Annotated in this window: 64 protein-coding genes; 36 read left to right on the forward strand and 28 right to left on the reverse strand. The window is 62.1% G+C overall.

Annotated elements, in window-relative coordinates:
* The first annotated feature begins 47 nt into the window (after nucleotides 1-47).
* Together ACRQHG_RS06690 and ACRQHG_RS06695 are read left to right on the forward strand one after the other, a co-directional pair.
* Nucleotides 48-287 carry a hypothetical protein gene (locus tag ACRQHG_RS06690; protein ID WP_435719833.1) on the forward strand — a complete coding sequence of 80 codons (240 nt, stop codon included), beginning with the start codon at nucleotides 48-50 and terminating at the stop codon, nucleotides 285-287.
* Nucleotides 272-829 carry a hypothetical protein gene (locus tag ACRQHG_RS06695; RefSeq protein WP_435719834.1) on the forward strand — a complete coding sequence of 186 codons (558 nt, stop codon included), beginning with the start codon at nucleotides 272-274 and terminating at the stop codon, nucleotides 827-829. The genes ACRQHG_RS06690 and ACRQHG_RS06695 overlap by 16 nt, the downstream gene beginning before the upstream one ends.
* Before the next feature lie 32 nt (nucleotides 830-861).
* Here the strand turns inward: ACRQHG_RS06695 and ACRQHG_RS06700 are convergent, their stop codons facing one another.
* The 9 genes from ACRQHG_RS06700 to ACRQHG_RS06740 form a co-directional block, all read right to left on the reverse strand.
* Nucleotides 862-1227, reverse strand: coding sequence for an SdpI family protein (locus tag ACRQHG_RS06700; protein ID WP_435719835.1), 366 nt, complete (start codon nucleotides 1225-1227; stop codon nucleotides 862-864).
* 190 nt (nucleotides 1228-1417) lie between these two features.
* Complete coding sequence (locus ACRQHG_RS06705) at nucleotides 1418-3151, reverse strand: ABC transporter ATP-binding protein (protein ID WP_435719836.1); 1734 nt, start codon at nucleotides 3149-3151, stop codon at nucleotides 1418-1420.
* Nucleotides 3145-4968: an ABC transporter ATP-binding protein gene (locus ACRQHG_RS06710; RefSeq protein ID WP_435719837.1), complete on the reverse strand. Its 1824-nt coding sequence runs from the start codon at nucleotides 4966-4968 to the stop codon at nucleotides 3145-3147. The genes ACRQHG_RS06705 and ACRQHG_RS06710 overlap by 7 nt, the downstream gene beginning before the upstream one ends.
* Before the next feature lie 12 nt (nucleotides 4969-4980).
* Nucleotides 4981-5661, reverse strand: coding sequence for a TetR family transcriptional regulator (locus ACRQHG_RS06715; protein WP_435719838.1), 681 nt, complete (start codon nucleotides 5659-5661; stop codon nucleotides 4981-4983).
* A 173-nt stretch (nucleotides 5662-5834) separates the two neighbouring features.
* Complete coding sequence (locus ACRQHG_RS06720; RefSeq protein WP_435719839.1) at nucleotides 5835-6680, reverse strand: Fic family protein; 846 nt, start codon at nucleotides 6678-6680, stop codon at nucleotides 5835-5837.
* A gap of 271 nt (nucleotides 6681-6951) precedes the next feature.
* Complete coding sequence (locus ACRQHG_RS06725; RefSeq protein ID WP_435719840.1) at nucleotides 6952-12237, reverse strand: Rib/alpha-like domain-containing protein; 5286 nt, start codon at nucleotides 12235-12237, stop codon at nucleotides 6952-6954.
* A gap of 721 nt (nucleotides 12238-12958) precedes the next feature.
* The gene (gene nrdF / locus ACRQHG_RS06730; RefSeq protein ID WP_320753568.1) at nucleotides 12959-13981 is read right to left on the reverse strand and encodes a class 1b ribonucleoside-diphosphate reductase subunit beta; all 1023 of its coding nucleotides are present in this window, start codon (nucleotides 13979-13981) and stop codon (nucleotides 12959-12961) included.
* 221 nt (nucleotides 13982-14202) lie between these two features.
* Nucleotides 14203-14757 (reverse strand): NADPH-dependent FMN reductase, encoded by a 555-nt coding sequence (locus tag ACRQHG_RS06735; protein WP_306471156.1) that lies wholly within the window; start codon nucleotides 14755-14757, stop codon nucleotides 14203-14205.
* Nucleotides 14758-14850: 93 nt separating this feature from the next.
* Nucleotides 14851-16686, reverse strand: a complete 1836-nt coding sequence (locus ACRQHG_RS06740; protein WP_435719841.1) for a choice-of-anchor M domain-containing protein — start codon at nucleotides 16684-16686, stop codon at nucleotides 14851-14853.
* Between the two features lie 124 nt (nucleotides 16687-16810).
* On the opposite strand from ACRQHG_RS06740, the gene ACRQHG_RS06745 reads away from it, so the two are divergent.
* The 6 genes from ACRQHG_RS06745 (at nucleotide 16811) to ACRQHG_RS06770 (ending at nucleotide 23925) form a co-directional block, all read left to right on the forward strand.
* Entirely contained in the window at nucleotides 16811-19876 is a 3066-nt protein-coding gene (locus ACRQHG_RS06745; RefSeq protein WP_435719842.1) for a choice-of-anchor M domain-containing protein, read from the forward strand.
* A 133-nt stretch (nucleotides 19877-20009) separates the two neighbouring features.
* A complete protein-coding gene (locus ACRQHG_RS06750; RefSeq protein ID WP_435719843.1) occupies nucleotides 20010-20816 on the forward strand; it encodes a carboxymuconolactone decarboxylase family protein in 807 nt (268 codons plus the stop codon).
* Between the two features lie 194 nt (nucleotides 20817-21010).
* Nucleotides 21011-21343, forward strand: coding sequence for a hypothetical protein (locus ACRQHG_RS06755; RefSeq protein ID WP_435719844.1), 333 nt, complete (start codon nucleotides 21011-21013; stop codon nucleotides 21341-21343).
* Nucleotides 21344-21348: 5 nt separating this feature from the next.
* Complete coding sequence (locus tag ACRQHG_RS06760; protein WP_435719845.1) at nucleotides 21349-22110, forward strand: ABC transporter ATP-binding protein; 762 nt, start codon at nucleotides 21349-21351, stop codon at nucleotides 22108-22110.
* On the forward strand, nucleotides 22107-23324 hold the full coding sequence (locus tag ACRQHG_RS06765; protein WP_435719846.1) for a DUF7224 domain-containing protein: 1218 nt from the start codon (nucleotides 22107-22109) through the stop codon (nucleotides 23322-23324). The genes ACRQHG_RS06760 and ACRQHG_RS06765 overlap by 4 nt, the downstream gene beginning before the upstream one ends.
* 4 nt (nucleotides 23325-23328) lie before the next feature.
* Nucleotides 23329-23925, forward strand: a complete 597-nt coding sequence (locus ACRQHG_RS06770) for a hypothetical protein (RefSeq protein ID WP_435719847.1) — start codon at nucleotides 23329-23331, stop codon at nucleotides 23923-23925.
* A gap of 223 nt (nucleotides 23926-24148) precedes the next feature.
* On the opposite strand, the gene ACRQHG_RS06775 is transcribed toward ACRQHG_RS06770, so the two are convergent.
* On the reverse strand, nucleotides 24149-25870 hold the full coding sequence (locus ACRQHG_RS06775) for an MFS transporter (RefSeq protein WP_026428975.1): 1722 nt from the start codon (nucleotides 25868-25870) through the stop codon (nucleotides 24149-24151).
* Nucleotides 25871-25906: 36 nt separating this feature from the next.
* Nucleotides 25907-27121, reverse strand: coding sequence for an amidohydrolase (locus ACRQHG_RS06780; RefSeq protein ID WP_435719848.1), 1215 nt, complete (start codon nucleotides 27119-27121; stop codon nucleotides 25907-25909).
* A gap of 159 nt (nucleotides 27122-27280) precedes the next feature.
* Between ACRQHG_RS06780 and ACRQHG_RS06785 the strand changes: the two genes are divergently transcribed.
* The 3 genes from ACRQHG_RS06785 to ACRQHG_RS06795 all read left to right on the forward strand — a co-directional run bounded on the left by ACRQHG_RS06785 (nucleotide 27281) and on the right by ACRQHG_RS06795 (nucleotide 30023).
* On the forward strand, nucleotides 27281-28276 hold the full coding sequence (locus tag ACRQHG_RS06785; RefSeq protein ID WP_410374567.1) for an acrylyl-CoA reductase family protein: 996 nt from the start codon (nucleotides 27281-27283) through the stop codon (nucleotides 28274-28276).
* Between the two features lie 136 nt (nucleotides 28277-28412).
* Nucleotides 28413-29384, forward strand: coding sequence for an L-lactate dehydrogenase (locus tag ACRQHG_RS06790; protein ID WP_026428978.1), 972 nt, complete (start codon nucleotides 28413-28415; stop codon nucleotides 29382-29384).
* 15 nt (nucleotides 29385-29399) lie between these two features.
* Nucleotides 29400-30023 carry a DNA-3-methyladenine glycosylase gene (locus tag ACRQHG_RS06795; RefSeq protein WP_410374568.1) on the forward strand — a complete coding sequence of 208 codons (624 nt, stop codon included), beginning with the start codon at nucleotides 29400-29402 and terminating at the stop codon, nucleotides 30021-30023.
* Between the two features lie 42 nt (nucleotides 30024-30065).
* Here the strand turns inward: ACRQHG_RS06795 and pulA are convergent, their stop codons facing one another.
* A complete protein-coding gene (gene pulA / locus ACRQHG_RS06800) occupies nucleotides 30066-32864 on the reverse strand; it encodes a pullulanase-type alpha-1,6-glucosidase (RefSeq protein ID WP_410374569.1) in 2799 nt (932 codons plus the stop codon).
* Nucleotides 32865-33025: 161 nt separating this feature from the next.
* Here pulA and ACRQHG_RS06805 point away from each other — a divergent pair, with 161 nt between their 5' ends.
* Together ACRQHG_RS06805 and ACRQHG_RS06810 are read left to right on the forward strand one after the other, a co-directional pair.
* The gene (locus tag ACRQHG_RS06805) at nucleotides 33026-33505 is read left to right on the forward strand and encodes a (deoxy)nucleoside triphosphate pyrophosphohydrolase (RefSeq protein ID WP_284901702.1); all 480 of its coding nucleotides are present in this window, start codon (nucleotides 33026-33028) and stop codon (nucleotides 33503-33505) included.
* Nucleotides 33506-33625: 120 nt separating this feature from the next.
* Nucleotides 33626-34423 (forward strand): hypothetical protein, encoded by a 798-nt coding sequence (locus ACRQHG_RS06810; protein WP_284896063.1) that lies wholly within the window; start codon nucleotides 33626-33628, stop codon nucleotides 34421-34423.
* On the opposite strand, the gene ACRQHG_RS06815 is transcribed toward ACRQHG_RS06810, so the two are convergent.
* Entirely contained in the window at nucleotides 34420-35532 is a 1113-nt protein-coding gene (locus ACRQHG_RS06815; RefSeq protein WP_284896061.1) for a histidinol-phosphate transaminase, read from the reverse strand. The two genes, ACRQHG_RS06810 and ACRQHG_RS06815, sit on opposite strands and share 4 nt — an antisense overlap.
* Nucleotides 35533-35722: 190 nt before the next feature.
* Here ACRQHG_RS06815 and ACRQHG_RS06820 point away from each other — a divergent pair, with 190 nt between their 5' ends.
* The 12 genes from ACRQHG_RS06820 (at nucleotide 35723) to ACRQHG_RS06875 (ending at nucleotide 52255) form a co-directional block, all read left to right on the forward strand.
* Entirely contained in the window at nucleotides 35723-36619 is an 897-nt protein-coding gene (locus ACRQHG_RS06820; protein WP_284896059.1) for a fructosamine kinase family protein, read from the forward strand.
* Between the two features lie 96 nt (nucleotides 36620-36715).
* On the forward strand, nucleotides 36716-38170 hold the full coding sequence (gene purB / locus ACRQHG_RS06825) for an adenylosuccinate lyase (RefSeq protein ID WP_284896057.1): 1455 nt from the start codon (nucleotides 36716-36718) through the stop codon (nucleotides 38168-38170).
* Between the two features lie 104 nt (nucleotides 38171-38274).
* On the forward strand, nucleotides 38275-38958 hold the full coding sequence (locus tag ACRQHG_RS06830) for a DedA family protein (protein WP_016441929.1): 684 nt from the start codon (nucleotides 38275-38277) through the stop codon (nucleotides 38956-38958).
* Between the two features lie 114 nt (nucleotides 38959-39072).
* Entirely contained in the window at nucleotides 39073-40323 is a 1251-nt protein-coding gene (locus ACRQHG_RS06835) for an ATP-binding protein (protein ID WP_435719849.1), read from the forward strand.
* An 86-nt stretch (nucleotides 40324-40409) separates the two neighbouring features.
* A complete protein-coding gene (locus tag ACRQHG_RS06840) occupies nucleotides 40410-41993 on the forward strand; it encodes an Eco57I restriction-modification methylase domain-containing protein (RefSeq protein WP_284896053.1) in 1584 nt (527 codons plus the stop codon).
* A gap of 94 nt (nucleotides 41994-42087) precedes the next feature.
* A complete protein-coding gene (locus ACRQHG_RS06845) occupies nucleotides 42088-42333 on the forward strand; it encodes a heavy-metal-associated domain-containing protein (protein ID WP_284889779.1) in 246 nt (81 codons plus the stop codon).
* Nucleotides 42334-44844: a heavy metal translocating P-type ATPase gene (locus tag ACRQHG_RS06850; RefSeq protein WP_284896051.1), complete on the forward strand. Its 2511-nt coding sequence runs from the start codon at nucleotides 42334-42336 to the stop codon at nucleotides 44842-44844.
* A 118-nt stretch (nucleotides 44845-44962) separates the two neighbouring features.
* Nucleotides 44963-47791, forward strand: a complete 2829-nt coding sequence (locus ACRQHG_RS06855) for a lysylphosphatidylglycerol synthase transmembrane domain-containing protein (protein ID WP_284896049.1) — start codon at nucleotides 44963-44965, stop codon at nucleotides 47789-47791.
* Entirely contained in the window at nucleotides 47791-49521 is a 1731-nt protein-coding gene (locus ACRQHG_RS06860) for a DUF2079 domain-containing protein (RefSeq protein ID WP_284896047.1), read from the forward strand. The genes ACRQHG_RS06855 and ACRQHG_RS06860 overlap by 1 nt, the downstream gene beginning before the upstream one ends.
* A complete protein-coding gene (locus ACRQHG_RS06865) occupies nucleotides 49484-51343 on the forward strand; it encodes a DUF2079 domain-containing protein (protein ID WP_284896046.1) in 1860 nt (619 codons plus the stop codon). The genes ACRQHG_RS06860 and ACRQHG_RS06865 overlap by 38 nt, the downstream gene beginning before the upstream one ends.
* A 64-nt stretch (nucleotides 51344-51407) precedes the next feature.
* Nucleotides 51408-51899 (forward strand): fluoride efflux transporter FluC, encoded by a 492-nt coding sequence (locus ACRQHG_RS06870; RefSeq protein ID WP_284896152.1) that lies wholly within the window; start codon nucleotides 51408-51410, stop codon nucleotides 51897-51899.
* Nucleotides 51896-52255, forward strand: a complete 360-nt coding sequence (locus ACRQHG_RS06875; protein ID WP_284896044.1) for a fluoride efflux transporter FluC — start codon at nucleotides 51896-51898, stop codon at nucleotides 52253-52255. Before ACRQHG_RS06870 ends, ACRQHG_RS06875 begins: the two co-directional genes overlap by 4 nt.
* 61 nt (nucleotides 52256-52316) lie before the next feature.
* Here ACRQHG_RS06875 and ACRQHG_RS06880 read toward each other — a convergent pair whose 3' ends face one another.
* Both ACRQHG_RS06880 and ACRQHG_RS06885 read right to left on the reverse strand, forming a co-directional pair.
* Entirely contained in the window at nucleotides 52317-52571 is a 255-nt protein-coding gene (locus ACRQHG_RS06880) for a hypothetical protein (RefSeq protein ID WP_274735777.1), read from the reverse strand.
* Nucleotides 52568-52792, reverse strand: coding sequence for a hypothetical protein (locus ACRQHG_RS06885; RefSeq protein WP_284896043.1), 225 nt, complete (start codon nucleotides 52790-52792; stop codon nucleotides 52568-52570). Before ACRQHG_RS06885 ends, ACRQHG_RS06880 begins: the two co-directional genes overlap by 4 nt.
* A 361-nt stretch (nucleotides 52793-53153) precedes the next feature.
* Between ACRQHG_RS06885 and ACRQHG_RS06890 the strand changes: the two genes are divergently transcribed.
* Complete coding sequence (locus ACRQHG_RS06890; protein WP_284896041.1) at nucleotides 53154-54350, forward strand: glutathione S-transferase family protein; 1197 nt, start codon at nucleotides 53154-53156, stop codon at nucleotides 54348-54350.
* Nucleotides 54347-56017, forward strand: coding sequence for a phosphoglucomutase (alpha-D-glucose-1,6-bisphosphate-dependent) (gene pgm, locus ACRQHG_RS06895; RefSeq protein WP_284896039.1), 1671 nt, complete (start codon nucleotides 54347-54349; stop codon nucleotides 56015-56017). Before ACRQHG_RS06890 ends, pgm begins: the two co-directional genes overlap by 4 nt.
* Before the next feature lie 234 nt (nucleotides 56018-56251).
* Here pgm and ACRQHG_RS06900 read toward each other — a convergent pair whose 3' ends face one another.
* From ACRQHG_RS06900 to ACRQHG_RS06915, 4 genes are all read right to left on the reverse strand, one after another.
* Nucleotides 56252-56512: a hypothetical protein gene (locus tag ACRQHG_RS06900; RefSeq protein WP_284896036.1), complete on the reverse strand. Its 261-nt coding sequence runs from the start codon at nucleotides 56510-56512 to the stop codon at nucleotides 56252-56254.
* A 285-nt stretch (nucleotides 56513-56797) separates the two neighbouring features.
* Nucleotides 56798-57394, reverse strand: a complete 597-nt coding sequence (locus ACRQHG_RS06905; protein ID WP_284896035.1) for a PIN domain-containing protein — start codon at nucleotides 57392-57394, stop codon at nucleotides 56798-56800.
* Nucleotides 57391-58161, reverse strand: a complete 771-nt coding sequence (locus tag ACRQHG_RS06910) for an ImmA/IrrE family metallo-endopeptidase (protein WP_284896032.1) — start codon at nucleotides 58159-58161, stop codon at nucleotides 57391-57393. Before ACRQHG_RS06910 ends, ACRQHG_RS06905 begins: the two co-directional genes overlap by 4 nt.
* Entirely contained in the window at nucleotides 58158-58496 is a 339-nt protein-coding gene (locus ACRQHG_RS06915) for a helix-turn-helix domain-containing protein (protein WP_026428999.1), read from the reverse strand. Before ACRQHG_RS06915 ends, ACRQHG_RS06910 begins: the two co-directional genes overlap by 4 nt.
* Before the next feature lie 343 nt (nucleotides 58497-58839).
* On the opposite strand from ACRQHG_RS06915, the gene gnd reads away from it, so the two are divergent.
* The 5 genes from gnd (at nucleotide 58840) to ACRQHG_RS06940 (ending at nucleotide 64894) form a co-directional block, all read left to right on the forward strand.
* Complete coding sequence (gene gnd, locus ACRQHG_RS06920) at nucleotides 58840-60297, forward strand: NADP-dependent phosphogluconate dehydrogenase (protein WP_284896030.1); 1458 nt, start codon at nucleotides 58840-58842, stop codon at nucleotides 60295-60297.
* Between the two features lie 567 nt (nucleotides 60298-60864).
* Entirely contained in the window at nucleotides 60865-61917 is a 1053-nt protein-coding gene (locus ACRQHG_RS06925; protein ID WP_284896028.1) for a siderophore ABC transporter substrate-binding protein, read from the forward strand.
* Nucleotides 61918-61980: 63 nt separating this feature from the next.
* Nucleotides 61981-62982, forward strand: a complete 1002-nt coding sequence (locus ACRQHG_RS06930; RefSeq protein WP_026429002.1) for an ABC transporter permease — start codon at nucleotides 61981-61983, stop codon at nucleotides 62980-62982.
* A complete protein-coding gene (locus ACRQHG_RS06935) occupies nucleotides 62979-64034 on the forward strand; it encodes an iron chelate uptake ABC transporter family permease subunit (protein WP_087070057.1) in 1056 nt (351 codons plus the stop codon). Before ACRQHG_RS06930 ends, ACRQHG_RS06935 begins: the two co-directional genes overlap by 4 nt.
* Nucleotides 64035-64141: 107 nt before the next feature.
* Nucleotides 64142-64894 carry an iron ABC transporter ATP-binding protein gene (locus tag ACRQHG_RS06940; protein ID WP_026429004.1) on the forward strand — a complete coding sequence of 251 codons (753 nt, stop codon included), beginning with the start codon at nucleotides 64142-64144 and terminating at the stop codon, nucleotides 64892-64894.
* 201 nt (nucleotides 64895-65095) lie between these two features.
* Here ACRQHG_RS06940 and ACRQHG_RS06945 read toward each other — a convergent pair whose 3' ends face one another.
* Genes ACRQHG_RS06945 through ACRQHG_RS06970 form a run of 6 tightly spaced genes read right to left on the reverse strand, consistent with a single transcriptional unit; the run spans nucleotide 65096 to nucleotide 70618 of the window.
* Nucleotides 65096-66448, reverse strand: a complete 1353-nt coding sequence (locus ACRQHG_RS06945; RefSeq protein ID WP_087071139.1) for an MFS transporter — start codon at nucleotides 66446-66448, stop codon at nucleotides 65096-65098.
* A 29-nt stretch (nucleotides 66449-66477) separates the two neighbouring features.
* Nucleotides 66478-67425 (reverse strand): sugar kinase, encoded by a 948-nt coding sequence (locus ACRQHG_RS06950; protein WP_087070058.1) that lies wholly within the window; start codon nucleotides 67423-67425, stop codon nucleotides 66478-66480.
* Complete coding sequence (locus ACRQHG_RS06955) at nucleotides 67422-68090, reverse strand: L-ribulose-5-phosphate 4-epimerase (RefSeq protein ID WP_026429007.1); 669 nt, start codon at nucleotides 68088-68090, stop codon at nucleotides 67422-67424. The genes ACRQHG_RS06950 and ACRQHG_RS06955 overlap by 4 nt, the downstream gene beginning before the upstream one ends.
* Nucleotides 68091-68098: 8 nt before the next feature.
* Complete coding sequence (locus tag ACRQHG_RS06960; protein WP_234984425.1) at nucleotides 68099-68983, reverse strand: L-ribulose-5-phosphate 3-epimerase; 885 nt, start codon at nucleotides 68981-68983, stop codon at nucleotides 68099-68101.
* Entirely contained in the window at nucleotides 68971-69627 is a 657-nt protein-coding gene (locus tag ACRQHG_RS06965; RefSeq protein WP_087070059.1) for a 3-dehydro-L-gulonate-6-phosphate decarboxylase, read from the reverse strand. The genes ACRQHG_RS06960 and ACRQHG_RS06965 overlap by 13 nt, the downstream gene beginning before the upstream one ends.
* A gap of 1 nt (nucleotide 69628) precedes the next feature.
* Entirely contained in the window at nucleotides 69629-70618 is a 990-nt protein-coding gene (locus tag ACRQHG_RS06970; RefSeq protein WP_026429010.1) for a phosphotriesterase family protein, read from the reverse strand.
* A gap of 115 nt (nucleotides 70619-70733) precedes the next feature.
* Here ACRQHG_RS06970 and ACRQHG_RS06975 point away from each other — a divergent pair, with 115 nt between their 5' ends.
* A complete protein-coding gene (locus tag ACRQHG_RS06975; RefSeq protein WP_435719850.1) occupies nucleotides 70734-71771 on the forward strand; it encodes a sugar-binding transcriptional regulator in 1038 nt (345 codons plus the stop codon).
* On the opposite strand, the gene ACRQHG_RS06980 is transcribed toward ACRQHG_RS06975, so the two are convergent.
* Entirely contained in the window at nucleotides 71768-72547 is a 780-nt protein-coding gene (locus ACRQHG_RS06980; protein ID WP_435711000.1) for a hypothetical protein, read from the reverse strand. The genes ACRQHG_RS06975 and ACRQHG_RS06980 overlap by 4 nt on opposite strands.
* Before the next feature lie 198 nt (nucleotides 72548-72745).
* Here ACRQHG_RS06980 and ACRQHG_RS06985 point away from each other — a divergent pair, with 198 nt between their 5' ends.
* The 3 genes from ACRQHG_RS06985 to ACRQHG_RS06995 all read left to right on the forward strand — a co-directional run bounded on the left by ACRQHG_RS06985 (nucleotide 72746) and on the right by ACRQHG_RS06995 (nucleotide 78609).
* Nucleotides 72746-75610 (forward strand): HAD-IC family P-type ATPase, encoded by a 2865-nt coding sequence (locus ACRQHG_RS06985; RefSeq protein ID WP_101595631.1) that lies wholly within the window; start codon nucleotides 72746-72748, stop codon nucleotides 75608-75610.
* Between the two features lie 304 nt (nucleotides 75611-75914).
* Complete coding sequence (locus ACRQHG_RS06990; protein WP_101595628.1) at nucleotides 75915-77093, forward strand: SKG-like transmembrane protein; 1179 nt, start codon at nucleotides 75915-75917, stop codon at nucleotides 77091-77093.
* A gap of 331 nt (nucleotides 77094-77424) precedes the next feature.
* Nucleotides 77425-78609 (forward strand): cation diffusion facilitator family transporter, encoded by a 1185-nt coding sequence (locus ACRQHG_RS06995; protein ID WP_180948684.1) that lies wholly within the window; start codon nucleotides 77425-77427, stop codon nucleotides 78607-78609.
* Between the two features lie 221 nt (nucleotides 78610-78830).
* Here the strand turns inward: ACRQHG_RS06995 and ACRQHG_RS07000 are convergent, their stop codons facing one another.
* Both ACRQHG_RS07000 and ACRQHG_RS07005 read right to left on the reverse strand, forming a co-directional pair.
* Nucleotides 78831-80648 (reverse strand): InlB B-repeat-containing protein, encoded by a 1818-nt coding sequence (locus ACRQHG_RS07000; protein WP_087070063.1) that lies wholly within the window; start codon nucleotides 80646-80648, stop codon nucleotides 78831-78833.
* Between the two features lie 121 nt (nucleotides 80649-80769).
* Nucleotides 80770-81162, reverse strand: a 393-nt coding sequence (locus tag ACRQHG_RS07005) for a hypothetical protein (protein WP_435713368.1), incomplete at its 5' end; no start/stop codon positions are given.

The raw sequence follows: 81162 nt of genomic DNA on the forward strand, positions 1-81162 counted from the left end.
AGATGTCCGTGGCCTACCCTGACCGGTTTAATAAGTATTTATAAACAATGCTCACACACAAACAACTTGACACACTCTGGATTGAGGCATGGCAGTCTCGCCCAGATGGAGCAAAGCGCGCGGCGCTGTCAAGCTTCGAGATTATCGATTACTTCGTCACGAGAAAGAGTCCTGATTTTGCGCTACCGGATCGCAAGATCATCTATGATCCTTTCCCCTTCGAAGAAACCCCAACGCCGGCTTCGTTTTTTGAGAAACTTCGGGATTTGGGATGTCTTTCCATCTGACTCGCCTGAACGAAGATATTTTCCTCGATTCTTTCATTACAGGAAAAGACAACGACTCGCTCGGAAGGTGGCTCCGCGACAAAGCCCGCAAACTCCAGGAAGAGGATACCTGCGTGGTATGGGTACTTTGCCAAGAGAACTCGAGCGAGCCACTCGGATATTTCGCGCTTACCAGCACAAACGTCCCTACTACGAGCATCTTGAAGCGAGATCGATATCATTTCCCCGAGAACGGCAGCCTGTTGGCGGCTTACAATCATCACCCTGCTTTACTGCTAGGTAAATTCGCTCTCCACGCAGATTATGCAGGAAAAAGCTCGCTGGGCCCCTTGCTCATGGCACACGTATTTTCCAAGGCTGCAGCGGTAAGCGAGATTATCGGCGTACGGTATATCATCCTGCAAACACAGGTAAAATCCGTCGCCAATTACTACCAGCGCGAGTATGGTTTCACCTCACTCCACAGCAGCCAGGCTTCCACCTTCCCGATGTACAAGACAATTAGTGCTGCACGCGAAGCGATCACTCATTTCTCACCCTAGGGAAAGCGACCGAAGCCGATTATCCGGCCCGGTCACCGCTCTTGCTCGCAAAGAATGTGTTTTGCAACCTTCTGGGCACGGCGTGCACCGGCAAATACGCAGGCGAGCAGCACCACCATGCTGAGGATGATGATCGCAGCGAGCACCCCATCGGAAACCGGGAGGAATACCGCGAAACCGCTGAGGACCAGGCATGCCGTGGCAGCGGCGATCCACGGCCAGGCTGCGGCGTGCGCTTCCTGCCACGTTTCCTGGTTCGTCATGATGATTTCGGTGCGGTACCCGATGAGTTCGTTAAGCTTGAGGGTCTTTTTGCGCGAGGCGTAGGCAAGCCAGCCACTAACCAGCGCAGAGCCCCATAAGGTCACCACTATCACTACCGCGATCTGCCAGGTCATTGGCCTCTCCCATCTTCCAGCTTCGTTGCTGGTGGTGATCTTCTCGGTGAACGGTGTTTTTCCAGGTGCCAGTTTACTGAGTGGTAGCGTCGTCGTACCAGTACCCACATCAAATTCGTAACCGATAGAACCTGTCGGAAATCCCGCCAGGTTGCCCCTGGGCATGCTGCGCTGCCAAAAACGTCCAAGTTCAGCGTGCCATGAGCTGCGAAAAATCGATGACCTGGTCTGCCCACGCAATTGTGGAGGGGCGGTGGGCGACCATGAGCACAGTACGGCCTGCGACGAGGCGCCGTATCGCTTCACCGATGACTGCCTCGGTGATGCTGTCCAGCGCGGAGGTGATTTCGTCGAGAAGGAGGATTGGGCTGTCCTTGAGGAAAGCTCGGGCGATGGCAACGCGTTGTTTCTCCCCACCGGAGAGCGCATTTCCACCTGGACCCACCTGGGTGTCCAGGCCGGCGGGCAGCCGCTCGATAACCGGATCCAGCCCGGCCTGGCTTACCGCGGCGAGGATTTCTTCCTCCGTGGCATCCGGCTTGGCCAGCGTCAGGTTTTCTCGGATGGACCCGCTGAAGAGGTAGACGTCCTGGAACACCATTGCGATGTGGCGCATGGGCTGGCATTCGCGAATATCACGCCCACCGAGCGTGATGGTTCCGCCCTGTGGCTGCCAAAAGCCGGCGACCAAAGCCAATGCGGTCGTTTTCCCTACCCCGGAGGGGCCAACCAAAGCGGTCACTTTACCTGCCGGGGCTTTCAAGTTGAGGTCACGCAGCACGGGGTAGCGCGGATCGTAGCCGAAGGTCACCCCGGAAAACTCGATGGTGCTATCCGCAAGCGCGCCAGAATCCGTGTTCGAAGATCCATCCGACCCCGCGTTAACGGGCGCGAGCGCGCCAGAATCCGTGTTCGCGGGCGCGGTGACAGTCGAGATATCGGGCTGTTCCTCGGCGGCCGCGATAATTTCGCGCACCCGCTCGAGGGCCTGCATGGAATCCGTGAGCGCAGTGGAGTATAAAACTGATTGCGAGAGCGGCAGATTAATACGGGTGAGAACGACGGCGATGGCCAAGAAGCTCAGGAAGTCCAGGCCGCCACCAACCACCAGAGCTCCGCCCCAGCCCAGGCATACGGCGAAAGCCAGCTCGACTAGCAGGAGGAACGCGGAGGCCGGGCGGCTTTGACTGCGCAGCGTCCGCAGGATTCCGGTGGACTCGGCCGCGAGCGCCTCATCCAGGGGCTGCCATTGGGTTTGCCCGCTGCCGCGCAGGACTTGCTGGAGTTTCGCGAATTCGATAATCCGCCCGGCTACCCGGCGTGAGAGCCGGGCTTCGCTGGCTTGAGCTTCGCGCACTGCTCGGTGCATCCATCCCCAGATGAACCACAATCCGATACTGGTCACCGCGAGGACCACCCCGAGGCGCCATTCGACCACCGTGACCACCACCGCCATAACGAAGGGAACCACCACCCCTGAGATCACCGCAGGGAAGACCAGGGAAGCCAGGTGGGAGAGGGTGTTAACGTCTTTCGACGTGGCATTTATGACCGCGGTTCGACGGGACGGGGTGAACCACCCGACCGGGAGGCGTACTACCGCCGCGCCGATTTTCTTCATGAGCTCGTCACAGATCGCGTACACGCTCACCCGGTAGGACCAGCTCATCGTGACCACGTAGAGGAAAAATGTGATGGCGCCGCTGATGCATATCGCAATGAGCCAGGAGGATAGCTGCCCGCCGCCTGCTCCAGCACCACCGGAAACGCCAACGCCTCCCTCAGCGAGTAATGCCCGCAGGAACCCGATGAGCATCGCTAAGGTGATGCCCTGGGCCACCGCGGCCGCGGTGTAGGCCCCTATCAAGATTTTTATTTGGCGCACATGTAGCACGGTGCGCATCGCCGTGAGCATTTTCAGCATGGGATTCCCTGCTCTTTCAGCATGTCGCGGTACAGGCCTGCGGTGGACGCGAGTTCTTCGTGGCGGCCGGATTGTACGATCCGCCCGCCCGCAATTACCAGAATCTGGTCGGCTTGCGCGAGTCCGCTTAGCCGGTGGGCGATCACCAAGGTGGAGCTACGCCCGCGCCGTGCCGCGATGACCTGGTGCAGCGCCTGCGCAGTATGGGTATCTTGGTGCGCGCTTGCTTCGTCCAATATGAGGAGCGGCGGATCCGCAAGCAGCGTGCGGGCGATACTCAAGCGCTGCGCTTCACCACCGGAAAGCACAGCGGCCTCCCCCAGGATCGTGTCATATCCGGCCGGGAGCGCAGCGATCCGTTCGGCGATATGCGCGCGGGCCGCCGCTTCCTGTATCTGTGCATCGGTAGCCTCCCGGTTGCCGAGCAGGAGGTTATCCCGCACGCTCACCGAGGCTAGGGACACATCTTGAAATACTGTGCCCACTTGGCTGTAAAGCCCCGCACGGCTGTATTCGCGCAGGTCGTGCCCACCGAGGGTAATGCAGCCGCTTTCCGGATCCCAAAAACGTGCCGCGAGCGCGCCGATAGTCGTTTTCCCAGCTCCCGAGGGCCCGACCACGGCGGTCAGAGTTCCGGGTGGGAGGGTGAAACTAATATCGTGCAGGACCGGGCGGCCCGGAGCATAACCGAAGGACACATTCTGGAAACATAGTTCCGGAGCGGAAGCCGACGGGGCGGCCGAATCTGTAACGGCCGCATCCTTAGTGACCGAATCCGTAGCGCCCCCAACCGGAGCAGGAACCTGGTAATCCCCTACTTCCTGCGGTTTTTCGGCCAGCAGCGCTGCTGTATCTTCCCCGGCCCGCAGCGAGCCTTGCAGGTTCTGGGTGAGCGTGATGAGTTGCCCCAGGCCCGCGGGTAGCCCGAGCCAAATAGTGAAGAACGCCAGGCTGCTCGCGGGTGTGATCCAGCCGCTCCACACGAACCAGCAGATGAGCGGGGCGCTCCACGCGAGGATCACGCCCGGCTGGCTCAATGCGGATACCACCGCGATTCCTTTACCGGCCCCGGCCAGCCAGCGGAAGGAGGCATCGGAGTTTTCTTCCCGCGCCGCGGTGAAGCGCCCGCCGACTCCGGTGGCGGGGAGTTGGTAGTTTTTGATTTCTTTTATGCCATCGACGAGCTCCACGGTTGCGTCCGCGAGTTTCCGTTGGGCAACGTCGTAATCTTTAACGGCTTGATCCCCGCCACGGAAAGCAATCCCCATGGCCAGGCCAACGGCAACAATAAATACTCCGCCCAGGAGGAGCGCGAGCCGCCAGTCGAGCACGCACAGGTAAATGCCGCCTACCAGCGGTGCCACAAGCGCGCTGGCGAGTTCGGCGCTGGCATGGGCAACCAGAGTGTGGATGGCACTGGTGTCATCAACCACGATTTTGCGGATTTCACCAGGCCCCAGCCGCCGCACGTGCCCCAAAGGCAGAGCGCCTAAGTGCGTGATGATACGACGGCGCAGGCGGTGCCGCAGCCCTGCTTCGCTGATATGGGTGATGCCAACTGCCCAGTTGTAACAGATGTGATGTACCAACAAGCCCACCAGGGTGAGCCCCAACCACCACCAGATACGTGCCGTGCCGCGGCCGCCGAACCAGTCATCAGCCAGGCCAACTAATGCGATATACGGAATGACCGAAGCACCGGATCCAATCCCAGCAATAATGAAGGAGACCAGCATTGATGTGCGCACGGGTGCGACCAGCTGCCAGGTACTCGCTTCGCGGGTGCGCTCTGTGTTATTCCCTTGATGGTGAGACATGGGATCTTCTTTCTACCCGAGCGCATGCGTGCCGGAAGGCACCCGATCTTCCAGGAGACTCCGCCATCCGGCTTCCCGGAAGTTCTGAAGTAAGCCCAGGTATTTTTTGGCGTTCTCACGGTTGAGGCCTTGCCTGAGGGTACCGAAGAAGCCGTACCAGCCGGTTTCACACATGACCTGCGCGAACGCTGGCCAGACCGCATCTTCCGGGCCAAGCTCGATATATAGGCGGGCTTCATATTCGGCTAGGTCAGCTACGAAGCTCTGATAGGGAGTACCCGCGGATCCCCACAGAACTAGCTGAAATACGGTGAGGTGGTCATAGACGTAATCGATCATCCAGTCTGTGATACTGCTACCGAGATCCTCACCTGAACGGCTACCACCCTGCCCCGGTTCTTCCACGTGCGCCTTTTCGGGAAGTGGCTTTTCGGCGAGCGATTTTTCCGTGAGGGCCAGACCGCGCATAATTCCTTCGCGGTGCCGCTGGCGTAATTCCTGGCAACAGGGCTCCACAAGGGCCGCAAACAAGGCTTGTTTATTGTCAAAGTGGGTATAGAGGGCACCGGTGGTGACATTGGCTTCTTTGGCAATCACGCGCAAGCTGGCCGCTTCATAGCCGTGCTCGGAAAAATTCCGCAAAGCCGCGGCAAGGATCCGTTCCTGCGTTGAGCCATTTCCACGTGCCACCATCGCAACCCCACCTCACATAACACTGTTATGCGATAAGGATAGCCCGCCCGAGACAGTGCGGCAAGAGGTTATATTTTCGGGGTATAGGACCCGGCGTTAGCCCAGGTTGGCTCCTTGGCCAATACCTTAGCCGCTGTCTACGACGGATCGTGGCCGGTAATTTGGTCGGTAACTTAGACGTTATCTTGGTCGGTATCTTGGTCGGTATCTTGGTCGGTATCTTGGTCGGTCGACCGACCAAGTACATCGACTTCGGCTAAAGAATCACGGATTACCTCCAGCATGAGCTCCACGAAGCTTGAGCTTTCGCCGTCTTTACCCGATACCACGAAAGCTCGGTAATAATCCTGCTGGCGTGACCAGATGAATTCTTCCACGGGAAGCCAGAAGAAGAGCTCCTTCCATTGCCGAAGGAGCAGGGAATGCCAAAGCCGGCCCATGCGTCCGTTGCCGTCAGCGAAAGGGTGGATGAATTCAAATTCGTAATGGAAGACCGCGCTTTTCATAAGCGGGTGCAAGTTCGACTCTTGGTACCACCTGAGCAAATCTGAAATATGCTGCGGGACCAGATCCGCCGGCGGAGCCGCGTGCACAACCACATTCCCCGCAAAGACGCCCACACCGCCAGAGCGGAATCGTCCATTCTCCGGCACCAGCCCTCTCATCATGGTTCCGTGCGCACGCAGCACATCGCGCGCTGATATCGGATCGAGTTCAGGGAGCAGGTCATATGCACAGCCGGCGTTGTGCACCTCGAGAACCTCAGCAGTCCCCTCAACGGCGTGGTCGCCACCAAGAATGGCCCGAACAGAATCGAGCGGCAAAGAATTCCCCTCAATGGCGAGGGTGGCGTGGATTGCGCGAATGCGGTTCTCACGCCGCCCAAGCTCTCCCAAAGAATCCAGCCAGAATTTCCCATCGTTCCCCGGGCGTTTCAGCTTGTCGACAAGATTGCAGACCTGCCCGACCAGCGCCTCGCAGGCAGGTGTTATGCGCAGTGGTGGTTCGTAACCGCTCATCTCCCGATGCTATCCAAGCGTCATGCCCGCCACCCATCCACACGCCGAGAAACTGCATAGCAGGGCTACGCGCCGCGCACGCAAAGGGAAAGCCGCAGGTCAAAGCTTTGCAAGTCACCATCCTGTCGACGCCCCACATGCAAAGGAGCCGCCCCTGATAATTCAGGAGCGGCCCCTTGCGTTAGCCATGCGGCTGCTTCCGTCACCCTCTGGCAACTTCCGCAGCCGCGCGGCTGGTTGGGTAGCTTTCGGCTACCTCAGCAACATTGCGTTACTTCTTGCGGCGGCGAATGGCCACGCTACCCGCACCGGCAGCCAGCAGAGCGAAGACAGCCAGCGATGCCACATCGGCACCGGTCGCGGTCAGGCCCTTGGCCTTCTTGACCTTCTTAGTCTTCGGCGCAGCCTTACCCGGATCGTTCGGGTTCAACGGGTCGGTGCCGTTCTTAATCTCGTCACCATCGTTAATACCGTCACCATCCGTGTCGGCCTTATTCGGGTTAGTCGGCTTGCCACCATTCTTCGCGCCCGTCACCTCATCACCATCAGTGAGACCATCACCATCGGTGTCGGGGTTGAGCGGGTCAGTGTTACCAGGCTTGCCGTCCTTATTGAACTTATCGTCCTTGAACGGATTCTTGGTGCCATTCACCTCATCACCGTCATTGATGCCATCACCGTCGGTGTCCGGGTTCTTCGGATCAGTACCGATCACCTTTTCTTCACCATCGGTCAGGCCATCACCATCGGTGTCGCCCTTATTCGGGTCGGTACCATTCTTGATTTCGTCGCCATCATTGACGCCGTCACCATCGGTATCGGCCTTATTCGGGTTAGTCGGCTTGCCACCGTTCTTCACGCCCGTCACCTCATCACCATCAGTGAGACCATCACCATCGGTATCCGGGTTGAGCGGGTCAGTGTTACCGGGCTTACCGTCCTTATTGAACTTATCGTCCTGGAACGGGTTCTTAGTGCCATTCACCTCATCACCATCAGTGAGACCGTCACCATCGGTATCCGGGTTCTTCGGGTCGGTCTTGGTGGCCTTGGAGTCATCGACCTTCGGGGTGCCATCCTCATTACGAGCAGGCTTACCGTTCTCGTCGATATCCGTACCAGCTTCCTCACCATCGGTCAGGCCATCCCCATCGGTATCCGGGTTCTTCGGGTCGGTGCCCAGGTCCTTTTCACGACCATCAGACACACCATCACCGTCAGTATCGGGATTCTTCGGATCGGTCCCGTCCTTCTTCTCGTCCCCATCGTTCACGCCGTCACCATCGGTGTCAGCGTTATTCGGGTCCGTGCCGTCCTTGATTTCGTCAGCGTCGGTCACGCCGTCACCATCGGTGTCGACCTTGTTCGGGTTAGTCGGCTTGCCACCATTGTTCTTACCAGTCACCTCGTCGCCGTCATTGACCCCGTCACCATCCGAGTCGGGGTTGAGCGGGTCAGTGTTACCAGGCTTGCCGTCCTTATTGAACTTATCGTCCTTGAACGGGTTCTTGGTGCCATTGACTTCGTCACCGTCGTTGATGCCATCACCGTCAGTATCCGGGTTGGTCGGGTCAGTACCGATCTTTTCCTCTTCGGAATCGGTCAGGCCATCGCCGTCAGTATCCGGGTCCTTGACGGTCACCTTGGAGGTGTCGAGGACCTTATCGCCATCCTTGATGGTCACGGTGATCTCGGACTTGTCCTTGGCGCCGGCGGGCACCTTGACCACAACATTGCCATCCGCACCGATGGTGCAGGTAGCACCGCCGGTCGCTTCACACGTAGCCGAAGCCGGAATCGGGCCGTTCGCCGGATCCTTCGTGAGCGTCACGTCCGCGCCGGGCTTACCTTCGCCGTCGTTCCACGCCGGGCAACCGTTATTAGAAGCCGGCCCTGCGATGGTCGGGCACTGATCCTGAGCATCAGGCACGCCGTCGTTATCGCCGTCCGGGTTCGGAACCGGAGCGGGCGCCGTGACGGTCACTTTGGACTTGTCGAGGACCTTGTCACCGTCCTTGATGGTCACCGCAATCTCGGTACCGGGGGTTGCACCCTCCGGAACCTTGACGACGACGTTGCCATCCCCGCCAATGGTGCACGTGGCACCACCGGTTGCTTCACAGGTGGCCGAAGCCGGGATCGGGCCATTGGCCGGATCCTTCGTGAGCGTCACATCGGTGCCGGGCTTACCTTCGCCGTCGTTCCACGCCGGGCAACCATTATTGGAAGCCGGCCCTGCGATGGTCGGGCACTGATCGGCATCCCCGGAGACCCCGTCCTTATCGGGATCGGGATCGGCAATAGTCACGGTCGCCGTATCCAGGTCCTTACCGTTGGGATCCTTGACCTTGACGACGATCTGGTCCTTATCCTTCGCATTCGCGTTCGGAGTGACCGTGATCGAGCCGTCCTGGTTGAGCTTGGCGGTACCCGGACCGGTCACCTCAACGGTGGAACCATCCGGAACCGGGCCACCCGCGTTAGGCAGCTGCGCCGGCTCGCTCGGCTTGGTGGTCGTGTCATTCCAGGCCGGGTTATTCGGAGCAAGCACGGTCACCTTGGAGGTGTCCAGGTCCTTGCCGTCGTTCTTGACGGTCACCGGGATCTCGGTACCGGGGGTCGCGCCGTCCGGAACCTTCACGGTGATATTGCCGTCCGTGCCGATGGTGCAGGTAGCACCGTTACCCGCCACGCAGGTCGCGGTGCTCGGGATATCGCCGTTAGCGGGATCCTTCGCCAGGGTCACGTCCGCGCCGGGCTTACCCTCGCCATCACTCCAGGCCGGGCACCCGTTATTGGTGGCCGGGCCGGCGATGGTGGGGCACTTGTCTGCGTCGTCGTTCACACCGTCATTATCGGTATCGGGGTTCGGAACCGGATCCGGGGCCGTAACCGTCACCTTGGGTGTGTGGAGGGTCTTGCCCTCGTTCTTGATGGTCACCGGAATTTCGGTGCCGGGGGCGGTGCCTTCCGGAATCTTGACGACGACGTTGCCATCGGTGCCGATGGTGCACGTGGCACCATTGCCGGCCTCGCAGGTCGCGGTGCTCGGGATCGGGCCGTTCTTCGGGTCCTTCGTGAGCGTCACATCCGTGCCGGGCTTGCCCTCGCCGTTGTTCCACGCCGGGCAACCATTATTGGAAGCCGGGCCGGCGATGGTGGGGCACTGGTCTGCGTCGTCGTTCACACCGTCATTATCGGTATCCACCGGAGCCGGGACGGTCACAGTGACCGGAACCTTGACGGTATCGGTGCTGCCATCCGGGTAGGTGACAACAACGGGAACCTCGTAGGGGCCAGCGGCGGTACCCGCGGCCGGAGTCACCGTAATGGCGCCGGTTTCGGGGTTAACCGTGGCGGTAATCGGGGAGTTGTCGCCGAGCTTGAAGGTGGTCTTCTTGCCCTTCTCCGTCGGAGCGGGATCGGTTTCCTTCTCCGGCGTCTTCGTTTTATCGAAGGTCGGAGCCGGGACTTCAAGGGTCTTACCGGCCTCTACCGTATTGTCCTGCTTGTAATTCGGGTCGTAGTCATCGGAAATGACCGGAAGGACCTTGACAGGAACCCAGGTCTTGAGCTTGAGCTTCTTTTCCGGATTAAGCGGATCGTTGATCGTTACCTCAACTGGAATCCGATAATCGCAAGGGGCGACATCCGCGCCGGGCTTGACGGTCACCAGGCCAGTGGCCTTGTCGACGCTCGCCCACTTCTTGGCGCCTTCCCCGAGGGTGAAAGTAGCATCCTGAGGCAGGTTGTACTTCTTATCGCCGATCTTGGTGAAGCCCTTGACATCAGCGCTCAGCGTCGCATAGGGAGCCTTGCTCTTCTCGGTTTGGGTCTTCTTCACCTGGACGGCGTCGTACTTGATGGGCAGCGCACGCACGATAAAGGAATCAGAGGAAACTGCGTTATCGCCGGCGTACAAAGTAGCCGTGTAGATCTCGCCGTCCTTCACATCCGCGGGAACCTTGAGATTCGCCTTCTTGGCGTCGCTTAACTTGGTAATTCCCTCGGTTACCTGCACCTTCTTTCCCTTAGAATCGGTCCACTCGATTCGGTTAGGAAGCGGAGAGAGCTCCTTGCCGGTAAGCTTGAGCTCCGCGGTCTGGCCCGGGAGTGCGAAGTTATCACCAGTATCGAAGTTGGTGATATCCAGCTCCACATCCACCGCCAACACAAGCGCGAAGTTGACGTTATACCAGTTACGCCAACCCGGATTGAGTGCGGGAACGGCCTGCGGAGTCCATGACTTATTTGCATCCGCACCGTTGAACATCGGGCGAATAAACGCCGAGTAGTTAGGTACGACGCGTCCCTGCGGGTCCTTGACGAACATGTACAGATCGTCCGCAACCGTCATCGCGTTCTTCGGTAGGCGAATCGTGTACCGGCCCTCGTTATTCGTGGTTGCCGTGTAGGTATAAGCGATATATTCCGGATGCTCGGTAAGAACATCCTTGACTGCCTTTTCCTGGGCATTGAAAGTCTGAGCACTCTTCTTCGCCGCGGTAACCGCAGTTTTCCCTTCCGCGGTGAGCTTCGAGAGCACCACGGTGTAACCGGGAGCGACCGGGTCTTTAGTTCCGTTGAGATTCGGACCGGTGGCGGAATTGGCATAATCACCTGCACCGCTCTCAAACCAGAGCTGGCCGGATACCGTGTCCGTCACCGTGGTGTCAACCGCGGGGCTTTGGAGCGGGCCTTCGGTGTCACGAATCCATTCACCAGCCGGGCGGGTGGTGTAGTCACCAGGCTTGGTGTACATGAACACAGCAGTGCGCTGCATATTCGTGCTCAGCAACGGGAACTGGCCCAGATTAGAGTGGGTCGAGGTTCCCACGAAGGAACCCGGGAAGAATCCACCGGCCTGACGCATCATTGTGACGTCATTTCCAGCTTCGTTAGTGAAGCTAGGAATCCAGAGCCGGTACTGCTGGTCGCCTTCAGCGACGTATACATGGCTCTTGCCAGCATTATCAACCCAGGGTTGGCGCAAATCGAAAGCGTAGGCACCCGGACCGACCTGGCTACCGTCACTCTCCTCGAGCTGCTTGACCGTGGTGACGTACAGGGGAGAGGCGGCACCATCTTTATCACGCCACTGGAGGTACACCTTGGTTCCGTCCGGAACCGGGGTAGCACCATTAGAGGCGGTTGCGGGGGTGCCGATACCAGCGTAGTAAGCGCGACCACTTAGGGTGCTCTTCGCGTTCGAAGCATCGGTCGTGTTCTTCACCCAGCGATTCTTGATAGCGTCGGCTTCAATAGCGTTATCTCGCTTAAGCGGGATCGTAGGCTGTGCTTCTCCGGGCGTTTCTTTCCCGGCCTCAGTGGCGGTATCACCAACGTAGGTCGGACACTCTGGCGCAGAAGCCGGGGCCGGAGCGTTCGGCTGCGACTCAGGTGCGGCATAAGCAACACCAGAGACGAAGCCCGTCATGAGCGTAGCGGCGGTGAGACCAGCCCACAGCTTCTTACGGAAGCTCTGCCCCTCCTTTCGAGACGCAGGCGGAGTGAAAACGCCGGGCGTCGACGGGGTCGACTCCGAATGTAGGGACATCTTTTCTCCATGAGTAGGTAATTGGACATTTAGGTTCACCTGCCGCTACCCAAATAAACACGGGGAAAGATCGCGTGAGATTCTCCACCGCGTTAAGTAACTAGACATATCGCCTAAACAGTTCCACAACCTACCACAGTGCGAATATTGAATTATCTGGTGAATAAATTCGCACAATCACAGCCATTCAGAAGCTTGTTCACCTGGAGTTCACACACAGAAATAGCTGGCCCGATCCAGAATCGATTAAGAACCAATGTGATACAACTGGCGAGTTTTCGGGCTTTTTATGAACTTTTATTCACAGTTAGCTCGGAGAAGTGCTCCAAACCAAAATTGCAACCCACTCCCCTTCTGTACGTTTCCACCCGCAATAAACAACGTGAATAGTCATGCTTTTCCCAGAAACCCATTTGCGGGGATTTTTCGCCAAAAATGTAGCGCTGGTACCAAAGTCCCGGCGAATTCTCTGGAAAACCCCCCCCCCCCCGCCGAATTGCGTCGCTAAAATTCTCGAGCTCGACCATATGCATGTTTATGAGGTTTAGCCGTCCGACCTGGCACGATTCTCCAGAAAACTGTAGCATTTATCTCACTTTTCAATGGCCGAGATAGTGCCGCAAACCTCACCCGAGCCCAGCTCCACCCACCCTCCCCCACCTCCCACCCGGGACCTTTGAGCTAGCCCCTCGCTCTTATTAACTATGTGCCGCGACCTCGCTTAGAAATCCCAATCGTCATCGGTGGTATCTTCCGATTCCCCAATAATGTAGGAGGAGCCCGAACCGGAGAAGAAATCGTGGTTTTCATCGGCGGCCGGGGAGAGCGCGGTGAGGATCTCCGGGCTCACCCGTGTTTCTTCGCCACTGAAGCGCGCCTGGTAGCCAAGGTTCATGAGCGCCTTATTAGCGTTGTAGCGGACGAAAATTGCGACGTCGTCCATCAATCCCACGGGTTCGTAGAGTTCACCGGAGTACTCGAGTTCCATCTGGTAGAGCTTCTCGAGCAGCCCGTAGGTGAATTCTTCCATTTCCGCGCGCCGCGCTTCGCTGCATTCTTCCAGACCACGCTGGTACTTGTACCCGGAGTAGTACCCGTGCACCGCCTTATCGCGCAGGATGAGGCGGATAAGATCCGCGGTATTCATGAGCTTGCCGCGGCAGGACAGGTAGAGGGGCAGGAAGAACCCGGCGTAGAGCAGCAGCGAGGACAGCAGGGTGGAGGAAACCTTGCGCTTGAGGGGGTCCTCGCCCACGTAGTGTTCCAGCACCGCCTTGGCTCGCTGCTGGAGCAGCGGATTATCCACGGCCCAGGTGTAGGCTTCCTCAATCTGGGCGCTCGAAGCCAGGGTGGAGAAAATCGAGGAATACGAGCGCGCGTGCACGGCCTGCATGAAGGCAATATTGGCGTAGACGGCCTGCTCGTGTTCAGTATGCGCGTCCTGAATCTGGCTAATTTCGCCGATGCTGGCCTGCACGGTATCGAGCAGGGTCAGACCGGTGAAGACCCGCATCACGAGGGTCTGCTCCACCTCGCTCATGCGCTGCCAGGAAGGCAGATCATTGGAGAGCGGCACCTTTTCCGGCAGCCAGAAATTCGCGGTGAGCCGGCGCCACACCTCCAAGTCCTTCTCCTCCGGGACGTAATTCCAGTTGATCGGCCGGAAAGGCCCCTCGGGATGCTGGATGTACTGCGGCGGCATAAAGGAACGCAGGGTGTAATGCCGTCCATCAGGTGCGCTCATGACTTCTCCAATTTTCATCAAAACACTAGATATTGTGGTCACTTCAATTAAGACCACTAGATATAGTGTCGCATTGTGGGCGCCTAGGACTTAAGGCTCGCCGCAGTGGTGTATGTCATAACGACGACGCCACTCCTTTCCCGCCGAGCGCCCGAGCCACGAAAAAGCACCCCTGAGCCGGCCGGAGCCAACTCGGGGGTGCACTACGCGATGAGCGAGATTTACTTCTTCTCGACCAGGGCCACGAAGCGGTCAATATAGCCGCGCACGAAGTCCGCGGTATCGGCCTTGAGCTTGCCGGATTCGTCGAAGAGTTCCGGGGAGCGGCCCAGGAATACTTCGGGCTGCCCGGGCATGGGCATATCGAAGTAGGAAAGCGCCAGGCGCAGGTTCTTCTGCGAGCTGTAGCCACCCATGCGCCCCACCGAATGGCTGATAATGCCGGCCGGCTTGTTCTTCCAGGCCACATCGCTATTGGGCTTGGAGCCGATATCCACGGCGTTCTTCAGGCAGGCCGGCACGGTGCGGTTATTTTCCGGCGTGACGAAGAGGATGCCATCGCTGGCCTTAATGGTTTCCCGGAAGCTGGTGTAGCTTTCCGGCAGGGGTACGTCCGTCACAGCTGCGTCGTCGTAATCGAAGTTGTAAAGCGGCAGGTGACCGATCTCCACAATCTCCACCTCGTACCCTTCGGGGAAATAGCCGGCCACTTCGCTCGCGATTTTGCGCGCGTAGGAACCGCGCCGCAAACTACCCACCAGAATTGAAATCTTCATAAGTATCCCGCGCTTTTCACTCGTATATTGACTGGGTGTGCCGCGCCCGGCCGCCGCCACAGGCGCCGAAGCGGACGCTGCCACCATCATAGGCTAGGCCCGCTTGCGGGTGTACAGCACCACCCCGCCAACGCAGAGGAGGGCCAGAGTGACCGAGAGCGGGTCGATCACCTCGGAGCCGGAATGGGCGAGGTTATTGCCGAGCTTCTTGCCTTCGCGTTCCAGCTGGGCGATTTGTTCGGCGGAAAGTTCGCAGGGCTGCCCATCGGCGGTGCGGCCTTCCCACACCGTTTCGGTGCCGCCGCCGCTCGAACCGAACCACTGCTGACCGACCAGCTGCCCGAAGGTACCCGATTCGAAAACGGCCATCTTGCCGGGGCCGGACACGCTCGTGACGCTCAGGGTGAGCTCGCCGGTGGTTGCTTCGCGGAAGCTGGGATGCTGGGTATTCGCGCCGAGCCACGGCACTCCGGAAACCTGGCTGGAGGAAATCATGTAGATGCGCTCGCCGGCGCTCGCCACAAAATCGATGCCGGCCGGGGCGGTGGTGGCCGCGGCCTCCCCCAGCCCGAAACTCAGGGAAGCCGGGTCGAGCCACTGCCCGGAATTATCGTCTTTGACGGCGGCGCGCAGCTGCCCGCCATCCACCACCGCGCCCAGATCATAGTGGCCGCTATTGGCGGTGCCACTTCCTCCGACGTTGAAGGTGAGGGTGGTGGTAGTGGACAGGCGGGTGCCGTCCGTGGCGGTGGCGTTGAGGGCCAGGCCCACCGTGTAGGTGCCCGGCTGGGTGAAGACCCAATTGGGGTGCACATGGGTATTGGCCGGGATCGTATGCGAGCCGCTGGCACCGCCGCTCGCTGCGCGCTCCACCGGGGTGGGGATGCACACCGGCGCGGCGGGTGCTTGGGGCGCCTGGCCGGCCGGGGCTTGGGGCGCCTGAGCCGCGGGTGCCTGGCCCGATGGTGCCTGCGTAGCGCCGCCGTTCGGCGCCGGGGTGCCGGGCGCACCGTTGGCCCCGCCGTTCCCACCATTAGCGCCATTAGCGCCATTAGCACCGTTCCCGCCGTTGGCGCCACTTCCCCCATTACCAGCTCCCGGGGTAGATCCGCCGCCCGGGGTAGCGGTATCGCCCGGCACGCCAGCGGCGCCGTCGTTCCCATTACCGGAGCCATTATCGGAACCGCTACCGGAACCACCGTTATCGTGCCCCTGCGCGGCCGCAATCGCGGCGTCGCCCACCGCCCAGGTGTAGGTGCGGGCGGGCGCGGTGAGGGTGCCGCCGGGGGTATCCACTTCGGCGCGCACCGTCATGCGGTAGGTGCCGGGCGCGGAGAAGAGCCAATTAGCGTGCTGGTGCGCGGGTTCAGGCTGGGCGATCACGCTGCCCGGTCCCATCTGGAAGCTCGGGGCGCCGGCGGCATCGCGCAAAATCGGGTTGAGGGTGGCGAAATTCGTTTCCCACAGGAAGACCTTGCCGGGACCTTCGAGTTGCTCCACCACGAAACGTGCCGCGGTGCCGCCGAGCCGGCGCGCAGCCCCGGAATCCCAGCCGGGCCACACAATTCCGGGCTGCTGCACCTGGTCGAGCAGAAAGCCGGGTGTACCCAGCTGCGGAACATCGGCAGATTTGCTAGTGAAAGTTCGCTCGACTACCCCGATCACGGTTTCTTCAGGGGCGCGCTCCACCCCGGTGCCGGTGGCGTCTTCTTTGAGATTGAGGGAGATGGCGCCATCCGCCCCTGCGGTGATGTTGAAGAGGTCCATATGCCCGGAGGTGAGAACGGTGGGCTGCCCGGCTCCCGCCCCCGCGGGTGCTGCCGGCACCGGTGCGGCTTGGGCGGCAGGAAGGAACGCTCCCCACCCGGCCAGGAGCGCCGCCATCGCGCCCGCCAGCCCCGCCGCAGCACGCCGTGTGAGTGCTGTCATGACTTTCCTTTCCTTGCGGTACTTGCGCCACCTAGCCTATTTGATAACAATAATGATTATCAATAAGGGGTGATGCGGTTGTCTCTCACGCGGACCGCCGCACACCGAAACGGAAAGAGACAGAATGGCACGACGCCTCCTCGCGGCCCTGGCCGCCGCCGCACTCACCGCCGGGATAGCTCCGGCCGCCGCGGCCGCCCCGGATGACGGAAAGATTGTCACAACGACGGCGCACGTTGATGCCCCCAAGGTTTTTTGGGAAAACGGTACGTTCGTGCTGAAGAACGAAGCCTATGACGAGCTGTATCCGCTGGAGAAGACCGTCAATTGGGTGGGGCGCGGCTACGCGCGCTCCGGCTCGAATCAGGGCGGGCAGCAGTACATTTTCCTACCCCCGGATAACGAGGCTTACGGGCATCTGCGCAAGGTCGCCGAGCGCTGGTATTCCGCGCCGGGCATGCCCAGCGGCCCCTTCCCCATCTGGGCCGGTTTCGGTGCGGATGCCGCCATTCCGGTGGAGCAATTCCGCAACGGCACCTTCGCGCTGGAGCTGACCAAATTCGACGGCCCGGGGCGCATGGAAGCGTTCATGACCAATATGGACCTCTACCTCCCGCTGTTCTCCAGCCACGAGACGGGGCGGCGGGTCTCCTACCTGGTGCCCGGCAGCCACACCCACAACGAGACCGCTTTCACCAAGCCGGGACGCTACACCCTGACCTACCGCGCCATCGCGCGCGGGGTGGACGGCAAGATTATCGCCTCGCAGGAGATTCCCTTTGTATGGCAGGTGGGCGGCACCCGCCCCGCCAAGGAGGCGGGCCCCGATCTGGCTACCGCGTTCAACGCCGCACCTACCGGGGATACCTCCGGCTACCGTTTCTCCCTCGCCCCGTACGAGGGCCGCGAGCATGACGCGGATGACCAGCTCACCGAACTGCGTTTCGATGCCGGTTCGGAAACGGTGGCGGGGAAGGTGCAGTTCTTCCTGGATGGTTACTTCCTGGCCGAGGTCCCGGTGGAGAAGGGGAAGGCGCGCTGGGCGGAGATGATTGGCTCGGGCGCCTCGAATTTCCAGGCGGTTTTCGTGCCCGCCACCCCGGGAACGCAGGGCGCGGCCGGCGCGCCCAAGGCCGACGGCGCAGCCAATTCGGCTCCCGGTACTCAGGCCACCACCGGGGCCCGCTGGATTTCCGCCCCGGTCTCCTACACCTTCGGGGAGGCCGAGGCCAGCACCTCGGAGAGCGCCGCGCAGCTGCCCGAGCCCCATTCGCAGGACCCGGCGCCGGCTATGGCAGGCGGGGAGTATACGCCGTCGTCCTTCGATTACACGGTGCGCACGGAAAAGACAGCCACCGGAAACGTGACCACCTCGGTTGCTTTCGCGGATCCGAAGGTGCGTGCGTACGTGCACGGCGGTTACTACGCGAAACCGGAGGATAAGTACCCGGATTGCGAAGTGAATATGGTGACGGATTCGCGCGGCGTGGCCACCGTGACCCAGGGCGATTCCTGGTGCGAGGGCTACCATCTCAAGCTCAGCATCGACCCGCATCCGGAAGTGAATATGAGCGCGGCCGCCGACGTGCGTTTCGGCACCATGGATTTGAGCGCCCCGCAGAGCTATTCTGGGCGGCTCGCCGCGGCTCCCGCTATTGGTACCGGCACCCAGCCGGCCCCCGGGCCGCAGCCTGAACCGGCGCCGGGTCCAGGGCCGAATCCCGGCCCGAATCCTGGACCGAACCCGAACCCGGGGCCGAATCCGCCCGCGCCGGCGCCCACGCCTTCCGTGTCGCCTAGCGCTCCCGCACCAGCTCCCGCGCCAAAGCCCGCCCCGTCGCGCACCATTTTGCGGCGCGGCCACGTGGATCTGCAGGCGGTGCCAGGCGAAGGAGGCCCGGGCGTCACTCTCAAGGACGACACCCTCGAGCACGCTACCACCTCGGTGCAGCGCGATGTGAGCACGGTGGCGCTGGCGGTGCCCGATTCGGCGAAGTCCCCGCGGGCGAAGGGCGCGGCTTTTGATTTCCTCGGCGCGGAGGGCGAGCGGCTCTACCAGCTGCCCCAGAACTGGGATCGTTCGCATATTTGGCCCGGGTGGTCCACGGAAAGCTACCGCAAACCCACGCGTTTCCACGTGGAGCCGGAGTCGATTCCGGCGGGCGCGCAGTATCACGCCTACGCGCTGAGCGGTTTCGGGAACGTGGATCGGCTCTTCGACGCCTCGCGCACCGCCCTTGACCTGCCCGACCCCACGCACCAGCACGCCGGTTGGGCCTTCACGCAGCCGGGCGTGTACGTGTTGCGGGTGTGGTACGACGACGCCGCAGCCGCGCCGGAAGCTTCCGGCGCGGGCGGGGCCAACCGGGCGGGCCGCCTAGTTTTCTTGGTTGGGGATGAGACGATCGCCGGCTACGAGCAGGGCACCGTGAGCATCCCCGGCGATCCCTCCGCGAATCCGAATCCGGGCGGGAATCCCGGTGGCAATCCGGGCGGTGGAAATCCTGGCGGCACGCCAGATCCAGGAGGAAACCCCGGAGGTAATCCTGGTGGCAACCAGGGCGGCACCGGCAATCCGGGTGGTGCGCCCACGCCGGGCGCCGCTCCCGCGCCGCAACCGTCAGCCGCACCTGGAACCCCGGGAGGAGTTACCACACCCAAACCGAATCCGCAGCCGGGTACCCCCGGCATGGGAAATAATTCCGGGAATAAGCCGCTAACTCCGGCCGGGCCGCCCGCGCCCGCTCCGCTTCCGGAGAATCCCGGGGCGAAGGTGCTACCGCCGAGCGGCAACGCACCACTCAGCCCCGGTGGCGGCGCCACCCTCACGGGTAACCGGGTGGTTGGCACGCCGCAGGCCGGTGGCGGCGGGGCACCGCGCCCCCTCTCCCCCACTCCGGCGAAGGCCGGTGGGCCGGCGGCCGGGAAGGCAGCTGCCCCCTCCGCTACTCCGTCGGCGAGTGCCACGCCCGGTGCTGGCACACCCTCCGGTTCCGCCTTCGTTGGCATGCCCAATGGCGCGGCGAGCCAGGGCAACCAGGTGGCCGCCGGCGCAAATGCGGACGCTTCGGCAAGCGGCTGGGATCGGAGCATTAAGCTGAGCACCCTGGCAAAGATCATGGGCGTCATCGCTTTGTGTGCCCTGTGCCTGGGCGGCGGCGTCGCCCTGGAACGCCACCGGCGCAAGTAACGCACCTATGAACGGACCGGGCCACTAAGGCCCGCCCCTACACCCCGGCGCACCCGAGACCGGATGCGCCGGGGTGTAGTCTGTTTTTTGGCTGGGCAAAGGCGTCGGCCATACGTGAAGGAGATGATCTCAGGTGAGTGAGAAGATTACCCAAACCGCGGGCCGTGACCAGCTGGGAGATTTTACCCCGCTTTTTGCCGAGCTCAATGACGATGTTCTTTTTGGGCGGGTATGGAATCAACCCGCGCTATCTCTCAAAATGAAGTGCGTGGTCACGGTAGTGGCTCTCATGGCCTCCGGGATCACAGATTCTTCGCTGCGGTACCACTTGGAAAACGCCAAGAATCACGGGGTGACCCGGGAGGAGATCGCCGCGATCATCACACATGCGGCCATGTACGTGGGTTGGCCGAAGGCGTGGGCAGTTTTCAATTTGGCGAAGGATGTGTGGAACGTTGAGACTGCGGGTGCGGATGGTAGCGCTGGCTCCAATCCTGGCACGGATGCACTGAGCGCCAAGGAACGCCACGCGCGCGAATGCCTCTTCCCTATCGGTACCCCCAATGACGGTTTCGCCCAGTACTTTATCGGGCAGAGCTACCTTGCGCCGGTTTCCACCAGCCAGGTTCCCATGTACAACGTGACGTTCGAGCCAAGCTGCCGCAATAACTGGCATATCCACCACGCTTCCAGCGGCGGCGGCCAGATCCTTATCTGCGTGGCCGGCCGAGGATTCCACCAGGCATGGGGCCAGCCGGTGGAAGAAATGCTGCCCGGGGATGTGATCAATGTGCCGGCGGGCACCAAACACTGGCACGGGGCCGCGCCCGATAGCTGGTTCTCCCACCTCGCCGTGGAAGTTCCCGGAACGGATACCTCCAACGAATGGCTCGAGCCGGTGAGCGATGCGGAATATGCGCAGCTAACATGGCACAACTAGCTGGCCCCTAGAACAGAATCGGCACGCGGATTTAGAGCAGACTCCCGTTCGGTCTAAACAAATCACATAGTGGATTTCTCTTCAGAACGACTTATTTCAAATAACAAACACACCTAAGCACTTGCATGTAACCCACATCACGCTATATTCTTAAATTGTGAACAGCTAGTTCACGTCATTCAAAGGAGAATGTAATGAAAAAGATACTAGGCACTACTGCCGTAGCCTTACTTGCAGCTCTACCAACAGCTGCCTACGCGTCAATGTCTGCCGGCCAATTTGGAGGATCGACCAATGGTGTTATTTTCCAAGTTAACACTTCAAATAGCCGTGGTTTCTGGGCTAATTCTGTCGCAACAGGAGGAGCAACCGTAAGCGGCAACTACCGGACTTACGCCAGGTGCGATTATCAACCAACACGACAGGGAGATTTCGCCTATATAACGAGAGGCTCGAAGGTTTCCCGAGTTTCCCTGGGCGCCTGCACTTGGGGCATCGCTTCTGGAAAGATCCAACAACAAGGATAAAATCCATGCTGACTACTCGTCATCTAACCCAGGGGTACTCCGCGTCGAATCCCGTCTTTAGCGGACTTGACGCGGAGTTCCCCTCCGGGGTCACCGCTTTGCTGGGGCCAAATGGCGCCGGCAAAACTACCCTGCTACGCACCCTGGCCGGCCAATTGCGCCCGCGTGACGGCAGCGTTTACATTTCCGGGAAACCACTCCAGAAAATCAGCTGGCGCGAACTGGGGCAAAGCATCGGCTACCTGCCGCAGAAAATCACATTTGATCCCAGGCTCACCGTTGCAGAATTTGCTTCGTATATTGGCTGGGTGCGCGGCGTGACACGTGCAGATACGAAGGCCTCGCTACACAATAACCTCCACGATTTTGATATTGACGACCTCGCCAATAAGAAAATGGAAAGTCTATCTGGTGGGCAATTGCAACGAGCCGGATTGGCCGCCGCCAAAGTGGGCGACCCGCAGATATTACTTCTTGATGAACCAACGGCCGGCTTGGATCCGGTGCAGCGCGTAAAATTCCGAAAACTCCTTGGCGCGCACCTCGCAGATACCGTTATTATCTCCACCCACCTCATTGAGGACATCGTTCATGTAGCTGAAACTGTTCTGGTCTTCGACCAGGGCACTATCCGTTTTTCGGGAACGGTGGCGGAACTGGAAAACCTTGGTAGCCACACTGGCACTGATACGCGAGATATGAGCCTGGCGGAGGCGGGCTTTATGGCGGTATTGGCCGGAGAAACTCCGCGGGGGAGCACCTCATGATTTTCTGGCCCTACCTCAAACGTCACCCCCATCTCATCAGCGTGCTCCTCACCCTGATAGTCGGAGCGATAGCGTTATGGCTCCTACGTGATTCCTGGGTGGGCTATACGAGCGCCACGGCAAATTACGCTCTCTGCGGTTTTATTTTCGGAATGCCGCTCGTTTCTGCAGTGCAGGCAATTCACTCCGAACGAATCCGTGCGGTAGATCTTCCCACGTGGGTGCCGTATTCCCCGCGTCGCGTGCTCATGCAGAACGCCAGCGCGCTTATGCCGGGGCTCCTCACCGTCCTCTTCACGGGAGCGATGCTCAGTGGTGCTGCCCTAGGGGTAACTGCCATGGCACGCGAAGAGCTCGCGCCGGTCAATATTCATCCGATCATCGGGTACCTATGCCTCGGATTACTGGGGGTACTTATTGGCCATATGATCGGGCGAATAGATGCATCTAGCGCCGTACTTGCAGTGGGAAGCTTCGGGGCAATGCTAGGCATTGCCATGTTCACCACACAATATACGGTTCTAGAACCCTATATGGAGGTATCACTCCCCCAGCTCTACACCCTTATTACAGTGACAGCACTGGCCTTCATCCCCGCACTTTTCCTTCCCCGGCGTTCCGGCTGGCATAAAAAACAAAGCGTGGGAAGCTTGATATTTGCCTTTATTGCTGTTGCTACCCTCATCGCCGCCAGCGCGCTCTTCCCGGAGCCGAGCCAACGCCGGGGCGGCGGCCAGGTATGCACCACGTCTCAACCTTTCCTGTGCGTATGGAAAGAACACGAGCCCGCTTTGCGAACATTCACGAATATCCGCGACCGTATCCTGCCGCTTATCCCCGAAGGAATGCCAGTTGCGGATACCTTTGAAGAATTTGCTCTCAACGGCAATCACTACGGCGGGCGAACTTTGAACTTTGCGAGCGCGGATATGGATGACGAAAGCATGCTCGTCACTGCGCTGGTATACCCCCTCACGAATCGGAGTTATGAAGGAGGATCAAACAGTGATGCCGGGAATGCCGCACGTAATGATCTTGACCTATGGCTCATGATGCGAGGCGCCCCGAGTAAAACAGATAGTTCCTTTATTGCCGACGGTCATGATTCCGCGACAGTGGAACGCGCGCGAGCAATTACCGCACTACCGGAAGCGGAACAGCGCGCCTGGGCTCAGGCGACGTATGCAGCATCTGTTGCTGATTTAGAGAGGTAGCACGATGACCGCACATCCGTGGCTCATCTACCTCCGCGCTCACCGAGCTTTGAAGGCACTCGGTATCGCCCTTGCCGCCCTCATCGCTATCTATTTACTCGGAGAAGACCACACCTTCCATTCGTGGGTCTCAGGTGGGACAACACCGCTTGGCCGCATGCTCACCTTCTGCATACCCTTGGCCCTCCTCAGTGTCATGGCCCCGCGCGAGGAGAAGGACTACTACGGTAAAGCTCCGGCGGGTATGTTGCTGACGGTAGGGTGCGGAATCGCCAGCGCTACTGCGGCATTAACCGGAGTTTTCGTGCTACTCACTCACGACTCTGCCGGGCTCAGCCTGCTCCGCCTTCACGTTGCGTGGCTAGCACTTGGAATCGTGAGTGCCTACTTCTTCGGCGCACGCCTCATGTGGGCACTTCCCCTGGTGCTGGTGTTCCTGAGCGCAGCTTTCGCGCCTGATCGTGAGAGCACCTGGAATCTGGTGCAATCACGGAGCAATAGCCCCTCGCTGTGGCTTATCGCTGCCGGTATGTGTGTAGCGGCAGGATTATGCGCGGCACTGTACTGCCGAGGCATCCGGCCGCGGTACCTCAAGCGGTAGGTTGCTGCCGGATCGCTTCGAAAGCACATCAGCATTAACGGGGTGTGGGTGCGTACCGCAGAAATCTGCGATACGCACCCACACCTATATAAATATGCCCGCGCGGGCGGCAGTCACACCCGCCGTCCACCCCGCGGCCCGCGGCGCACGGCAGCGGCCCGCGGCGCACGGCAACCGCCCGTGCCGCCAGCGCACCCGCTCCGCGAGCGCGCCGCGCGAAGAACTACGCCTTCTGCTTCTCCACCAGGGCCTGCAAAGCCTTGGTGTCCAAGCCGGAGAGTTCGTCCACGAGCAGCTGGCGCTCCAGGCGCTGGAGATCGCGCAGCGGCAGCTCGGACAGGCGCGCGATAATCTCCTGGCGCTCGTCGTCCGGAGCGAGCTGCGGGGCCGGAGCCGCGCTGGGAGCCGAAGCACCCGCGGTGGCAGAGCCCCCGCCCTTGGGTACCGTCGTCGTAATAGAAACAATGGCGAGCAGCAAGAACACCAAAGAAACACCCAAGGCGACCATCGCGGCCAGGCGAATCGAGGAATTATCCGTACGCCCGGACATCGCGATCACGTCCGGCACCGGGGCGCCCTGCAGCCCGTAGAAGACCGCCAGCGAAATCGCGGTACCGATCGCCCCGCCCAGCGAGGAGGCCATCTTGTAGATACCCGAACCGGAACCGGCCTGGGAAGCCGGCAGGTTCGAAAGCGCCGCGTCCGTGGAGGGCGTGGCGTAGAAGGCCAGGCCCAGGCCGAAGAGGCAGTAGGCGATTACCGCCATGAGCACGTACTGGCCGATGAGCAGGTGCGTGGTCATGAGCAGCCCGCAGGCCACGATGGTGATGAGGCAACCCCAGATCATCGGCTTGCGCGGCCCGAAACGCTGGAGGAGTTTCTCGCCGATGCGGATGAAGGCGATAATGCACACGCCGTAGCCCAGCGACAGCAGGCCGGCGTCGAAGGCGGTGTAGAGAGAACCGTCCGCCTTGTGCCCGGCCAGCTGGATGACCTGCTGGCTAATAATGAGCATGCCGATGGTGCCGTTCACCAGGAAGTTGGAGATCGTGGCACCCGTGAAGGTGGTGTTCTTGAAAAGCGCGAAATCAATGAAGGGGTTAGCCTGCTTGCGTTCCCACCCGAAGAAGAGCGCGTAGGACACCACCGCGAGCGCGGTGAGCAGGAGCGTTGCTGCACTCCCCCACCCGAGTTTCGAGCCGTAGAGCAGCACGATCATGAGTCCGAGGGTGCCGGCGATGAAGAGCACCAGGCCGATAGCATCGAAGCTCTTGCGCGGGCCGGTGCTTTCCACCCGGTTTTCCGGGGTGCCCAGGATCATGAGGAAGGCGAGCACGGAAATAATAATCGAGGCGATGAAGATTCCGCGCCAGCCCACGAATTGCACCACGGTGCCGCCAAAGATCGCGGCCAGGCCGGAGCCACCCCAGGAACCAATCGACCACATGGACACCGCGCGCTGGCGGGCCGGGCCATCCCAGTAGGCCTTCACGAGGGCCATCGAGGCCGGCATGATGCAGGCCGCGCCCAGGCCCTGGATCGCGCGCCCGGTCAGCAGCAGCGGCAGCGCCACGCCCCCGGCCGCGAAAATGAGCAGCAGCGAACCGGCCGCGTTGAGCACAATCCCGAGGAGGGTGATGCGCACGCGCCCGATCTTATCGGCCAGGCCGCCCATAAGCACCATGAAGAGACCGGAGAACAGGCCGGTGATAGAAACCGCGAGGTTCATCCCGGCCGCGTCTACGTTACCGAGGTCCTCCATAATATTGGGTGCCACGGTGGCGGCAGTTCCGGCGAACAGCCAGAAGGTCACCACCGCGAGGACGATGCCCCACAGCAGTTTTTCGGTGCCCCGGTAGCCGGTTTCTTGCGGCGGGTTACCGGCCGGCACCGTGCCAGCCTGCGCCGTACCGGCCGGCGCCTTTGCGCCATTGGTGGTAGCCATAGTTTTATCCTTTGTCATCGTGGAAATGTAGTCCCGCTAGTCCCGCGCCAGCCAAGCGAGCGCGGCAACGGCCGCGGCTTCGGTGCCGGTGGCGAGGGTGGGTTGGAGAACCGGCCCGAAGGCGGGGTTGTGGTTGGGGTAGGTGGGCGCGCCTTCCGCGAATCCACCGAAGCCCCAATAGGTGTAGGGAATCCCGAAGGCGTCCGGGATCACGCTGAAATCTTCGGAAGCCGATACTTCGCCGCAGTCCATCACGCGCTCTTCCCCGAAGTGTGCCAGGAATGCCTGGGTGACCTTGGCGGTAGTTGCGTCGTCGTTATTAGTAAGCGGGTAGGAATCGTAGATCTCAAATTCCGGTGCCTGCGGGGCGCGGGCCGCTTCGCATTCGGCCGTGACGGTGCGCTTAATGCCATCAAGGAGCTGTTCGCGCACGTCCATGTCGTACGCGCGAATATTAATAAGCAGGGTGGCCGTGTCCGGAATAATATTTGATTTGCTTCCGGCGTGGATGGAACCCACGGTCAGCACCGCCATCTTGAAGGGATTAATTTCGCGCGCCACCACGCTCTGGAGCCGGGTCACCACGGCGGCGGCCAGCACCACCGGGTCGATACTCAGATGCGGCATGGAGCCGTGCGAGCCCTTCCCGTGCAGCGTCACCTTAACGGAAGCGCCGGTGGAGAGAATCGCCCCGGCGTGGGTGCCGACCTGCCCGGCACGCATCGGCCCGGCCAGCACATGCTGCCCCAGAGCCACATCCGGCGCCGGAATCTTATCGACCAGGCCGTCGGCCACCATGGAGCGCGCCCCGGCCGCGGTTTCTTCCCCGGGCTGGAACAGCGCGATATAGGTGCCGGCCCAGGCCTCACGGTTTTCCGCGAAAATACGGGCCGCGCCCAGGGCGCAAGAAATATGGAAATCGTGGCCGCAGGCGTGCATGGCCGGGACTTCGTTACCGTCCGCGTCCGTGCGCGTCTGCGTGGATGCGTACTCGAGCCCGGTTGCTTCCTTGACCGGGAGCCCGTCAATATCGGCGCGGAAGAGCACCGCGGGCCCCTCCCCGTTTTCCAGCACACCGACGACGCCGCCGCCGATCCGCTGCGTTGCGTACCCGAGGCGCGTCAGTTCCGCGTCGATAGTGTCACACGTTTCTTTTTCCTGCATAGAAAGTTCGGGATGCTGATGCAGGTGGATATAAAGCTCTTCTTGCCAGGAGGTGAAAGAATCCACCGCCTCTTTAATGTTGATCATGAATCACCTTTCCGCCAGGATAGGGCGGGACCGCCATCGTTGCGAATGCGTGGAAGTAGCGGCCGGCCCTATCTGCGCCTTGTGCCCGGCTCACGCGCCGGGTCTACTTCAGATAGTAGCCGGAAAGCGTGGCCGATGCCGCGCCGGTACGCTTAATGCATGGCTACTATTTTTGTGCGGTGCGACGACGCAGCCGCGCCCACGCTCACTTTCGATACTCAGGCCGGTGGAGCGAATGCGGCCCCCTTCGGGGAAGGCGATGTGCTCCTCGATATTTCCTGGTCTTCCCTCAATTACAAAGATGCGCTGTGCCTGAAAGGCGACCGGGGTGTGGCTAGGGTCAGCCCGCTTATTCCCGGTATTGACGCGGTGGGGACGGTGCGGGAGGCCGGCCCGGACAGCCCGGTGCGCCCGGGGCATCTGGTCAGCGTGAACGGGGCGGGCCTGGGCGAATTCCGGCACGGGGGTTACACCCCGCAGCTGCTGGTTCCGGGAGATGCCTGCGTGCCGGTGCCGGAAGTGTTGAGCGCCGCGCAGGCGGCGGCCCTGGGAACGGCCGGGTATACGGCGGCGCTGTGCGTGCTGGCGCTCAGTGATCACGCGGCGAAGGACGGCCCGGTTGTGGTAACCGGGGCGAGCGGCGGGGTGGGAAGTATCGCGCTCCATCTCCTCGCACGGCTCGGCTATGAACCGGTGGCGCTGACCGGGCGAGCGGAGCGCTTCGGGGATTTCCTGCGCGGACTCGGGGCCAGCGAGGTGCTTGAGCGCTCGGAATTCGAGGAGCCTTCCGCGCGGCCGCTGCAGAAGAGCCGCTTCGCGGGCGGGGTGGATACCGTGGGCGGGCAGGTGCTCGCGAATCTGCTGGCGCAAACCCGCTGGGGCGGGACGGTGGCCGCCTGCGGGCTGGCCGGCAGCACCGCGCTGCCCACCACGGTGCTGCCCTTTATTTTGCGGGGCGTTACCCTGGCCGGGGTGGATTCGGTGCGGGCCCCGCGCGAGCTGCGCCTGCGCGCCTGGGAGCTGCTGGCCGAGCACGTAGATACGAGCGTGCTCGATTCCCTCACCCACGTGATCGAGCTGGAGGAGGTTCCCGCAGCTGGGCGCGAGCTGCTGGCCGGCCAGCGTTACGGCCGCACGGCGGTGCGGATTAGCTAAGGGCGGCAGCGCGGACCTGCGGGGCAGCGCCGGTCAGACCGCGGCGTGCATGAGCCGAGGCCGACGGGGGCCGCGGGCCGGCGAACGGCCCGTAGCCCCCGTTTGGCGCGGCCCGCACCGGCTAAAATAGTGAAATATGATTGACCAGCGCACTGAAGGCTCAAAGGTTTCTATTATTGGCGCCGGGGCGGTGGGAACTTCCCTCGCCTACGCCATGCTCATTAAAGGCGTGGCCCGGCATGTTGTTCTTCAAGATATCAACGCACAGAAGGTGCATGCCGAAGCTCTCGATCTTATGCACGGTGGCCAGTTCATGCCGACCGCCAAAATTGAGGGCACCGATAACGTGGAGGCCACCGCGGATTCCGATGTTATCGTGATTACTGCCGGGGCGCGCCAGCGGCCGGGCCAGTCTCGCTTGGACCTTGCGGGCGCGAGTGTGGCGATGATGCGCTCCATTGTTCCCCCACTCGTTGAGCTCTCCCCCAACGCGATTTTCGTCGTCGTCGCCAATCCTGTGGACGTGGTCACCCAAGCCGTCCTCAAAATCTCCGGGCTGCCGCCCGCGCGCGTTTTCGGGACCGGAACCGTGCTGGATTCTTCGCGGCTGCGCCAGCTTATTTCGCAGAAGTTCCACGTGGCGACCTCGAATGTGCACGCCTATATGTGCGGCGAACACGGGGATTCCGAAACTCCCATGTGGTCGATGGCGTCGATTTCCACGGTGCCGATCCGCGAATGGGAGCTACGCTCCGGCCCGGTCACCGACGAACTCCTCGACGGTATCGCCGACCGCGTCATCAACGCCGCCTACGAAGTGATCGAAGGGAAAGGCTCCACAAATTACGCCATCGGGCTGGCGGCCTCCCGGATTATCCAGGCGGTGCTGCGCGACGAACACGTGGTGCTTTCCGTTTCCCGGCTCATGACCGGCTGGAACGGGATTTCCGGGGTGTGCATGTCCGTGCCCACCATCGTGGGGGCGCGCGGCGCGATCCGGCAGATCGATATGAAGCCATCGGATGCGGAACTGGAATCCCTGCGGGCCAGCGCCGCGCAGATTCGCGAAGCGCTGTCCAACCTTGAGGGTATGGGCGACGACGCCTAGGCGGCGGCAAGCATCGTGTCAGCAAGCATCGCGGACCTGAGCCGGCCGGCTGATGAGCTGGCCCCGCTGCTGCTGGGCGCGGTGGTAGGCGACGGTGCCGTAGCGGTGCGCCTCACCGAGGTGGAAGCCTACCTCGGGGCGAGCGATCCGGCCTCGCATGCTTTCGCCGGACCCACCCCGCGCGCCCGCGTCATGTTCGGGCCACCCGCCCACCTCTATGTCTATCTCAGCTACGGCATCCATCGCATCGGCAATATCGTCTGCGGGGCGGATGGCCAGGCCAGCGCGGTGCTCTTGCGCGCCGGCGAGGTCGTGGCCGGGCTGGAGGAAGCCCGCCGGCGCCGGACCCGGCCAGGGGCCGCTCCGCCCGCGCGCCAGGCCCTGGCGCGCGGGCCGGGCAACTTGGGCCAGGTGCTAGCTTTGGATATCTCCATGAGCGGGCTGCCGCTGACGGTGAGGGATGCGGATGGCGGGATGCTCGCTCCCGCGGGATTGGCGGGGCGGGCCCTGTGGCTGGAGTTGCCGCCGGTGCCGCTGCCCTACAAGGTGGGCCCCCGCATCGGGATTTCCCGAAATAAAGAGGCACCGCTGCGCTTCTGGCTACCCGGGGATCCCACCGTCAGTGGGCGGCGCAGCTAGCGCCCCTCGCGGGATAGGGGCACAGCACACCGCACAGTACGGTCATGGCCGCTGGGCCAACAGGAACACCGCGACGGAGCGAGCTGGCACAGTAACGGTGCCGCTGATAAGCGTGGCGGCGCGGACTGCGTCGTCGTACCCATGAATCTGAATGGGCGAAAGCTCATAACTTTCCGTGACGCCCTCGATTTTTTCCGTGATGGGGCGCGGGGAGGCGTTGAAGGCAATGATGATGCCGTCGAGCTGCGGGTCGATATCCGGGCCGGCGGTGTCGTCGATGCGCATGATGATAAGGCCGGGGGTGGCGCCCGGCCCGCCGTTGGGGAAACTCACTTTCGCGCGGATCAGCTCCGCGCTTCCCAGGGTGATGAGCGGGCTGGAATGGCGCAGGCGCAGTAGGTCGCGGGCAATGGCGCCCGCGCGGGCGATCTGTTCGGGGCCGGGGCGCAGCTCGGGGCGCGCCAGCAGCGGCCGGATGACCGGCCAGGATGCCTCGTTGCGGCTGGCGGGCGGGAGGCCCACCCCGAAATTATTGCTCTGCCCGGAGAAATCCAGGCGGTTGAAATGGTCCCCGGAATTATAGGAATCCCGGTCCAGGGACTTCGAGCGGAGCAGCTCGGTGCCCGCGTGCCAGAAAGCCGGGGCCTGCCCGAGCACCACCGTGGCCAGAGAGAGCAGCGCCATCCGGATGCGGTCATCGGTGCTCAGGGAGAGCGGCAGTTTGTATGCGCCAATATCCCACAGGGTTTCGTTATCGTGCGCGTCCACGTAATTGACGGCTTCCTGGGGCTGGGAGGCGAAACCGGCGGGCCGCCCACCGTAATCCAGCTCGGCACCGCTTTTCCATTCCCCGGTGTGGGTGCGGAAGCGAAAATCGCGTAGAGCCCCGGCCAGGGAGAGTTTGACCAGGTCGGTGGCGTGCCCGAGGCGTGCGCGATTCTCCTCCGGAGAGCACGGACTGTGGCCATTCGGGTCGGTGAACAGGCCGGTGCCGTAGCCCTGGTGGTGGCGTTTATCGGAATCGAAAGGCCCGCCGCCGTGGACGGCATCGCGCAGGCGATCATTGAAGGCCCCGATACCGGTGCCGTTCAACTCCAGCTGGGTGGCCTGACGGAACCGCGCATTATCGGCCACTTCCCCGAAATTCCAGCCCTCCCCGTAGAGGTAGATGCGCGTGCCGTCGATACCGTCCCGCTCCGCCGTGAGGGCATCGAGAGCGGCGCGCACCGCCTCCATATTTGCCCGCGCATGGTGGCCCATGAGGTCGAAACGGAAACCGTCCACGCGATAGTACTTGGCCCACAGCACCACCGCATCGACCATGAGTTTTTCCGCCATGAGATTTTCGGTCGCCACATTCGGGCAGCACGTCGACGTTGCGACGGCGCCGCGCGCGTCCAGCCGGTAATAATAACCGGGCACTACTTTATCGAGGACGGAGGCCGGCGCCCCGCCCGCAGCGGCCGTGTGGTTGTAGACCTGATCGAGTACGACGCCGAGGCCAGCCGCATGCAGCCCTCCCACCATGGCACGGAACTCATTTATGCGCGCCCCGCCATAGGGTTCCACCGCGTAGCTACCTTCCGGCGCCAGGTAATGGAACGGATCGTAGCCCCAGTTATAGGCATCGGAATCCGCCACCGCACTCACGGCCTGCTGCTGGGCCGGGGAATCCGGGGCGGCCGGCGGGATCCGCGGGATTTTCTGGTTCTCGGGGCGTTCGGGAATGGTGGCGATATCGAAGGTGGGAAGGAGGTGAACGGTGGTCATCCCGGCGGCGGCCAGGGCGCGCAGGTGGCGCATCCCGACCGAATCCGGCAGCGTAAACGCACCGTATTTTCCGCGCAAGTGATCGGGAACGGTGGGATCCGACATTGAAAAATCACGCACGTGCAGCTCGTAAATGGTGTGGGCGGCCGGGTTGGTGAGGGTGCGCTGCGGGGCGGTGCGCCAGAGATCTGGCTGGTAGGCCGGGTCATCCATATCCACGAAGACGGCGCGCTCGGAATCCACCGTGAGGGCCACCGCGTAGGGGTCGGTTACCCGGTAGGTCACCACGGTGCCCGCCCGGGGTTCCACAACCTCGACCTCGAAAAGATAGCTGGCGTTCTTCCAGGCCGGGGTGCCATGCACGTGCCAAATACCCAGCTCATCGCGGGTCATGGGGTGCGTGGTGGTGCACGCGGCAGCGGTGCGGGTGGCGGCGCACGTGGCGGAGCTAGCGGTGCACGCAGCGGCACCAGTGGCGGGGCCAGCGCCGTCGCCAGTGGTCTCCGCACCCGCACCCGCGCCATCGCCCGCACTCTCGCCCGCACCCGTCACCTCAATACGAACCCGGCGGGCGGTGGGCGCCCACAGTGCCGCCGCGGGCGCATCCCCATTCCACGCGACCCCGAGCTTTGCCTGGCGGGCACCCGCGTAAAGATCATCAATCATCCCGGCAATCTGCACCCCGGTCAGGGCGCTCAGCTCACCGGAGCTGCTACGGCGCGCCACGAGGAGCTGCCCGCGCAGGGCCTCGCGCAACTGGTGGGAAGGCACGCCGCTCAGGCGCAGCGCGGTATATCCGGCCAGGTGAGCGCGCGTGGGAATGGCCGCGGCCGGGATACCTCCCGGGTCCACCGTGAGGGCGCAAAGCCGCGTGACGCCGAGCTGTTCTGCGCTCCTATCGCCACGCGCACTGTCCCCGAGCACCCCAGCCCCATCCGGGCAGACCCACAGCTCAAAGCTGTCGCCCTCCGCGATCTGCTCCGCGGGCCAGGCAATCAACGAGCGGTTAACCGATTGCGCGAGGAACTCCCCGCAGCCGAAAAGCGCCTCAGAACTCCAGTGGTGGGTCATGGTGATCTCCTGTGATCGGCAAAATGGGAGCGGTGCGGATACGCGCGGGGACGGTGCGCGAGCGGCGCCCGCAGGGCGGGCAATGCGCGGCCAGTTTATCCGGTGGCAGAACTCACTCACAAGGTGAACGCGTATCCGCACCGCCCACCCCAGGAATTAATATGGGCGGCGAGGAGGTATCCGATATGACATCCGAATCCGAAGCTGCGCCCCGCCTGGTGGTGGGCGCGGCCCTCGTCGCCGACCTCACCAATCCCAGCGGCGTGCTGGCCACCCAGCGTTCCTATCCTGAATGGGCGGACGGCCTGTGGGAATTCCCCGGCGGCAAAGTGGAACCCGGGGAAACCCCGCGCGAGGCCCTGCACCGGGAGATTTCCGAGGAGCTGGGCTGCGGTATTGATATCGGCAGGCAACTGGCCAATCCCGATAGCCCGGACGGCTCCTGGGACCTGAGTTCCGGGGAACATAACGCCGGGCTGCGGATGATGGTGTGGCTGGCGCGACCCTTCGGGGAGATCACCCTGGGCCCGGCGCACCGCGATGCCCGCGTCCTCACCGCCGCGGAGCTCGATAGCGTGGAGTGGTTGCCCGGCGATATCCAGATTCTGCCTGTGCTGCGCGCCGCCCTGGGTGGGCGCTAGCCGAAAGCCACGGCGGTGGCCGCATGGGGCAGGCTTCCTAGCTGCGCCGTCGTACCTAAGATGACGCACGGCGCGCGGTGCCGTAACCTAGGAGGACAATCCCCAGCACAAGGAGTACGCATGAAACACGGCGCGCACGGCCCGGCGCGATGGCCGCTGTATTTCTTGCTTTTCGCCGCTGCCGTTCTCGCGGGCGTGCTCGCCCTGGTGGGGGTTTCGTATTTTTCTGGCGACGACGCCGCCGGGCCGGCGCCCACCGCCGCCGGTTCCGAACCCGGGCGCAGCGCCTCCGCCGATCTCACCCAGCTGCGCGAACAGGTTCACGACTTGCGCTCGGGCGCCTGCCCGAATCCGGAGAGCGCGGCGGCAACCCTGGCTGATTACGCCACCGCGGCGGCCGCGGGCGGCACCTATACCGCCGAAGCGCCGCTGCTCACCGAAGCCCTGCGTACTCTCTCCTCCAGCTGCGGGGCCGAATACACCCTGAGCTTGAGCACGGCGCTCGGCGATATTGCCGCCCCGGCGGATTTCCAATCTTTCGCGGCCTCGCGCCAGTGGTGGAAACTGGTGCGGCCCGCCCCGCCGGAGGCCACTCGGCTGGAATCTTTCACCACCCCGATGAATAACGTGCGCTGCTCCCTCGACGAAAAAGCCGCCAATTGCACGATTTTCACCTATGACTATGTGTCGCCGCCCGGCTGCGAAGGCGAACCGGCCAATTACACCGTGGGGCTGACGGGCACCACCACCTCCGGGTGTTCCACCCAGGTGAGCACCGCCAAAGAGGTGCCCTACGGCAGCGTGGTGGCCGCGCACGGTTTCGCCTGCACCGCCGACCAATACGCCGGGATTTCCTGCTGGTCGGAGCTGACCGGCCACGGCTTTACGGTGCGGCGGGCCGCCGAAGAAGTGTTCTAGCTGCTGCGTTCGCCGAGCGCGCGCACGGCGGCGAGCACCCGCGCGCTGCCTTCCGGTTCGGCCACGCTGATCCGCACGCCGTCGCCGAGCACCCGCACCAGCACCCCGGCATCCATGCAAGCGTCTTCGAAACGCGCGGCGCTCACCCCGTGCCGGGCCAGTTCCGCCGCGGAAACCCACAGGAAATTCGCGTGGGAGGTGGGCGTGTGCCAACCGGCCGCCGCGAGCTGGGCGGCCAGCTCATCGCGGGCACCGGCGAGCTGCGCGGCGCGTTCCAGCACGGTATCCGCTTCGGTGAGAGCGGCCTGGCCGGCCACCTGAGCGAGGTGATTCACGCCGAAAGGCGTGGCGATACGGCGCAGCGGCTCGGCCAGCGCGGGGCTGGTGAGCAGGTAACCCAGTCGCAGCCCGGCCAGCGCAAATGCCTTGGAAAACGTGCGCGCCACCGCCACATTCGGGTACTGGCGCGCGAGTTCCTTCCCGTTTTGTACGACGGCGCGGCTCGCCTGGCTTTCGCCTACCGCGGGAGCGAAGTGAATATAGGCTTCGTCGAGAAGCACCGGGATGCGGGCGGGAACCTTGGCCAGGAAGCTGGCTAGCTCGGCATGCGGAATGGTGGTGCCGGTGGGATTATTGGGCGAACACAGGAGGATGGCGCGGGTATTGTCCGTAATGGCGGCGGCCATGGCGTCCAGGTCATGGGTGCCATCCGCGCGCAGCGGCACGCCCACGAAACGCCCGCCCGCGGCAATGGTGGCAATGGGGTAGGCCTCGAAGGAGCGCCACGGACTCACTACTTCACCGCCCGGGGTGACCACGGCTTGCAAGAATTTTTCGATGAGGGCGGTGGAGCCATTGCCCACCACAATGCCTGCCGGATCCCAGTTCTCGTAGGCCGCGAGCGCGGCGGTGAGCTGCGCGCAGGACATATCGGGATAGCGATTGAGCTCCCCGCCCTGAGCGACCGCGGCCGCGAGCGCGGCGGCCACCGCCGGGGTGGGCGGGAAAGGAACTTCGTTGCTGGAGAGTTTGACGCTATCGGCGTTGCGGGGGCGTTTCCCGGCAACATAACTGGGCAGATCGGCTAATTCGGGGCGGAACCATTGCATTCTTCTATTGTGCACCATCGCTGCGGGCTACCCCGGGGCCGTTCCGCGCCGCCGCACCGTCGCGCCGTGGACCGTGGCCGCCAGCACCGGCGCCTCCATACTGCGCACCGTGGCCGCGCACACCCCATTTGCCGCGCACCGTTATCCGAAACGGTGCGCCACCCAGCTCGGTGCGCCGTAGGATGCGGGTATGGAGACCTTTGTGAAAACCGGTGATCCGGCTGAGATCTGGGGTGAGGCGCTCTCGCTGGCGGAGCTGGCTGAGGCCACGCCGAGTGGTGGGGCGCCCGTCGTGCCCCTCCTGTCCACCGCCGCGGATCACGACCGCGGTGTTATTCGTGAAGAACGCTTGCGCTCCGTGCGCGCCACCGCGCTGGCCGCGCGGGAATTCGGGGCGCGCCTGGCCCACACCCACGCCTGGGATCCCTCCGGGCACCGGATTTTCGGGCAGGCTCCCGGTGGCGCGGCTTCGCCCTCCAACACGGCCCCGCCCGGGAACGCGGGTTCACCAGGTAGAACCGCCAAACCCGGAAAAACGACCGCGCCCGCCACTACCCGCTCCCGCCGGATCCGGCTGGGTTCCTGGGATTTGCCGGTGGTTCCCGCCGATTCCCCCACCCGCGGCTTCGGGGAGTTCTACGCCGCGGATCGCATCGAGCCCTACCTGGGCCCCGCCCGCGACAACTGTGCGTTGGATGCGAGCGGCACCCACGCCCTGGAGCGTTTATGCGAGCGCCTGCGCGACGGCGCTTTCGATAGCCCTCAGCCGGCCCTGGTGCACAGCCCGGCCGCCCTGCTCCACGGCGATTTATGGAGCGGCAATGTGATGTGGACGGAGCGCGGCGGGATGCTCATCGACCCGGTTTCCCACGGCGGACACGCGGAAACCGACCTGGCCACCCTCACGGTCTTCCGCGCGCCGTTCGTGGAGGAAATCTACGCCGGCTATAACGAGGTCTCCCCGCTGGCTTCCGGGTGGCAGCACCGCATCGGCCTGCACAGCCTCCATATCCTCATCCTCCACGCCGCGCTTTTCGGCGGTTCCTACGGCGCGGAAACCCTGGCCGCCGCCCGGCCCTACCTCTAGTTATTCCAGCCGAACGTGCATTCCCGGCCACCACCGGGCACCCCGGTGTACGCCCGCGGTTCTGCCAGCCGGGCGCGGATCTGCCAGAATAGAGCCATGAGTGAGCAGCGCGCGCCAGAATCAGCTTCCGAATCCACCCCCGTCCCGAATATTTCCGGGCCGCTATCCCCCTTAGACGGCCGCTACGCCAGCGCCACCGCCCCGCTCCAGCCCTACCTGTGCGAGGCCGCGCTTAACCGCTACCGGATTCACGTGGAAGTCGAATGGTTGATTTTCCTGTGCGAACGCGCCGTGATTCCCGGGGTGGGGGCGTTGCCCGGCAGCGCCGTCGTATATTTGCGGTCACTTCCTGAAAAGTTCGACGACGCCGCGGCACGCGAGCTGGCCACCATTGAGGCGGAAACACGGCACGATGTCAAGGCTGTCGAATACTTCATCAAGAAGCGTATGGACGCTGGCGGGCTGGGCCACCTGCGCGAGATGGTCCATATTTTCTGCACCTCGGAGGATATTAATAGCCTGGCCTGGGCGCTGGGCGTGCGCGATGCGGTACGCCGCTGCTGGTTGCCGCGCGCTTGGAGCCTGGTTTCTGATTTGAGCGAGCTGGCTCGCACCCACGCGGAGCTGCCCATGCTGGCTCATACGCACGGGCAACCGGCTTCGCCCACCACCGTTGGCAAGGAGCTTGCCGTTTTCGCGCACCGCCTGCACCGGTCTCTGCGCCGGGTAGAAGCCGCCGAATATTATGGGAAATTCTCAGGGGCCACCGGGACTTTCTCCGCGCACGCCACCGCGATTCCGGAGGCGAACTGGCCGGAACTGGCCCGCGATTTTGTGGAATCCTTAGGGCTGAGCTGGAATCCGCTCACCACCCAGATTGAGTCCTATGATGCACTCGCCGATCTTTTCGACGATATTGCGCACGTCAATCGCATCGCCCATAACCTCGCCACCGATATGTGGACCTATATTTCGCTTGATTATTTCCATCAGAACCTGGCGGCGCAGGGCTCGACCGGCTCCTCGACAATGCCGCATAAGGTCAATCCCATTCGCTTCGAAAATGCGGAAGCGAATCTTGAGATCAGCTCCGGGCTTTTCGGGGTGCTCAGCCAGACGCTGGTGACCTCCCGGATGCAGCGCGATCTCACCGATTCCTCCACGAAACGCAATATCGGGGTGGCGCTCGGGCATTCCTACCTCGCCCTCGATAATTTACGGCGCGGGCTGGCCGGAGTGGATCCCAATCCCGCTAAACTCGCCGCGGATCTGGAAGCGAATTGGGAAGTGCTGGGCGAACCGATCCAGCAGGCCATGCGGGCCGCGGCCCTGGGTGGGGCCGAACATCTGGAAGATCCCTACGAGCGGCTCAAGGCACTCACCCGCGGGCGGAAAGTCACCGCGGCAGATATGCGGGAATTTATTGCGGGCTTGGGTTTGCCGGGGGACGTGGAGAAACGTCTTCTTGCTCTCACCCCGGCCGGGTACACCGGCCTGGCTGCCCGCCTCGTGGATTTCCTGGAAGACACGCCCGGGACCGCAGCCAGCTAAGCCTGCTAAGGTAACCGGCAGGCCGCGCGGTAGCGCGGCGGCGTCGTCGTAAAAAATACGGCATATGTGCCGCACTTCGCGGCGTTCGCAACCAGAGGAGAAGCGTGAACGTAGCAGCATGGACGAGCGTCCTGGCGACCGCACCGGCGCCGGGCGGCGACCCGGGCGCGATGGGCGGGATCACCGGCTGGGTGGTCAGCGTGATGGACGCTATCGGCGGGTTCGGAGCGGCGCTTCTTATCGCGCTGGAAAATATTTTTCCGCCGCTGCCCTCCGAGGTGATTTTGCCGCTGGCCGGGTTCACGGCCTCCTCGCCCACCTCGAATATGACGCTCATCGGCGCGATTCTGTGGTGTACCGCCGGTTCGCTGGCCGGGGCGTGGCTGCTGTACGGGCTGGGCGCCTGGCTCGGGCGGGAACGTACCCGCAAAATTCTGCTGTGGTTCCCGCTCACCAAACAATCCGACGTGGATAAAACCGAGGCCTGGTTCGATAAGCACGGCAGTTGGACCGTGTTCTTCGGGCGCATGGTGCCGATTTTCCGCTCCCTTATTTCGCTTCCCGCCGGCGTGACGAATATGGGGATGCTGAAATTTACCGCGCTGACGGCGGTGGGCTCGGCGATCTGGAATACGATTCTGATTTACGCCGGTTACCTGCTGGGCGCGAATTGGACCATCGTGGAAGATTACGTGGGGATTTTCGCGAAGATCGTGGCGGTGGTGTGCCTGGTGATCGCGGTGGGGTGGATTATTCACCGCGTGGTTGTGAACCGGCGGGGGCGTTAGAAAGTAAAACCCTCAAGCAATTCCGGCTCAAGGTAGCGTAGAAGTTCGGCTAAAAGTAGGATAGAAATCCGGCTAATGGTAGCGTAGGGCGCCTGCTAACGGTAGGATAGAGCTATGCGTTACCATAAGCGAGCAATTGATAAGCGGCTAGACGCATTACTTCCCGAGGTTCCCGCAATCGCGATTGACGGCGCGAAAGGCGTGGGGAAAACCGCCACCGCCTTGCAGCGCGCGAATACAGTATGGCTGCTTGACCGCCCCGAAACTCAATATGTGGCGGCCGCGGATCCGGATTTCACCACCGTCCCGCCCGGCACCCTCCTATTGGACGAATGGCAGAAAGTCCCGGCGGTGTGGGATTCTGTGCGGCGCCAGGTAGACGGGGGTGCACCTGCGGGAAGATTCCTGCTGACCGGCTCAGCCACGCCTTTCGATGCCAGCGGGCTGCACAGCGGGGCCGGACGAGTGCTCTCTTTACGGCTGCGCCCAATGGCATTATTCGAACGCGGCCTTGTTGAGCCTAGCGTGAGTTTCGGTGAACTGCTCAGAAACCCGAGTCAAAACATAGCCGGCCATACGGATTTTGCTTTGCCGGATTATTGCCGCGCCATAGCCCGGAGCGGCTTCCCCGGGATCATGACGAAATCCGCTGAAGTGACCCAAGAGTTACTGGATTCGTATCTACGCTTGATTATCGACCGTGATTTACCTGATTACGGGGCAACGGTGCGCCGCCCGGAAGTATTGCACCGCTGGTTAGCTGCGTACGCGGCGGCGAGTTCCCTCACAACCTCGTACGCCAATTTATTAGATGCCACCACCGGTGGGGATGGCACGCAGCCTGCAAAAAGTACCACGATTACGTACCGGGAACACCTCACCGCACTGTGGATTTTGGACCCCATCCCCGGTTGGGCACCCGCCAGTAACGCTTTGAAGCGGCTGCAGCTCGCCCCGAAACACCAGCTAGCTGATCCGGCACTGGCGCTGCGGCTACTCAACCTGAACGAAACCACATTGCTGGGCGCGCGCGGGCAGAAGTTCTTGGGGCAATTATTCGAGTCCCTAGCCGCGCTGAGCGTGCGAGTCGCAGCCGAAGCCAACCGGGCCCGCGTATTCCATTTACGAACCCGCAACGGAGACCACGAGGTGGACTTGATAGCTGAGGGCCCGAGCGGAGAAATCGCCGGAGTGGAGGTGAAACTCGCCAACGCGATTAGCGAGCATGATGTGCAGCACCTGCTGTGGTTACGCAAGCAAATTCCCGAACACGACCCGCTGCTCATGGTCCTCAACACCGGCACCCAGACATACCGCCGCCCCGACGGGATTTACGTTATCCCCCTCGCGCTATTGGGGGCGTAAATTCGGCGACGGCGCGCACTCCGGCCGCGCAGCGATCACGAATTCGGGGGCATATTTGTGTCGGGGCCCTACGTTAGGATTGCCCCATGGAGATGATGGAGCGGGCTGAACACAGGCGTGATGCCGCTCTAGCCTGCCTGGATTCCGCCGAACAAGCAGCGCGTGGGCAGTTCTTCACCCCGCCTGCCGTTGCTGGAATCATGGCACGGATGGTGCGGATGTCGCGTCTGCCGGAATCTGGCGTGATCCGCATCCTTGATCCCGGTGCGGGAACCGGGATGCTCAGCGTTGCGGTGGCTAGTTATCTGCGCGCGGCTCGCCCGAATCTCACGCTTGAGCTCACCGCGGTTGAGAACGATCCGGATCTTCTCCCCGCGCTCAGGGAGGCCCTGGAGGACTGCGCCCGCTTGGGTGCCACGGTCACGCTTGTGCCGGAAAATTACATCGAATGGGCTCCGCGGGCGCGGCAATATTTCGATCTCATTATTCAGAATCCTCCGTATCACAAACTCCGCGTGGGCAGCCCGGATGATGTAGCGCTGCGCGCGCATGGAATACAGGTTCCTAATGTGTATGCGGCCTTCATTGCACTGGGGATTCGCCAATTGACGCCGCAGGGCCAGATGGTGGCTATTTCGCCGCGCTCGTGGATGAATGGCACCTACTATTCACACTTCCGCAAGGATCTCACCAACAGGGTTTCCCTTGACGCGATTCACACCTTTGAGTCTCGTTCCCTGATTTTTGGGGATATGGATGTTCTGCAAGAGTCGCTCATTATGTGTGTGAGCGCGGGAATCCAAGGAGATCGGATCCTCATCCGTTCTTCCATGGATGCTTACGCTCCGGTTCGTGAACGCACTGTATCAGCCGCGGAGGTCATCCGATCCAACGCTATTTTTGTGCCGGCCTCGCAAAGCGATAGCGATGCGGTTTCCTGGATGGAAAGTTTCCCCTATACTTTGGCTGATCTCGGGCTCAGTGTTTCAACTGGCAAGGTGGTTGGTTTTCGCTGCAAAGAAATAGTACATACTGATCCCGACCTTCGCTCTCAACGCTTGATCTACCCGGCGAATATCGTCGATCACCGGGTTGTTCATCCGCGAGCCACACTGTCAAAGCCGCAGTGGATTCACCCCGTAGATAGTGCCGGGCTAAAACTGTTATGTCCGGCCGGAAGCTATGTGCTGGTAAAAAGATTCTCCTCCAAAGAAGAAGCGCGCAGGATTGTATCGGCCGTTTGGACCAGCGCAGAGCCCTCGGCTTTCGACAATAAGCTCAATTACATCCACGAATCCGGTGGCGGCCTCGACCCGGTGCTGGCCCGCGGGATCGCACTCTGGCTTAACTCCCCGCAGATTGATGCCTACTTCCGTGTTTTCAGTGGCCATACTCAAGTGAATGCCACCGATCTTCGCCTCCTTAAATTCCCGGACCGTCATGCGCTGGTCAGCTATTCCTTGGGCCATACAATGAAAAACATGGATAAAAAGCCACTCGAGCAGAAAGATTCTCCACTGCTGCAGCTGTGGAAAAACGGCGACGTACAGGAAGCAACAATTCTCTGGCCGGGCCTTCGTAAGCTTGCGTCTACGCCCGCCGAGCCTACGCCCGATGAGCCAGCCGCAAGCGAGATTCTGAAACAGATGCGCGAAGAAGAACGCTACTAGGATTCCCGAGCCGCAAGCCATGCGGGAATAGCACCACCAGGAATCGTGTTAAACCGAGTGCACCCCACCTCGGGGCTGAAGAAGGAGGCGCACCATGGCAACAGAAGAATTTGATCGCACTATTGAACTAAAAGTAACCGGGATGACCTGCGAAAACTGCGTCAAGCACGTAAGCGCGGAACTCGATGCTCTCCCGGATGTCAACAGCGTGCTCGTCACCCTAAACCCGGAAGGCACCTCCTCGGTGCTCGTGTACACCCCGCACGATTTTTCCGACGACGACCTCAAAGCCGCAGTAGCCGAAGCCGGCGACTATACCGTGACCGAGATCATCCGCTAAATGACATCCACCACGCCGGATAGCGCAGCTCCCGTTGCCGAAGTGAACCTCGCGATTTCCGGGATGACCTGCGCTTCCTGCGTGGCGCGCGTGGAAAAGAAACTCAATAAGCTGCCCGGGGTGCGCGCCTCCGTCAATCTCGCCACCGACGAAGCCCGCCTCGAACTCAGCGAAACCGGGGCGCAGCTGGACACCGCAGATTTCCTCGCCCAGGTCAGCGCGGCCGGCTACGAGGCCCAGCTCATTTCCCGCACGGACCTCACCCCAACGGCCGGGCGCGGCACTACTACAGGCGCGGGCGCCCGCACGGGCACTACCAAACCGCACGACGACGCACACCCGGCCACCACAACCGCGAGCACGCAAGCCGAATCCGCCCACGCAGCAGCTACGCGTGAAGCAGCCGACGCTCAGGCGAGCGCCCGCATCGCCTCGCTGCGGCGCCGTTTCTGGATCTCGCTGGCCCTCTCCATCCCCGTGGTGGCCCTCTCCATGATCCCGGCCCTGCAATTCCCGTACTGGCAGTGGGCCATCGGTGCGCTCACCCTCCCGATCGCGCTCTGGTGCGGCTGGCCCTTCCACCGGTCGGCCGCCGCCGCGCTGCGCCACGGCTCCACCACCATGGACACCCTCATCTCGCTGGGAACACTGGCCTCGCTGGGCTGGTCGATCTGGGCGCTACTGTGGGGCGGAGCCGGCGGCGCCGACTACCGCATGTCCATGACTGGCATCCACGCGCTCACCACCGGGGCCGCGCACGGCTCCCACGTGTATTTCGAAACCGCGGCCATGATCGTCACCTTCCTCCTCTTGGGGCGCTGGCTGGAGACCCGCTCGCGCCGCAGTGCCGGCGATGCGCTGCGGTCCCTCCTCGCTTTAGGGGCCGACGACGCACGCCGGGTACGCACCGCCTCCGGAGCGGATGTTGATGAAATTATTTCTGCCAGCGACCTGGCCGTCGGGGACGAATTCCTCGTGGCCCCCGGCACGAAAATTGCAACCGACGGGGTGGTGGTCTCCGGGACTACCGCGGTGGATGCCAGCCTCCTCACCGGCGAATCCACCCCTATTGACGTGGGCCCGGGCGATGAGGTGACCGGGGCGACCCTCACCACCGCCGGTGCGATCCGGGTGCGGGCCACCCGGGTGGGCCGCGATACCACCCTGGCGCAGATGGGCCGCCTCCTCACCCGCGCCCAATCCGGGAAAGCCCCGGTGCAGGCCCTGGCGGACCGGGTCTCCGCGGTATTTGTGCCCGCCGTTATCCTCATTGCGCTCGCGACGTTCGGGGTGCGCCTGGCGCTCGGCAACCCCCTGGACCTGGCCATCATGACCGCCATTACCGTGCTGGTGGTGGCCTGCCCCTGTGCTCTAGGCTTGGCCACCCCCACCGCGCTCATGGTGGGTTCCGGGCGGGCTAGCCAGCGCGGCATCCTTATCCACGGCCCGGAAACCCTGGAAAGCGCCCATAGCGTAGACACCATCATCTTGGATAAAACCGGAACCCTCACCACCGGAACCATGGCCGTGGACCGGGTGATTCTCCCGCCGGCGGGGGCTGATGGCGCGGCTGGCGGCGTCGTCGCCACACAAGAAGCCGCGGACAAAGAAGCGGCGGAAAAAGAAGCGACCCACGAAGAAAACGCGCACAACGAAGCGAAAGAAGCGTTGGCCCTGGCCGCGAGCGTGGAGAACTATTCCGAGCATCCCCTCGCCCGCGCCATTGTGGCCCGGGCACGCGAGGAGGGGCTGGAGCTCGCCCCCGCCACCGATTTTGAGAATCTGGCCGGGCAGGGCGTGCGCGCCACCATCGGCGGGCAGCGCTACTACGCGGCCTCGCCGCGGGCGCTGCGGGAGGCCGGCGTGGATCTCTCCGGGTGGGAGGCTGTGTTGGAAGAAGCCGCGAGTGGCGGGGCGTCCCTGGTGATGCTGGCACGCGAAACCGGCGCACACGAAGCGCTCGCCCTCGTGACGGTGCGCGACCAGCTGCGCCCCACCTCCGCCGCGGCCGTCGCCGAACTCAAAAACCTGGACCTCACCCCGATTTTGGCCTCCGGGGATAACGCGGCCACCACCCGCGCGGTGGCCCGGGCCGTCGGCATCGAGATCGTGCACGCCGAAGTCCTTCCCGAGGACAAGGTCCGGGTGGTGGAAGCGGTGCGCGCGGAGGGCCGGCGGGTTGCGATGGTCGGGGACGGGGTGAACGACGCCGCAGCTCTGGCCGCCGCGGACCTCTCCATCGCGATGGGCTCGGGCACGGACGTGGCCAAAGCCGCCTCCGATATCACCATCGTCAATTCCGATCTGCGCAATGTGGGGGCGGCGCTGCGCATCTCCGCCGCCACCTTGCGGGTCATCCGCCAGAATCTGGCCTGGGCTTTCGGCTATAACCTCATCGCCATTCCGGCGGCGGTGGCCGGAATTATCCTCCCGGGGTTGGCCGCCGCGGCCATGGCTTCCTCCTCGGTTATCGTGGTGCTCAATTCGCTGCGGCTGCGCCGGGCCGAGTAGTGCCGCTCCGAATCGCTGGGCGCACGCCGCCGCACGCGCACCGCGACCGGCACCGCGCCCACCGAATAACCGCGCCAGGTCACAGGAGAAACTAATACCTATCAACTAGACTGGGCTGGTGCGCCACAACGAGGAAACGAGCCCGGTCCAGCCGGCGGAGGTAGAAGCCGCCCCGGCTGCGGTAAGCGCGCCCGAAGCGCCCGCTTCCGTTTCCGCCGCTTCACCGGCGCTTGCGGAAACTTCCCTTGAGGAGCACACCGAACCTGCCGAACCCGCCGAGCCCGCCGTGCACCGCGTCCTCCTCGTGGACGAAATCGCGCGCTGGACCCGCCGCCCCGCCAACCTGCTGCGCGGCATCCTCTTCACCCTGGCCATCGCCGGGATGCTCCTCATCTCCCGCTTCGGCTACACCACCACCGTGGCCGTCACGCACGACGTCGCCAACGCCGCCCCGGATACCCTCCGCACCATTTTCTCCATGCCTATTAACGTGCTCGAGGGCCTCGTCTCGCTTTTCCTCCCCCTCCTGCTTTTCTTCGATATCATCCGCTACCGGCGCTGGCGCACCCTCGTGACCGCGCTAGTCGCCATGGCCGGCGCACTCGCCATCTGCTACGGTTCCCTGTGGCTTTTCGAGCGTTTCATGCCCACCTCGCAAATCACCATCGACCTCTCGGATACCATCCAAGAACAGGCCGCCGTGGGCATGCTCCCCTACGTTTCGATTATCGCCACCATCCTGGTGGTGGCCGCTTCCGAACGTCAGGGCCGGCTGGTGCGCACCGGCTGGTGGGCGCTGGGAATCGTGCTGGTGCTGTCCGTGCTCCAGGGCGCCCAAACCCTGACCGGCGCGCTCACCACCGTATTCGTGGGGATGGCCTGCGGCTATTTCGCGCTCTACGCTTTTGGGGATTCGCCCGACCGCGCCACCGGCGCCGCCGTCGTCACTCTTATTCGACGCGCCGGCCTGGACGCACGCAGCATTATCCGCGTGGATGCGGGCGACGACGCCGATATGCACGCGTGGTCCGTTCCCGTAACCGGCCCGCTCGGATATGTGGATACCGCGATTCTCAAAGAACTGCGCGAGGCGCTCACCGGCCACAGCGGAATGGGCGGCGATACCGGCCGCAGCGCGCAGACCAACGCCGCTTTCGCCGCCGACGCGGGCGCGGAAACCGAGGGCGCACTCCCCGCGAGCGCGGCGGGCGCCTACCAGCTGGGCGAACCGGAGGACGATATTAACGTGCGCGCCCTCATCGCCCGGGCCCGCCACGAGGTCCGCCCGCTTATCGGGGACGTCAATTCCCGCCACTACGTGGTTACTTTGGCCGACGGCGCCCATTACGTTGCCGCCCTCATTGACTCGGATCGTGCGGTCCTCGGGCGCCTGGCCAGTGCCTGGCAGCGAGCCACCCTCACTCAGGTCACCCAGCGGACCGGGGATAACGTGGAGGAAACTGCCGAACGCACCCTCCTCATGGAAGCCCTCGCGGTGAACGCCGGGGTGGCCCCACGGCGCGATGCACATTACGCGGCGGCTGGCGCGTCCGCCGTCGTCGCTTTTGCTGATATCGAGGCCGTTCCCCTCACGGATCTGGAGCCGGAAGATATCTCCGACGCGGCACTGGACTCCATGTGGTCCACGCTCGAACGCGCGCACGCACGCGGGCTCACCCACCACGATATTCGCGCCGGGGTGGTCGCGGTGCGCGGGGATGAAGCCCTCATCACCCACTGGCGCAACGGCAGTTTTTCTTCCAATGAACTTTCCCGGCATATTGATTTGGCGCAGCTGTACCTGCTCCAGGCGGTGGCGGTGGGCCCGGAGCGCGCCGTCGCTTCCGCGCTGCGCTGCATTTCCCGCGACCGGCTTTCCTCGGTGGCCCCGACGATCCAGCGCACCATTATGCCGGCGCAAACCCTGGCCGAACTCGAGGATAAAAAGGGCGTGCAGCGCATGCGCGAGGTGCTCCTGGAGGTCCTCCCGCAGGATATGGGCACCGCCACCCAAACCATCCAGCTGCGTAAATTCTCCGCGAAGACGATTATTACCATCGTCATCGGGGTGCTTGCCATCTTTATTCTGCTCGGCTCCATTAATTTCACCGAGCTGCAAGAAACGATTCGCAACGCCAACCCGTGGTGGATGCTCGCCGCCTTTATCGCCAGTTTCGCAACGTACGTGGGCGCGGCGCTGTGCCTGAAGGCCTACACGGCCGAACGCCTGCCGCTGTGGGAAACCAGCGAGGTGCAGATCGCCGCCTCGGTGCTGGGGCTGGTTATGCCGGCCGGTATCGGGCCGCTCGCTCTCAATTTGCGCTACCTGCAACGCAACCAGGTGGCCACCCCGGTCGCGGTGGCCACGGTGTCCCTGGTGCAGATCGCGCAATTTATTACCACGGTGCTGCTGCTATTGGCCCTCGGGCTGCTCACCGGCGACTTCGGGAATCTTTCCATCCCGAGCACCTCCGTGATGCTCATCGTGGCGGCGGTGGCGGCCCTGGGCGCGGCCGTCTACTTCATTCGCCCGCTGCGCCGCAAGGTCATTGAGCTGGTGCGCCCCACCATCGAGCAGGTGTGGCCGCGCGTGGTGTGGCTGGCCACCCACCCGTCCCGGATTCTCGCCGGTTTCGGAGGTTCGCTCCTCATGACGGTGAGTTTCGTGGCGGCCTTCGGTTTCTCCCTGGCGGCCTTCGGCGAGACCCTGCCGGTGGTCACCCTCGCGATCACCTACCTGGTTTCTAATTCGGTGGGCTCCCTGGTGCCCTCCCCCGGTGGTATCGGCCCGGTGGAAGCGGCCCTCACCGGCGGACTCACCATCGCGGGCCTACCGTATTCGGTGGCCTTCTCCACCGCGATCCTGTACCGCCTGCTCACCTTCTGGGCGCGGGTACCCATCGGCTGGTTCGCGCTGCGCCACCTCCAGAAGAAGGACATTATCTAATGCGCGGCGGGCCGGCGCGGGAGCTGGACGCGCGCGGGGTGCGGGAGCTAGAAGTGCGCGGGGTGCGGGAGCTGGACGCGCGCGGGGTGCGGGCATATTCCCGAAGGGCACCGGTGCGCGCGTGGGCGCCGCGCGCGGTACTCGCGTGGGCGCGCACCCACTGTGATACGACGGCGCTGCTCCTGGCCGCGGGAGCTTTCGCCGTGTACATGTTCTTTTCCTGGTATACCTGGGTGAACTTCTCCTCTCCTTCGTGGGATCAGGGTATTTTCACCCAGCTGGCCGACCAGTACGCCCGCTGGCAATTCCCACCCATCGTGGATATTAAAGGCCCGGGCTTCAACCTGTGGGGCGATCATTTCCATCCCATTTTGCTGCTGACCGGGCCGCTGTTCTGGCTCTGGCCATCGGGGTTGAGTCTGCTCACCCTGCAAGCGGTGCTTTTCGGGATCTCGGTGTATCCCATCGCGCGTTTTGCCCGAGCGCGGGTGGGGGCTGTGCCGGGCACCCTCATCGGGGTGGCCTACGCGGCCAGCTGGGGGCTCACGTCCGCGCTCGTGGTGCAATTCCACGAAATCGCCTTCGCGGTGCCCTTGCTCGCTTTCGGGCTGACAGCCTGGCTGGAGGGCCGCTACCGGAGCGCCGCCGTGCTCATCTCCCTGCTGGTTTTCGTCAAGGAGGACCTCGGCCTCACGGTGGCCTGCTTCGGGGTGCTGGTGGCGCTGCTCAGCTGGCGCGGAGCGCGCGGGCACGGCGGTGCGTCCAGCACCGGTGGCGTGGCTGCGGCCGGCAGCGCAGGGCAGTGCGGCGGCCACGGCGCGCGCGACTGGCCCGAGATGGCCGGCATTGGCGCCTTCCTGGCCGCCTGGGGCACCGCCTGGTTCCTGGCCGCCACCCAGGTCATCCTCCCGGCTTTCAATAATTCCGGGCAGTGGGACTACGCCGGGCGGGTGCGCGAAGGCCTCAACCTGGCGAGCATGATCCTCGAGCCTAACCGCTGGGGCACCCTCTGCTATATCGTGGCCGCCCTGGGAATCGTGGGGCTGCGCAGCCCGTGGGCGGCGCTGCTGCTGCCCACTCTCGCCTGGCGCTTCGCGGGGGATAACCCCTACTACTGGACAATTCTGTGGCATTATTCGGCGGTGCTCGCGCCGATAATCGCCGTCGCGCTGACCGATGGGCTCGCGCGGGCGGGCGCGCGCGGCGTCGTCGTACCACCACCGGAGGCGCAAGAATCTGAAGCTCCCGCGGCCGCAACCACACAGCACGAAACTTTAGGTGTGCTGGCTCGCCGCCCGCGCCTGGCCGCGGCGGCCCTCGCCCTCGCGCTCGCCTCCAGTGTGCTCGGCACCGCCTCTAACGGCTTCGGCTCGTGGCTCACGGGGCGCTCCAATACCCAGCAATACGTGTATTTTTCCGATTACGGCGCCAGCCAAACCGCCGAGCAGCGCGACGGGGCCCGCGCGGCGGTGGCGGCGGCAGGCACCGGGCGGCATATCCTCGCCGACGTGGTCATGATGGCCTACGTGGTGCCGGGCAATACCGTGTACTGGGAGCACAGCTACGGCGGCGCATATATTGACACGGTGGTGTTCTCCAACCGGCTCAACCACGGCGACGGCGCCCAGGTGGTGGCGTGGATTACCGCGAAAGTTGGCGGGCAGTGGCATATTGTCACGGAGGACGCCGGCTATGTGGTGGTGGCTCGCGACGGCACGGACGGAAGGTGAGGAACGCATGATGATGGCTCGCCGCACGGCAGTTTCGCGCCGCATGCCGGTGCCGCGCCGCGTATTGGTATCGCACCGCACGGGAGGCACCCGCATGAAGCTGGCTCGCACCGCGACCTGGTACCGCCCGCTGCGCACCGACCCGGTTCCCTACCTGGTGGCGCTCCTCAGCTTCATTCTTTTTACCGCTTTTTCGCTGTACCAGTGGGCTTCTATGCAAACCTCCTCCTGGGATCTGGGCATTTTCACGCAGCTCGCCCAGCGTTACGCGCATCTCGAAGCACCCACCGTGGATATTAAAGGCCCCGGCTTCAACCTGTGGGGCGATCATTTCCATCCCATCCTGGTGGTGCTCGGCCCGATTTTCGCGCTGTGGCCCAGCGGCGCCACCCTGCTTATTGTGCAAAACGCGCTCTTCGCAATCTCCGCGATTCCACTCACCCGCCTGGCGCGGGCACGCTGCGGGGCCGGGGCGGGAACTGCTTTCGGCCTGCTCTACGCGGTGTCCTGGGGGCTATCGGCCGCGGTGGCCGCGCAATTCCACGAGATCGCCTTCGCGGTGCCCCTCCTCGCCTACGGGCTGACGGCCTGGGTGGGGGGCCGCTACCGGCGCGCCGCGCTCCCGCTCGGAACGCTCGTCTTCGTGAAGGAAGACCTCGGCCTCACGTTGATCGCTTTCGGTGCGGCCGCGCTACTGGCGGAGTTTTTCGCGCAGAGGCGGGCGGTTTGCGGCGTAGCGGGGCAGAACGGTAGCGCACCGGGCGCAGGCCGCAACGTCACGGAAACGGTGCAGGGCGTAACGGAGCAGCACGACGACGGCGCCGCCACGGCGGCGCGAACTCGGAGTGCGCGAGCTCGGACGGTCTGGGCGAGCCCCGCGGGGCGCTGGGCGGTGGGCCTGGCGATATGGGGCGCGGTGTGGTTTGTACTTTCTATCTGGGTGCTGCTGCCGGCTTTCAATCCGGATGGCGCCTGGGACTACACGGATCGCCTCACGGGCGATGCTGGGCTTTTCACCGGAGCGGCTACGAAGCTGATGACCCTGGCGGTGCTGCTGGGCAGCGCCGGAGTGGTGGGCCTAGCCAGCCCGTGGATTCTGCTCATGCTCCCGACTCTGGCCTGGCGTTTCACGGGAAACGTGGAGTTCTACTGGGGGCTGGACTGGCATTATTCCGCTGTGCTCATGCCGATTGCCACCATCGCGCTGCTGGATGGGCTGGGGCGGCTGGAGCGTTCTGTATGGCTTCGGGCACGGCGTGAGCATGCCGAGCACGCGACGCATGGCGAGTGCTCCCCGCGCGGCGAGTGCACCCCGTGCGGTGAATGCGCCACGGGCAGCGAACGTGCCACGCGCAGTGAACGTGCCACGGGCAGCGAACGTGCCACGCGCAGCGGGCACGTCAAGCGCGGCTTGATCGTGCTCGCGTTGGCCGCCAGCGTGATTGCCACGCTGGTCGGTACCCGCGCGAACGCGGTGGGCTGGTGGATCCAGGGACGTTACGACGGAGCGAGCGCGGAGGAGCGAGCCGGCGCGCGGGAAGCCCTGGCCGCGGTGCCGGATGGTTCCCACGTGGTTACTGATATACACATGCTGGCCTACCTGGTGCCGAATAATACGGTGTACTGGGAGGGAACCCGCGGGAATGCCGGGGCGAACGCGGTGGTCTTCGCGCCTCAATCGAAGGCCAACCACGGGGATGCGCAGCAGATTCTCGACTGGGCTAGCACCACCTTCGGGGGCACCTGGCATATTGCTAGCGATAAAGGCGGCTACGTGACCGTGCTGCCCGGCGAAGCCCCCGCGCGCGAGGAAGGAAAATAACACGGCTGCACCTAGATCTATCTCAGCGTCTTCTGCTCGCCCGCTCTATCGCGACGCGACCGGGCTGCTCCTTGTTTTCCTCGGTGGCGGGGCCGGCACGGTAGCCCGCGCGCTCGTCCCGAGCGTGGCGGCGCCGATTATCGTCAATCTCGCGGGGTCTTTCCTCCTCGGCCTCATCACCGGTTTCTTCACCACGGGCGTGCACCGGTACGGGGCTCGGTTGCGGCTGCTGCTCGGCACCGGTTTCTGCGGTGGTTTCACCACCTATTCGAGCTTCGTGGCGCTCAGCGCCCACTTGGCCACCGGCGAGGTCCTCAGCGGGGCGCCTGGCGAGCTGGCGCGGCTGGCCGGGCTGGCTGCGGGAGGCACTCTTTTCGGTGGTTTCCTGCTGGCTTTTGCCGGGATGGCCTGCGGGCGAGCGCTGGGCCGGCACTTCCTCGCGGCGCCCGCGCAACCCGCCGCACCCACATTACCGGCTCCGCCTACGTTACCTGCACCATGTACACCGCCCACGGACACGGACACGGACACGAGCACGGGCGGTGATGCGGCATGACGCTCCTGCTTCTTGGTCTAGCGGGCGGGCTGGGCGCCCTGTGCCGCGGGCTTCTTGATTCTTTCCTCACCGCACGGCTCAAGCCGACGTGGCCGGCCGGGATTTTCACGGTGAATGTGATCGGCTGTTTCCTCTTCGGGCTAGTAACCGGCGGCGGGGCGCTTTCCGCCTGGATCGGTCCGTACAGTCTTTACGTCACCACCGGTTTTTTGGGTGGTTTCACTACGTTTTCGACGGCGATGACCGACGCCCTCGGCCTCTTCGAAAAGCGCCGCTACTGGGCCTGCATCAGCCTCCTGCTCGGGAATTTCCTCCTCGGCATCGCGGCGTTCTTCGCCGGCCTGGCGCTCGGGTAGAGCCGGGTAGAAAACCAAGAGCCGGCGAGCTCCTGGTTCAGAACACTCAAGCCATCAAGGATTATGCGGCCGCAAACCGCTGGTTAGCACCCTGGCGTGTCATACCCAAAACATCACCAATGGCTTGCCACGTTTTACCGGCGGCACGAGCCCGAGCGACCGCAGCGTCTAGCCGATTGTCCGCCGCTCGTAGCTCAATTTGAGCCACGGCAACTTGCGCGAGATACGGGTCATCAACGGTCGCAATGGGATCTGGCCCCTCGCCACCGTTCGCGTTTTCCACTTCATCAAGCATCTCTTCAATAGAGCGTTTCACGAGAAATCGCCTTTCAGTCGCAGAAATTTTTTACGGGCTTTCATAGCGTGGAAAATACGGTCATCATCGCTAATACACAGTTCGAGCAGTTGCCCAGACTGGCTTGGCCCGATGATCAACACGTAGCCGTCCATGTAATGCGTTTTTATCGCATTACGGGCGGCATGCCGAATATCTTCAGCTGCAATGCCGTGCCGGTACGCGCTGTCCTCTATCTCCACACTGTCAACAGTAATTACCAGAACCCCGAACGTCAACGAAAATTACCAGGAGCATGGAGAATCTCCACAACACATAACCCCGCGATTACATAAACCTCAGATCCCCCAGAAAGCACATTATTTTCCACAGATGCCCTGCGTGTTTTCACCCCTGTACTGCACTCGTAACACATACGAAGTACAGCTCAGAAAATACCACCCACCCGCCAACAGGCCAGGCTCGAACCGCGGCGGCAGCACGTGGTGCGCGAAAGCCTGGCCCCCGCCCACACAATCTGATATATTCTTCAACGATCAGGGGGTGTCAGAGACCGATGCCCCGATCAACACCCCATACTCACCAACGCGCAGGGAGGCGAATATGACCATCGGAGCAACATTCACTCGCCGCGGCGAAGGCTACAGCCGCGACGCCCGCTATATCACCACGCGCGTGAGCCGCGACAGCGCCAGCTTCCCCGTGGAGCCGGGGCGTTACCGCCTCATCGCGGCGCGCGCCTGCCCGTGGGCGAATCGCACGCTGATTGTGCGCCGCTTGCTCGGGCTGGAAAATGCTATATCGCTGGGCATCCCCGGCCCCACCCACGATGAGCGGTCCTGGATTTTTGACCGTGATGCGGGCGGGGTGGATCCGGTGCTCGGGATCCATTTCCTGCGGGATGCCTACCTGGCCCGCGACCCGAATTTCTCCTTGGGAATTACGGTTCCAGCCCTAGTGGATCTTGCTAGCGGCGCCGTCGCCACAAATGATTTTGCGCAGATGACGCTCGATTTTTCTACCGAGTGGCGCGATTTTCACCGCGAGGGCGCCCCGGATCTCTACCCCGCGGAACTGCGCCAGCCCATGGACGCGCTCATGCGCTATATCTACACCGAGATTAATAATGGCGTCTACCGTTGTGGTTTCGCCGGCAGTCAGGAGTCCTATAACCGCGCCTACCTGCGCCTTTTCACGGCGCTGCGCAATATTTCCGAGCTGCTGGAGGGCCGCCGTTACCTCATGGGTGACCACATCACCGAAGCGGATGTGCGCCTCTTTACCACCCTGGTGCGTTTCGATGCCGTCTACCACGGGCATTTTAAATGCAATGAAAAGAAACTGACCGAGATGCCGGTGCTCTGGGCCTACGCGCGCGATCTTTTCCAGACCCCCGGGTTCGGGGACACCGTGGATTTTGAGCACATCACCTCGCATTATTACCGGGTTCATCTGGACGTGAACCCCAACCAGATCGTGCCGCTGGGCCCGGATACCTCCGGATGGCTCAGCCCGCACGGTCGCGCAGCCCTGGGAGGCTCGCCTTTTGGTGGGCCGGCCACCCGCGGGGAACGCTCCACCGCGCCCGGGCCGGTTGCTCCCGGCGAGGAAGTTCCACTGGCCGCGCGCGCCGGGCACTGGGGGAATATCCACGAAGAACTCGCGCGCGCCACAGAAGCCGCGCACAGCCGTGCGCAGGGAACCGAACACAGCCGCACGCACGGCAGCAACGGCGATGTTATCCACCCGCGGAACAAGTCCCGCGATTGGAGCGCAATTCGTGGGATACTCAATGTATGAACGAACGCGCAGGAACCCCGGCCCGCCCCGAAGATCTCATCAATGTTGATGAGCTGGTGGCGGCATATTACGATATCGAACCCGATCCGACTAACCCCCTCCAGCAGGTGGTTTTCGGAACTTCCGGCCATCGTGGCTCAGCTTTCGATGGCGCCTTTAATGAAGCCCATATCGCGGCAACCACGCAGGCGATCGTGGACTACCGTAACAAGCAAGGCTATGACGGCCCCATTTTCGTGGGCCGTGATACCCACGGGCTGTCCCTCCCAGCGGAAAAAACCGCTATCGAGGTGCTGGTAGCCAACGGCGCTGATGTGCGGGTGGATGCTCGCGGCTCGTGGACTCCCACCCCGGCGGTCTCGCTGGCCATCCTGGAGGCGAACGGCGCCCCGCACGCGCTGCGCCTGGACGGCCCGGGCCTGGCGGACGGCATCGTTATTACGCCGTCCCACAACCCGCCGCGCGATGGTGGCTTCAAGTACAACCCGCCCAATGGCGGCCCGGCGGATACCGATGCCACGAAGTGGATCGCGGCGCGGGCCAATGAACTCATCGCCGCGGGGTGGAAGAACATCGCCCGCGTGCCCTATGAGGATGCGGTCACGAAGGTAGGCACCTACGATTTCCGCGATGCGTATGTCACCGCGCTGGATACCATCATTGATTTCGAGGCGATCCGCAAGGCGGGCGTGCGCATTGGCGCGGACCCGATGGGCGGCGCCTCGGCCGAATACTGGCAGGAAATCGCGGACCGCTACGGTATTAACCTGACCGTGGTCAATCCCGAGGTGGACCCGGCCTGGCCTTTCATGACTCTGGATTGGGACGGCAAGATCCGCATGGATTGCTCTTCGCCCTACGCGATGGCGGGCCTGCTCCACCGCATGGAACCGGATGCGAGCGGCCGCGCCCCGTATGACCTCGCCACCGGGAACGACGCCGATTCCGACCGGCACGGCATCGTCACCCCGGACGCCGGCCTCATGAACCCCAACCACTACCTCGCGGTGGCCATCGAATACCTCTTCACCCACCGCCCGCAGTGGTCCGAGCGGGTGAACGTCGGGAAGACCCTGGTGTCCTCCTCGCTTATCGACCGGGTGGTGGCCGGCATTGGCCGCACCCTCGTGGAGGTCCCGGTGGGCTTCAAGTGGTTCGTATCCGGCCTGGTGAGCGGTGAGATCGGCTTCGGCGGGGAAGAATCCGCCGGCGCTTCCTTCCTCCGCAAGGACGGTTCGGTGTGGACCACGGATAAGGACGGGCTTGTGCTTGATCTGCTCGCGGCGGAAATCACCGCGGTGACCGGCAAGTCCCCCTCCCAGCTCCACGATGAGCAGGTGGAACGCTACGGTTCCTCGGCTTACGCCCGGATCGACGCCCCGGCCACGAAGGAAGAAAAAGCCAAGCTCGGCAAGCTTTCCCCGGCGGACGTCACGGCCACCGAACTGGCCGGCGAGCCGATTACCGCGAAGCTGGTGGAGGCACCCGGGAACCACGCGGCGATTGGCGGCCTCAAGGTCACCACGGAAAACGCGTGGTTTGCGGCCCGGCCTTCCGGCACGGAGGATGTCTACAAGATTTACGCCGAATCCTTCCGCGGCCCGGAGCACCTGGCCCAAGTCCAGGAGGAGGCACGCGCCGTGGTTGCGGCCGCGTTGGGTAACTAAATAAGTAGGTCACTACATAGGAATGAAGACGACGCGGGGCGGGTGGCACAGCCACCCGCCCCGTCCCCTTGCCAACGGCCCAATAATGGCAGGTAGCTTCTTCCCCGTGCGGCGACCGACAATTCCCGAAGCGCCTTCCAGAAATCTGGGCGAATGAGGGAGCGGGGCGGTGGCTCGTGGCGGAGCCTGGCGCGTGCTCTCATCAAAGTATTTATTTTGTTGGGATGCCGGGCATTAGTTTGCTAAGCTGATCGCAACATGACCGGTTCCGCTGCCCACTTCGGTGGGAGCCCAGGGCCGGTCCTTTTCCACCTCTCGCGACTGGCCTTCGTGAACGCCGCTGCCAGTGGTTGTTAGCGGCGGCTGACTGCGGGGTGGTGCTGCCGCTTCAGAACGGGACGGCTTAGACGAGAGTGTCAAGGAATTGAGTCCGTCGTGGAGGTCATTGAAAACGGCGTCGTCTTCCGGAAGCTCGCCAGCCATGATCTTCTCCACGTGTTCAATTGGAGGCGAAGATCCTTCGATTCGGGAGCGGTAAGACGAGACTTCGGCAGGTGGAGGCGCGGGCCGGGCCAGTGGGTGATGAGCCAAGTCAGGTTGAAAAACCGACAGAATCTCTTACTCCCAGCCTATTGCAAAATGCGGCGTGGTATACATTATGCGCAGCACACTTTTTACGACGACGCGGGGGGGGTGGCACAGCCACCCGCCCCGTCATCTTTGGCGATATCCCTAGTCCTTAAATAGTTGATGGCTTTGCTATGGGCAAACATCCAGATCCTAAAACCAACGGGGAACAGGCTCAATCTCTTCCATTCGCGCTAGTACTTCGCCCGGGGTTATACCGCTGCTGAACCAAGAAGTATCCGCAGCATTGACAACGTCCCTCACACACGAAGCGAAAATTGAGCCGGTTTCCGCACTCGGGCGTGGCAAATATGTTTTCGCCACGGAAACAAGTTGGCGGCCGTATCTATCGTCGATAACAACAACCACAAGCTCCCCCTGCCGCGCGGCGTAAAGAGCGTGGCTTGCAGTGAGAAATTCTCCGAGGTTGTTTCCATCCTCAAGAATTTTAGCTGGAGGTCTACCGTCGAGACGATTGCGGCGACAAATGTCAGTAATGGCCCGATTCATCGCCGGAGACAAAAGTACTGAATCCGATAGAACCGTCAGACTCCCTCGGAGTTCCCGCCAACAGGCATCCGCGAGTGTCCGAGCGAACTTCGGGCGTGCCATCACCCGCACAAGTTCTTTCTCGACCTGCTCGCAAACCGCTAGGATCGCACCCTTTTTCTTGGCCCAAGAAGTGAGGATGCCATGCTCCCCGGAGGCCAAGAAATGCAAAAGGGAGCAGGTGTCGAAGAGGATAATCACATCAAACCAGAGATGTCGTCGTTAGATATATCTGGGACGTGGTGCACAACCGAAGGTGGAGGACCTAAAGCGCTCACATCCACTCCTAGAATCTCAGCTACCACTTCAGCGGTAACTTTTCCTTGCGCGAACGCCTCCTTAGCTTTTTCTTGTAAATACACCGGAGGTCTTTGCGAAGATTGAGAAACAGAAGCCTCCCGGGCATGACACTGACTTATCCACCCGTATTCTTCCGCAAGCTTCCTCGTGGAGTACTGCCTGAGCTCACTGAGTTCCTTCGAACCAATCAGACCAGCGTTAGACATCTGGAAGGCAGCAATTTGAGGCGAGACACCGTAGCCCCGCACAAGGCTATTGAGCCACGCCTTCTTCGGATATCCGGACTGCTGAGCGCAGATTGTTTCGGTGGCAGATAACGGTAAAAGCAAGTGGCGAGCAAAGGCATGGGCGCGAGTTTCCGACGGCCCCGAATAGCCATGATTCTTTGCACTAGTGAGATCTTCTTGAAAGACAAAATGCCCTATTTCATGAGCAACTGTCGAACGAAACCTCGCGTAAGGCAGAGCGCTATTAACAACAAAAACAAAAGAGTCGTTTTCTTCGTCCCTCGCCGTGAGACCGTGCTCGTCACCGCCTACGGCGATACACAAAACATCCACGTGGAGGAGTTTCGGCAACTCAAGAATGTCGCTAATCGGATCAGTGCCCAAACCGAATTTTTCCCGGAGACGGAGCGCCGCGCCACTCCCATCAGTTTCGGCACTCATGGTGCTGTCACCATACGCAAAGCAGCGAAGTAATCGAAAGCCGCATCACGCATCTTTTTCATGGCGCCGTCTTTTTCGCCCGGGCGCGCAGCAAAAGTAATATCGTCCTGGATCAGTGTTCGGCCAAAAATAGCCTCAACCCCTACGCCCAGCGCAGCCGCTAGGCGCAAAACATCCGCCCCGTTTACGTCTCCCATGCCTGCCTCAAGCCTGGTGAGCACAGGCAGAGCAACGCCGCTTTTACCGCTTAAGTCTTCACAGCTAAGCCCCTGGTGGGCACGGTATTTTTTAACCTGCTGACCTACCGCCAGGGCATATTCGTTTACCTGTTCCATCGCGCGGCTCCTCGTTGGATGGTGGTTCTTCACCTCACAGTATTGCAGAAACGTGACGCCGTAGGAATAACGCGCAGCACACTTCTTACGACGACGCGGGGCGGGTGGCGCCGCCCCGCCAGCAGCCGAGGCAGAAGGGGCGGGAGCGGCAGTGGCGGCGTCGTCGTTCTTCCCGCTCTCAGCACCGGAGCCCGGCACCGTGGCGGTGGCCCGGGCGTCAAGTCGGCACGCACACCACGGAAGCGAACGGAACACGCATCCACGATCCGCGCGCGGGACTCTAGAATAGATCCGTTAGAAACCTCAATCAGGCGTTCTGAGAAGTCGTAGAAGAAGGAGCCGCATGTCTATTCCCACCCCGCCCGTTGGCGTTGCAGATATCGGAGTGACCGGGATGGCGGTGATGGGCTCGAATCTGGCCCGTAACCTCGCCAGCCGCGGCTACAAAGTTGCTATCCACAATCGCACCGCCGCGAAAACCGAGCGGGTGATGACCGAGCACGGCAGCGAAGGGGAGTTCTACCCGAGCGAATCCATGGCGGATTTTGTGGCCTCGCTGGCCCGCCCGCGGGTGGCCATTATTATGGTCAAGGCAGGCAAGCCCACCGATGCGGTGATTGAGGAACTCGCCGATCTCATGGAGCCGGGCGATATTATCGTGGATTGCGGGAATTCACTCTTCACCGATACCATGCGCCGCGAAGCAGAGATTTCCGCGCGCGGGCTGCATTTTGTGGGTACCGGGGTCTCCGGCGGTGAAGAGGGCGCGCTCAAGGGCCCCTCGATTATGCCCGGCGGCACCCGCGAATCCTATGATCGCCTGGGCCCCATGTTTGAGGCGATTGCCGCGCGCAAGAACGGCGAACCGTGCTGCACCTACGTGGGCCCCAACGGCGCCGGCCATTTCGTGAAAATGGTGCATAACGGCATCGAATATGCGGATATGCAGCTCATCGCGGAAGCTTATGATCTTATGCGCACCGCCCTGGGAATGAGTGCCGCGGAGATTGGCGATGTTTTCGAGCGCTGGAATTCCACCGAACTGGATTCCTACCTCATTGAGATCACCGCCGAGGTGCTACGCCAGCGCGATGCCACCACCGGCGCCGCGCTCGTGGATGTGATTGCGGACGCCGCCGCCCAGAAGGGCACCGGGGCCTGGACCGTGCAAAACGCCGCTGCTTTCGGGGTGCCCGCCACCGGGATCGCCGAAGCAACCTTCGCGCGCAGCCTGTCCGGGGACGCCGCCGAACGCGCCGCCGGCCGCGCCCTGCCCGGGCACACCACCGAGGTCACGGTGGAGGATCGCGAGCGCTTCATCGAGGATATTCGCCTGGCCCTCTACGCCTCCAAGATGGTGGCCTACTCCCAAGGTTTCGAGCTCATCCGCAAGGGTTCCCTGGAGAATTCCTGGGGCATTGACCTGGGCGCGATGGCGCGGATTTGGCGCGCGGGCTGCATTATCCGCGCGGCTTTCCTGGACCGCATCACCGAGGCCTACACCCGCCAGCCCGATCTCCCGCTCCTCCTGGCCGACCCCTATTTCAGCTCCGAGATTTCCGGGGCGGTTGAGGCCTGGCGCCGGATTGTGGTATTCGCCGCGCAGCGCGGGGTGCCGATCCCGGCCTTCGCGTCCTCGCTGGCCTACTACGACGGCGTGCGCGCCGAACGCCTCCCGGCCAATCTCATTCAGGCCCAGCGCGATTATTTCGGGGCGCATACCTATCGCCGCCTCGATACCGAGGGCGTGTTCCACACCGTGTGGCAGGATCCGGCTCGCCCGGAAGAGCGCTGGGACTAGGCCAGCTGGGCTAAGTAGCTGCGTTTAAGAACGCCAGGGCCGGGCGTGCTGGGGCCAATCAACGTTTGTTGAGTTATCCACAGATGTGACATATCCCGGGGCGCCGTTCCCGCCGCACTAACCTTCGGTAGCGTAACCTTGAAGAGTAGTACCGCGGGCGCGGGCCTCCCGAATTCTCAACGGGGTGCATAACTATCCCTCGCCAGTGGCTATACACCACAGCGACTGCACCTCGGTGGCAAGATCCGTTCCACATCTTGCTGCCGAGGTGCTTCTACCCCGCCTCGGTCCGCGGGAACGTTACGTAGCACGACGACGACGCCGCGCTACCGCGCGGCCTGCCGGCCCGAGGTCCTAGCGGGCCAGCACCGCGACCACCCCGAAACCCTGTTCCGTGACAGTGTCTCCAAAAGATGCCATATTAGTTAAGGTCTATACACAGCGCGGAACTGGCATAATGCCGCATTATGCACATAGCCTTGAATTATGGTGTCCCGTATAAGTACACTCATGGATGGGTTAGGACTTCCTTCCCTAACAATTTTTTACTCTACGCAAAGGTAAACGATGAAGAAGACAGTTCGCGGCTTTTTCGCGCTTGTGGCTGCCGGCACCCTCGCTCTGGGCGCTTGCTCCAATGACTCGGCCAAGGATACCTCCTCCCCTTCGGCCGCCGCTTCAGAACCCGCCGCTGAGGCCACCTCGGAAGCCCCCAGCAGCGTTTCGATTACGGATTCGCACGGCACCCACGAAGTTCCGGTCAATCCGGAGCGCGTGGTTTCCCTGGATAACCGCACTTTCGAAACCCTGCATGAATGGGGCGTCAAGCTCCTCGCGGCCCCCAAGGATGTGATGCCGAAGGACGATCCGTACGTCAAGGATGACTCGGTCGTGAATATCGGCAACCACCGCGAACCGAATTTCGAGGCGATTACCGCGGCCAACCCGGATCTGGTTATTGTGGGCCAGCGCTTCGCCCAGCATTATGACAAGATCAAGGCTGCCGCTCCGAACGCCGCGATTATCGATATGAATATCGTGCTACCCAAGGAAGAACAGGATGCGGACGCCAATAAGTCCGGCGAACTGCTCATGGACGGCATGAAGAAGGACGTTGAGGATCTGGGCAAGATCTTCGGCAAGGAAAAGGAAGCCGCCAAGCTCAACGCGGACTTGGATGCCGCGATTGCCGCCGCGCGCGATGCCTACCCGGCCGGCCAGAAGGTGCTGTCCATCAACACCAACGGTGGCAAGATGGGTTACCTCGCCCCGGGCGTGGGCCGTACCCTCGGGCCGCTCTACCCGCTCCTCAACCTCACCCCGGCCTTCGATCTGGGTGAAGGAACCTCGAACCACAAGGGTGACGAAGTTTCCGACGAAGCTCTGGCGCAGGCCAACCCCGAGTGGATCCTCATTATGGACCGCGATGCCGGCGTGGGCGAAGGCAACGAAGCTCACGGTGCTGATCTGGTAACCAACTCCCCCGCCATGGCCAATGTGCCGGCGGTGCAGAAGAAGCAGATCCTGACCATGCCCGCGGATACCTACGTCAATGAAGGTCCGCAAACCTACATCGAATTCCTCAACGACCTGGCTAAGGCCTTCAAGGCCGCCAAGTAGCTCAGGCTAGAGGCTAACCAACCTGCGGGGGCCGGGAACCCGCCCCCCGCAGCATGTACGCCCATGACAACACCACCGCAGAGTTCTCTTTCCTCACGCAGACCTACCGCGAGCAGGCTGCTGCGCGCCCTGCCCCTGACCCTCGGCATTATTATTCTGGCCGGCCTGGTCTACCTATCCATGACCACCGGCACCTACAATATCGCCGAGCACGAAGGTGGCGAATTCATGTACTTCGCCACCCGCATCCCCCGCACCGCCTCCCTGGTGCTGGCCGGCGCCGCCATGGCCATGTGCGGGCTGGTTATGCAGCTGCTGACCCAAAATAAATTCGTGGAACCCACCACCACGGGCACCACCGAATGGGCCGGCCTCGGGCTGCTCGTCGTAATGTTCCTGGTCCCGCATACCTCGCTTATCGAGCAGATGCTGGCCGCCATCCTTTTCGCTTTTATCGGCACCATTATTTTCTTCCTGGTGCTGCGCCGGGTCACGCTGCGCTCCTCGGTGATTGTGCCGATTGTGGGGATTATGCTCGGCGCGGTTGTCAGCGCCATTTCCACGTTCTTCGCCCTCAAAACTGACACCCTGCAAACCCTAGGGGTGTGGTTCCAGGGCAGTTTCGCTAATGTGGTGGCCGGGCGCTACGAACCGCTGTGGATCGTTCTTATCGCCACGGTGCTTATTTTCATCCTGGCCGACCGCCTCACGGTGGCGGGCCTGGGTGAGGATGTGGCCACCGGCCTGGGCGTGAATTACAACCTCATCGTGCTGCTCGGCACCGGGGTGATCGCCCTGACCACCGGCGTGGTCACCGTGGTGATCGGCCGCATTCCCTTCCTCGGGCTCATCGTCCCCAATATTATTTCGCTGCTGCGCGGGGATGATCTGCGCTCCAACCTCCCCTGGGTGTGCGTTTTCGGGGCCGGGATCCTCACGGTCTGCGACCTGGTATCCCGCACCCTCATCGCTCCCTTTGAAATCCCGGTGTCACTGATCCTCGGCACCCTGGGAGCGGCCGTGTTCATCTTCCTTATTCTGCGGCAGCGCCGGAGGCTCTCATGAGCGTCGTCGTACCACAATCTCCCGAAAAATCTTGTGCCACGGGCGCAGCTCCCCGCCACGCGGGTGCCTTCGCGACCCCGCGGGCGCGGCGGCGCTACTGGCTGCTGCTCATCGGCATCGCGCTACTCGGCGTGGCTTTCACCGCGCTCTATTTTGTGTGGAATATTCCGGTGGCGGTGGGAAGCGAGGGCTTCTGGATTATTACCCGGATGCGAGCCGAGGCGGTGTTTTCGATTCTGCTGGTGGCCTTTTGCCAGTCGCTAGCCACCCTCGCGTTCCAGACGGTGACCACCAACCGGATTCTTACGCCGTCGATTATGGGTTTCGAGTCGCTGTATTCGGTGATTCACACCTCCACGATTTTCTTCTTCGGGGTGGCCGGATTCGTGGCTTTCACCGGGGTGCGGGCCTTCCTCATCCAGGTGGCGATTATGGTGGCGTGTGCGCTGGCGCTGTACGGCTGGCTGCTGCGCGGTAAGCTCGGCAGCCTGCATATTATGCTGCTTATCGGCATTATTATCGGCACTGGCTTGGGCTCACTGTCCGCGTTTATGCAGCGTATGCTCACGCCCTCCGAATTTGATGTGCTGTCCGCGCGCATGTTCGGCACCATCGCGAATGCGCGTTCGGATGTGTTCGTGGCGGCGCTGCCGCTAGCGCTCGGGGCGGGCCTGGCGCTCCTCCTCATTTCGCGTTCCCTCAACGCGATTGCGCTGGGGCGCGATGTGGCGGTGTCGCTGGGCGTCAATCACCTGCGGATGCTGCTCATTTCGCTCACACTTATCGCGGTGCTGGTCTCGGTGTCCACGGCGCTGGTGGGGCCGATGACGTTCTTCGGTTTCCTCGTGGCAACCCTCACCTACCAGGCGGCGGATACCTACGATCACCGTTTCCTCTTCCCCATGGCCGCCGTGATTGGTTACGCGGTGCTCATGGGTGGCTTCTTCGTGATGAAAAATATTTTCTCGGCGGAAGGCGTGGTCTCCATCATTATTGAGCTGGTGGGCGGCCTGACGTTCCTCGTCGTCGTATTGAGAAAGGGGCGGTTGTAATGCGCCACCGCAAGAAAACAGCAGGCACGCATCTTGAGGTTCCCGCGCCGGTGCCGCCGGTGGTCTCCCCGCATCTGCGTGCGGCCGATCTGAGCTGCGCCGATCCGATGATCCGTATGGAGGGCACCCGCCGCGATTACAGTTCGGAGGTGCGGATCGGCCCGGTCACCTTGGATATTCCGCACGGCGGGGTGACGGCCCTGGTGGGTCCGAATGGTGCGGGCAAGTCCACGCTACTCACGATGATTGGGCGGCTTATGCGTATGGACGCGGGCGCGATTGCGGTGGCGGGTCTTGATGTGACGACGACGAAATCCGCCGATCTTGCCAAGATTCTCGCGATTCTGCGCCAGGAAAATCACTTCGTTACCCGCCTGACGGTGCGTCAGCTGGTCGGCTTCGGGCGTTTCCCGTATTCGAATGGGCGCCTGACCGCCGAGGATGAGAAGATCATTTCCCGCTATATTGATTTCCTTGGGCTGACCGAGCTGGAAGGGCGCTACCTGGATGAGCTCTCCGGTGGGCAGCGCCAGCGCGCCTACGTGGCGATGGTCCTCACCCAGGAAACCGATTGCGTGCTGCTGGACGAGCCGCTCAATAACTTGGATATTTCGCATTCGGTGCAGATGATGCGCCACCTGCGCCAGGCCGCGGACGAGCTTCACCGCACCATCGTGCTGGTTATCCACGATATTAATTTCGCGGCACGCTACTCGGATCGCATTATTGCCATGCGCGAAGGCGTGGTCATGGATGCCGGCACCCCGGCGGATATTATGACCCCGGAGCGCCTCTCCGCGATTTTCGACGCGGAGATCGACGTGATCCCCGGCCCCTGCGGCCCGGTCGCGATTTATTAGCCTGAGGCGTGCGTGCTGGGCGCAATGAGAATTGCACGGCCCAGCACGGAGATTATTTTCATTCATGTAGGCCCTGCGTTGACCCTGATACAGAACCTCCCGAGGAGTGAACCTGGTTAATGACAAATTAGCCAGTTCATTCCTCGGGAGGACTTTGATGAAACACAAGGCTACACCATCACGGATGGCGACATAAGAAAACTAGACTTCTTCTAATTGCAAAGCCTTAGTTTCTTTCGCGAACATATAGATGCCCGCGCCGATGAAGAGCAATACCGCGAAGATGACGAAGGGCACCAGAACCACTTCCGGGGTCGGTTTACCTCCTCCGATCATCGCTCCCACCATGTAGGGACCGAATATCTTTGCCGTGGCACCTATCCCGTACCCCAGGCCGAGCCCGGTGGAGCGAGCCTCGTTGGGGAATTGCTCGGCACCGAAGGCGTTCAAGATACCGAAGGCGCCGTCACCAAAGGCCATGGCAATGAGGATGCCGATGAAGAAGATAATCCCGGCTGAGTATCCATCCATTTGGCTGGCAAAGGCCGCAATTAGGCAGCCGATACCGCCAAGGACGCCCCAGATCAGCATGGTTGTGCGCCGCCCGATGCGGTCAGAAATCCACGCTGAGCCCAAGCGTCCGAGCAGATCTGCCAGGGAAACACCCATGAACATGTAGACCACCGTGGAGATATCGAACTTGAAGGATTCGCCGAGGATGGCCTGTCCCCAGGACTGAATGGTGAAGGAACCTAAGATGAAACAGAAGGAGCCAAAGGTAACAATCGCCAACGCTTTGGGATACTTGGTGAAAATAACTCCGTATGATGCCGCTTGCTTTTGTTCATAAACAGGAAGCTCACCCACTTCTTCAACGGGAATCTGGAGTGCCCAGGCATAGGCCTTGCGTGCATCTTCCACCCGACCGCGCGACACCAGGTAGCGCGGCGACTCCGGGACGAAGAAGGCCCACGCCACGAGAACAACGGGTACACACCCCAGGGCAATGAGTCCTTTCCATCCCAAGGGTTCACCGAGGAACTTTGTTGCCAAGGACCCTAAGAAAATACCCAGAGGAATGAAAACCGAGGTCAGACCAGAGAGTAAGCCACGCTGTTTCGCGGGAACGAATTCCTGGACATAGGGGATAGAAGTGATGTTCAGACCCCCAACCCCGATGCACACACCAACGCGGTAGAGAGCCAGTAACAGCCATTGACCGGGCGTGATGGTCAGACACAGAGCCGTGAATACCACCAAAACCACGATGCAACTAATGAAAGCGGTTTTACGTCCGAAGCTGTCGGCGAGGCGGCCCCACATAATCGCTCCGACTACGGTACCCACGCCGGAAGCCGCTCCGATGATGCCGGCTTGCATTCCGGTGAGTTCCCAGCCTGGAGTTTTCATCAACAGGGCGATGACGAAGCCAATGAGGAACAAATCGAAGAACTCCGAAATGTTACCCACCACGGTCATGCCGATCAAACTGCGCTGGTTGCGGGTTAGCGGACGGGAGTCAACTTGCTGCATTGCAGTTACAGAACTACTCATCATTAATTCTCCTTTACACGTCGCCACTTCTAGCGCAAGATGTCAGAGTTGTCGGCAGTTTCCAGTTCGCCGTGGCTGATACGGGTTAAGTCACCGTGATGTGTTAGCGCGATCTTCGCGGTTCGCATCCCAATCCGTACCCCGGCATCGAGATCGCCATTGAGATAGCCATACAAGGTACCGCCTACGAAGGAATCTCCGGCCCCGGGCCGATCCATCACGGGCACACGTTCCACGTCGTAGACCTTCTCGCCTTCAGCGGTAGAAGAATAGGTGCCGTCCAGTTGATCCGTGGAAACAACCACCGGAACCTCGAGGAATTCGCGCAGGTCGTGGCAAACTTGCGGGCCGCTACCCTTGAGCCCGAAAACCGAGCCAGCATCCCTGCGGGAACAGAACACGATGGAAGACTTCCGGGCAATCGGTTCTAGCACCTTACGTGCCTGGGCGCCGTCCCACAGGAGGGATCTGTAGTTGACGTCAAGCGCTACTTTGATTTTCCGCTCATGGGCCTGATCAACGAAGTAGGTCAATACCTTAGCGGTTTTTTCCGTCAAAGCAGCAGTGATACCGGTGACGAACACCATCTTGGTATCTAGCATGTCATCCCAGTTGACATCGTCGATGTCAATGTCCCGAAATGGGGTGTGTAAACGGTCATAGGTGACCTTGCCGGGTAGCGGCATCTCGCCTGGTTCAAGGAAATAGAGTGCCACCCGCCCTTCTTTCCGCATCACTACGTTAGACAGGTCGATCCCGGCCGAACGGAATTCCGAGAGAACCCTTTCGGAAAGGCCGCTTTCGGGCAGTACCGTACACCAAGCCGTTTTCTTGCCTAGCTGGGCCAGTAATCCGGCAACATTCGCTTCAGAACACGCGGCGGTCATCTTTAATCCCCGGGAGGAAACGAGGTGTTCTCCTTTGGGGCAGGTCAGCCGAATCTGACCTTCACCAATGGTGGTTAATTCGTACTTCATTGTCGAACTCCTAAACTTGCATTCATAGTGCCGTACCGATTTTGGTAACGATCATGATTGGCTAATACTTCCTCAGCTGGCAGATCCTCAATCTGCCCGAGGCCGGTGGCGATCGCGACGGTGCGAGCCACATCCTCTACCATCACAGCAGCTTGTAGCGCCTTGGCAATAGACGAACCAATAGTGAACACGCCATGCTGCTTCATCAATATGGCAGGGGAATCCCCGATGGAACGGATGACCTCCGCTCCGATTTCATCGCTGCCGATTCTGGCATACCCTCCACAAGGAATAGGGCCGCCGAATTCATCCGCGATGGCTGTTAGGCAACAGGGGATGGGTTTCCCTACCGCCGCAAATGCGGTGGCGTAGCGGGAATGAGTATGAATGACCGATTTGACATCCTTTTTGTGTTGGTAGATATAGAGATGTGAGCTCGTATCCGAGGACGGTCCGTGTTCCCCTTCCACTACCCGGCCGTCGGGAGCCACGACCACCATGTCCTTGGGTGTCATGTCTTCGTAGCGCATCCCCGAGGGTTTAATGACGATGTAGCCGGTTTCCTCGTCAATGGCGGAAAGGTTCCCGCCTGTCCAGGCAACCAATCCGTGACGTGGTAGTTCTAAGTTGCCGGCACACACTTCTTCGCGTAATTGCTCGAGCATAGTTACGGTTACGTCCTTTCTGGGGGAATGACGATAATGTTTGATTGCCTCAGGAGCACCTCAAGATATTCGCGTGCGGCGATGCACTTCGCGATTGAGTCCGGAGCGTCGTCGTTCCACATTTCGAGCATGATTCTGCCACTCCAGTTCTGACGCGCGAGTTCTCGGAAGGCTGCCGGGAAATCGACACATCCCTCGCCCAGCGGTATCCGTCGAGGTTGTCCGGGAAGTACGTCTTTGACGTGCAAAGCGACCATGCGCCCTTCCCCCGCTGCCAATTCGCTGGTTGCATCCCCGCCGTGTTCGGCAATGTTGCCGATATCGGGGTAGATGCGCAGCCAGGGCGAGGGCAGCTGCTCGAGAACTTTGACCACGTCAGGTATAGCTGCGAGGTCGTTCCCATCCACATTTTCGATAGCGAGGATAATGCCGCGTTGTTCCGCGTAGGGTAAGGCGAGGGCAAGAGTTTCCAGGTAGCGTTGCGCCGCATCGGGGTCGTGAGGTTCGTAGTAGGCGTAGTAACCCGCCACTTGCACGACCGGAATACCCATGTCCACACAGAAATCAATCGCTTTCCGGTACAGTTCAAGGGCTCGCTGGCGCATCTGCGGGTCTTGTGAACCAGGCATGACTGCCCGATGCGCCGAAAGACAGATGCCCCCTAAACGGATATGGGCCTGCCTTGCTGCTTCCCGCACGTTCTGCCGTTGGCGGTAATCCCACTCGAGGCGCTTCATGCGCTCGACGCTTTCATCGATGGAAAGATCCACGAAGGAAAACCCAGCTTCCCTGGCGTTGCGGAAAAATACACCCCAGTCATCTGTGCTAGGCAAGGCTTTTTCGTAGATTCCCAGGGTGACAGTGGATTCTTTTCGCTGCGTCACGCGTTCCACACCTGCCTTATCTTGGTTTGCAGGGCGGTGGCGGCCGCCAGGGGATCTTCGGCCTGGGTGATAGTGCGACCCGCGATGATGATATCCGGGTATTGCCCCGAGAATGCGTCGAGGTCAGCCACGCTCATCCCTCCGGTGATAGTTACCGTGAAACCGAGTTCCTTCAACTGCGCGATGCGTTCGAAGTCATGAGGTCCCCAGGTGAGTTTCCCCGCGGCTTCCAAGTCACGCGAGCGCTTCACGATGGCGTGTTTCACCCCAATATCCGCCCACTTCCGGGCTTTTTCCAGGGTGTAGTGTTCCTCAGCCAGTTCCACTTGCACCTCGCCGTGGAAACCTTCGGCTACCTTGACCACCTGTTCAATAGTGGTCAGCGATGCACCCGCCACGCAGGACACCCACGACGCTCCCGCCTCGAAGCAATTCCGGGCAATGAGGGAACCCGCTTCCGCGATGCGTACATCGGCCAGAATCGGTTTTTCGGGAAACAAAGCGCGGATTTCTCGCACTGCCCGTAGGCCTTCATTGATAATCAAGATGGTGCCGCACTCGATAATGTCAATCTGGGAGTGCGCTTTTTGCAGGGGCGCCAGCGCGTCTTCCATAGTTAAGGTATCGAGGGCAATTTGCAGTTGTGGCCGCATCTTAGCTGTCCTTACGCATGGTGAAGAAGCGCTGCGCGTTGTACATCAGCAGGTCTTCCACGTAAGCGCGATCAAAACCTTCGTCGAGCATGCGAGGTCCATCCACGGCAGGATTGAAGTCAACCCCTGTCACGGAACCGTAGGCTTTCTGATAGGAGGCCTTACCCGAGTCGGTTCCCAGGATAATCCGCTTGCCGTATCCCAGTTTTCCAAGTTCGCGCAGCTCCATGATCCGGTTGGAATCCGGTTGGTACTTGATTCGGTGAGTGCCGTCAATCTCCAGCCAGGCTCCGGTATCGAGGATTTGCTTCAAATACCACACATCGGCATTGCGCTGGATGTGGCCGATGGCAATCTGGTCCGCCGGCACACCGAGCTTAATGAGCTCCCGAGCCTGTTCAATCCCGCAGGTGCCGTACGTGGTGTGCGTGTTAATCGGTGCACCTGTCTCAATGGAAGCAATAGCGCATGCCCGCATGCACTTGTATTCAAAATCGGTAATCATGCCGTAGGAAGTCGCGACTTTGATACACCCGGCCTTCATCTTGGTGCGTTCCACGATAGGCCCGGAGTAGTCGAAACGGTCGATACCTTCTGTAATGTCTTTAATCAACAGGTCGGCAATCTGGTTGACCGTGTAGCGGCTGACCCAGTGCGAACGGGTCTCGAGGTAGACCTTTTCGCGGTGGAAACCGGTGCAGGCAATCACCTGCAGATTCGGCACCCGGTTATTAACTTCCAGCAACTTCTCCAGGTCACGCCCCGAGTTAGCCGGACACATGTCCACAACCGTGCCGCCGTGAGGACTCCACTTCAGCGAAGCCTCGGCAAAGTATGTTCCTTCTTCGACGGCCTTGTCCACATCCGCCAGCAAATGATCGGGGTCAATGTACACTTCCCCGGCTCCCGTACGAATCAAGTGGTCATGCGCATTTACAACCCCGAGGGTCTCCGGCGCCACATCACCTTTGATTGTGCGTGCGTAACTCATTGCATTCTCCTTTGATTGCAACTGACTACCTCTATCTGAGGCCTGGCATTCAGCGTAGATAGAGTTTGTCAAGCAGAAAAGGAGTATTTTGAACATATGTTCCGTGAATTGATGAATGAGCACCAGATTCACGCCGAATAACGGCGATAATCATCACTCCGAAAGTGGTGCTATCAGCTATGCTGAACATATGTCCAAGGAAGCACATACTATTTATGACCGCGAGCACCTCGAATTACTCCTGGAAGTTTCCAAAAGGTACTACCTTGATAATGCCAAGCAAAGCGACATAGCTGCTGAAATTGGCTACTCTCGAGTGACGGTTTCCCGGTTATTGGCACAGGCTCGCGCGGCCGGGATTGTGAAAATAGAAATTTCCCATCCCTCGGCACGTCTCCTTGGTTTGGAGCAACAGCTACTCGATACCTACCAGCTCAAGGAAGTACGAGTGGTCGCCACCAGCGAAGCGGACACTAAATCTGCCATTGGCTCCGCCGCGGCAGATGTGTTGCTGGCACATTGCAACCCTCGTTCTACCGTGGCAATTTCTAATGGTCGCGCGGTGTCCGCTACGGTAGCGAAACTGCCCCGACGCACCTGGACCTCGTCTTGTGTCGTTCCTATTCTGGGAATGACCGGTTCGGGACTCCCCTTCATAGATAGCCCGGATTTATGCCGAGCCGCCTCGAAGAAACTCGGGGGCAACCACTGGGTTCTTCCCGTACCGCTGGTGTTTGAAACCGAGTTAGCTGCGCAGGCGATGAGCCAGGAACCATCGGTGCATCGCACCTTGGATTTAGCCGCTCGTGCCGATGTGGCATTGGTGGGAGTCGGGGCGGTGTCCATAGCTGGTTCTAGCCCCTTGCTGCGCAAATGGATCACCCATCCGATTCAACGTGAGCTGGCTCGGAAACACGCGGTGGCGCACCTCAACGGGCACTACCTTAACGCCCAGGGAAAGCATGTTGATGTGTCCTTGTGCCGCCGTACCGTGTGCCTCCACCCCTCTAAACTGCGCGATATCCCTTTTGTGGTGGGGGTGGCTTACGGCACGGAAAAGGTTGCCGCTATAGAAGCAGTGCTGGTGGGTGGCTATCTTGACGCCTTGATTACCGACGATTACACCGCTGCGGCTCTCGTTGAAGAGGTCTAACTCGCCGGTGGCTTATCGATCACCGAGCCGTTCACGGAGCGGAAGTCCCAGACGGTGCGGCAGGCCATATTTTCCTCCCGAGCCTGTCCGTCCGGCCCGCGCACTTCCTGAGTGAAATCGGGGCTTTCCACCATGTAATCCACGTATTCGATCACCCCGGTGCGCCGGTTATATCCCACGCTGCCCGCGAGAATGACCCAGTCGCCATCCTGCGCGCAGGTATCCATGAGCTGGGTACCCAGTGAAGGAAGTTTCGTGCCTTGACGCAGTTCCCCCGATACAACCCCGCGCTCATTTTCGGCGCCGTAATCGGCGCTGCGAATCAGGAACCGCATATCGTCCTTCGAAAGCGGCGCCAGGCTCGCCTTATTGGGAGGCTGCCCGTTGATGGTATATTCGAGCACCTTATCCCCGTCATAGCGCTGCACCAGCTCATTGACGCTGAGTCGCGAAGCCCAATCATCCAGGCCAGAGCTGTTATTGGTGCGCAGCACCCCGACCTCGAACTCCGTCATGCCATCGACCGCACGCAGAGCTTCCGCCATGATCGCCTCCCCCGATGCGGGTTCCGCACCGGGCGAGCCAGCCGCAGCAGGCGAGGGCGCTGCATTGCTTGATGACCCCGCCGCGCCCGCCGTTGGGGTAGCGCTTGCCGAACCGGCCGACGGTGCCGGGGTGCTTGCGGCCTGCTGCGGCGTCGTCGTGCTACTACAGGAAGCGAGGGCCGCAACCGCGCAGATTCCCGCGACGCTGCGGAAAATATTCTTTCGTGCCATACCTCATGCTACCGCCGCACGGCGCGTAAGTGTGACGGGCACCGCAACCCGGCGCGCCCGCACCGTTCGAGCACCGCCCACACCGTTGCGCACCGCCCGCGCCGTTGCGTCACCGCCCGCGCCGTCCCAGCCCCATTGCGCCCCGCACCCAAGAAACATTCACCCGCCGTCCAGCTTCCTTGCCTAGAATCGTTTTTTATGAACGACGCCGCACCCGCGCAGCGGGACTTTGACTCGACCGCGCCCGGCCCGGCGCCCACCGCCCCGGCCCCCGCCGCAAGCAAACCCGCGCAACGGGAACCCGAGTCCCTCGCCCTGACCGATCCCGCCACCGACCCCACCACCGGCAACGAGCACGTGCCCGCGAGCGACCCGGCCCTTGGGCTCAGCGCCGCGCAGGCCGCCCAGCTCGCCGCGGAGGGCAAGGCGAATACCCTCCCGGACCGCTCGGGGCGCTCGGCCGCGCAGATTGTGCGCGATAACGTTTTCACCCGCATTAACTTCATGCTCGGCGTGCTATTTATTGCCGTGATTCTCACCGGTTCGTGGATCAATAGCGCTTTCGGCCTGCTCATTATTGCGAACTCGATTATCGGCATTATTCAGGAGCTGCGCGCCAAGCACACCCTCGATTCCCTGGCGGTTATCGGCGAAGCACATCCGCGAGTGCGCCGCGAGGGCGAGGTGCACGAAATCGCGCGCGAAGAGGTGGTGCTCGGCGATATTATCGTGGTCGCCGCCGGCGAGCAGGTCGTGGTGGACGGCCTCGTCACCGAAGCCGATTACCTCGAGGTGGACGAATCGCTCCTCACCGGCGAATCCGATTCCATCCACAAGGAACCCGGCGCCGCGATGATGTCCGGCTCCTTCGTCTCCTCCGGCTCGGGCAGCTACCGCGCCACCCGCGTGGGCGCCGACGCCTACGCCGCCAAACTCACCTCCGCCGCCTCGAAATTCTCGCTCGTCGATTCCCAGCTGCAAAACGGGATCGACCGCATCCTCAAAGCCATCACCTGGGTGCTGGTGCCCGTGGGGCTGCTGACCATCTGGGGCCAGATCCGCGTGGTGGGCCTGGATTGGGCCGCCATCGGCGCGCACTGGCGCGACATCGTGCTCTCGGTCACCGGCGCGCTGGTGCCGATGATCCCCGAAGGCCTGGTGCTCATCACCTCGACCGCTTTCGCGCTGGGTGTGATCCGGCTCGGACGCCTGAACGTGCTGGTCAATGAGCTGCCGGCCATCGAAGGCCTCGCGCGCGTGGATACCGTCGCCGTGGACAAAACCGGCACTCTTACCGAAAATACCCTGCGTTTCGCGGGGCTCGAGTTGGTGCCCGGCGCGGCTGTGAGCAGCGGTTCTGATTCCGGTTCTGATTCCGGCGGCGCGAGTTCTTGCGCCGGTTCCAGTTCCGGCACCGCGCGGGAACAGCACGACGACGCCGCCACTTCCGCCGCGCGCGCTCAGGCCACCGCCCGGGAAGCCCTGGCCCAGCTGGGCGCGGCCGACCCGGCCCCGAACTCCTCCATGGAAGCCATCCAGGAAGCCCTCGGCGCGCCGGCCCAGCCGTGGGAGGTAGCCGAGCGCCAGCCGTTCACCTCGGCAAAGAAGTGGTCCGGGGTGAGTTTCGCCAATGGCCAGCACTGGATTATGGGCGCCCCGGATGTGCTCCTCGATCTGGCGAGTGCGGACGGCCCGGCGGGCGCCGCCGCCCCAACTAGCGCCGTCGTTCCAACTAGCGACCCCGCCGCAGGCAGCGCCGCCACGTCTAGCAACCCGGCCCTCGCCGCCGCCCGCGAGCGCGCCGCCGCCATCGCCGCCACCGGCCAGCGCGTGCTGCTCCTGGCCCGCAGCGATACGCCGGTCACGGCCGCGAACGCGCCCGGCAACCTCGAGCCGCTCGCTTTTATTCTGCTAGACCAGAAAATCCGCCCGGACGCCTCCGATACTCTGCGCTATTTCGATTCGCAGGGCGTGGCGGTCAAAGTCATATCCGGCGATAATGCCGCGGCGGTCGGTGCGGTGACCACGCAGCTCGGCGTCGATGTGGGCACTCCCGTGGACGCGCGCACCATCCCGGAGGCGAGCTTCGCGGAAACGATCAACGAGAATGCCGTATTCGGGCGGGTGACCCCGGATCAGAAGCGCGCCATGGTCGCGGCGCTGCGCGGGGCGGGACACACTGTCGCGATGACGGGCGATGGCGTCAATGACGTACTCGCCCTCAAGGACGCCGACCTGGGCATCGGCATGGGTTCGGGCACCTCCGCCACTCGCTCGGTCGCGAAAATCGTGCTCCTCGACGATAAATTCGCCTCCCTCCCACATGTGGTGGGCGAAGGCCGGCGCGTGGTCGGAAATATCGAACGCGTGGCGCGGCTTTTCCTCACCAAAACGGTGTATTCGGCGGTGCTCGCCATCGCGGTGCTACTCTTCGCACTGCCCTATCCCTTCGTACCAATTCACGTGACGATCACCGGCTGGTTCACCATCGGCATCCCGGCCTTCCTCCTCTCCCTGCCGCCGAATAACGACGCCGCCCGCCCCGGTTTCGTGCAGCGCGTCATGCGTTTCGGTTTCCCGGCGGGCCTGATCGTGGGGGTTGCGACTTTTATTACCTACGTCATGTTGTACGACGGCGCAGCTAGCTCGGCATATGCGACTCAGGTGTCCACCGCGACGCTCCTGACGATGATTATTGCCTCCTCGTGGGTGCTCGTGGTGGTGGCCCGGCCCTATGTCTGGTGGAAGATTCTTCTTATTTTGCTGCCGCTGGTGGGTTACGGGGTGATTTTCCTGTGGCCCCTCACGCAGCGCGTGTTCATGCTGGATTCCTCTAACTCCGGGGCGATGGCCCTGGGCACGCTGGTGGGTGCGGTTGGCGCGGCGCTAATCGAGGCGCTGTGGTGGTTCTTGGGGCTACGCTTCGGGGAGCCGGCTCGGCTCTGGCAAAGCGCGGAGCAGCGGGCCGCGCAGCGCACCCAGGCTGAGCTGCGTAAGAAGGCGACGGCGGAGCGGCGCGCGGGGGATGGCGCGAGGGTGAGTGTGGCGGCTGCGGTGAAGTAGCACGGGCTGAGCTGCGCGTGAGGCTGGACGCGCGTGACACTGAATGCGAGCGCGAAGTAGCGGATGTTTCTCTGCTGGCCGAAGGCCCCTGAGCTTGGCAAACGCGAAACTTGCTTGCCGCTCCCGGCCGCTCTCTGATTGAATGAATGTGGCTTGGCTCGTGTAACCGGGCGCTCCGGCATATCCGGAGGCGCGCGGAAAGCGGCTAGCCACCTGTCACATCGGGGGCGTTTTCGCCGGTTACCGTACGCGGTCAGCGCGTGGAGTTGCCGGGCGCCGCTCCCGCGCATCGTTAGGATTTATCGTGAGCGAAGAAGACGCAACCCGTTCGCCGCAGGGCGGCGAACCCACCCGAGCTTTCCCTCCGCACGGCTCCGAGAACACCACTCCCGGCACGGGCAGCGCGCCCGAAGCCGCCGGCGCAGCTGATGCTGCCAGCGCGCCCACCCAAGCTTTTTCCACGCCCAGCTCACCTTCGGGCGATTACCCCACTCAGGCCTACGGTGCACCTACCGCCGCTTATCCCGGTCAGGGCCAGTATGGCGCCGCCGGGCAGGGCGGGCAGTACGGAGCCGGACAACCCGGGCAAGCCGGGCACTACGGCGGCCCCGCATATCCGGGAGCTCAGGCCGGCGCCGGCACCGGCACCCAGTATCCCGGCCAGGCTGGCCAAGGCAATCACTACGGCAGCCAGGCTGGTTACCCGCAGCGGGGTAATTATCCGGGTCAGGCCCCGCAATACGGTTCCGGCCAGGGCGGGCAGTACGGCGGCCCGGGCTATCCCGGCGGGCAATATGGCGGCGCCGGCTACCCGGGCGGCTCGGGCAATCAGTACCCCGGCGCAGGTGGCCCGAACGGACCTGGCGGCCCGAATGGTCCGCGCGGGAGTTATCCGGTCGGCTACGGTCAGCAGCCCAAGCAGAGCAAAACCGGCCTGTTTGTTGGTATCGGCGTGGGAATCATCGCGTTGATCGCTCTAGTTGTTGGCCTTATTTTCTTCCTCAACCGGGATAAGGCCAGCGATGATGCGCAGCCCGATCCCAGCTCGGTTCCTTCGGTTAGCGCACCCGCCACCCCGGACGCCACGGCCGCTCCGGAAACCAGCAAGGCACCCATCCTTGATTCGCCTACCACGCCCGCCCCCGCACCCTCCGGTGACTCGGGCGGCTCAACAGGTAAGGACGGCAAAGAAGGGCTGACCTACACCTACCCGCCGGAAAAAATCGCAGCGCTCTTCGATACCTTCCTCAAGGACCCGAGCTTCACCGCAGCATTTGGTAAACCTGCGCGTGACGACGTCGGCACCTGCATCGGCAATGCCGCACAGGGCAAGCTATCCGACCAGTTCATCGATGTCATCGAACGCGCCAGCAAGGGCGACATCATGGCCGGCAACGAAATTGAGGACCCCAAGTTCATGACTGACCTGCTCAACTTCATCCTCGTCATGGACTCCTGCGGAATAGATATCACAATGCAGTAGGGGCGTCGCCCTCATCAGCACCCCCGTGGGCCTATTGCGCATTCATTCACCCGGGCGCCGATTCCTTTCACGGAATTAGCGCCCGGGTGCTTTGCATTCTGGCCCGGGCCGCTACCTCGCCGCCGCGGCTCGCTGGCCCAACCGGCTGGCTCCGCCCGCCGCCTCGCCGGACTTGCTCACCGTCCCGGACTTTCTCACCTCCCCGGCCCACATCACTGCATATTATGCGCGTGGCCACATAGGCGTCGTCGTACATGCCCTGCATCACAGGCCGTACCCTGCCGAAAACACGGGCGGGCAGGTACACTCAGAGCCCCAAGGAGGTTATGTTATGCATAATAATAATTATTATCATTGTGAGCACGGCGACCACGCCGGCGGGCAATGCACCTGCGCTCAGCGCAGTTCTGGCGCCTCCGCCGCATCGGCGTCGGAGGAGAGCACGCCATCCGAGGAGGATGGCGAATCATTTAGCGTGGCCGGCCAAAACGGCGAAAATGGCGAAGTTAGCGAGGATGGCGACAACGCGCACCTATGCCACCTGGCTCGTACGCCCACCGCGGTAGCTCCCGCTGCCGGTCATGATCATGCCAGCGGCCATGAGCACGGGCCCGGGCATGTGCACGGCGCCGGGGCGCAACGCGGGCGCATCGCCTGGGCGCTCGGTATTACTTTCTCGATTCTGATCGCCGAGGTGATCGGGGCGTTCTGGCTCGGCTCGCTGGCCCTCCTTGTGGATGCCGGCCATATGCTCACCGATAGCGCCGGCCTGGTCATGGCGCTGGTGGCCGCTCACCTCACCACCAAACCCGCAACCAACCGCCGCACCTGGGGTTATGCTCGGGCGGAGATTATTTCCGCGTGCTTGCAGGCGACGCTGCTCCTCGGCGTGGGTATTTTCGTGATCATCGAAGCGATCAAACGCCTGACCGACCCGCCGGAGATGCCGGCTGCGCCGCTGCTGATTTTCGGCATTATCGGCCTGCTGGGCAATATCGCTTCCATGCTGATCCTCTTCACCGGGCGCGGCGCCAGCCTCAATATGAAGGCCGCCTTCCTGGAAGTTTGCAATGACGCGCTCGGTTCGGTTGCGGTGATCGTGGCGGCGGCGTCGATCTACTTCACCGGCTGGGGCGGCGCGGACGCGATTGCCGCGATCCTCATCGGAATTCTTATTATTCCGCGTGCGCTGCGGATTCTGTCCACTGCGCTCAACGTGTTGATGGAGGCGACGCCGCAGGGCCTGGACCTGGACGAAGTGCGCCAGCATATGGAGAATCTGCCGCACGTGATTCGGGTGCATGATATGCATGCGACGACGGTCGCCACCGGGCTGCCGGTGCTCAGCGCCCACGTGGTGGTTGAGGATGAGTGCTTCTTCGACGGGCACGCCCCGCGGATCCTCGATCAGCTCCAGCAGTGCGTCGCCGAGCATTTCCCGGTCAAGGTGGAGCATTCCACTTTCCAGCTGGAGCCGGCCGAGCATAGCAAATGTGAGTACGTGCCGCATGGGTAGAGAGTGGCGCTAAGCGCGGGCGGTGAGTAAGCACTGGGCCGCGAGCATCTATACCGCGAGCGTGACCGAAAGCAACCGCAGACCGCTGATAAGAACCGCAGACACGTGTGGGGGCACCCCAATCGGAGGTGCCCCCACACGTGTTTTTGCTAGTGCCTTAGCGGGATAGCGAGCCGGCAGAATAACCGGCAGAATAGAGCACCGGCAATTAGCAAGCAGCCCTAAGAATTCTTGCGGCGAGTAGCCACGAGGGCTCCGCCTGCCAGAACAAGCATGCCACCCAGAGCGAAGGGCGCCGCCGCATCACTACCGGTATGGGCGAGGGAACGGCTGCCCGCCTTGGCTACCGTGCCCTGCTTGCCGGGGGTAGCGGTCGCACCGGTTGTGCCGGGCTGGCTGGGTTCACCAGGAGTTCCGGGAGTTTCAGGCGTGCTGGGCGTCGTACCCGATGCCTGCCCAGGCTGACCGGGGTCACCAGGCTGGCCCGGGTTGCCCGGCTGACCCGGAGTTCCAGGCTCACCCGGCTCCGGAGTTTCCGTTCCAGGCTCAGGCGCAGGTTCCGGTGCCGGCTCGGGCTTCGGCTTGACGGTCAGCTTCGCTGTCCGAGTTACCGTGGCACCCTTCTCATCGGTCACCGTGAAGCTCAAATCATAGGTTCCCGGGGTATTCGGGTCATAGGCATTATCCGGGCTGGGCACCGCGGTGCCGCTGGAGGACACCACCATATCCGCGGGATCGAAAGGATCACCCACGGTGATGGTCATATCCTTGAGGCTCAGCTCCGGAGCAGCTTCGATGATGACCCAAGGTTGCTTGACAACTAGCTGCGCCGTCGCCGTACGTTTCACACCCTGCTCGTTCGTCACCGTAAAGGTGAGAGTGTAGGTACCGGGAGTCTTCGGATCGTATACGTTATCCGGGCTGGGCACGGCCGTGCCGCTGGAAGAAACCACCATATCCACCGGATCGAAAGGCTCACCGGCCTTGATTTCCACGTTCTTGAGCGTGAGCTCCGGGGCGGGAATGAGCGGGGTCCAACGCTTCTTGACGATCAGCTTCGCGGTGCGAGTAACCATACCGCCCTTGCTGTCCTTCGCCGTGAAAGTGATGGGGTATTCGCCAGCAACAGCATTGTCATAATCGCCCGCGGGCGTGACAGAGCCACCGTTGGCCGGATCGGTCAGATCCTTGCCGGCAAAATCCGTGGCGGAGACGACCATATCCGAAGGAGTGAATGCCTCACCCTCCCAAATCTCGATGTTCTTCACCTCGAGGGCCGGCTCCTTGGCCCACGCCGCGGTCAGATTGACCACGTTTTGCCGGCGGTATCCCAGCAGCCGGTTCGGGTCAATTTCGTCGAAACGGTAAGGTTTATCCACTGTGTACACGTTGTACTTGTAGGGCGGCTCGACGGCCGGAATATTGAGAGTGCTCTTCCCAATCCACCCGAGGAAGGTGTAACCCTCGCGCACCGGGTCCGTGGGCTTCTGCACGGTGCCGTGCGGGGTGATGAACATGCTGTAGAACGAGCCATCCTGGGCCTGATGCAGCGGATCGGTCGGAATCTTATCGGTCCAGGTACCGCCGTTGAGGTCATAGGTGGCGTAATTGAACTGTTCGTAGGAGATCTGCTGGAAGTAAATATTTTCGGTCGGTTTCACGTCCTTCACGTGGTACGTGAGGACGGCGTCCTTCCCGATCCCGGTCACGCTCTGCTCGAGGTTATCGGGGTAAAGCAGATCCGAGCCCGTGCTGGTAATCTTCCAGCCCGGCTGCATAACGATCTGACCGTTGAGCACCCAGCCCGCCGGAATTCGCTTGTAGTTGTAACGCTTGGCCGGGTCGCTCGGATAGGTAATACTTTCCGAAGGGTTATCTGGATTGTGAGCGGTGAACTCAAATTTTTGTATCTTCTCACCGATCACGTAGTTAAAATCAACAGACTGAGGCGCCGCCTCCGCCCGCAGGGGTTGCCCAACGACGACCATCGCAATAGCAGCGATCACCGCCAGCACCCTCGAAAGGTTTCGCGTGAGCATGTGGTGTGTCCTTACCTTAGATGAGTGATGAGTAAACTCAACTCAAGTAAATCACAATTGGAGAGTTAATTCTTAAGGTATTCAGCGTTTGCGCAGGTCACGACTGTGTGATTGATCATTTTCACAAAAGTTTTATGTTGATTTTACGCCGCGCAGTTTTACGTAACATAAATAATATTTTGCAGATTTTTGGAGCGCTTGCGTTTATGGCGCAGTTTCGTGCGGTACGACGGCGCAGCTGCGGCGACGGCGCAGCTTCGGCCAGCAATGTCACTTCGGCCGACGGCGCAGCTACCGGCCGGGGAAGCTGGGCACCGGGGAATGCCTCAGGATGCAAATTGGGGACCATCGGAGTCGCGTAGTGCAAATCCAGAGCAGAAATCCGGCCAAAATAGTGCGTAGATTTGCACCCTGTTGTGGGCTCGCTGTTGAAGCTTGGGTTAATAGACAAATGGTGGGTCTTATATCCGGGGTTTGCCCCGCCATAGCAACGAAAAGTCGGCCTTATTGAGGT

The sequence above is a fragment of the Actinotignum vesiculae genome, from assembly GCF_051267215.1.
GTDB classification, from domain to species: domain Bacteria; phylum Actinomycetota; class Actinomycetes; order Actinomycetales; family Actinomycetaceae; genus Actinotignum; species Actinotignum schaalii.

Coding starts and splice junctions, on each gene's coding strand:
- ACRQHG_RS06690 (WP_435719833.1), top strand. CDS start 48: ATGCTCACACACAAACAACTTGACACACTCTGGATTGAGGCATGGCAG.
- ACRQHG_RS06695 (WP_435719834.1), top strand. CDS start 272: ATGTCTTTCCATCTGACTCGCCTGAACGAAGATATTTTCCTCGATTCT.
- ACRQHG_RS06700 (WP_435719835.1), bottom strand. CDS start 1,227: ATGACCTGGCAGATCGCGGTAGTGATAGTGGTGACCTTATGGGGCTCT.
- ACRQHG_RS06705 (WP_435719836.1), bottom strand. CDS start 3,151: ATGCTGAAAATGCTCACGGCGATGCGCACCGTGCTACATGTGCGCCAA.
- ACRQHG_RS06710 (WP_435719837.1), bottom strand. CDS start 4,968: ATGTCTCACCATCAAGGGAATAACACAGAGCGCACCCGCGAAGCGAGT.
- ACRQHG_RS06715 (WP_435719838.1), bottom strand. CDS start 5,661: ATGGTGGCACGTGGAAATGGCTCAACGCAGGAACGGATCCTTGCCGCG.
- ACRQHG_RS06720 (WP_435719839.1), bottom strand. CDS start 6,680: ATGAGCGGTTACGAACCACCACTGCGCATAACACCTGCCTGCGAGGCG.
- ACRQHG_RS06725 (WP_435719840.1), bottom strand. CDS start 12,237: ATGTCCCTACATTCGGAGTCGACCCCGTCGACGCCCGGCGTTTTCACT.
- nrdF (WP_320753568.1), bottom strand. CDS start 13,981: ATGAGCGCACCTGATGGACGGCATTACACCCTGCGTTCCTTTATGCCG.
- ACRQHG_RS06735 (WP_306471156.1), bottom strand. CDS start 14,757: ATGAAGATTTCAATTCTGGTGGGTAGTTTGCGGCGCGGTTCCTACGCG.
- ACRQHG_RS06740 (WP_435719841.1), bottom strand. CDS start 16,686: ATGACAGCACTCACACGGCGTGCTGCGGCGGGGCTGGCGGGCGCGATG.
- ACRQHG_RS06745 (WP_435719842.1), top strand. CDS start 16,811: ATGGCACGACGCCTCCTCGCGGCCCTGGCCGCCGCCGCACTCACCGCC.
- ACRQHG_RS06755 (WP_435719844.1), top strand. CDS start 21,011: ATGAAAAAGATACTAGGCACTACTGCCGTAGCCTTACTTGCAGCTCTA.
- ACRQHG_RS06760 (WP_435719845.1), top strand. CDS start 21,349: ATGCTGACTACTCGTCATCTAACCCAGGGGTACTCCGCGTCGAATCCC.
- ACRQHG_RS06765 (WP_435719846.1), top strand. CDS start 22,107: ATGATTTTCTGGCCCTACCTCAAACGTCACCCCCATCTCATCAGCGTG.
- ACRQHG_RS06770 (WP_435719847.1), top strand. CDS start 23,329: ATGACCGCACATCCGTGGCTCATCTACCTCCGCGCTCACCGAGCTTTG.
- ACRQHG_RS06775 (WP_026428975.1), bottom strand. CDS start 25,870: ATGGCTACCACCAATGGCGCAAAGGCGCCGGCCGGTACGGCGCAGGCT.
- ACRQHG_RS06780 (WP_435719848.1), bottom strand. CDS start 27,121: ATGATCAACATTAAAGAGGCGGTGGATTCTTTCACCTCCTGGCAAGAA.
- ACRQHG_RS06785 (WP_410374567.1), top strand. CDS start 27,281: ATGGCTACTATTTTTGTGCGGTGCGACGACGCAGCCGCGCCCACGCTC.
- ACRQHG_RS06790 (WP_026428978.1), top strand. CDS start 28,413: ATGATTGACCAGCGCACTGAAGGCTCAAAGGTTTCTATTATTGGCGCC.
- pulA (WP_410374569.1), bottom strand. CDS start 32,864: ATGACCCACCACTGGAGTTCTGAGGCGCTTTTCGGCTGCGGGGAGTTC.
- ACRQHG_RS06805 (WP_284901702.1), top strand. CDS start 33,026: ATGGGCGGCGAGGAGGTATCCGATATGACATCCGAATCCGAAGCTGCG.
- ACRQHG_RS06810 (WP_284896063.1), top strand. CDS start 33,626: ATGAAACACGGCGCGCACGGCCCGGCGCGATGGCCGCTGTATTTCTTG.
- ACRQHG_RS06815 (WP_284896061.1), bottom strand. CDS start 35,532: ATGCAATGGTTCCGCCCCGAATTAGCCGATCTGCCCAGTTATGTTGCC.
- ACRQHG_RS06820 (WP_284896059.1), top strand. CDS start 35,723: ATGGAGACCTTTGTGAAAACCGGTGATCCGGCTGAGATCTGGGGTGAG.
- purB (WP_284896057.1), top strand. CDS start 36,716: ATGAGTGAGCAGCGCGCGCCAGAATCAGCTTCCGAATCCACCCCCGTC.
- ACRQHG_RS06835 (WP_435719849.1), top strand. CDS start 39,073: ATGCGTTACCATAAGCGAGCAATTGATAAGCGGCTAGACGCATTACTT.
- ACRQHG_RS06840 (WP_284896053.1), top strand. CDS start 40,410: ATGGAGATGATGGAGCGGGCTGAACACAGGCGTGATGCCGCTCTAGCC.
- ACRQHG_RS06845 (WP_284889779.1), top strand. CDS start 42,088: ATGGCAACAGAAGAATTTGATCGCACTATTGAACTAAAAGTAACCGGG.
- ACRQHG_RS06850 (WP_284896051.1), top strand. CDS start 42,334: ATGACATCCACCACGCCGGATAGCGCAGCTCCCGTTGCCGAAGTGAAC.
- ACRQHG_RS06860 (WP_284896047.1), top strand. CDS start 47,791: ATGCGCGGCGGGCCGGCGCGGGAGCTGGACGCGCGCGGGGTGCGGGAG.
- ACRQHG_RS06865 (WP_284896046.1), top strand. CDS start 49,484: ATGTGGTGGTGGCTCGCGACGGCACGGACGGAAGGTGAGGAACGCATG.
- ACRQHG_RS06875 (WP_284896044.1), top strand. CDS start 51,896: ATGACGCTCCTGCTTCTTGGTCTAGCGGGCGGGCTGGGCGCCCTGTGC.
- ACRQHG_RS06890 (WP_284896041.1), top strand. CDS start 53,154: ATGACCATCGGAGCAACATTCACTCGCCGCGGCGAAGGCTACAGCCGC.
- pgm (WP_284896039.1), top strand. CDS start 54,347: ATGAACGAACGCGCAGGAACCCCGGCCCGCCCCGAAGATCTCATCAAT.
- ACRQHG_RS06910 (WP_284896032.1), bottom strand. CDS start 58,161: ATGAGTGCCGAAACTGATGGGAGTGGCGCGGCGCTCCGTCTCCGGGAA.
- ACRQHG_RS06915 (WP_026428999.1), bottom strand. CDS start 58,496: ATGGAACAGGTAAACGAATATGCCCTGGCGGTAGGTCAGCAGGTTAAA.
- gnd (WP_284896030.1), top strand. CDS start 58,840: ATGTCTATTCCCACCCCGCCCGTTGGCGTTGCAGATATCGGAGTGACC.
- ACRQHG_RS06925 (WP_284896028.1), top strand. CDS start 60,865: ATGAAGAAGACAGTTCGCGGCTTTTTCGCGCTTGTGGCTGCCGGCACC.
- ACRQHG_RS06930 (WP_026429002.1), top strand. CDS start 61,981: ATGACAACACCACCGCAGAGTTCTCTTTCCTCACGCAGACCTACCGCG.
- ACRQHG_RS06935 (WP_087070057.1), top strand. CDS start 62,979: ATGAGCGTCGTCGTACCACAATCTCCCGAAAAATCTTGTGCCACGGGC.
- ACRQHG_RS06940 (WP_026429004.1), top strand. CDS start 64,142: ATGATCCGTATGGAGGGCACCCGCCGCGATTACAGTTCGGAGGTGCGG.
- ACRQHG_RS06945 (WP_087071139.1), bottom strand. CDS start 66,448: ATGAGTAGTTCTGTAACTGCAATGCAGCAAGTTGACTCCCGTCCGCTA.
- ACRQHG_RS06950 (WP_087070058.1), bottom strand. CDS start 67,425: ATGAAGTACGAATTAACCACCATTGGTGAAGGTCAGATTCGGCTGACC.
- ACRQHG_RS06955 (WP_026429007.1), bottom strand. CDS start 68,090: ATGCTCGAGCAATTACGCGAAGAAGTGTGTGCCGGCAACTTAGAACTA.
- ACRQHG_RS06965 (WP_087070059.1), bottom strand. CDS start 69,627: ATGCGGCCACAACTGCAAATTGCCCTCGATACCTTAACTATGGAAGAC.
- ACRQHG_RS06970 (WP_026429010.1), bottom strand. CDS start 70,618: ATGAGTTACGCACGCACAATCAAAGGTGATGTGGCGCCGGAGACCCTC.
- ACRQHG_RS06975 (WP_435719850.1), top strand. CDS start 70,734: ATGAGCACCAGATTCACGCCGAATAACGGCGATAATCATCACTCCGAA.
- ACRQHG_RS06980 (WP_435711000.1), bottom strand. CDS start 72,547: ATGGCACGAAAGAATATTTTCCGCAGCGTCGCGGGAATCTGCGCGGTT.
- ACRQHG_RS06985 (WP_101595631.1), top strand. CDS start 72,746: ATGAACGACGCCGCACCCGCGCAGCGGGACTTTGACTCGACCGCGCCC.
- ACRQHG_RS06995 (WP_180948684.1), top strand. CDS start 77,425: ATGCATAATAATAATTATTATCATTGTGAGCACGGCGACCACGCCGGC.
- ACRQHG_RS07000 (WP_087070063.1), bottom strand. CDS start 80,648: ATGCTCACGCGAAACCTTTCGAGGGTGCTGGCGGTGATCGCTGCTATT.